Origin of the sequence: Chitinophaga sp. S165 (genome assembly GCF_003182155.1) — a bacterium.
In the GTDB taxonomy this organism is placed as follows: Bacteria; Bacteroidota; Bacteroidia; order Chitinophagales; family Chitinophagaceae; genus Chitinophaga.
Window position 1 is genome coordinate 1,950,690 of the sequence record NZ_QGTG01000001.1, and the last position, 115,343, is coordinate 2,066,032.

Genomic DNA, 115,343 nt, shown 5'->3' on the forward strand with positions numbered 1-115,343 from the left:
CAGTAAACGCGGCTCTACGGCCCTTAATTTGGCCCTTTGCAGAGTATCGTTCAGTATGCCGGTCAGGTCCTCCCATGTCCAGTGACCTTTCACCTCCGGAGTAACAGCCAGCAGAAGCGCCTGTGGAGGCGTTGCATTAGGCTGGTTATAGTTGAACGTAATACCGGTCGTTTCTTCTTTCGTTGGAATGGTTTCGGTCCAGTCGTCTATAAGCAGACCAGATTGCCGGGAAGCTGGCGTAAATGCGTCTCCATGTACTACGATCGATAATGTATCATGAAGAATGTTAAAAGGCTCATTGGTAACCGGATCTGTTTCCGGGAACTCTACCGCCAGCCAGGAATCCTTTGCCCTGTAAGGCAACTGAACTGCGTCCACTTTCAGATCATCTCCCGCATGGTCCAGTTCATACAATGAACGTACCTGGTCCCAGCGGAGCAGGCGTGGACGTACATGCGCTGCCTGTTGCATCCATTCTTCGACTATATAGTCCGTTTGCAGTTTAGTGGTTGCATATTCCAGCAACTGCGTGTTATCATTGTGGGACAGGAGAATATCCGCCTCATTGTTATAGCTGAACAGCGGCAGGATATTGAATGCTTCCTGCAGTATTAATTTACCAGCCCTCCTGTATTCTTTTACTTTCTCTTCGATCACTGTCAGAGCAGCGGCGGCAGTGATGACGTCTCCTGAAGCTTTATAAGCACCCGCCATTCTTCTCACAATACCCCTCGCCTGTTCCAGCAGTGCAGCCTTTGTTTCCGTAGTCAGCACAGTTGCCAGTTTAGGGAATGCATCAGGGATGCCGAACTGTGAGGCTATTACAAGGGCGTCCTGGAGCTTTCCTGCCTCCAGGTTGCCAAATGTGAACACGATATCATCAAAGGTCAGTTTAGCCTTATCAAGGGCTTTAAAAGCGGTTTCCAGGGTATTATATACCGTTACCAGGTTACTATTGTCCGGATCAGGGATCTCCGCCTGAATAGAAAGGGCATTTATAAGTCCTGCATTGCCCTGAAAGGCACCTCGGGCTACCTGCACCCTTGCCAGCAGTTCAACGTCGTCCAGCGACTTAGGATTCAGTTTATCCGCCATGCTTTTCTTCGAACTCGAGTCAAAGTCGATCGCATCCACATAACGGGAGTCTGTAATAACTGCACGCAGGTTACCTAACAATGGCAGCAGACCGGCCAGCGTTTGTGTGCCCGCTACGTCGTCAGGTTGCGTGAAAGCGATGCTGATAGCTGTGCTGTCGTCCAGCCCCTTCGCTCTCCTGTAATGCCAGGCAATACGGCTTTCCAGTTCGGATACGGAAGTCTTGTCCGCCGATCCCGTATTCAATTCACCTCCCGTAATGTAGATCAGATCAACAGGCTGAATGCCCAGTTTATCCAGCGTCCATGTTTCTGTTCCCTGTGGCACATTCTGTGCGTCAAGAGAAGACACCGTATATACGATCTTTGCAGGATCTCCTATTACCTTTCCTAACCATTTATTCAGGCCCGCTTCCATATTTGCCCTTACCGTCATATCAACAGCAGGCCATGGATTATTAACAGGATCAGCTGCATCCACGCTACCGAACTGGATCATGACCCTGTTAGTGAACGTGAACTGACTGCCCCGGGGTGTTTCAATCACATCCAGTTCTGCTGGGATAACCGCATCTTTCACCGCGTTCAGCAGTGCTCCGCAACGATCAAAATTACCCTGTACCAGCTGGTACACACTTTCTGCCGACAAGAGGTCTTTTACTGCATCAAGCGTATCCGCCAGTTTATCTTTCTCTTTTATGATGGCGTCCCTTTCTGCTGCAGATGCTGATAAAACTGCACCCGTTGCACCGAAAGGAAACACGCCTGTCTTTTCAGCCAGCGTCACACCGTTCACCACATTATTGGCTGGAATGCTTTCCTGCGCCGTTCCTGTTCCTACCTGCTGCACCACATGCTGCAACAAAGGGAACGCCGCGCGGTAATCATAAATATATAGGTTCAGTTTTTTCAGATCGTCATCAGCAGACCCACGATCGTGCAGCCCTCTCTCAAACTGGTAACCAAGCAGTGCTTCCAGTGTCTGCCCGTTACGCATACCATCCAGTATGAACATCGCTCTGCGTACTCTTTCGGAAGATAGATTTACAGCCATCACATCCGGATTGGCAGGTGTGGCATGGCTCATATATGCACTGCGTAACACGGCTGCTGCTGAAGCATGATTCAGGGATGGCGCATGCACAAAGCCGCCATTGTCCGTATATTCATATAAAGGCCGGTTGTTGGCAGGCTTCAATTTTTCCGGCACAGGGTCAGTGACAACTTTACGTTTGCCTGACGGACGTACGTGCTCTACCCATCCATACGATCCGACGTAAATACCCTTCTCACGTTCTGCGGTCTGCAATCTCCGTTGTTGCGATAAACGTACATTGAACATGCCCGTTTGCCAGGCGTCCAGCCTGTAATTACATGTATCAAGATGTTCTATGAAACAACGTTCAAGCCTGGCAGTAGGAACACAGGCCAGCGATTCAATAGATCTCTTCATCGCAGTCAGGAATGCCGCTTCGTCTTCATCCCTGCCTATATCAAGTAAATACGCGCCGATCGTACTGTTCCTGTGTGGATGATCAGGCGCCGCTTTCGATACAGGTGCCCGCATCATTTCCCATTTACTCAGATCTCCGCCGGGACGGATATTAAGGAAATTGGCAGGACGCGCCTCTAACGGGAAATTATTCCGCCTGAACCACAACCTCGATGCACTATGCAGTTGCAATGACAAACTCCTGCGCAACTGCATATACAACAGCGCTGCAGGTATAGATTTGCCAGCACCGAAATCCTGTTTTTCCAGCGTGTCCAGATCTTTGATCTCCGCCAGCCAGTGCATGTAATTCTTCTTGGCGCCTTCGTTATAATAAGTGATATGGTCCTTTTCGGACAATGGCACATTATCAATAAGGTTAGCGGCATCCAGCGTAGTATGATAATGCTGATATATTAACCGCAATAGCTGCGGTACTTTCAGCTCACCATTTTCATCAACAGTATAACCTAATAGCTGCAGGAACCCCAGTGCATCCGTTTTGGACGTCATGTTCTGTTGCAGGTCCTTGTAATATTTACCTCCGTATTTGAAACTATCCAGGTTCCTCAGATAGTCTGTAGAGTACCCGATACGCTGGAAAATGGAAGCACTGTTAGGCTGCAGGCCAATGATATCCATCAATACTTCCGACGGATCACTACCTGGTTTACCTACATACGACAGCTTATTGAGCTGCCCTTTCCATATTTCAGAATAAGCCTTCAGTACTGCATATAATCCATTCAGGAACCTGTTATCAGGCATGGCTATACCCGGTACAGGCTGTGTGCTGTTCCACTTCCATGCTTCAAAATTGCTGGTCAGCAGTACGCCATATGGCTGATCGCCCACGCGGATAGCCGGCAAAGGTCCTCTGCCGGTTACCTGGTGCACAAAGAAACTGCGAAGCTTATCCTGCTGCGCTTCACTCAACACAGGGCGTAACATCGTATCAAAGTAGTACCCCAATGTTGATGGGAAGAGCGCGGTATTCATCGCTACCGCTTCCGCCAGGTCTTTCCCATTGCTATTCGCAATGTTCTGCAAAGCGGTATACTCAATACCCAATGCATTAGCCAGGTTCTTCCCGTCGCAATTATCCACTTCGGTGAATAATGGCGCCTTTGCTTCCACTACATAACTTGTATTGCTGAAATCGTCGTTCTTCGTATAACCGGAACCATTATCATCTGTATTGTTAGTAGCGCTGCCCTGCGGTATAAGACTGAATCCTTTCGGGGAATAATGATGGTTATTGATCAGCTCTTCCACCATCTTCTGCGCGGCCCATTCACTGGAGGAAAGGTTCACTCCCAGCACTAATATCTTATCAAAACCATTACTTGCCTGTGCTGGCGTCAACTGGATCTTGAAGCCCATCCCGTTCAATATGGCCTTATCAAAGTCAGACACCCAGTCATAGCTTTCGCCATGCAACAGTTTATCTTCTTTCGTAACAAAACCGGCGTCTGCATCCATCGGGTCCGGCCCTACAAATAACTCGTCCGGTATCAGGTTACCCACTACTTCTTTTGTCATTGCATTGCCTTCATACAGGCTTACTACAAACCTGTCGGGCAGCACATTCACTCTTGGCGCCCGGCTCCACGAATCGGGCTTGGTCAACTCCGGAGCAGGGAAGCTCAGCCCGTCAGTACTTTCTATGCCAGACAGGTCATCGCTCCAGTTAGTTGGTTTCGTTTGCAACGCCACCCATGCAGCACGCTGCGGACTGAACGTCCTCGCCAGCACATTCCACGCAGCCTTCTTCATGGTCTCTTTTTCTGCACCTCCGTTTTTCTCCGCCTCGAACAAAGCCTTCCAGTAGATGATGCCATCCTGCAATTCTTTCTCGGTCAGTAATTTTTCATGTGTATGTATGGCAATATCATCCGGATATATCCTTAACCACAACTCAGAAAGACTAGCCGAAGTAATGAACCGTGTCTCTATCCTTACGGGCATGAACAGGAATGGAATATTGTCGTTCAGCTGTTCCACTCCGCGACGCGGGTGCGGATCAACATATATTCCTGCGATGGCGCCCGACAATGCAATGTCATCTTTCAGCTGCTGTTGTTTTGCCTGTACAAATGCTGCCTGCTGTTCCTTCAGGGTTTGCAGTACTTCATCTGTATTAGTACCGTCATTTTGCTGTAGCAACCCTGCCAGGTCAGCTTCAAGGCTTACCAGTTTATTCTGCAGTTCTTTCTTTGAAGAAAGCAACTGTTGCTGCTGCGCCATTGCCTGCTCTTGCTGAGCCTTCAGCTGCGCCAGTTCATTTTGTGCGGCTGAAAGGTTCTGGTCCAGTTCAGGTAACAATTTCTCCAGCTGCGCTATCTCCTGCAGAAGCGCGGCTATAACTTTTTTATCCGGCGTTTCACTGGATTCTTCCTCTTGCAACCGTTGCTCATCTTCCTGTATACGCGCGGCTGTCACTGTCTTCTTCTTTTGCAGGAAATCAATGTACTGTTCCTTCTCTTTTATCCTCGCGGCATAACTGCCTATTACATTCAGCGCCTCATTGATAGTCCTTATATCGGCCTGCAGTTTTTCAATCTGTGCCCGCAGTGCAGCTATCTGCTGTACGTTGGGCGGCAGGGAAGTTTCTTTTTTACTTACCCGTCCCAGCAAGGTATTAGTAGCATGCAGGTTGAGCTGCGCCCTGTATAACTGATCGGAACTTTTTTCACGCTGCAAACGCAGTACCTCGATCTGTTCCTGTTGCTCTTTTAATGTGGGCATAATGCTTTATTGTTTAGTGTAGTGTTAACGGTTTTAAACAGCCAGGTTCTCCAGCATTTCCTTTGCATGTACAGCCACCATACTTGGTTTCTGGAACAATATAGACGCCATATACGCAGAATCAGCTCCCCACTGGTTAAGGTCTGGTTGAGGAAGTGGAATAGCAGGTTTCGTACCTGCAGTGATGAATTTGATACCCGGATCAAAGTTTGTCCAGGCAAGGTCATCCCACGATAAACCATCACTTCCCTGATTGAATGAAATGTCCATGCCGAACCTGGGTGCGCCTGGTATTTCCTGTATCACGAAAAACCAACCCAGGTTATCTGTAAATCCGGGAGTAAGTTGCGTACCTCTAGCCTGTTCTATTGTAAGATCAAACCCAAAGAACTTAATATCCGGCGCTATCTCTGCTTTATACAATGGGAACTTCAGTTGCGTGTCAAACTCTGTATCGGAAAGATCAAGATCGATGACAGGATCATCGTCAGGCGTCTCCCCTGATATAGCTTTCTGGGCGAATATCAATGTGTTGGGATAACGTTTTAAAAGGTCGCCGCGTATCACCAGCACTAACTGTTCAGCATCTCCTTCTGCGTCCCTGTTGTTATGGCGTCCCAGTAAACTGCTGACTGGCCACGTATGAATAGGTTTGATATCCTTGTATTCTTCTGTAAGCTCTGCTTCCGTCTTATCTGCTTTCGGCCGGATAATGCCTTTTACATCCCAGAACTGCCGGAAACTGCTGGGCCGCTCATCTGTAGGGTATTCTCTCCATAACAGCTCACGTCCCATTTCGTGGTTCAGCCCCACCATGTAAGATTCAATAAACTTCTGGTTTGTTTTAAGTAGTGAAATCGTATTCTCCGGTATCAGTTTCAGATTGGGCAATAACAATTCGTTGGAAATATCGCACAGTCCTTTATACATCGGATCTTCAAAATCAGGATAAGCCATTGCCGGGAAGATCTTCTCCGGTACATCCATCTGGATATAAGACGGGAATTTCACATACCTGTTAAGACGGTGCGGATACGCCCTGTAAGGATTGATCGCATCATACAATTTCGTATGCGCATTACCCAGGTCCACAGCTACCCTCACGGGGTCCGGCGACTGCAGCACCAATCTCCCTAATAGGTCTTTTAATGCTACCCTGAAGTTCTTTGCTTCCACACTGTCCGCACCAGGAGTAGTTGGTGTCGGTCCCGGTGTTACCGTTTCATCACTTAACGTCAATGTGAAATCGGGCTTCACAGGTATATCGTCCAACTCTTCCGCAGCTTTAACAGGATCGTCCAGTGACTCTGCTGCAGCCTGATCATCCGCTCTGCCTTTCAGGAAACGGGCCAGTGCAAAATATGCTGACACTACCGCTACTATCAGTACCGCAAAGGTGAGATAAGCACCGGTGATGAACATTAATAAAAGTAACAGGACTACAAGTATGATAAATATGAGCAGCCGATTTTTCAGCAACCACAATACAAGATGGCTCAGCTGGTAAGGAAAGATCTTTCCTGAGAAATCTTTGGTATTAGGCAAACCTACCGGCATCTTTTTAGGCGGTGCAGCGGTTAATGTGCCGTCGTTTATTTTTGAAACAAGATCATTATATACCAGCGGACCATTCGCCGTAAGTCTTTTTACAAATCTGCCATTAGGCCTTACCAGTCTTCTGAAGGCGCCGGAGAATACCGTAGTTGGTAATATACTGTCGGTGATCTGCTGATATATGGTAGTAGGACTGCCCATCACACGTGTATGCACAGGCTTGGTCATCGCCATCAACACATTGTTGGGCAGCTTAGAGAATGTTTTCTGTGTATACCTGACAGTCACCTGCATGAGGAACAAACTCGCCTTTATAAGCCGGTTCGCTTCAATGATCTTTTCTACCTGCGCCCATGCCTTCTGCATGTACTTCTCCTGGTTCTTCTGGATCACCAGTGTTCCGAAGCCTGCCGGCACACGTGTACGCGGGTCCCTGTTCATGTCATTCACCCAGGTGCTCTTGCTCACATCCAGCAGTACTACATCTGTTGCCGATTTTTTAGCATGCTTACCTCCATACAGCGGTATGGACACTATAGGATCTTCTGTAAGATCAGCCGCCTGAATTGCAGGGAGGTTCACTATTTTCTGCAACTCTTCCTGGAACTCGCTGGCTGGCGGATTGGGAAACACCGTTGATACTGTAGTAGGCGATTTCAATGCTCCTTCCAATCCGAGTATAGCAGGCTGTGTACCGGGGATCTCCTGTGTTACATCATCAGCTCTTACAAATCCCGGCCGGGAAGCATCCATATCACGTATACCGACCCTCGGGTCCATAGCCCGTGGCTCTAATAGTTTTACAAGTGATTCGAAGTCTGCATTATTACCTGTCTGGAAAAACCATTCGTAATATACAGGCATCTCGCCCTTCGCACCACCATCGTCCCAGGAAGGCAATTGCGCTACTACATTCGCGGTAGGAAGTTCAAGCCCTGCCAGTCTGCCGGTTTCAAAAGCAGGCACCAGGAACGCATAATACTTCGTATTTGCTTCCAGCTTCCGCGGGCTCATTAAACGGCAGAACAACTGGTCCGGATCGTTATTGACCGTTTTATTCAACGATAACAGGAACTCTTCATAATCAGACAGCTCACTATCAGGTATATCTGCATCGCTGTGTACATGCGCCCATAACCAGGTATCTTTGAACGGCGGGAATACCTCCGGTGCATTGACATTGATAGAAGGCAGCGGTATCTTTCTCTTGGTTCTCTCAAACTCCCCTTCTTTTACCACCAGCAGAAACAGCCAGGGCCTTAACCTGTTACCCGAAGGTGATGCCGGTGTATAACGCCAGGCAAAATCTTCATCATAAAATTCTATAAACGCAAGGTAGTTCGGTTCGAAATTGGTGATCCAGTTCAGCGGCTCCGTACGAACGACCATATCCGATTGAATACCGGTAATATCTCCCGGCCCTATCAGCGAAAAGTTCTTGGGAACATCTGTTGTATTGAGTGTGACCGCAATAGGAATTTCTGCCCGCTCCTTAACGGCCGCACCTCCGTTACCAAGATCATCAGCCTCGATAATGTTGGCGGAAATACCTCTTCTTGACCATGCATGGAACTGGTATCTGGCTATTTCTACACTCATGGTTAATTGTTGTTTATTTCATACTGAGATAAGATCTGCACTTTATTCTTCAACGCAGGCTGCTTTGTTGTAAGCGTATTGTACATTTCAACGGCTTCCGCATAACTGTTCGCTACCATACCCTCGCTATGCATCTTCATATCACTGACGTTAGCTACCACGTATTGGTCCTGGTTCACGTTCACTGCCGCCGGTGCATTGACTGACTGACGGTTTGTAGCATAAGACATTTTAGATTTAGCGACAGCATTACCTTTCAGGTTCGTTCTGAAGAGTGATTTCGAATATTTATAGATACCCGCAAAGAATAACATAAAACGTTTCTTTCGCAGATAACTCATCTCGTAATCGACACTCTTACTAACCGCAGGTGCAATACTCAGATCTGAGCCAGCGGTAACCTTAAAGCCGCTTACATTCGATTCAAAAGAACGGCGTGACAGCTTTTCATTATCCTTCAGGTTGAAGAAATTGGCTGGTGCAAACCGCTCCTTCACTTCCGTAAAAGATAGCTCGGTGGTATTGCTCATCACCTTATTGACCTTAAACAGATCAACGTCTTTCGGCAACCTGGTGCCAAACTTCTGTATTGTCACCTCCATAGGCAATAGCCTTTCACTAAAGGTGAGCACTCCCAGTGGGTGAATAACGATATTGGGAGAAGGGTTCTCTTCCGGTTGTATCAGCTTGAGGTCTTTTACAGTTACATGCAGCTTGTTATTATCCGGGATAACAGCCTGCCAGTTCTGGTTGTTGCCAAGCTCCTCGATCATACGTTGCTGCAGGTCTTCGGTGATCTTCGCAACGGCATCCGGATCTTCGCCCCATGTAACATGGAACCCGATAGTGATATCGAAGAATAGAATGCTGAAGCTGGCCTCTCCTTCCACATCCCAGGGTTTAGGCCCACTCAGGGTACCACGCAGGGAAATGCCCATAATAACAGATGTACCACGTCTGAGCGCCAGGCCCGCATATAACTTTGCAATAAAATGGAAAGGCTCGAACTGGAACAGCACATCAAAACCCAGATAGCCATATACGTTAAATCCTGCCGCCGCTGCATACAATTCAACCTTCGCCCCGAACTGGACGGTGTTTGAAGTAACGGCAAAATAACACTGGACTGTGATCCGCGGGTTCTTTCCCGACAGCAGACTGATACCCAGCCGGTCCAGTCCTTTGAATCCATTAGGCAATTGCGGAATACTCGGGATCTCTTTAAAATCAGGATGGAATCCTCCCACACTTAAAGCAAAAGTGCCGTTATCTCCCCACGCCACCAGTAGTGCCAGACTACCGGTTAATGTAAATGCAAGCAGCCTTGAATCGTACAGGTCTGCCCTGAAGAAAATAAAGCTGTTCGGGATATCGATTATACCGATGAAGTTGATCTGTAATTTCAGTACTGCCGCATCCTCTTTAGGCAAGGCTGCTTTCAGTACGCCCAGTATTACCACACGCGGATCAGGGAAGTCAACGATCACTCCCAGGTCAAGCGTTACCAGCGAAGGAGTGCCCCAGCCGATCTTTGCCATCAATCCTATTACAAAGTGGTCCTGTTGTATAGGGAAGACCTGTTTCAGATCACTGATGATACGATTGATATTCGCCACTACATCTTCCGGGAAAAGGATACTCTTCAGGGTATTGGTCTTCAAACCGTCTACCAGCACATCTACTTTTATAGTACGGTGCAGGCCAAGTAAACCACCCAGCCCGTTCAGTGTAAATCCGAAGCCCAGCTGGAAGTTGAAACCGGAAGCAGTTACTATGATCAGCAGGGAATATCCGCTACTGCCATCAGGCATTTTGGTATTGATAATGCCGACAGCTTTGAAAGTGAACATGTCCTTGAACGACAGTTCCAGTGCACCGAAATATTCGCCGTTCTTCGAATCGAAATACAGATAACCACCCCCTGTTACAATGCCGGCGTTCACCGCTATACCGATACCATTTGGCGGTTTGAAAGATATATCGATATCATGCCCTGCGATGACCCCTTCACCATCAGGGTTCGGCTTTAATGCGGCCAATACCCCGGTACGGGAAACTGTTGCAGCGATCACACTGCCTATCTTCAGCTTGAAGCTGATAGATACTTCTATCTGCTTTTCTTTGGTAGCTTCATCGGCAGAGTAAGCCAGTGTGATGACGTCAAAGCTGACCGGTCCTAATGTTGCATATACCGGTATCGCTATGGTTAATCCATTGGCGCCGCCATCCAGGAAGAAGCCTTTCTTCTGGCTGATCCCGATTGCTACATCAAACTTCTGGTCCAGCCCTTTAGCAGGAATCAGTGTAAATGGAAAACTGGTCTTTGTGCCTCGTCCAAATTCAAAGGCAATTGTAGGTTTAAACTTGAATTCAATATCGTCTTTAGAAAACCGGATGCTTGTCTTTATCCTTCCGTACCCAAACTTTATTACGGGGTTAGCGAAAAGTGTTCCCTTCGTAACTTCATCCGTGTTATTCTCCAGGATCATCTCCACGAAAGGATTGGTAGCAAGGGATGCATCCGCACCTTCGCCTACACGGAATATGATACCCAGTCCGCCGGTATCAAAAGTGAATTTCCAATGATTGCCGAGGTCCAGATCCACTTTGATCTCCCCGGTGATATCCATCACAGCGGCCTTACCCTGGTGACTAAGCGGCACGAATACCAATGTGCTCGTTATCTTGCTTTCGACGGTTTCACTGCCCTCCTGGTTAATAGAAAAGCTGAGTGTACGTGCAGAGAGCATGTCAGCATTAGGGCTGGTGGAGTCGGGATAAGTATCGTAACCGTAAGCCGCATCGATACTTAAGGGAATATTAAAATTGACGAATAATTTATTCAGCAGCGTAAGGCCTACACCGCTTACAAACAACATGGTATCCGACAGATTGCGGGCATGATCTTCATTCTCAAGGCTGAAGCCTTCCCCCACATTTTCGAAGAATTTACCGATAGCACCGAACAGGTTAAGGATACCGCCTGATCTTACAGACTGATGGTCCACTGCTTCAATGACCGACACCACCTTAAAGAACATAGGAGACCTTAAACGGAAATAATTTAAGGTCATCAGGTTCATATATGCCGTGGTGAGCTCACTTGCAGTCAGGTTCGGATTACCGGCAGCAGCAGCTGAAAAGAACTCTTTGATAACAGCTGATATCTGAATCAGGTCTTCCAGCACAGCAAAGAAGGCCAGTTCATCTACCTCGTCTGCCGATTTTTCGACATACAGGTTGATACTGTTCAGGCTTGCACTTGGAACAGCAGGAGATGAATTTGCAAAGGAAGGATCTAGTCCGAGTGAGGCTAGTCCTTCTTTCCGGTCTTCCAGTGTGCCACCAAGCATTTCCACAAACGGGTTCAGTATGTCCCGGGCTACCTTCACAAATTGTTGCAGCAGATTTTTATTTTCGGCCATTGTCAGCTAAGTTGTGGGGGTGTATCTGAAGTGGGTTCCAGAGAGGCGACATGTTGTGTGTAACAATTAGGCTCCTCATACAGATCATCATCTGGTAAACGATACCAGAACTGATGTTCGACAGACAGTTTACCTGCATCTTTTTTTATTCGCACCATACCGACATTGGACGACCAGACAACTCTCCTGGCGATATTATCTTCAAAAGCTAACTGGTGTCGTGCTACTACCTTTTCATAACCTTGTTTAACTGAAGGTGCAGATGCGAGGTTGATATCAGGATCGATCGTATCTATGCGTATCTTCTCTGGTCTCGCCCCTACAGTATCTGTATCGGGCCGTACATCTGCGACGATGTCCAGCCTCCAGGACCAGTCGGCATTTGGGGTAACAGTTGATCCCGGGAACCATCCCTGTGGTGAAAGTACTACGGGGTTCTTATGCCGGCGCATTTCATTCCTGGGAGAAATAGGTCCGTTCACATTCACCACCTTGTTCTTCCAGCCTAATCTTTCAGAGGGGAAATAAGCGGCTGACTGCAATTGCTGTAACCTTCCGCTGATAAGGATATGCTGATTGCCCACCTTATCCGATTCATTTTTCAACGCACTGGATACCAGCTGTACGATCCTTGTTTTATCTGCTCCTTTGAAATAGTCCATAACGGTAGTAAGCCCGAAATGCACATCCCCGGAAAGGATCACGACCTTCTTTAATTTCTGTATCGTAGCAAGGAAGCTTTCAAACACAGCATAGTTCAATGCCCATGCCTCCGTATCGGCATATACATTACTCTTAATGGCGCTTATTAACGGTTGTATCAGCTCTTCAAATACAGCCAGTCCTAACACCGGTGCAGGCGATACGATGAACACCACTTCTGCTCCCAATGGCGGTGGTGTTGTGGGCAGCTGTTGCAGCAATGCTGCGGCCGACAATAATCCCGGGCTGCCATGTCTTGTTTCAAAGGTCCGCATCGTACGTGTATCAAGTACGTAAGTGGTGGTAGGCCCTGTCGGCACATTAAAGTGCAGTTTTATTTTGGGATCATTGCCATCAAAACCTAACAACGCATCAATACTATTAGCTACAGTTGTTGACGGCCCCTCTGAGCTGCCGGGCGCAGCTACCTGTTTTATCTGTGTCAGCAAGGTAGCTTTATCACCCGATTCAAAACTTTTCGGATCATTACCCCAGCCCTGAAACAGCGTATAGGCCATCAGACCATTCCTGATAATATTCACGCCCAACGGATGGCTAAGCACCTTATCGCGCCAGTCGCGGGTCATGTACCAGTCATCTGTAATTTCATGATCGTCCAGCATCATATACACCGGTACATTAGCAAGGATCCTGTATACACGGGGCAGGTTATCGCGGAACTCTATTACATTCTTCAACTCTTTCCTGAACATCCTTTTCATCTTCTTCTCCCACTTGTTCCGCTTTTCATTGGATGTGCCGTTGAACATCTCCTTTTCTTCCGCGTTCATCAGGAAGTCGCGCATATCATTTGCACTATCATCGATCATGCTCATAAGATCATTGAAGATCGTATCCATCGCGGAATCACTGATATCTTCCTTTATATTGGTAAGTTCTGTCGGCCAGAGGCGATTGGAAAAAGAGAACAGGTACAATGCCACGAACTCATGAAAGGTAATAAGGTGGCTATCGCTATCATCACTCGAGAACTTTGCGGATTCCGTCGTGACGGTGCGACGCAGGTTAGGCGGGAAATTGGTCAGTGTACCGTTAGCGGTCTTGCTATTGGTAACGGTTATCTTTTCTTCAAAATCATCCCCGAACAATGCTTTCCCTTGTCGGGATAACCAGGGCAATACCATCATCGGTACATCGTCGGCATAGATCTGATCACCTGTCAGGAAAAGCTGGTGAGGACGTTTGTTCGGCTCATTGATATAACTTCCTATCAGGAAATCCATTGAAGCCAGACCGTCTTTTCCTATACCATGCATCTTCCTGCAAGAGCCGTGCATGATGATCAGGTCTTCAATGTTAGCGGGAGGAAGCGAGAAGGACGGTAACTGTCCTTCTTTAAACCCGATCGCCATATTAGAAAAGTGCGAGGTGACAGGATTGTTCTGATCAGCGAACAATCCTTCCGACTTCAGGTCACGCAGGGTACTTGAATTAGTATCTGTAAAACGGACATTGTAGCAATACACCAGGTTCTGCACCAGTGGTAACTTTGGCGCTTCAATGTTCAATGTAATAAATGCAATATGGAAGTGCGTACCTATACGTTGCGTATCGGCCGTAGCGGTATAATCCGGCGGAATCTCCGGTTCATATACAGTACTGGTCTTTTGGGTCTTGATGATCTCAGACCATAAATGCAACTCGACATGCTGTGGTTCAGAGAACGCCATCCAGATGGTAACCAAACGTGGTTCCACTCTTCGCAGAATGGGTCCTGCAAGTATTAGGGGTAATACAGCCATACATTAAATTTTTCGTACAATTAATGCAGCCTCTCCGGTTCAATAAATCTTAAATGAGCGATTGATTTTTGGGGTCAAGCGCGGTAATGTTTATCAGGGGTAATTAACACAGTAACACTAGGTTCACAGTATAAATCTATATAGAATTTTGAACAAATGGCATTTTTCGGGGATTTTTTTTGTTAACGATGATGTTGATGCAATGATATGGTTGACTAAAAAAGCTGAATATCCCAACAAAGCTGGGGGCCTTTTGACATCCTTATCACCTTTTACCAACATCATCGAAACAATATGACCTGTAAATATCACATATTATTCTTTAGTTGCACACTTATATTAAGCGGTAAAAGCCATGCGGTTTTTATCTATAAATTCGGCTAACCTCATAGGACTTTTGCCTGTAATTTTTTCTATTGCATCATTTATATTCGGCAGGCCGAAAATATCGTCACCGGCAACACTTGCAACGTGATCTTTAAAGTGAGCAGCCTGACCTAATCCAATCGAATCAGCCATTGATTGGACGCTAACTTGTTCGTAAACGAAGTCCCTATTCAAGGTACGACTGAATATTTCACCTATTTCAGCATAACTTAAAAGTTCCGGCCCGAAAAGCTGATAAACCTTGTTGATATGTCTGGCCGGTTCGGTTAAAATAGCGGCAACGGTACGGGCGAGATCTTCTCCTGCTACCGGCGCATGTTGCGCCTCTTTGGGGAAAGACATCTGCAGTTTTCCTGCTTTAATTTGATCGGCAACGTACAGAAACCATTCTGAGAAGAAAGTTGGTCTTAAATGGGTTGTCGGAATGCCTGACCAGTTAAACACCTGCTCTGATAAAAAGTGGCGTATTGTAGCAGGGCTTTTTGCCGTAGCTGCCACTTGTTTTTGCGACATATTGACGATAAACCCGGCGCCGGCTTCTTTTGCTGCCTGCGCGAAAATGACAGTAACATCCAACAGATCGGGGCTTAGCGGGTAACAAAAATATCCCCTTTCAGCCCCCTTCCAGGCGGCACGAACATCTTCCATGTTCTGCATATCACCCACAACTATTTCCGCACCAAGAGCTTTCAAGCGTGTTGATCGCGCATCCTCTTTATGCACCAGTGCGCGCACATGGTAACCTTTCTGTAGTAATATCTCTACTGATGGAGCACCTGTTGAACCGGTTGCGCCAGTGATTAAAATTTTTGGCTTTTCCATACTTTTATTTTGATGATTTTCCTTATTTGCGACTACTTTTAAAATAGTTCCCGCGTTTTTAATATATGACACCAGTAAACAAAATATACCTTTTGGTATATTAATAATCAAAAAAAATCAAAGCTCATACGCTTCCAATTCGCTCTTCAGACTTTTGATCAATCCTTGCATCGGCCGTTCATTATTCATCGTACGACATATAACAAGTGCACCTTCTATTGCCGCAAACATTTTAAATGCGTAGATGTCCGGATCAAGAGCTGACGAGAACTCGCCATTTTTTATTCCCCGCCGTAAAATGGAAGCGAATTTCTTTTGTGAAACAGATAAGATCTCACTGATCTTTGGCTTAATACCAGAATTGTTGTCGTCAGATTCCACAGCCATATTAAAGATAGGACAGCCACCTTTTATATAGGTATTCAACGGCTTCTTGTTAAAATCCAGATAAGCAAAGATCTTCCCCTTTGCTGTAGTCTCCTTTTCCATAACCTGATCAATACCCATACAAATTTTTTCCAGCAAATGATCTGCTACCTGCATGGATAGGTCATCTTTGTTTACAAAATGACTATAAATCGCCCCTTTGGTTAACTTCGTAGCCTCCAAAACGTCGTCCACGTTAGTCCCCGCAACACCTTTCTGGTTGTAAACAGGAGCCGCCTGTTCAATGATAAACTTTTTTGTCTTTTCTGCCTTTGTCATCATCTTATTATTGACATTGCAAAAATATACTAAAAAGTATATTAAATAAAATATTTTCCGTTTTTTTGCCTCATTAACATTTAAATAACAGCCAGCTAACAATGAGAAAGTTTACGTTTTTTATGCTATCTACCTTGCTTTTAACCAGCAATGTATTTGACCTGCGTGCTTCAGTGCCTGCTACCGGTATCAGCAAATTTTGGATAATACGCCCTACCCTGAATAACCGTCCTGACAAAACATTGCGGGATGACACCACCTTTTTAAATAAGCCGGCACCTGATTTTAAACTTTACGATCTGAACGGCAAATTGTACGATACGGAGTTTTTGAAGGGGAAAATAGTTGTTCTTAACTTCTGGTTTGTTGCCTGCAAACCGTGCATTAACGAAATGCCTGTTTTAAATGCCATCAAAAAGAAACATGATCCTGAAAAAATTGTATTTCTTGCACTATCCCTGGACAATAAATCAACTATTAACACCTTTTTGAAGGAGCATGAATTCGACTATAATATCCTTCCCGACGCAGCTCCGGTTGCTGAAAAATACGGATTATTCGCTTATCCGGCTTCTGTAGTAATTGACTCCCGGGGTATCGTCCGTTTTATGCAAGTTGGTGGCCCCAATATTGATAAAAATCTTTCTAACGCCATTGATGCAGTTTTGTAGTCCTGTATACCGCTGACCGGGTATAACTTTCAGCGTGTCAATTTCTGTTGAAAATAACAGTATCCTGGAAATTCTTCATAAAAACAAAAGGTGTCTCCTGTTTTACAGACAAAGGAGACACCTTGTTGCTATATCAAAATAAGCTCTTGATTATTTTGTTTCCTGCAAGGGTAAACTAAACATATTGCTTACCCTGCCCCCCGGCGTTACAATGATATAATTCAAGGTCATTGCTTTTGCACCTGGAATAGCCAATGTAACAGGACCATTATACAGGTTGCATGTCTGATCAGGCTTATGACCATCCAATGTATAATACACCTGGCTATTAGCTACGAACGGCGTGATCTCTGCAGTTCTTCTGCCGGCAGCATTGGTAGCGAATGTAATTTTCGCTTCCGGAATACGGTAGAAATATTTCATCTGCTCCAGCTCCTGCAAACGTGCAGGCAATCTTCTTGTAGAGAAGTCGTCATAATCCTGCCTGTTCCTTGCGGACCATGCAATTTCAGATAATGCCAGCGCACGCGGGAACAACATATATTCCAGCTTAGTGTTCGTACCGATATATTCTGTCCACAGGTTAGCCTGTACGCCCAATACATGTTGCTGCTGATCGGCAGTCAGCGAATCAGGACGAGGATGATAGCTATACACTCTTTCCAGTGGCAGGAAACCACCGATAGCGGTAGGCTCGGTCTGTTTATCTTTTGCCTGATAGTGGTCGATGTACAAATGGCTGTTAGGCGTCATGATCACATCATGCCCCATTCTTGCTGCAGCGATACCACCCTTCTCTCCTCTCCAGCTCATAACGGTTGCATTAGGCGCTAAACCGCCTTCCAGGATCTCATCCCAGCCTACAAGGTTCCTGCCGTTCTTATTTAAGAATTTCTCTATGCGGGAAATGAAATAACTCTGCAGCTCATGCTCGTCTTTCAGTTTCTGTTTGCTCATCACACTCTGTGCAAACTTAGACTGCTGCCAGTGCTCTTTAGGCACCTCGTCTCCACCGATGTGAATGTATTTGCTCGGGAAGATGGCCATTACTTCTGTCAGCACATCCTCCAGGAATTTAAAGGTTTCTTCTTTGGGACATAAGATCGCATAATGCACGCCCCAGTAACCAGGTACCTGGTAAGTGGTATCCTTGCAACCAAACTGGGGATAAGCAGCCAAAACAGCCGTACTATGACCTGGCAGCTCTATTTCTGGCAGAATAGTGATCTTACGGTCGGCGGCATACTTTACCAGTTCGCGGGCCTCATCCTGGCTATAATAGCCGCCATGTTTCTCACTATCGTATACAAATGGCTTAAAGTCGCCATACTGACCAAGAATGCTGGAATCACGCCATGCGGAGATCTGGGCCAGTTTAGGATATTTCTTGATCTCCAGACGCCATCCCTGGTCGTCCGTCAGGTGCCAGTGCAATCTGTTAAATTTGAAATAGGCCATTACATCCACGATCTTTTTCATTTCATCCAGGGAGAAGAAATGCCTGCTCACATCTACCATCACACCGCGATAACCGAATTCCGGTTTATCGGAAATGACTACTGCCGGTACACCCAGGCTGCCGTTCTGCACGTTGATCAGCTGCAACAGGGACTGTAACCCATAAAAGCAACCGATATTTCCCCCTTTGATGGTGATCTTGTCTATCCCTGCCGTCAGACTATACGCCTCGGTACTATCGTTCTGCTCTTCCAGTACAATAGCCTTTCCTTTGGCGTCATGGGCCACGGTAAGCCTGATGCCATAACGGTTCCAGAGGAACTCATTGAACAGGCCGGCATTCTTTCTGGCGGCATCACTCTGCGCTACCAGGACCGTCTGCGGACCAAGATCGAACCTGCCGTTAGCAGGTTGCATAGATAAGGGTTTAGGTATAATAGCATAGTTTCCCTGCTGCGCATAAGCGCCGCTAACCCCTAACGAAAGAAGTAAAATTGAAGCGATCCTTTTTAACATCATCTGCTTTATTAATTTACGAGATTCAATTGCACATGAAAAGTTTAATACCTGTAACGCGGAATATACCTTCCTAATAGCATAATATTATCCAAATACTGATGGTATTTACACCGGTTTTCCGTAACTGCTTGAGTTATTCGACAATATAGTGAGAAATAAATGGGAATCAAAGGTGATTACTGGAAATCAATTTGGGAAGACGTTTGCTTTGGGCTTACGCTGGTTCCGGCCATGACCTTCTGGCTCGCAGTTTGGATGGAATCACGGGCTGCAGTTCTTTGAAGTTCCTGGCTATGCAGCTTTGGATAGGCGTATTGGGCTTTGATACTTTATTAAATCCCTTGTACACCGCATCAACATACTTCAAACAACTGAGGCCCGTAATTTCCATCCGAATGCTCGCTGCGGTCCGGTCTCCCTAACTATAGCAGGACTGAGGCTACTGCTGGTTTTGTCCGCCTGTGTATTCTTCATTGTCTTTTCCGCATTGCGTTTTCGCCGTTTAATCGCTCTTTTATGCTTGTTTGCAGGGTCTTTTCTCTCTTCGTTCATATCGCTTCACCGTCTCTTCCATATCATTTTACCGTCATCTCTATATCGAAGGGATATATAGATGACGGTAAAGTGACGGCCAGATGACGGTTTCCCGATATGGAGATATAGAAAACAGAACGAATCTACTTAGTATAAGCAGGGATTTAACTGAGTCTGAACTTATTTAAAACCTCTTAAATCCACCTATACGTCGGGGATGCGTCCTGTATGCGTCGGGTATAAAGCGTGTGCAGGTCAAACCTAAAGGCATGGTAAAGGCATGGTAAAGGCATATGTGGGATAATGCCTCGCCGGAATAGCTCCAGATATAATATATTTTCTGATTGCGATTAATTTCCTTAACTTAATATGAGCATATTAAAAATAACAAGCAAGTTATAAGTGACCAAGATGTAGAACAGGAGCGTGAAGTAAGATAATATACCCCAGATCAGAAGCAAAAGACACCCCAAATACACCCGCACCAAGCAGGTAAAACACAACAAAAGATGGCCAGATTAGCACTATTGGCATATGCCAATGATATGAAGGAAGGACCATTACAATTTGTCGAACAGGAAATCAAAGAGATCAATACCAACTTCGGAAATATCAAAAAACACTTAAACCCCGAAGTCCTTATCAGAGCTACCAAAGATGACATGTTCCACTTTTTCGCCGACCATGGTCCCGAGATTGAGATCCTGCATTTCTCAGGACACGGGAACAGCCTCGCACTCTTCTTTGAAAAAGACGGGCAATTCCGGAAAGAAGGCCTGGCCGAATTACTGGCCCTCGCTCCTAACCTTAAACTAGTCTTTCTGAACGCCTGTGCATCCAAAGAGATCATAGACGTATTACATACACCAGATCCTGCCAATCCGCAAAAGGGTATCCCGATCGTGATCGGTACCCATCGTCCGGTATACGATAAGATAGCCGCCGATTTTTCCATCTATTTCTATACGGCGCTGACCAAGTCCTGGCAGATCGGGAAGGCTTTTGACTTCGCCAAAACCTTCGTACTCTCCGGAGAACATTTTGCATTGTTCCCGAAAGGCACTAACCGGTATATAGGCACTAAACGGGTGGCCCTGACAGGCGACGAACCGGAAGACGACAATAACAGTGAATTCCCCTGGGGTATTTACTATAAGAGCGCCCAATCCGACGAATGGTCTATCACCCAGTATCTAAATGAAAAATATGACGACAAAGAGAAATATTCTCCCAATGATGAACTGATACGGGCACTGGCCAACAATGCAAGCAGGCTGTTTACAGCGCTGACCAAAGAAAAAGACCTGGTGATCGAAACGTTATACGAGAAGCATGACCTTTCGGCCAAAGAAATTGTGATCGAAGTAGAGAACATCAATGACAAGTTTAACAGAAGGAACGGTCAGCTGAAAGAGATCAACGACCTGTATACCGCCTATATAAAAGATCCGCAGAGCCTCAGTGATATCGCGGATAAACTCATTAACACATTTCCCTTGCCACTGGGTAAGCTGCTGCAACGAATGTATTCTTTCAGTAAGGAAAACCTGCTGACGGAAGAAGACTATAATGAATTCATCGAATTGCAGATCAACTTTTATGAGATCCTGGTCAAGCTGGCAGCTTCCACCATTCTCTCCGATATGCTGGAAATATACGGATGGAAAGACAGGAACGGGAAACCATTTGAATTGAACCCGGTTCAGAAAGAGATCATCCTGAGTTATTTCAAACAGACAAAGGATAATGAAGAGAACTTTGACTACACTTCTTTCATTGAAGTGGTGGGCCAGATATTGAAAACAAACTTAGAAGAGGAAACAGGGATAACAACCTTTGTAAAGGAACATATGGCCGTTAAAAATGCCAATACTTATGAGAATAACTTTTTCAATTCTCATATGCTCATCAAAGGCATTAAAGCGAAGGTCCCCACACTCAACACTACTGCCGCTTATATCCATCATTGCAAACTGATAGAACAAGGACTGATCGATCTGCTTAGAGAACTGTTCTTCATTCTGCAATACAAGATGGTTGTGATCAAAAATGTGGAAGCGATCAGGAAACGGAATCTGCTGGACAAAACTTATTTTCATAAATACCTGTTGCTGGAACAAAGGATCTCCGACAGGATGGAGGTATTGGAACTGCAGTCGCTGCCCGAATATGCAGAGTCGTATTCAGTTATACTGGTAAAAGAGATCTACAGGATGTTCGAATACCTTTCCCTTTCCCCTTTCCTCATTGATAAGAATGTACTCTGTGAGTATGACGGCGTAGACCTCTATTTCTACAATTATACTGAAGACAATGGCATTGTGTATAAAAGCCTCACAAGTAGTGAAAGGCTGATCCATGTCCTGCCGGAAACCAGTGAGATAGAACTGGGTGGTACCACTATCCCCAAAACAACCATCAGGTTCATTGAAGAGATGACCAATAAAACTGACCGGGAGAAGATCAGGATCACGAACAGACTATTGCAGCTGCATGCTGAATTTCTGTATTACAGATCTAAAATCGCTGCCATCCCTGTCACAGTTACCAGTTCAACTCCCATAAACAGCGAACCATGAGCACTTTGATGGAAAATCCCTTCAAGCTACTGGAATCTTATACAAAAGAGGATAAGGATATCTGGGGCGGGCGCACGGCGGAGATCGATCACCTGTACAACCTGTCGTTCGCGGCCAACCTGATACTGATATACGGTACATCCGGCGTAGGTAAAACCAGCCTGATACAGTGCGGGCTGGCCAATAAGTTCAAAAGGACCGACTGGCATGCCATCTGGATATTGAGAAGGGACGACATGGCGGAAAGCCTGATCGGCACTTTACAACAGGAAGCCGGAGAACCAATTGCCCCTGAAAAGCCGTCTGCCATCCCTGAACTGATCCGGAAGATCTATTTAAAGCATTTTAAGCCCATATTTCTCGTTTTCGATCAATTGGAGGAATTGTTCGTCTTTGGCAACAACGAGGAAATACAGGGCTTTATAAGCATCATTAAGGACGTTTTAAACAACGACATACAGTGCAAGATCATTCTTGTGCTCCGGGAGGAATATCATGGTCACCTGAAGATCCTGCAGGATGCCGGGGTATCTGTCTTTAAATCTTCAGTGAAAATTGAGCCGATGAGCATTCCCGATGCCACGGACTCTATTGTCAAGCTGCTGGACAAATTCAATATTCAGACACCCGACGGCGACCATCGCAGCTGTGCGGCCAGGATAGCGGCCGACTGTGCCACCGAGGGCCGTGTAGACCTTGCCAATCTCCAGGTATATCTCTTCTGGGCCTGGGAAAAGGCTGCAGAGAAAACGGAACCGGACGCGCCGATCGCTTTTACACAAAGCATCCTCCGTGAGATCGGGGAAGGAAAGAATATGTTGTCCCGCTACCTCAACGCGGTAGTAGAAAGGGTATCCAGGGGCAAGGCCGGCGGTGTATGGTACCTCTTACAGCACTTCGTGTCGAAATCGCAGACGAAACAACCCCTGCGACTAAATGAGGTAAAAGACATCGACCCTCAAACGGCCAGGATGTGGCTGAATGGACTGAGCAGGAGCAAATTGGTAAAGTTCTCGCGGGAAGGCGATAATGAAGTGTTCTCCCTGGCGCATGACAGCCTTGTGCCACTGATCATACAAAAGAAAACTGCCGCCTCCAGGGGACGTAACAGGCACCCGAGTGTGATAGGGAATCCTTTCAAGGGACTCCCTTCCTATGATGAGAAAGATGCTATTATCTTCTTTGGCCGGAGTATGATATTACGGGAACTGCTGACCTTCTTCGAAGACAGGAAACTCCTGGTTATCGTAGGGCCGTCGGGGTCAGGTAAGTCATCCATCATCAAGGCAGGTATCATTCCGGCCCTGAAAAAAGACGGCTACCAGGTGCTGTACGGAGAACCCGGCGCTCATCCTATGGAATTCGGACGTGACATCATTAAAAGGACAAAAGAACTGAATGGTGAAAAGTTCCTTTTGTATATAGACCAGTTTGAAGAGCTCAGTACACAGTCGTCTTCGCTGGAAAGTGAAGAGTTCATCAAAATGCTGAACGCCCTGGCTGAAGATGAAAGCGCTGCCACCGCCAACATTAAGATCATACTTAGCGTGCGCTCCGATTATGAATATGAGTTCGAAAGGTCGCTCACCAACTGGCGGGAGTCTAAAAAGACCGTGCCTGACCTGATGGAAAGCGCCGTCCGGGAGATCATCACGGAGCCTGCATATCTCGCCGGACTGGAATATAAGCCCATCTACCTCGTGGATAATATTGTGCGGGACGTCATGCAATCTAACGGGACCTTACCTCTCCTATCGTATGCACTTGAGCAGATGTATATCGAATATGAGAAGAGCGGTATTAATGATGGGTACCTCACGGAAGATCATTACAATGCTATTGGCGGCGTTGTGGATGGGTTAAGGCTTCGCGCTACAAAATTATACACAAGCTCCGATGCAGATACGCAACGCACCATTAAGAACGTGATGCTGCGCATGGTGTCATTGAGCATTAATGAAAAGGCCTCTAAAAGGATCCTTGCCGATGAACTCGTATATGAGAAGCCCGAAGAGAACGAGCGTGTACAGAAGGTGCTGAATGAACTGGTCAACAGCCGCCTGATCTCATCGGGTCCCAACGAGAGCGGCCTTGTATATTATGAGCCTGCGCACGATTCCCTGATCCGTTCCTGGAACCTCATAGGCGATTGGATAAAACAGTATGGCAAGAACCTGCTCTACCTGCAACAGGACCTGTCGGAAGCCGTGAAGAAGTTCAAAGAAAACCCTAAAAAGTTATGGCATGAAGATTCACGATTGGATACCTTGTTAAATATCCTGAAATCATCCGACAACTGGTTAAACCAACCTGAAACGAATTTTGTAAAGAAGAGCGAACAACGCCGCTGGGAACTGGAAGAAAGAAAGTCAAGGCGGCAACAGGAACTGATCGAAGAACGGGATAAGGTGATCGCATATGAGAAGAAACAGAAAGAGCTGCTGGAGGAACGGTTGTACAAACAGGAATATATCGCCGAACTGAACGAACAAAAAGAAAGGGCCTTAAAGGAAAAGCTGGCGGAAGCTAAAGCTAAGACGCGTTTACAGAAAGAACGGACCTGGCTCACACTACTGGGCCTGTTATTACTGTCCATTGCTGCTACCTATGCATTTAGTCAATATAAAAAGGCGAACCGTAGCCTCAAACAGTCGATCAGTTATATTGACAGTATTAAAGTATTAAGGGATAAGGAAAACGTTTCACAGGCAAAACTGAAACGACTCAATGACACATTGAATGTAAAGGCCGAACTTGCTGACAGAAAAGCAACGGAGGCTATGGAAGCAAGTGTTGTGGCCAGATCTGCCGCGCTTAAAGAAAGAGCGGCACGCCAGGAAGTTGAGAAACAAAAGAAGGAACTGCTGGGACAACGGGCGGCACTGATCCAATCACGCGATTCCGTAAACCGCTACTCTCAATCGCTGCGGAAATATTCAGATTCCTTGCGCTATCAACTGGCGATCATCCAAAGCAAGGATAAAGAAATTGAGTATACCAAACTAACTGCATCGTTCCTTACCAAATCCCGTTCATTGATGCGGTCCGACCCTGCACTCGCCTACCAGCTGGCATTGGAGAGCCTTAAGTATGACAGTTCCAACAAGCGGATCAGAGATTATATCTATGACACGCTGAACAACAGGAACAGCTTCTATGAATCGTTCATCATGGAGAATGTTTATTCTGCTTTCTTTTCTGACGATGGAAAAAATGTATTGGTGATACAGGGCGATAAGACCCTGTCTTTCCTCGAACTGGCGACACATAAAGAAATACCTGTGCAGGTACCGGCAAAGATCCTCTCTGCACAGTTCAGTCCTATCGATAACAGTGCATTGGTGACAACCAAAAACAGCATCTACAGATACAGTATCAACGGCGCACATAAAGAGTCGCCCGAAAGATATGACAACCTGCTAAAAGCGGCATACACCTCCAAAGGAAAGATCATCGCAGTAACGCCCAATGAAATAAAGATCAAAAAAGCGATAGACCAGCCGCCGTTCATGACCATTCCTACGAAAGACAATACAGATGATACAGAGGTCAGTTCCAATGATACCCTACTTTATGTCAGGAAAAATGGTATTATCGAAGCGTATGACCTGACAAACGGCAGATTTATCAGAACATACCGTGAACCTAACAGTTTTCTGGGCAAAGATGGTAACGGCTTCGTTGCAGTAAATGGTAACGAGATCTTGATTGCCAGAAGTAATGGCAACAGGATCATCTATGGAAGATATTATCCGCCGCTCGAAAACGGATACACCAAGATCTCCATTGTAAGCATAACAGATGACCTGAGTAAGGTCCTGTTATTAGCTGAACCCGAGGAGCGGCAACAACAGCTGCAACAACAACAGCTCCAGCAACAAAAGATCAGCAAGAACTTTATCAGGACCGCCCGGCAGGTATCACCTCCGGCCCTGTTTACGTTCATAGCGCCGCGTTATATCAGCAAAATGCCGCCTGGCATTCCTAATAGCAGGCAGATAGTATTGTCTGATAACGGGCAACATATCATGACCGGCGAAAGCGGTTCAATAACGGTGTATGACAGGGAAGGAAAAAGGCTGGACCGTTTTGGCGGATATACCAACTATCTCTCCTGGGCTTTTAATCCGGTCAATACAGACATGATCCTTAGCATGAGCCTCGGCGCAGGTGGCTCTAAACTCAAACTCTGGGTCAAGGGGACGCCAAATACATTATCATCCCAGAACAAGCTCAAAACATTCAGTGCATCAGAACTTGAACGGGCGATGGAAGATGTTGCATTTCGCTGATGTTGGGCGATCACACTGTACCGGTATTCAGCTTTTCAATATGTGCAGCTACTTCATCTGAAGATATGATGTATGTTCTTTCATCCTTCTTGTCCAGTTCATGATCCAGTGTGCGGTGGAAATTGACGATCTCTTTATACTTCAGGGAAGCAATAAAATCATTGTCTGTTTCAAGCACCTTTTCATTATCCTTCTCACGCCAGAAACGCTCGATCAGCCCAATGATGTTCTGTGCCGTCAGCAGTGTAGTTGGAATGTCCAGGATATGCAGCGGGGCTTGTTCATTGTCTCTTGGCAAAACATAGATGCCTATATGACGTCCATCATCCGCTATAAAACTGGTTTTATAACATCCCTGCTGTGCCGTCAGAAAAGCATCTGCGTCCTGTCTGCCCATGATCTCGGCAGGCATGATAACGGTAACGGTAATGCCATTCTCCGGGCGCCATAACAAGGTTTTCCCATTGATCTGTAACTCCTGCGGCTGTTTTACCTTCCACAAAGACAGCAGGAAATTATTGAGATACGCATGCGCCAGTCCTTGTGCAGGTAACTCAGAATGAAATGAATCGAACGTCAGACTATCCAGAACATCTTTAATGCCCTTTGCCGCTGTAACAGTAGCATCCAGCTTTTCCTGTTCCGTGTAGGCCTGCTGATTATGATAAGTAAATACTAACGGTTTTACATCATCAAAGTAACTGGGCAGTTTCACCTTCGGCTCATCAGGCAACAGGATGATCGTTTTCTGTGGACCCAGTTTTGCCATGGTAGCACCCAGTTCAAATATCACGTTATCCTTCGGGCCGTAGATCTGCGTGCCATCCTCCGTAACATACGATACCATATTATCATTGGACAACACAATGATGGCATAGTCATAATGAAACAGTTTCTTGAAAAAGGTCCACAAGGGCGTAGTGTGATTATCGCCAAAGAAATCGCCTTTCCAGAGATGGATGGTGAAATCGGCGGTCAGGTTTGCATGGAGGCCTTCTGCTACAGGAAGGCTGCCAGAAGAGGAAAATATAACGATATATGGTTTCATATGCTGGTGATTACAAGATGTGATTTGCTGTCAGTACATGTATGAAATAAGGAATGCCATTGATCTGGGAGCGGTCTTTGCTCTTTTCAACATCGGACAATTTATCATACGGTACAAGGTCAATGTGTAATTTCTGGGATTGATAAAGTTCTTTATAGGTGCGTTTCGTATTCCAGTGTTTTATCCGGGTATCAATATCTTCCGTATCCAGATAATAATCCTGTAAAGGTAGGAATCCTATCAGTAGCTTCTCGGCACACCAGCGCCGTTGTTCTGTCATTGAAAGCAATTCAAACAATTCTTTGTGTTCGCGGTTCTCTTCTTTAGTAAAATATCTGAACAGTTCTTCGGACGATGCCTCCTCTTTTAATGCCTGTTTGATCTTCTGAAGGGAATACGATGTATAACGCAGCTTCACCCATATATGGTCCGCTGCCCGGCGATTGCTCTCCTTATGTGGATAGGACAGTGTTTCCCATTCCTTTCTTGCTTGTTTCATGATCTTTTCCGGATGATCTTTCCAGTTTTCTTTTTCCTCAATACCGGTATACCAGAAATTGATCAGTGCAGGGAGATCGTCAATAGTCGCGTTACCCACCGCCAATACCCTGCATTCATCTATCAGCTGACCAAAGAGGACAACAGGCGTATACGGCAATTGTTTGTTCAGCATGTGAGAGATGTTATCAAACTCGCTTTCGTCAGCGAGGTTGCAATAACAGAAGATCTGCAGATTAAATTTCCGCAGCGCGACCTTGCCCAGGAAGCCATGTAGATAGGCGGCGCCCTGCAAGGCGTCTTCCAGGCAGAAATAAACTGTAATATGGTTCTCTTCCTTCAGGGCCTGTAACACTGCTTTGTCATTATAGTACGCAGCATCTGAAACGGGTAACTCCTTAAACGTGATCCTTTCTCTTGGAAAAATTTCTTTGCGGATCTCGCTGGTATAAGGCGCTTCATATAAGGGGTTGTCATGCGGGTTGTACCAGAGACAAGGATAATGCTCATAAAACTCAGATTCAGCCGTTCCCGCGTCCTGTGCAAACACAGTAATATTAACATGATGGCCGTTATTCAGCTGAAGAGTATGAAGTAGTGTAACCAAGAGCTGTTTCCCCATTTCTCCGAAACCAAACAACAGTATTTCTGTAGGTTGCCGTGCTTCCTGACATTTCCTGTAAATGGGATAACGGATCAATAATTTCCTGCTGATGATTTCCTGGAAGTTCAGCCTGCGTACAACAGCATGACCGGGTTCTTCATGCAGCTTACCAACAAACTCCGCTGCCCGGGATTCTTGCAGATGAATGTAACATTGCTTTATTTTATTTTGCTTCCCCCATAACAGGTCTAACTCCTGCAAGGTCCTGATGTTATCCGCATCCGCTTCTTCCAGGAGGTATACAGTATGTGCGTTAACTGCGTAGTTCCTCTTTAAAAAAGTGGATGACTGCGGACTTCCGTTCACCACCCTGATCCCTCGTTTTGCAGCCTCTATTTTCAGATTGGGATCAGGCGCTTTATCGATGATCATCACCTTTTGTTTTTCCTTTTTCAGCGTGATGGCCAGCAGGTAGGTGATACTGTTCAACCCCGTGATCAGGCAGATCCTATCCCGCGCAAACCAGCGCCAGAGAAAGAAACGGAGAAGGTTCTTATTATTACCGCCAATGGCCAGTAAAAAAGCGACTATGAACGCATTGATGAAGAAAGATAAACCGGCAAACCGGGCGATGTCAAGTATGATGTTTAACTCTTCCTGTCCTGTACCAGGTGATGGACTCACAGATGAGTTAAACGTCAGCAGATTCACGGCGTTGAAGAAAGCGTTCCGATATCCTGGGTAACCGGCGCCCTGTCCTCCTTGTTCTGACAAAATAAAACCCCAGGAGCCAAAACCTACGGTTAGTATTACAAAGAAGAGCGGCAACACAAAGCGCCAGAAATTCTCATTATAGCCCACGTTCCTTTTCCACCAGGAAATAGGACTTTTAGAAGATGGCTGGGGAAAACATGTTTCGGCCCACTCCATTTTGTCGGGCGGCGGAAAGTAACGTTGTCGCTGTAAAACAGCGCCACATAGGGGATAACTGTTTTGCGAACGGGGAACGATCAACTGGTATAACCTGCCGGTCTTACATCGTTTTCTATCTCCCGTTTCTACGATCTTGTTCACTACATCCGATGTACCACCTTCCTTTCCCGTGTCCACACCGTCCCATAACACGATCAGGTATTCCGCGATATTAACAAGGCTATTTGCCAGGACCTTGTAGGGAGTAGTGTCTTCCTTATCTTCACCGGCGTCTTTTTCAGCCGATGCCCGTTTTATATAAGGTTTGAGGGACAGGGTTGTGATCTGTGTGGTATCAAACCTGCCCGTCAGTTCCTTCACTCTCTTCTCATCATCGCGCCCGGGCAATGTCAACAAAAGTACTTTAAGACCCATTTCCAGCGCTTTCGATGCTACAAGCATATCAGCGCCCTCGGCGATACCTGAAACCAAAATAAAGCCCTCTAAATCGCCCCGTGTTATTTCCTGTAGTTTTTCGCCAACTGCATTCTCAATCTGGGCTAAGTCTTCAGGTAGCAGATCACGGTGACCGCTATGGGCTATTACTTTTCTACCATGCGGTATTGCATGAGAAAGCAGGGGAAAGTTCTTTAAACGCCTCCGGCAAAAAATGTAGTGGAATTTGTTCCGGATCATGGTGATTGGGATTATTTTTGAGGACTACTGCAATGTAGCGTTTAATGATATTTGATAACATATCTTGCGAAACATATTCGTTTCTATACTTTATAGATTAAAGATATATTTCCACCTAAAATTATTATCGCATGCCATACGATGAAAAACTTGCTAACAGGATCAGGGAGCGTTTTGAAAATCTTTCTGATGTAGAGGAGAAGAAAATGATGGGGGGACTGGTTTTTATGTACAATGACAAAATGTGCGTAGGCGTTACCAAAGACGATCTGATGTGCCGTATAGACCCTGATTTTCATGAAACAGCCGTTGAGAAGACCGGCTGCAGAACAATGTCTTTCGGCGGCAAACAAATGATCGGTTATGTACTGATAGACGAAACCGGCATAAAAAGTAAGAAAGATTTTGAATACTGGATTGATCTGGCGTTGGAGTTCAACAAAAAGGCAAAATCATCCAAAAAGAAAAAATAAAGCTCCTGACCGGGCCGGCCAGGAGCTTATTAATAATTTCTGATGATCTGTTATTACTTCAACTCTACACCTACTGAAACCCTGGTCTCATCATAGAACAGGTTCAATGTTTTAGGCTTTGCACCTGCCGGTAACCTGAATTTGTTTTCGGAAGACTTGGTAGACTCTGCATCCACATTCAATGTATTGTAGTTATCATGTGTCAGGTTATTACCATTGTCCAACTGCAAACGGAAATCGCCCGGATTAATGAAGATACCGTTACCTCCTACCTGGTTCTTATTGGTTACCTCCAGTTCATAGGTAATTTCAGTACCTGTCACTTTTCCATCTGCATCTGATAACTCAACAGCCTTTCCGCTTTTTACACGAACAAATGCTTCTTTTGTTTTCCCGAGGTAAGCAGTGTCGGGAGAGAAAGCTACCTGGTACGTTTTAGGCTCATTTGCAGGGGTACTGGCAGCCGGGGTACTGTTGTCAGCCTGTTGTTCAGACGTAGTCTGCTGGTCTGCATTTTCAGTTTTATTTTTCCCTTTACATGCAGCAAGAGCAACCATCAATCCGAGAGACAACACAAGAGTGGTCCTTTTCATTGTATTTATTATTGGTTTAAAATAAAAGATGGATAATCATAAAAAACAATAATATATACTAAAGTACTCCTTTTTTGTATCCCTGGAAGGCCATGACAATCAATTGCGTACAAGTACGTACACATATCAGGGTCGCTCATTCTGAAAGTGCGTAGAAATACGTATGCTGCACCGGTTAATATTCTGCAAACTGTTTGTCAGGATAACACCAGAGCCAACGTTCGCCCGGCTCGGCAGAAGCTATCACAGGATGATGCGTTGCATGGTAGTGGCGGGTCATATGTGTTTCCGGCGACTGATCACAGCACAAGGTAACACCACAGGTTTGACAGGTACGAAGATGCACCCATTCGCCGCCATGTTTGATACACTCTTCACATACATACTCATCCCCTATTTTAACTTCAGTGATCTCACTCAGATGCTGACAGGTCTTTTCACTCATTGTCTTAATGTTTTTAGTTCAACGATCAGGTTATTGATAGTAAGATAAAACTTTCTGCCGACTATCGGAGATACCCGCAACAATCACTGTAAAGATGATTGTTGCGGGTATTTTATTAATTCTTTTTCTGTGGCAGATTTACGTCAATGAATTGTTGTACCACGGCAGCCGGAACAACAATGCTGCTGGTCCGGGAGAAGCGCGCAATATTGATACCGTAAAAATGTCCATGTGTATCGAATACGGGGCCGCCACATTGCTCCGGCCGTATCACCGCATCGTGTGTGAAGACACTTTCAAAGCCGTCCCTTCTGCTGCTCTTACCACCTTTGAACATCTCTGCCGGATGATTCGCAGGCTGTATCGGCCGGGTACCTAATGTAATTTCTACCGTACTGAGATTGCCATTACGCTGGCGCTCGAATTTGATCTTATCGCCCGGCCAGTATTTAGATAATTCCCGGCCATAGTCTTCCGCTTTATTAACCGGAACACCGTTGATGCTGATCACCAGATCACCTACCTGCAGACCACTTTCTGCCGCCGGAGAGCCTGGCATTACAAAGGTCAGTGCCAGCGGCGAGGCCGTAGGTGCAATAGCAGCACCCAGAAATGCAAGGCTGCTCATTCTCGGTAACGAAAACTCCCTGCTTCCCAATACGCTTATGATGCCAATAGTGTCAGGCTGAGGAGACACCAGGAACTTACCCAGGCTATCCACCTGTTGCATTGCAAGCGGGAACGAGATCCCTTTCTTCAACTTTGCAGGCAGTTGCAGCAGCACCAGGTCTTGGGTCCTGTCCCTGAAGAGGATCGTCGCCACTACCTTTTTTTTGTTGCTTATGGTAACAACAGGTTGTTCTCCTACCGAGGAGTTTTTACTTACAATAATAGACTTCCCATCCACGGAAAACAATGTACCGATCACTGTTTCTGCTGTCTCTTTAATGTTACTGGTGATTTTCAGGCTTGTGCCGTCGTATGCGGTTGTTTTCAGCGCCACATTTATGTCTTCCAGCTGTGGCACCACCATGAGACTACCCGCCAGCAGATCATCCGGTACAGCATCTTCCGCCGAAGGGAACTGTGTATAGTGTTCTGCTTTGTTCAGCGCTGTCCAATATTTACGGTAGAGGTCAACCGGCACTTCATAATTGATCTTTTCACTGAGATCAACGGCACTATGCAGTCCTATAACACGGCCCAGGTAATCGAACAGGGGACCGCCGGAGTCGCCGGGTTCCATGATACAGGAAGACTGTACAAAGCCCTTATCGTTCTTCACCTGGGTAATACGGCCAAAACGCACGGCCGGCAATGGCTGGTTCAGGCTTTCGGGATAGGCGATACTGATGCACGGCTCATTCACTTTCAGGGCCGCTGAACGGGCCATTTCTGCAAACGGCCATTGCCCCGGACCAATGATCTTCATCATTGACACATCCGGTAAGATAGGTGTTTCGGGAAAGTTGATCTTCCCCAGCGCCAGTGCAATGGCAGATTTTCCATCGGGGAAATTGACCTTATAGGTCTTTCCGGGAATTGTGGTGTGAGCGACCGTGAGGATATGTCCTTCGGCAGTTACGACGACCCCGCTGAACTGGGCGCTCATCTGCTGGTTAGATAGCGTGTCATATCCCCAGATCCTTACGCTGGCGGGATAAGCTTTTTCAATGGCAGCATGAATAACAGGTGGTAAAGTTTCGGCAATACGTTGGCTGTAGCTATTCCCTGCAAGTAGTGCCAGGAGAATAACAAATAGTTGGTTTTTTCTCATTTTTATTAACCCGGTCTTTAAAACCGGCGGATAAAGATAATTTTCCGTTTGACATCCTGTATATGGATCACCGGAAAGCGGCCCCACTGCATTTACCCTGATATTATTAAATATATAGAAAATTCTTATCTTGCATTATCATCCCGCATCCCGGGGACAATACATGTATGAGACCTATACCTAAGTGTTTTACACTACTATTGCTGTTGCTAACAGTGCTCAGCCACAATTCCAGAAGTCAGACCAATAATCTGTACACTTATCAGGAGCTTTCCCACTTCTATTACCAGAAGCAAAAGGACTCTCTGAAAAAAGAATGGACCTGCCCTGCCAGGTATAAAGACAAAACCGTTCAGAAGAAGTACAAGGAGATATGGGATGAAAGGACCAGCTTCTTCCTGGATGCTATCGAGGACGATGATTATGTGCACGACAAAGAGCTGTACGACTACCTGGGAGGAATTGCCAGCGAAATTGCAAAGGCAAATAAGAGCTACATGCCCGCTCAACCGATGCTGTTCATTGATAGAAGCCCTTCCGTTAACGCATATGCCATTGGTAATAATGTGTTGGCCATTAACCTGGGCCTATTGGTTTTCGCCCGGTCCCGTGAAGAGATCGCGCTCACACTGGCGCATGAGATGTCGCACAACATCCTCGAACACGCCGAAAACTCCATGAGGAAGCGTGCGGAGTGGCTGACATCCGACGAATACAAACAATCACTGGAAGACGTGCTGGATTCCAGGTACGAGCGACTGACGCGCCTTAAGAAAATATTTGAGAACTATTCTTTTGACAGAAGTAAACACCAGCGTTATCGCGAAAGTGACGCCGACTCACTGGCCATCATCCTGTTGAAGAATGCTCATCTGGCTTTTGATCCGGCTTTCTTCCTACGACTGGACAGTGCCGATATGGTATATCACCAGCCGCTTAAACAACCGATCAAAAACTACTTTGCAGCATACAACGTCACAATTGACGATGCCTGGTTGAAAAAGCGCTCCAAAGGCCTTTCCACAAAGAGCTATAATTTCCAGGAAAGCGTAGCCCTCCAGGATTCTATGAAGACGCACCCTGACTGTATTGTACGTTACAACAATACGAAAGCAGCCGCTACGCCCGGTCAGCAACTAACGCCGGTACCTGAACGTATCAGGGAAAAGGCCAGTAAAATGATGATCTGGAATATGTACTGTAATATGCACCTGGCTCCCTGCCTCTACCGGATACTGCTGGAAAAGGACAAAGGTTCCAATGATCCCTGGTACGATTTCATGTTGCACAACATCATGTTGGAATTATTCCATGCAGACAAGGAATTGCACCGCTTTGCCGCCATCGGCGTGACACAGAAGGAGTATATTTCCAAAAACTATTACGAGCTCCAGACGATGCTTGAACAGATACCCCGTGAAGAGCTCGAGAAAAGTTGTAAACAATTCCAGAATGCGGCTTTCTGGGGTAGCATGCCTACGCCTGAAAAGGACCTGAAAAGTCTCCTCGGTGTTCTTACCATTGACGCGGGCACTACCGACGGTGCAGGTGTAAAAGCAGCGAAAGAGTTTACAAACAACAATAAAACCAGTATGTATTGCGAATTCGCAAATGATATTGAAAAGAAATAGGTTCAACCATAATTCCCCTATACCATGAAAAAAATCTTTCTGGCAGTACTATTAGCATTTACCACATTAGAATATAGCCATGCCCAGACAAAAGTATTCAAAGAAGTGAGCGAAGGCATCTCTACAAAACTTAAAACCATCATGCAGGATGGAGCATTAGTCGGGTATCTTTCCTTTACCGAACTGGAAAGGTCTGATAAAGACTCTTTCAATTATAAGATCACTATTATGGATGAAAACCTCAATGACCTTGGGGTGGTTACTTTCAAAGAACTGAAACTGGACCTCCGTCAGGTATCATTTGAGAAAGATATTTTATGCCTCGCATATCTTAAAAGTAATGTTATAGGGTACGAATTCTCGAATAGAGGCAACCGAAATGAAGCGCTGAAGGATGGTTACATGTCGGTGTTTGCACAATTTATCACCCTCGACGGAAAGATCGCCCGTACTGCCGAAAAGAAACTGACAGTTAAGGTTCGCCACGCATGGGACTTTGCACAATATAACAATGATCTGAACGAGGCGCTGAAGATCTTCCTGCAGATGAAAAACATCAAAGAAAAAGGATTTGCGTTCTTCTTTGCAGACAATGAACATAACTACCTCCTTGTTTATAACACCCAGGGAGAACTGCTCTGGGAAAAATACATTACAGAGATCGCAGACCATTATTACATGCTGACCTCCTGGCATGATGTGCACCTGCTGCTGAAGAAAGATGAACGTGTACACTTAGGCGGTTATACACTGATCTCTTATGATGTAGACAACAAGTCAGGCATTCTGAAGTACCCGCTGGAAGACAAGAAAAAGAATCCGTTACAGGTAGTATCATTTGACAATGATCCTGCTACAGGGAGACCTTTTATCAGTGGTTACATTCTTAAATCAAGGCCGGTAAATAATTACGAAACAGTAAAGGGGCTGACCAAACGTTTGTATAAAGGAGTGTTCACCATCAGCGTTACCGGGCATGATAAATCGGATGTTCAACAGTTGTTCACTTACTGGGACGACAACTCCAATCCCAATATAACCCGTAAAGGGTATATGTCTGCCACACATGGTTATATGATACCCGGTTACACTTTCAGAGACTACACCGGGAACACCTATTTTGCCGGCTCAAATATGAGTAAGAAAACAAGATGGGGTTGTATAGCCAGTTCTGTTATCACAGCGCCGCTGATCATGCCGCCGCTGTTTATATTAGGTTCTGCCGGTACTTCAAAATTCAGGATCACTGATGGTGTGCTTATTAAACAGGACTCCACCGGCAAATTAACCCAGATAAATTCGATCGAAGCAGCCAGAGGTCGTGTGCTATCGGGCAGAGCGCCTGGATATATGGCCTCTACACATAGTTTTTACACAGTGTCTGCTTCTGATACGAAATCTACATTCCTGATCATGGATGATGATAAGAAGGCTACTATTTACAATGTTGATCAGCATAAAATAATACGGACGATTCCTCATAAGGATGGTAATGTCCGTACTTCGCTCTATCCTGCTAAAGAAGGTCACGTTATCGTGTCTGAATACAATAAGAAAGAGAAGTACACGAAGTTTTCGATAGAGTCTATCTAATTATAGAAAACGGCGCCTCATAAGAGACGCCGTTTTTTTATATACAACACACAAATAAAGCTTGTTATAATTAGTGCGTATTATTTTTTATTCTTTGTCTGTGCAGATAGATCTTTGCTGATTCACTTGCTGTGATTATGGCTCCGCCCAGGATGACTATGTCTTTAATCACCAGTCTACCGCGTCCGGACAAGTACGGAAATCCCCAGTTCTGATCTGTCAGGTGCGGCACCCAGCTTTCCGGTGTTGTTACCAGGAAGGAAAGCGTACCCAGGGTCATAATAAAGATCAGAATACTACCTATCATACTCGCAAAGGGTACTACTTTGTACAATGCTACAAGTATTGCCAGTGTGACCAGCATTGTTCCCAGTCCTGCAGAAAATCCATATGTGTTGTTCTCAATATGCCATTGGTGATTTTCAGCAACCAGTTCACCTTCTTTATTTATATGGCCTTTATATTCGTCAGGATGATTATAAAAAAATGACATAAATGGGCTATTAGCCACAAAGGGGGTAATACCATCGGCTTCATAAGTGAAAAACTTCAGTCCGCCAATCCATAAAAAAACAACCACAATACCGAGACGCACTGCTTTCTTACCAAATTGATCGAGGTTAGATATAAATGTTACTAATGAATTTTTCATGATCTTCAGAATTATTTGTTTGTGTGTGTGTTTGACGATGTAAAGGTAGACACATCGGCCACGGCAGAACATGGACGATACAGTCCTTCACTTGGACAAATCTGCCAAAGCGGGTAAATACCAGTAAGAGGGGGAATATTATTGGGGCAGGTCGGCAACAATAGAGATGCCTGTCTTTTGCCGGAAAGTCTGAGGGGAGACCTTCGTAAACTTCTTAAAGAACCGGCTGAAATAGAACTCGTCACTGAATTGCAGGGAGAAGGCTATCTCCTTGATACTGCGACGGGTCAGGTGCAGCTGTTTCTTAGCTTCCAGGACCAGGCGCTCCTGGATCATAGCCGACGGAGATTTCTTGAAATAGCGGGTGCAACGTTTTGTAAAGTTATTGGGTGACATGGCCAATAATTCAGCATAGTCAGCGGGTTTATGGAGGGTAAGATAATGCTGGTCCAGCAGTTCCCTGAACTTTTCCATTTGTTCATCCTTCTCCTGCGGCATCTGTTTATTAGCCGCCGACTTGAGTTTAATACTGCTGGATTTTGCAAGCAGCAGCTGTAAATAACCCCTCATCACGATCTCGTCACATCCGGATGCGTCAAATTCCGTGGTAAGTTCGTCCAACAGGTTCCGGAAACTCAGGGTTTCCCTTTCATCCAGCTTTACAGCAGGCTCTATATAGATGTTATTAAACAGTAATCCGTTACAGGCTACTTGTGCTTTGTGGTATTCTATGCAGTAGAAATCGCCATGGAACTGCAATATGGTAAGATCACAGGGGAGTATTTGTTCTATGTAGATCGTTTGGAGAGGGGTAGAAAAGAGCAGCACAGGGCCTTTGAATGGAAAGGTGCCGAAATCGGCGTGGTAGATGCCCTCTCCTTCCGGGATGAACACGACGGTGTATTCAGAGAACTGTGCAGGGGAAGAGAGACCGTTGGGGTCCGTATTCAGGCTGAGAAGTGTTTCACCGGCGGAAGAACAGATTCTTTTCATAATAAGCAGATAACGGGGCAAAAGTAGGAAGTTAGGCGAGTAAAAGATGACAAAATATTTATTGTTAAACTATTTGGCAATAAATATATTGTCATTACTTTTGACAAAAAATCCATTGTCATGAATCAATTTATCGGACTTCCAGCCAGGGGAGATAACTTCTATCAACGTGATCGGGAAATTGCAAGAATATCAGATGCTTTGGTGGGCAGTAACATACAACTCATAGCCCCAAGAAGAGTTGGAAAAACCTCAATATTATGGTATCTGTTTGACAATCGTATCGCAGAAAGACACTACGTACTTATAGATACCGAAAGCATATCAGATGCTTCACAATTTTATAAAAAGGTACTGGAAGTCATTTTAAGCGATCCTAAGATCAAGACGTCCCTGTCCAATAAGCTAAAAGCGGGAATCAGGAAGACCGACAACAAGTTCTTTCATAGAATAAAAAGCATTAAGGTATTAAATACAGGTATAGAGTTCAACCATAATGAAAGTATCCGGGACTACTATGAAGAATTCCGGAATTTTCTGATCGATTATTGTGCGGTAGAAGATACTCCGCTTGTATTGCTGATCGACGAATTTCCGCAAACAATTGAAAATATAAATAAGAAGAACACAGACGAAGCTATCCTTTTTCTATTGGGAAAACGTGCGCTTAGAATAGATTATGTGATCTCTCAAAAAGTACGGTTTATATATACAGGCTCAATCGGACTAAACCAGGTTGTATCTGCAATAGGTGCTACCGCTACTATTAATGATCTGAATCCTATTGAAGTGGAGCCTCTCACTGAAGATGAAACTATTGACTTTCTCAAAAAATCCCTGCAAGGCAAAGACATTCATCAGAGTGCGGTAGATGTTTTAAGAAAGTTATTACAATGGTATATCCCTTTTCATATCCAATTGATTGCATTAGAAATACAAAGAACTAATGGCGATGCTCCCCTGATCACCGGAGAAATTATCGAAGATGCCATCGAAGGCTTATTAAGCCTGAGATATAAAAGTCATTTTGATCACTATTATGTCAGGCTGAAATCCCATTTCAAGGGCGATGCTTTCAGATATGCCGACCTGTTATTGAAGCAACTGGCCGAAAAACAGGTACTCAGTACAAAAGAGGCTTTAGAATTGGCCATATCCTGTCAACAGGAAGAAGGTTATAGATTGATCATTGAAAATCTGATGCACGACGGATATATACATTGTGACTATAAACAACACATTTATTTCTTTAATTCCCCTATTCTAAAGAGATGGTGGGAGCGATTCATTTGTAAACTATGAGCATTTTTCTTTACAACCCGGCAAGGAAAGATAAGCTGGAATTTATATCGGAGTTTGTTATCCGGACAGAAATCTTTAAAGAGATCTTTAAAGATCTCAAATCCGGGAAAATGACCACTCCCGAGCAGCACTATCTTTTGCTCGGCCAACGGGGGGCTGGTAAGACCACCCTTTTGCTTCGCCTAAAATATGCTGTTGAAGACGATCCTTCGTTATCAAAATGGCTGCTCCCTGTTATGTTCAGCGAAGAACAATATAACATAGGTGAACTTGGCAATCTATGGGAGAGAGTAGCAGAGTATCTGGAAGATCATCATGGATTCAATGGCATTACCAGTGAAATGGCCCCATTTATCCAACAGGACGACTATGAAGAAACAATATTCAGGATCCTGATCAAACATCTTGATCAGCGGAAAAATAAAGTGTTGTTATTCATTGACAATATCGGCCAGTTGCTTGGTAAATTCGGCGAACTGGAAGTAAGACGGCTGAGAGAAGTACTGCAAACAATGCCTCATTTTAGGGTCATAGCAGGTTCGCCGGTAATATTAAGCCAGGTACTGGACTATCAGCAACCGCTATTTGAGTTCTTTAAGATGATTGCGCTCCAGGACCTCACAGATGAAGAAAGCAGGACTTTGCTCCGGCAATTAGCAGTGCTGCATCATCAGGAAGAAAAGATCGAACATATTATACATAATACTCCTTCGCGCATCTCAACCTTCCGGACCTTATCAGGAGGTGTTCCAAGAACGATGTCCTTACTATTCCAGATCTTTGTCGACAATGAACATGGAGCAGGCCTGACTGACCTGGAAAGTGTATTAGACGCAGTAACGCCACTTTACAAACACCGGATGGACGATCTTCCACCCCAGCAACAGAAAATCATCGATGCCGTGGCATTAAACTGGGAAGCCATTAGTGTAAAAGATCTGACCAAACAGGTGAGATTAGACAGCAAGCTTATATCTGCCCAACTCAGACAGCTTGAGAAGAACCAGATTATTGAAAAACGCGCCACCAATACCAAAAACCATATTTACCTGATAAAAGAACGATTCTTTAATATCTGGTATCTCATGAGATATGGAAGAAAACAGGACCGTAACAGGGTCATCTGGCTTGTAAAATTCCTGGAATCATGGTATGGCAAAAAGGAAATAGAAAAAAGGATCCAGGATTACGTAAATAAAGCAAAAAGTGGTCTGTTGGACAAACATACACTTGAAATATATGGACAGGCATACAGCTTTTTCCAGGATATTGATATAGAGACCCGGTATCTACTCAACGAAAATATACCTAAACACATCGCAAAAGACCTTGCGTTATCTGAAGATGACTTCTATCGTCTGTTGAATAAAAAACTGTCGGAAAAAGACTATTCACTCCTTCTTCAGATTGCCTTCGGGAGGAACATCGCAGAACCAGCATCCCGGCAAATAGCTTTCAAATACATAGAAGAACACTTTTGGGAAATCATGGAAGGGTTTTCTCCGGAAGCAATAAATGATTATATAAAATACATAATTGAGGCACCGGTTAACTCCTATTTTTGCGTTACACTCTTTCTTATATGGGGAGAACAAAGTCTAATGGATGCAATCATTTTTCAGGGACCAGATACAGTTCTCAATATCTCAAACAGCCTGATAACGCTCATCCAGCAATACAAGTTCGACCAGCTAACTGATGAAGAAGAACAATGCTTCCAACAAATATTTCATACGCTGGTAGTGGGCGCGTATTATCAACTTGCCCTAAAAGTGCTTAAACATATTCCAATGCCGAAATACGAATTTGAAACCTGGGAGAAAACAATCAGATATATGGCGTCAGACAGTGATAAAGATATACTCTCCTCACTCGGTTCTGAAAAAGAACAAGCGGTATTTCTTTATATAGAATCAGTTACAAGTTCGAGGAAAACTATTGAAAGAAAGTTCCCGGAATTTACAATAAACAATGGGACCAAACCTGCATCCGGCAGCGGCCTGCACCGCTAGGCATATAATTTTACAGGAGGTAATTCATACCCTGAATACCTCCTGTAAAATCTTTTATTCTTACTTCACGATCTTAAACTCCGTCCTCCTGTTCAGCTTATGCTCTTCCTCACTACAGGTCACCCCATTACCACACTTGTTCCTCAATTTCGTCTCTCCATAACCTTTCGACTTGATCCTCGCCTTTTCGACGCCCTTGCCCACCAGGTAATTTGCCACTGAAGCCGCGCGTTTCTGGGAAAGCTGCAGGTTAAAGGCGTCGTTACCACGGCTGTCTGTATGTGAGCCTACCTCTACAATGCTACCAGGAATATCTGCCAGCAACTTAACTACTATTTCTAATGAAGGCTGTGCATCGGCGCGGATATCCGCTTTATTAAAGTCAAAGTAGATATCAGGAATTACAGGCTCGATCGGCGTAGTAGTAACGCTATCCTTCGCAGGCTCGGGTACAGGCGTAGTTGCCACGGGATTACCCTTAGGATCAATACCGGCAGGAACGGAAGCACTATCTGGTGGTGCAACCGGAACTTTATTGATAGTATCCTGTGCAGTTGTTGAAGGCTCATCTACCGCTGACTCACCCTCTTTCAACCTGGCTACAGTATAAATATCGTCGCTACCAACACCACCATCCCTGTTGGAAGACAGGTAAGCGATACCAGCTTCTGTCACACCAAAGGCAAAATCATCCTGCGGAGAGTTAAAGGGATAACCCATATTCCTCACCGTGCCTTTGGTCTTACCAGTATTATCGAGCGCTACACGGAATATATCCAGTCCACCCATACCAATACGGCCATCACTGGCGAAGAAGAGGACATGTTTTTTGGTTACCGCCGGACTGCGTTCATTACCCGGAGTATTTAGTTCTTTCAGATTTAACGGCGGCCCCCATTCCCCTACCGCAGTTCTGTAACATACATACAGGTCTGTTCCCCCCGCGCCTCCAGGCATATTGGAGGAGAAGTAAAGTGCCATGCCGTCTTCCGTAATGAATGGATCACCCACTGAATAGGCAGTTACATTATTATGAGTGAATGCCAGTGGTGCTGACCATTTACCACTTGCATCCTGACGGCTGCTGTAAATTTCAATGTTAACGGTAACAGCCTTACCTTTTGCACGGTTGCCCTTGCCGGGAATACGTGTCAGGGTAAAATACATTTCCTTACCATCCTTAGTGAAACTGGCCGATCCAACGTGATAACCTGTTCCGGTTTCTAAAGGGAACAACTGAACACTATCGCCATTACCCGGTTTGTAGAACAGGTGCAGGTAGTCATTACCTGTCCAACCATTCAACAGCGGATCTGGCGTATTACGTGTATCAAAACGTAAAATGCGGCTATGCTTTTTAGGCTGATGTGCTTTGTCTGTAAAACGATCAGAAGTAAAAACCATGCCACCTTGATAAGACACAGCGCTCCAGTCAGACTTCTCTGAATTCAGCGACCTGTTATTATCTATCTTCAGTGGAGAAGGTGTCTTCATCCAGCTGATGGCAGAATCGCAGGAAGCGATCCATGTATTCTTTAGATCCTCTGGAACATTCTTACCTGCCGTAGCGTAATTCTGGTATTGTACTTTCGCCTCGGCATACTTTGAATTATTCTGCAATGCACGGGCGTAGAAGAACAGATTGTCTGCTTTACTGTCCGGCATTCCCGTCGCAATAGCATACCAACGTTCTGCCTGCACATAGTTATTATTCAGGCGGTAACAGTCGCCCAGACGTTCCGCAGCATGCAGGGTAGCCTTCTTATTGTAAGCCTCTTCATAAAGGCTGATCGCTTCTGCGTATTTAAAAACCTCGTATTGCTTATCCGCTTCCTTAATGACATATTGCGCCATTGAATTAACCGAAGAAAACAATAAACACAGGCTAAGAGCGTAATGTATTTTTCTCATTGTCAATGGATGCTTTTTAGAATACCCGTGGCGTAGCCATTCTGATATTTTGTTTATTGAATGTGAAACCAACAGATATTTCGTGCGTACCGCCACTATAACTCTGCAACGGACCTACAGAAAAATCATACGCGTATCCTACACGAAGGTTCGGTACAGGAAATACTTCTACCGCTGCCACTGCCGCGTTACGGTACATCAGGTTTTTCTGCAGATAACCTTTATCATACATCTTCAGACCAGTACGATAAGAACCACCAATCCATACAATGTCCTTATAGAGGAGGAAAGCATTCAGGTCAAGGCTGGTAGGTCCTCCGCGATCATCCTTCAGGAGGAAGGATGGCTTCAGCTGTATGTCTTCATTTACCGGCACCAGCATACCCGCCGTTAAATAATAATGCAGTTTGGTTTGTGGCAGCCAGGTAAAACGCCCTGTATTTTTAAAGGCCTGTACCAGGATATTATCTACCGATAGCCCCGCATAATACCTGTTGCTTGAATAGAAGATACCAGCTCTGGCATCAGGGGTGATCCTGTGCAGGCCTGCCGGCATTTCTGTTTCAGGATCGTTGGGGTTCAGTGTACCACCATCAATACCTGACTGTATAAGCCCGGCACTTAAGCCAATAGCCAGACGGGAACTACCGTCCTCATTCAGCCGGATACGGTAGGCGTAACTGGCATAAGCAGATAAATTTTCCTGTGCACCTAGTTTGTCGCTGGCTACCTGGAGCGCCAGACCTACATTACCGTCATTGGCAATCGCGTCTACCGCCAGTGAGAAACTCTTAGGAGCCCCTTCAATGCCTGTCCACTGATTACGGTAGAAAGCATGCAGATTTAACGCCTCCTTATAACCGGCGTAGGCAGGATTGATATAAATGCCGTTGAACATATACTGGCTATACTGTGCATCCTGTTGTGCATGCACAGTAAGCCCCAGTGATGTTATTAGTCCGCCTATCAGAAATAGTTTTTTCATAGTATAGAGCGCTTATTCCTTTACTTTTTAAAAGTTCTGATCAATGTTACATACCCCTTAAAGACTTCCCATTCTGCGTTCGCATTACGCTTTATACGCAGCAGGTAGTAATAAGTACCCTCATTCAGGCCCTCACCTTTCCAGGTGTTCTGGTAACCTTTCTGACGGTACACCTCATTTCCCCAACGATTAACAATGATCAGCTCATTATCATAATATTGGTTCAGGCCTCTTATTTCGAAATTGTCATTTTTACCATCTCCGTTCGGAGTAAACAGGTTAGGTACATTTACGGCAGATGATGTGATTGTTATGCTTACTGTCGCAACGTTGGAGAATACCCCGTTGGCATCGGCAACACGATACGTAAAGACATCCTCTCCTGAATAACCGGTAGCAGGTGTATAAACAACCGTGCCATCCTCCTTAACGGTTACTGTACCATGCGAAGGCTGTGCGATGATCTCAACAGATCCTTCGTCAAGTGCGGAAGTACCTGCTTTATCATTCACCAGCACCTCAATGGTTACCGGTGTATTCGCCTTAGTTTCCACCTTATCATCCACAGCAACAGGTGCATTTACCTTCGGTGTAACGGTGATGTTTACGGTTACAGTTGTAGTACCGCCTTTGCCATCGCTGATAATAACAGTAAAGCTGTCGTTACCGGAATAACCCGCAGCAGGTGTATATGTATAGGTACCATCAGGATTTACAACTACTGAGCCATGCGCAGGATCGGTGCCTTTGGTGAAGGTCAGTGCATCACCGTCAGGGTCAGTACCAGTTACATTACCGTTTACGGGTTTGTCCTGCTCGGTTGTCTTGGTATCGCCGGTGCCCGTTGGAGGGTTATTACCCGGAACAACCGGGTTTACAGTGATATTAACTGTAACTGTTACGGTACCACCTTTACCATCACTGATAATAACCGTGAAACTGTCGTTACCTGAATAACCAGGATCCGGTGTGTAAGTATAAGTACCATCAGGATTTACCACTACTGAACCATTCGCAGGATCAGTTCCTTTCGTAAAGGTCAATGGGTCGCCATTAGGATCGCTACCTGTTACGCTACCACTCACTGGCTTATCCTGGTCGGTTACTTTAGTATCACCGTTACCGGTTGGTGGATCGTTTGCAAGTGTGAATGTCAGGGTAATTGTCTTCGTGTCCTGCTGGTTACCACCGGCGCCCATGTTACCGTTATCGTCGATATTTACTGTTACGATAACAGATGCCGGCGGATTATCTACTGAAGTATAGCTAAGACCATTGGCCTGAATAAATGCGTTGATATCTGTGATCTTACCATCTAATACCAGTGCCGCAGGTGTACCACTCACAGTCACACCATTACCAGATACAGCACTGAGGGATCCAGACGGAGCCGAAATAGTCACTTTCACAGAAGCTGTCCCTGCATCAATATCCGCAAAGGAAATACCCGGCAACGCTGTTTTCACTTCCTCATCCAGGTTCTGGCCTGCAGGAACTGTTGCCACCGGCGCATCATTTACAGGATTGATGGTAATAGTCATAGTAGCGGGTGCAGTTGCATACTCACTGCCGTCGCTGGCCACCCAGTTGAAACTGGTAGTTCCCCACCAGTTAGCATCCGGAACAAACGTGATGTTGGCCAGATCAGCAGCCGCTATCTCCTGACCGATGGTGATCGGCGTACCATTCAGTTGTAAGCTACCATGCAACGGCAGGGAAAGCACCTTGATCTTATCCAGCGGATTATTGTCAACGTCTGTATATTTTCCGGTGAAGTCAGTATTATTAAAGGCCAGTGTATTGTCCTCATCGCCAGTTACATTACCATTGGAAACGGTCGGCAAATGATTCACTTTAACCGTAACAACAAAGGTATAATCTGCTCTGTCTGCGTCCGCATCACTATTCTGAATAGTAATGGTAGCAGTATAAACACCTGCTGCCTGAGAAGCCGGATCGAAGCGTACCTCGAAAGGAGTAGCAGCGCTGGCACTTAAAGAAGTAGTAGCAGGTTGCGTTGCAATTACAAAACCAGGATCACCGCTGATGCTCACCAATGGTGTACCTATCAGTGTCAATACACCGGTACCAGCATTCTGCACATTGAAGGTGTGTGTAATCGTAGTACCGGTAGTTGATCCGAAATCAGTTCCGTTTGCCGTATTTGTTGTAGTACTGTTATCGGCTATCGAAATACTGTTACCGGTTACATCTGCAATTGGCTGCGTCAGTATTTTAATAGTGGTATTAGCAGCAGGTCCGTTCTCAACACCATCATTCAGAACGATCGTGATGTTACGGTCTGTCAGATTTGGTGTTTTGTTCGAGTTTAAATATTCGAGCAACTTGATTGCGGCTATATAGTCAGCCTGTGAAGCCTGTCCGGACAGCGTAACCACACCAGTGCCATCACCGGAAATAGTGATACCAGCAGGTAATGCACCATTCAGCTGAATGCCTTCCTGACCGGCATTCAGGATATTTGTTAGCGTGATCGTAGCGCCATAAACATCACCGCCATCAGGATCTATCGCCGATAAGTCGTTGTCTACGATCTTTGCACCGGTGGTGCTACCGGCAGTAAAATAGTTCAGGTAAGCGTAACTGCCACCCGCTCCGGAGCTATGGTCAGGATCCGGATCAATGACCGGGCAGTTATTTACGTTGATCGTTCTGGTAATAATATTATTATCGTAAAAACATTCTTTATAGTAAGGGTTCTGCGTAGCCAGTGATGCCAATGTAAATGGCGTACCCACAGCATTACCTACACCTCCCGGAACGAAACTACCATCATCATTGATGATAACGGTCAGGTCTATGTTCAGGTCAGGATAACTGTTAAGGCTCAAGTCAAAGCTGAAAGGTTTACACTCTCCCATCTTTATTTGCTGATCGAATGAGCTTACATAAAGGAGCTTTGCCGCAGGGTTTGTAGTTGGGTCTCCATCATAAAAGGCAACCGGCATGCCTCCGGTAGCATTACCTGAACCTGGGTTACATACTTCAACATTCACTTTTACCGTTTCACAGGAGCCTCCTTTTGTGAAGGTTATATTAGAAGTATTAAATGCAACGTCAGGACGAGCGCCGAAGAAGTCGGTCGACATCAGGAACTGGTAATCCCTTTGGGCTGAACCTGCTCTATTCGTAACCGTTAACTCACTTTTATCGGCAGACAATTTGAACCTAAGATCGTATGTTGACGCCAGGGGGGATTTAGCACCGACTACGCTTATATGGTCGCGTGCATTTGAACTGTCGAGGGGCAGATCCTTAAATGCATAGTTATCATCACGTCTGCCACTTGAATAACCCACTTGCTGGAAATAGTAACCTGTAGCAGTTTCTGCTACCAGATCAATGTATCCATACACCGCCACCGGATTCTCATTACTTTGAATACTTGAGTTCGTGGCATTCGCATTTTCATTGAAATATATAAAATTAGTTCCCGAAGGGATCTTAAACGTCTTGGCCACGCCCTCGGTCGGATAAGACTGAGCTGCGACGAACTTGGTGTCAGAATCAATAAATTCAGCACTCATTCCCTGCCCTACCCTTTTATAAAATTCAATTACATATGAATCATCAAAATCACGGGCATAGAAATCATTCCTTCTGATAATCAAATTTGTTCCGTTAACATAGATCCTGGGGTCGTATAAACCAACAGCGCCCGGATTAACGTTTTTAGCTGCATAATCTCCCGTAGCATTCCCCGAACCGATCAAATCCCCATTGTATGTACTATTCATATCGCTAACTACGTAGGTAGACCTTCTGTCATCTGTTCCTCCGTTTGCGAGCGTAACAAAACCATTTGTCAATCCGGCATCCAGATCAATCGTAATACGTATGTTGGCATACCCTTCTTCCAGACCATTTTTATTTATGAAATCCGTAGTATCGAGAGGGCTTGCATTGACTCCTTTTCCCGAAATGGTAATCACACTGGCGCCAGCAGGTATAGGAATTACCAGGTCGCTGTTAATAGGATCAGGACCATGCTCGAGTGCACGGACCAGTGTTGGCAGCGGATCAAAGGAATTGGTAGCAGGAGAAAGATACTCTACATAATAAGAAGAATGGATCGCTGTCGCATTTTCCGTAATGGTCAGTGTTGAACCTGTAATAGAGAAATTCACATTATTCAGATCAGGCGCCTTATCTCCTAACTTGCTGGCATCCGGGATTTGTGCACCCAGGGCAACATTTTTCCAGCCATACACATTCGTGCCTGTGCCATTGTTGATCGTGCTCTTTGCATAGTTGACAAAACCGGAAGAAGTAGCAGAGGCCATATCAATGATAGCACTGATCGAAATAAAATCTTCATCCGCCCTTTCAAAATCGTCGCCTCCCGTAGGTATACCCGTTTCGGAAGATACAAACACCGCAATTGACTTGGTGCCTGCAGGAATAGTAAAAGTCGGTGCAGCGCCGCCTGGAGCTCTGTACTTCGTTTCTACGCCTAAAATGTTTGCTTTTTTTCCGCCGGTAGGGCTACAGGGGCTGTAGGGCAACTGACTGAATACAAAGAAAGGCAAGAGTATTAAGCTCGCGCTTAACAAGACTCTGATGAAATGTGATTTCATAGGTACAACAAAATTTTACAGCCGCAGCAGGCTGCATCTTCACAGATATAAAGAGTTTGTGCAATTGCTACTTAAATAAGTAAGCGAATACTGATTACTATTTACCGAACAACGCCCATTAAAATTAAAAAACGCCGAAAACAAACAATCTACATAGCAATTTCACGAGATCAGCGCGCAAATATACTCATATATGCTAATATTTTATGAAAAGAAAAAGACAAGCCTCTTTTCGAGACTTGTCTTAACCCAAATTTAATTTACTATTTTCTACAACGTTTCTTCGTACACGTTACCAAACCTGTCGGTAGCTTTTACTGTGATCTTCTTCGCTTCTGCAGATGGTTTCGCAAAGAACATATGATCATTCAGCGTAGGCTCTACGAACTTGTGCTTCTTCGGTAACTGCGGACCTGCATACAGCTCAACAGCCCATGGGTCATACGCTACGCGATGCTCCATCTGGCCTTTCAGCACGCCGTCTTCATACCATTCCACTTTCCATTTATTGTCCCAGTTCCATACGTTGGCTGATATTTCATCCGGCGATTCCTTCACTTTTCCTTTAGGATAAACGCGAAGCTGCTTTTCTTTCGGCATACCGGTAGATTTATAATACCATTTGATATCAGAACCATCTACATCATACACGCCGTAACCGCTAGGTGTACCATCGCCACAGACAGGGCCTGTCCACCAGGCGCCACAAACGGTACCATGATTATGCTCCATGATGTCGCCTTCTTCCCAGTTATCGTTGAAGTGAGTATGACCACTCATGATATGCACCTTGTAAGGAGCCAGCATTTTGTACAACTGTTTCCGGTTGGCCACAGTACCTCCGCCGATTTCTTCCGGTTTTCCTGCTCTTCTTTGTGCGCCAGTGAAAGTGGGGATATGTGTGCTTAATACGATCGTACTGCCTGATTTTACATTGGCAAGGTCCTGCTCCAGCCATTGCAGCTGGTTTTCGGTGATATAACCAATGTAGCTTTTCGCAGCGCCGACAAAGAATACATCATCCAGTACTACATAATGGATCTCTCCCCTATTGTAAGAATAATACGTAGGACCAAACTGCTTTTTGAAAGTATTGGCAGATCCGTCATCAGTACGGGCCTCAATGTCCATGTCATGGTTACCGATCACATTAAAGAAAGGAATACCTGACAGGGCAACTGCCTGCTTATAGTCAGCGAACAATTCGAATTCATCCCATACCAGGTCTCCACAACCAATACCATGGATCAGTGTATCTTTTGAATACGACTTCACCAATGCCTGCAGGTCAGGTACTGACTGGCTCATTAATAGTTCCACATCCTTCTTTGATTTCATCTGCGGATCAGCCCATACAACAAAGGTATGTTTGCGATCGTCCACGGTCAGTTTCTCCAGGGAGAAATCATTTTTATAGGAGTTGTTGTCTTTAGTCAGCTGTCTGTAGAAATTGGCGATCCCTTTCTCTTCCGGGAAAGCATAACCCGATGGCACGCTGATATAGACAAATTCGGCTGTTGCGTTACTCTGTAATTCATACTGACCATTTTTATCGGTCAGCACGATATTAATACCATCTGTTACCTGTACACCTGGAATACCCTTTCCTTTGTTGTGTACCTTTCCCTTCAGGGTGATATTAGAGAGATCGATATTTCCCCGTCTGAATAATGGCTTTGCGTTCAGCATCACCGAAGGCACTGTCAACAATGACCCGGTAATACCTAAGTTCTTCAAGAAGTTTCGTCTGTTAAGCGTCATAGCTGTTAATTTTTACTTTTGAGTATGGTAGCTCCTTCGCCTTCAATCTCTGAAATAGCGGAAGTTTTGGTCAGCAGGAGATTTGTCTGCGTTCTTACTCTTGACCATTTCCCCAGGGTAAGGTCATAAACACCACCCAGCTTATAGAAATAGCCCAGGTCAGCAGTATTGTAAGTGAGGCTGAGCAAATTAGAGCCTTGCCTGTAGAAAGGCTGAGAGGCTCCTGTAAGCGGATCAACCGTATCGTAGAAATCTGTATTGGCAATACGATATCCTTTTCCACCAGAGTATAAGCTACCACCTGTAGAAACGAAGATCACATCCACAGGTTTAGAATCTGCCGTAACAGTAGAATCTTTAAATACAGCTACGCCTGAAGCATTACCGCTATTGGCAAATAAGCCGCCCGTTTTTAGACCAAAGCCATCGCCGTCGTTAGTAGTATAGTCTAATGTCCTGATCCAGTTGCTGGTGCTCATGCTGGTAGATCCGGAACCATTGATCATTTTATTAGTGCCTCCAACATAGAAGAAAGTGCCTTTAGCAGCTTTGCCCTGGCTCAGACTGAATTTGTATGTACGCATATCTCCGGTTGCCCAGCCTTTAGCGGGAGCGCCAGTTGGCGTAGATGCATTGGCATTATTGGTAACAACCACTGCATAAGGAGTTGTAGCAAAATCGATATCTTCCGTCGCCATCATCTGCACATATTCATAGTTACCATCTCCTCCCTTTACATCCGCAATAAAACCGGTAATGATGACAGGCGCTATTTCCATCACAGGGCTGAGCGGCATTACATCTTCTCCTTTACGCACCCTGTATTGCGGTATCCGCTGGCCGTCAGACCCGGTTGTACTAAAGAGGATACCGATATAGTTCGCGTTGATCAAAGCGGATTGCTGTGCGAACGATGCAGAGCTTTCGGTATGCAATGTGATATTATCGAAGCCGTCATTCAGTATTTTATCTCCTGACAAAACAGCGTTTGTTTCAGGTAAAGGATCAAAAGTACCTTGTACGATCACTGACAAGGTGCTCTCATAGTCGTCGGGATTAGCTACCATCAGGTTGCTTGTTACTGTAGGAATAGGAACAGCATTGCCGGTGGACACTACTTTAATGTCTTCCTTTTTAATGCCTGTAAGCTCCAGAATGCCATCTACCCTTTTCAGCACAGCACCTTCCACGGGAATGACTACAGAATCTCCAGGTGCAAAATCGGCAGCCGCCGCTCCCAGCGAAATGGAGATACCACGTAGCAACGATAAGCGGCGCGCATCCTGTACTACCAGTAAACCTTCCGGAATGTTACCTCCGGAATGATCTGATACAACTACTGCAGCAATAGTGGTAGAACCCTTCATGTTCTCCCTGGTCAGTGTTACATCATATCCCTTGTATATGTTCCTGATATCAAAGAGCGCTATATAAGGGCTGATCTCTCCACCAGGATAGGTATCTTTTTTACATCCCCATAAGGAGATCAACGACGATAAGAAGAAAGCGTATATTAAGAATTTTTTCATGACAGTATTTTTGATCACTGATATCAATTATGGTTTTTGCCACCAAACCTGTGTATAGATCTGATCAGGCCCCTGATTGGCGATAGCCAGCTTATAATTTGTAGGATTGGTAGATTGCACGTATACAGGATATACCATCCTTGCAGGCATGACGCCATTGTTCTTCAATCCTGCTCCTTTCGGTAATATCGGATGACCTGTACGGCGATACTCAAACCATTGCTGCAGGTCTACCAGGAACAATGCATAATATTTCTGTAAGTGGATACGTTCCATCTTATCTTCAAACGACAAGTTATCATCCCACTGAATGTGTGCCGTCGTCAGGAAGTCTTTTATTTTCACCGGCCATTTAGGCAACCAGAGCGTAATGCTGTTCAGGGCTCCGTCATTATAATATGTTTCCGCAGAACCTTTGATCCATCCCTTCACTGCTGCTTCCGCCAGGATGAACTTCAGCTCTGCATAGTTCATCATTATTCCTGTCAATGGCTCTGTCATCAGAGACGACTTAGACGTATTGGAATAGAAGTAAGATTTCTTCACAGGGTTCTCTCCTGGTGCATAACCACTCGGAATACCTTCGTAGCTACCTGAATAAGGAGCAATTCCCCAACGGTTAATGCTATTGGTACCATAGGTCGGGATATCGATACGGGGATCATCCCACGTCCACAAATGATCTATAAAGAAACTGGCCAGTCCCGGCTGTCTGAAGTCCTGTTCCCTTACAGCTAAATAAGGAGAAGAAAAAGGACCAAAGCCTGTCCATTTCAGGATAGCCGATTCATCATTGCTGGCCATGATGGAATAAGTCTCTACAATCTGCTTGATCTTTGCTTTGCAGAATTCAGCCATTTCAGGTTTAGCTGAAACTCTCATCAGCAACCTCAAATAAAGTGAGTTGCCGAACTTACGCCAGTTAGCTACAGTACCACCGTATACAGGATCACTGGAAGCAAGTATCTCTGTACCTGTACCCAGATATACGTTGGCAGTGTCCAGCTTTTTGAAGATATCTGTGTAGATATCCTGCTGTTTGTCAAACCTCGGCTCATAAATACCGCTATCTTTTGCCAGGTTGGATTCAAAATATGGTACATCGCCATAAGTATCTGTTAGTATAGAATAGATCCAGGACTGGCAGATCAGGGAGATGCCCATATAAGATTTGTTATAGGTCAGTTCCTGGCTGGCAGCCTTGTATATATCCTTAAAGTTGGTCAGTTCTGTATACAGTCCGTTATAGATCGCATCTGATACACCGGGACGATAGTCATACCTGAATACCCTTCCTTCTGCATCGCTGGGATCTACCGTCACCTGCATCAATTCATTATTGAAGCTACGGTTACGCAGCATAACGGTTGTAAGAGAACCTACCAGCGCTGGTGCCAGTAGCTGCTCCGGCAAAGCCGTAGGCGTGCCATTCGGATCTGTATTTATTTCGGTGAAGTCTTTGGTACAGGAAGAAAGCATGACGCTGCTAACCAATACCAGGCTTGTTATTGTATATATGATCTTCTTCATTGTTTCTAGAATTAGAGTGCGAGCACCAGGTTAAAGCCAATTGTACGGGTGGAAGGGAACTGCCCTATTTCAAAACCCTGCACGATGTCGGAACCATTCAGTGTACCGAATTCAGGATCGAATATTGGCCAGTCGGTCCAGATAAACAGGTTACGGCCGTAAACACCCAATGTTGCACGCTGGAAACCGATGCGTTTAGCGAACTTAGGATTCAGTGTATAGTCAAGACGTGCTTCCCTGAATTTCACAAAGTCAGTACGGAAGGTGCTGCCTTCTGCGTTGTCTGTACCAAAGTGAGAGCGGTAGTATTCGTCAATATCAGTAGCGATCACGTCGTTCTTTCTGAACTTACCATTACCATCATCGACTACACCGTTACCTATGATGCCACTATAGCGGCCTGGTAATGTATTGGTCGTCTTACCCTGTTCTGCAAGTTTATAGTGTGTCAGGGAATGTGCTACCCCACCATACTGTGCATCGAACAACAGGTTCAGATGGAATTGTTTGAAGTAGAAGTCATTGCTGAAACCCAGCTTCCATTTAGGGATGGTGTTACCCAGGTATTTTACGCCTTCTGTGAGCAATGCAACACCTGTTTTGTTGTCATAGATAATCTGCCCGTCGGGAGCACGTTTGTAACCTCTTCCATACAGGTCGCCCATACTTCCTCCTGTCTGTGCTACCAGCTGGCCACCGCCTACAGGCCCTGTATACAGTACCAGGGAGCTATCTACCAGTCTTTCGATCTTATTACGGTTTGATGAGAAAACGATATTCGTGTTCCATTTGAAACCGCTCTTTGTTGATATAGGCGTTCCGTTTAATGCCAGTTCAATACCAGTGTTGCTTACCTCGCCTGCGTTTATGAGGATAGTGCTGTAACCTGCAGCACGGTCAACAATACGCTTCAGGTGCTGGTCCTTGCTTCGTCCTCTGTATACGGCCAGGTCAAAACCTGCACGGTTGTTAAGGAATTTAGCGCTGGCACCTGCTTCATAAGATGTAGTTCTGAGTGGTCTCAGGTTAGGATTAGCCAATAGCGTAGGGTTTTCCAATCCACCGCTATACAGACTGCCGGCTGATAAATAGCTGTATGCAGTGAGGTAAGCAGTCGTACCTCCACTACCTACACCGGATGCAGAAAATCTCACTTTTGCAAAATTTACGGCCTTCGGCATCTTAAATGCTTCTGAAAGAACGAAGCTCAGGTTAGCAGATGGATAAAAGAAGCCGGCATTGGCGGTACGGCTGGGTGTAGCCAGTGTACTGGTCCAGTCCTGACGTCCTGTGAGGTCGAGGAATACATACTCTTTATAGCTCATCGCCAGCAATCCGTAGAAGCTGTTGATATTATACCTGCTTCTCTGAGGGATGGTTACCAGCGGACCTGCTGCATTCGCCATAGTATAAACACCAGGGAAAGTCAGGGAGTCTGCACGCACTTCATCTTTGTTGTAGGTATTCTTCAACGTACTTCCACCCGCGGTTACGGAGAAGTCGAAGTCTTTTGAGACCCTCTTTGAATATTTCAGCAGGAAGTCACTACTCGCTTCCATAGCAAAAATGCTTTGTGTACGATAGCTACCTCTTGGCAGTTTTGCACCGGCGTCGTACGGACGTTTCTGTGAACGCTGCTCATACGCAAAGTCAACTGAGGTCCTTACCTGGAAACTCAGCTCTTTGGTTATATTGTAAGTCGCCTGTACGTTACCTGTGATGCCATGACGGTTAGTTCCGTTCAGGAATTCATAAGAAACCGCGTATGGGTTTTCCGGGAAGGAACTGAAAGGATATTTGATGGCTTTATTTTCCTGACCATTTGCCCAGTAGTTTCTAAGCCAATCCAGATTTGCATTCGGCTGCCAGAAAATGTACCAGTACATCAGCGACTGGTTTCCATAACCGGAACCTGGCAGGTTATCACTCCATTTGTTGGTATAGTTTACCTTGGAAGATATCTGCAGTTTGTCATTTACTTTTGAGTTAACAGACATGGCCACCGTGTTACGTTTGTAGCCAGTATTAGGCACGATCCAGTCGTTATCGACATTAGTAAAAGAGAAACGGGCAGTGGTCTTATCAGTACCCCCATCAAGGCTGATGGAATTCGTCAGGGTCTTTCCCGTCTCAAAAAATCGTTTCATCTGATCTGGATATGCAACCCAGGGCGTTTTTTCCTTACCCTGTGCCTGCGTTACCGGATCGTACTGGTAGAACATTTGTCCATCGAAACGCGGACCATAAGCAGAACTCGTACCACTGGTACTTGCCTTACCGTCAGAAGCGCCATAGGAATAATAATTGGACCCGTCCAGGCCCTGTCCATATTCATATTGAAGGTCCGGCCAACGGTTCACAGATTCCATAGATGCATTAGAGTTAAAAGTAACACCCAGTCCTTTTCTCTTATTGCTACCTGCTTTGGTTGTAATGATCAATGCACCATTGGCGCCACGGCCTCCATACAATGCTGCTGCGCCGGGGCCTTTTAAGATCGTAATAGACTCAATATCTTCAGGGTTGATATCATTCAGACCACTACCATAATCGGCAGGCATATTATCACTACCTGTGCCATAGGAAGACTCGCCCGTTACCGCACTACGGCGGCCACTGCTCTGGTTGATCACCACACCATCCACTACTATCAGTGCTTCATTATCACCACTCAGATTGCTTTCTCCACGCAGGATGATCTTGTTGGAACCGGTAGGGCCAGCATTGGACCTTACCATATTAAGACCAGCTACTTTACCAGACAGCGCGTCTGTCCAGTTGCCGGAGATAGCATCCGTCAGCTGTTCATTCTTTATTACGGTCGTAGCATAACCCAGTGCCTTTTCATCACGTTTGATACCAAGCGCAGTGGTCACTACTACTTCATTCAGGGATTTTGCATCAAGCGCCATCTGCACATTCAGTGACTGTGTTTCAGTTACAGATATAGAGCGGCTGGTATATCCCATGAAGGAAAATACCAGGGTAGTACCAACACCAGGCACAGAAATAGTGTACTGTCCATCGTTATTAGTGATAGAACCTCTTCCACCACTTTTCGGGCGTACAAATACACCGATCAGCGACTCCCCTTTTTCGTCTGTCACTTTACCGTGGATCACGATGTCCGCCTGTTTGCGCATGATCACAAAGGTGTTGCCGTTGCGTACAAACTGATAATCAGTTGTGCGAAGCGCAGCTCTCAGAATTTCAGTAACAGTAGCTGCTTTCATATTCACTGACACCTCTACATTGCTGTTCACTTCATCTTCGCTGTGATTAACGAGGAAGGATGTATTCTTCTGAATAAACCGGAACACATTTTTAAGTGGCTGGTTCTGTATTGCAATGTCCAGCTTTGGTTCATTAGATTGTGCGTTGACAGATGACACGAATGCCGTAAGAAATAACAGTACTAAGAGCCCCGCAGATCTGATCATACCTTTCAGTTGCGGACAGCAATTCCCTAGCGGGCCACCCCGCCTATTTGTACTTTTGTCCATTCATTTAAAAATTTAGCTTTTGTACCGAATTTTGCACCCCGTTACAACAGGGTAATCTTTTACTGTATTAATATTAGGTTGTCTGTAATAGTATAGTCGATATTGGCCATCAGCTTCAGTTGCTGCATGATATTCTGAATACTGTTGTTTCTGAAAGTAGCGGTAAACCTATGCTTCAGCAATGTCGGATCTTTGACTTCAAAGCGTACTGCATATTTATGTTTCAGCACCTGTAATACCTGCTGTAGATCAGCGTCCTGGAAGGCAAATTCTCCCCTTATCCAGGCTGTTGTGGCGGCTGTATCTATCTCCTGCCTGGTGATTGTCCCTTTATATTTATTAATTACTGAACCATTACCGGACGTCATTTCAAGCCATGGGCTTATTGTCAGCAAATTTTCCAATGCGATCTTGCCACTGTTCACTGATACGGACGCATGCTTTTCGTCCCTGTAATCCCTTATTGAGAATGAAGTACCTAATACGCGTACTCTTACCTGCGGTGTTCTTACTATGAACGGATGTCCGGCATCTTTTGCTATATCAAAATAGGCTTCTCCATCTTTGAGATATACCACACGTTCCGCTCCTTCAAAATTTTCAGGATAGAGCAATTCACTTCCGCCATTTATGATGATGCGGGTACCATCTTTTAATGTTACCGTACTGTGTTTGCCGTCAGGCACTTTCATCGTATGGAAACGCTTAGCGGACTCCCTGTTCTTTTTACTCCAAAGACCGGTACTCTTCTTTAACACCAAAGTGCTGCCTACTACGAGAACAAGAATAGCGGCATATTTACTTACTGCTCTCCACCGGGCCAGGAATAATACTCTTCCGCCAGGGTTTGCAGTTTGTTTCAAACGGGTCAGTGCTGCATCAATTTCCTCTTCCGGCAATTGAAAATTTCCTTTCTGTAAATAGTCTTCCACAGGGAATAACGCCGCATGCTCCTCTTCCGTAAGAGCAGACAATGCATTGTGTAACTCCTCTTTTTCAGCGGAAGTCAATTTACCTGATCTGAAATCTTCTAATTTTTTCCGGATGTCCTGTAAGTCCATTTAACTGACTTTGTTTAGTGTTTATTAAGAGAACCACAAAACAAGGTTGTTGCCGTCAGGCTGTAAGGTTAAGGAATTGTTACCAAAGGAAAAGTAAGGTGGCAAGGCGGGTGCGGAGGGTACGAAGCACTCTGCCGATGTAGCGTTCTACAGTTTTTTCGGAGACGCCTTCCTGTAATGCGATCTCTTTATAGGTAAGCCCTTCTTCCCTGTTCAGCAGATAGAAACGACGGGCGGCTTCTTCCTGGGTATTAATAGTATGGTCGATGATCTGCTGTTGTTCTTTTACTTCCATATGATTGATAACAGCACTTGTCTCAATATAGACGGTGGCATATGCATCCTGCTGCTTCTTTTCTTTCAGGACCAGTTTCAGGTGATCAAGGAAACAATTCCTCGATATTATCAATATATATCGCAACATTTCTTCCTCCCTTTCAGGCAGCAGTTCCAGTTTCTGCCAAACCTTCAGGTAAGCTTCCTGTGCAAGGTCGCGGGCAAGTTCTTTATTGTTGCTGATCTTTTCCAGGTATGCGACCGTATTAGGATAGGTACTCTTAAATAACCTGTCGAAGTATATCTCAGGGTCATAGGAAGTACTATTTATATTATTGGATCGCATCTTTATTTAACCAGGTATTTACAGACAAAATTAAACCGCCTTTGTAAAGGCAATGTTAAGACTATTGAAACACAAGACCCTTCTGTCGGCATGATAGCTATTCAATACATTGACAATCATAACAGATACACTAATGCACGGGATTAGTTTTCAGGGCGCTAAAATAGATGCGCAATGTTAAGTTTACATTAAGTCATTGTTAACTTTAAGGCATATTTTTATGCCTATTAAGCCCGCGGGATTTTGCAAATGAGTTTGCGGCTGTTTATACTAGTAAAAAAAAAGCCCCGCTAATCAGCGAGGCGTTCGAATTTATTTCTGAGCATTTTTTATACTGTCCTTTCTGGCCTTTTCTTCACGTTTGGCCTTTTTCTTAAAGAACCCTCTCAACAGGAAATTGTGTTGCGCTGCCTCAAGGTCTTCGTTCAGCTTACCCGTACTGAGATTCAGGTTTTTCAACGCCGCTTTCAGATCTTCCCCTGATTGTGGATCATTCAGTAATACACCTACAGGTGAATTAGCTCCGTTCAGGCTTTCATTCAGCCCTTGTGTAGTGCTTTTCAGGTTGGATACCACTTCATTTGCATTGCCCGCTACATCTTTCATCTGAGCGACAGCAGAGCGGAGATTGCTGAATACCGTTGTATCGGTTATCAGATCGTTCGTAAGCGATCCTTCTTTACGCAGGCTGGCAGCATAGTCGGCCAGTCCGCGGGTGAGTCGTTCTGTATTGCTGGCAGACTTCTCCAGGGAAGTAACGGTCAATGCCAGGTTATTATACAGCGTTTCATCTGTCACCAGCTTGCCCAGTGAACCTTCTCCATCCACCATTCTCTTACTGAGTACCTTCAGGTTGCCGGTGATGGCCAGTAACTGTTTGTTGTTTTCCTGCAGGGTGGTCATGATCTCGTCAGGGCTGATATTCACAGCTACTTTGAGCTGGTCTCCGTCCTGGATACCTGGTACATTGTCGGAACCGCCAGCCAGTGCAATGATCTTATTCCCTACAAGACCATCAGAACCGACTTTTGCAAGTACATCCTTATGTATGAATTTGGCTGAACTCTCTTCAATGTTCAGTACCACTTCTATCTTATTATGTTCAAGGAAAGTGATCTTCTTTACGTTTCCCACTTTTACGCCCGAATACCATACGCTGTTGCCTGTTTGTACACCGCCGATATCATTAAAGACAGCGGTTACACGCACCGCCTTTACAAATGCCTTCTTTTGTCCGCCAAGTGTAAGTACGCCAACGATAACGATCAGCAAACCTATGGTTATAAAAATGCCTACGATAACGGAGCGTCTGTTGCTTGATTCTTTCATATCTTACTGTATAAAATTATAATCATAAAATTCTTTGATAAGGTCATCCTGCGTAGTGAATACCTCGTCAAAAGTACCCCGCTTTACAAATTTCCCTTCTTTCATTACCACGATCTTATCGCCGGTATCTTTAGCGCAGGTAAGATCATGTGTAATGATAATTGAACTGGTGTGAAAACGACGCTGTACCTCGTTGATCAGGTTATTGATCTCGGTACAGGTGATAGGGTCCAGTCCTGCTGTCGGTTCATCATATAACATAATGTCAGGACGGAGGATCAGTGTGCGGGCAATGCCTATACGCTTACGCTGTCCGCCCGACAGCTCAGAAGGCATCTGGTCAACTGTCTTTGCCAGGCCAACGGCCTCCAGCACGACAGTAACCATTCTCTTCACCTGGGCATGTGTGATATTAGGCGTATTCCTTTTAAGTGGGAAGGCCAGGTTCTCACCTACCGTCATACTATCATACAATGCACCGTTCTGAAAGCAGAATCCTACCTTGAGGCGCAATTCACGCAAGGCCACATTATCAAGCTTATCTACTTCCTGCCCCAGCACATTCACAGAACCGGAATCAGGTTTCAGTAAACCCGCTATGATCTTGATCAATACAGATTTTCCGGTTCCTGAACGTCCCAGCACTACTACATTCTCTCCCTTGTGCACATCGATATCAATACCACGCAGCACGTGATTACTTCCAAATGACTTATACAAGTTATGGATGTCAATCACCTTTTCGTTCATATTTATTTCCGGAGTAAATGACTTCATATTTTAACGGATAGAGTTGGCTATTTGAACAATAAATACCTCTTCGAGGAAGATCAGGAACATGGATATCACCACAGAGATGTTGGCAGCCTTACCAACCCCTTGCGTACCCTGGGTAGCATGATACCCCTGATAACAACTTACTACTCCAATTGTAAAGCCAAATACCACAGCTTTGATACCCGTGGTGATGAAATCGAGAAAGTAAATATTTTTAAACGCTTCCTGAAAAAAGCTGATAAATGAAGTCTGCTCATTGAGGTGGATATCGAGGAATGAACCCAGCAGTCCCACAAGACCTGTATAAGCCACCAGGATGGGAATAGAGATAGTGGTTGCCATTACCCTGGTCACTACCAGGAATTTAAACGGATTGATCGCAGAAACCTCCATCGCATCTATCTGTTCTGTTACCCTCATCGACGCCAGCTCAGCACCGATACCGGACCCCACTTTACCGGCACAGATCAGGGCTGTTACCAACGGGGCCAATGCCCTGATCACAGCAATTGCGATCAGCGAAGGTAGCCAGGAAGTAGCACCAAATTCTGAAAGGGAAGGTCTGGACTGTTTGGTAAATACAAGACCTGTAATGAATCCCGTCATTGTAATGAGGGCAAGGGATTTATATCCCACCTGAAAACACTGACGGATCACTTCACGTACTTCTATTGGGCGCTTAAAGGCCTCTGCGAAGATCCTGGCTATGAATGAGAAAATATTATAAATGTCTTTGAAAAAGCCATCAATGCCTTTTGATATGACTGGTTTCTCCGGTTGTTCGATATTTGAGTCCATTCGCAGTTTTTAAGGAATTGCTAATATAAGTAGCCTGACAGTTATTTACTAACTACAATTTTGGTTCTCATTTGTTAAACGAGGCCATGCACTTGTCAGCAATTCCAGGTAAAATTCCAAGATACGGACTTATCTGCAATGGGATTGCATATATAACTATTTAATAATAAAAATTTAAATACAGATGTCCTTTTAAGACAGGAGAAATGGTGTAACCTGTAGTCAAAGTTGCACAATAAAAACCGTTTTGTGCAACTTTGACTACGGCTCAGAAGCCGTTTTATCTTATTGACAATCAGCAACAATGACACACTTCGCATCAGGCCAATTGGTCAATGCCCCATTGTTTCATGATATCGTTGCTGAAGATATTTGCTACGGCAGGTTCTATGATCCTGGACCTGGCTATCAGGAACTTATCAAGACTGTTCCCATACATCCGGCGCAAACGTTCGGGAGCAATGGTGCTCATTTTACCCCAGTGAAAAGTGAAAGATATATTTTCCTGCTCCAGTTTATTCCAGACCGCATCGTAAAACCCAAGTGTTTCCGGTGTGAGAATGCCATCCAACTCCAGCACACATGTAACAGGTGCAAAACGGGTGAAAGCCATCGTAGCAGGAGAAGATTTCACAAAACGGAAAGCGAATAAGCCCACAAATGGCCCTGCCGATTCGTTCATTTCCATCAATACCTCTACCACGCGCTTCACGGAAGACAAGGGCAGCCCGATAGCTGCGCTGGCCAGTTTGCCCCGTAGTTTTGTATTATTAAAGATCTCACTCAGCCTCCCGAATTGTTTCTCATGCATGTTCAGGCTTGCTGTCAATACCTTGTTGACCATTAGAGGTACCAGACCTGGTACCACGCCAGCCAGCTTGCCTATATAACATGGGGCGTCATCACCGGGGCCAATACCGGCTGAATTAGGACCTGGCGCTGTGTAGTCACTCCGGTAAGGATGCTTGTACATTGTGGTCATGAAAACCCCGTTCTTCATATCATAAGGGTTAATGAGGATCTGCATATGAAACGGCCTTACGCCCGGATAAGGCAAGTGTGGATTGCTGAAATCCAGTTCACCCATCTGCCTGATCATGGCGTCATCATATGGCGCGCGGCGCTGGTAAGACTCCAGCAGGAAATCATCTTCCGCCTCTATGAGTGCTCCATGCACAAATCCAAGTGCGCCTATGTTCACTAATGCCGCATTAAATATTTCGTCGTCCCGCAATAATGTAGCGCCTAGTTTATCAGGAAAGGTATCCGACATTACGGGATAGGACTGCCGCTCAATCCACAGCTGTGTATCAGGGCCGGTGATGAGGTGCAATGCTACCACACTTTCCTGAATAGCGCCAAAGTCCAGTGCTGCGCCATGGGTCCCTGTAGCAATCGCTCCGGCAATGGTCTGACCGTTGCTGGCTCCTGTTGCAGAAAGGGACATTCCCAGGCCATGCAAGTGTTTGCTTAGCTCCCATACCCGATTGCCACACTGTGCCATACACAGATATTTCGGATCGCGGGGATACTTTGGTGATACACTGCCTGCTGACACCGGAAAACGGATATTCAATGGCTTTGTATTCAGAATGATGCCATTGGTGGCAGCAATAGGGCTAAATGACCAGCTGCCGCCCAGCGCCCGCAGTGAGGTCTTCGTTTGCATCGCTTCCCTGATGATCTCCTGTATCCCTTTGGTCGTATCGTTGTAGATATCCAATGCCCTGCCTGTAGTTTCATTTGCAAGATCATACAGGTCCTTTACCGGCTGTGTAAACGTGCCATGTTCATTGCTCCATGTAAAAGCACCGTTTTTAATAATTTTCATAGCGGATGAATGTTGGGGTGAAAGAATATAACAACTTACAAAGGATCTGTCTGAGGCTGACAGGGAGCTGCGCATTTCCATTCCAACGTCAGCGGACAATAGATCCCCAGCGTACAAACAGTCAGCAGCGCATTTCCGAAGTTGTTCTTAACAAGGACCTCTGCTACTCCATTCACACCCAGTGAATCGCATACAGGTGTATGGATCATCTGAGGTTTGTTAAGCAGGCCCCAGAAAAGACTGTAGGTCCTGACTTTGTTCAAGGGAGTAACACCGGTTGAAGGAAGCGCATGAGTAGCAACGCGGTAAGAGTAACAGCTACTTGCGCAGAATACCATAGCTATCAGTATAGCAGCTATGGTAATGTTGTGGAATTTGGGGCAACGCATAGCAATATTTTCTACTAAAATAGGAATAAAAAAGGAAACCCTTTTCTTAAGGATTTCCTTTTTTCTACTGTTACACAGTGGCATCTATCTGCCGTATCGTTCTATCTGTTGCTGCTGATGGTCACGGAAACACCCGTTACCTCGACCGAATGCAAAACGCATTAAAAACACGTTTGTTGCTATGAACAATACGATGACCATTATGGCGGCCACTTTGCTCATCGTAGCCAGTGCGGGTTTCTTTGAAAAACCTCCGAAGATGTAACCGATAATAAACACCATACTGGCGACGAACAGAATACGGATAATAATGATGAATGCAAGTCCCATAAGTTGATAATTTTATTTGTGATGATTAATTATTCCAGGCATCTGCAAACAAAACTACAGGTACATGCAGGCTTTTTAAGGACAGAGTAGATAAGAGGGGAAAGTGTTACGACAAGATGGGAATTAGCTTGATCAGTCTTTGGATAAATTAAGCATCCGGGTCACATTCTCTTTGTAGAATTCGCTCACAGGTATTTCCTTGTTGCCGATCATAACAAGGTCCCGCTTAACGGCAGTGATCTTCCTGGCTGCCACGAGGAAAGACTTATGTGTCCGTATGAATGCAGGAGGTGGCAGCTTCTCTTCTATCGCCTTAATGGTCATACGCGTAAGAACGGGTTTGGTTGACGATGACAGATAGATTTTGATATAGTCTCTCAAACCCTCAATATATTCGATATCTGCCACGACAATTTTCACTTGTACATATTCTACATACACAAAGAAGTCTTTAGGCACATCAGCAGCCTTGTGTTGTAAGCGGAATAATTCATATGCATGGTTGCACGCTCTCAGGAACCGCTCAAAACTGAAGGGCTTCAAAAGGTAATCCGCTACCTGCAATTCGAAGCCTTCCATAGCGTATTGCTCATAGGCAGTCACCAGTATGACCATCGGAGGCTGTGGCAATGACCGTAAGAACTGTAACCCGTTCAGCCGGGGCATCTGGATGTCCAGGAAGATCAGGTCCACCTGTTCGTGCTGCATTACCTCCATCGCTTCCATTGCATTCTTACAGGTCTTTATAAGCTGTAAAAATGGTATCTGCCGGATATTATCTTCCAGCAGTTCCCGCACCAGCAGTTCATCGTCTATGACAATACAGCGCATCATGTAAGGACCAAAGTTAAGGTAATATGAAAGAGGTTCTTTTCGCTCTTGACCATCAGGGAATATTTGCCTTTATACAACAATTCCAGACGCGACCTGACATTGGCCAACCCTATACCCGAGTTCTCATCTTTAGCTGTAGCATTCTCGTCGTCAAACCTGTTTTTTACATTAAAGACCAGCTGTCCCTTCTTTACCTGCAGATGAATATCTATTTGTGGTTGTAAGAGATAATTCACACCATGTTTGAAAGCATTTTCAACAAAGGGTATCAGCAGCATAGGTTCTAAGGTAAGGCCCTCTCCATCTTCTTCTATCTCCGTTACGCTGCTGACCATCACTTCACTGCCAAAGCGCAGCTTCTGTAATTCGATATAACTCTTCAGATATTCTACTTCCTTTATTAAGGACACCTTTTTTCCCTGTGTATCATACAGCATATAACGCATCAGGTCAGACAGCATGATGAGGGAAGATTCCAGCTTATCCGATTTCTTCCTTGCCAGAGAGACCAGGTTTGTCAGCACGTTAAACAGGAAGTGAGGACTGATCTGTGACCGAAGGAACTTCAGCTCTGTAGAAAGCTGTTCAGTTCGTCTTTTTTCCTTTGTTTTTTCTAACATAACTTTATCTGCCACCCTTCGATAAATGATACTGACAACGAAGATTCCTACAGATGGGCCAAAAACAAACTTATATGCAGTAACATCTTTCAATACATCAGGGAACCAGAAAGCCAGAACGTAGTATTTCAACCGGAACGATACAAACAGTAGCAGAACGGCTACGGGAACGTATAACCACCACCACTTCCTGTTCATCAAGCCCGGATAGAAAAGAAAAGCGTTACTATAAAAAATAGACATATGTATCAATACGGATATGGTAAAGAACAAACCGGGAAAAGGCCCTATCCGGTAATTACTGGCGGGAGTAGACACCAGGTAAGGCAGGAGCAGTAGCACGCCCCATATCAGGGCATGGATCCCTCCCTCTGTAAGGGCATATTTATTGTACAGTATCTTCATGATCTATCATACAAAAATAGCCAATTTAACAGCTATTTAACAGCGGGTATAGACAAGACGGGAATATGTGTAGATCACATAACCTTATATTCGTCTCATCATCATCCAATATACAATGAAGCACCTGCTTTATATACTCTTTGCTTTTTCCCTCTACGCCTGCTCTCCCAAACTTGATCAGGCGAGACTCAGCAACAACCGTTCTTACCGGGACACTACCTATATACTTGAGTGGAGCCCTGACCGCAAACTTACATGGGAAGACTTTAAGGGGAAGCCTGATCGTCACCTGGAATCAAACGTGGCAGCCAGATCATCCTGCCGGTTCGGTATACGAGTTGACACCAGTAATGCATCTAACGTTACCGTAGTAGTAACAAACGAATTCATACGCCATCAAAGCAGTGTGAGGGCTGAACGAAAAACACCCGCTTTACTGGCACATGAACAATTGCACTTCGACCTATGCGAAGTATATGCAAGAACATTAAGAAAACAGCTGGCCAATACGCAACTTAGCTTACACAACGCTAACAAGGTAGCTACAGATATTTTCCTGGAAGTATACAAAGCCTACAAAGAAAGGCAGTGGGCATATGATGAGGAAACACATCACGGACTGGAACCAGCTCTCCAACAACGCTGGGCACAAAACATCGAAAAGGAGCTGGCTGCACTCTCTGCCTATACACGCTGACAATCCTTGCATATTTTATTAACCTTGTTTAACATTAAAGCAAGGCATATTAACCTGCTTTCGCAGGTGGTGGCTCTAACTTCATACTTTTTAAGAAGAACTACCATTATGCGAAAACACTACTTATTATTGCTTATCGTCTGCGGCTTTGCACTCACCGCCTATGCACAAAAGATGGGTACCGTTAAAGGGACTGTTCTGGATACAATTACCGGCCAGCCAGTTGCATCTGCCACCATCACGCTCTTTAAAAAAGCAGATTCATCCCTGGTCAGTTTTACCATGACTGACACGAAAGGCTACTTTCAGCTGACCAGTATTCCCAATGGGAGCTACCGGCTGCTCATCACTCATGTGAAGTATCATAATACCGCCCGGCCGGTTGTTATTAGTGCCGGTAGTTCTGACATTCGCCTTCCTGACGTCGTACTTTATGACTTGAGCAGAACCCTGGAAGAAGTAGTGGTGAATGCAGAATCACCTCCCGTTACACTCCTGGGCGATACCATCCAGTATAATGCAGGATCTTTCAGAACACAAGCTAATGCGAGTGTGGAACAACTACTGAAAAAAATGCCTGGTATAGAGATCGATAAAGACGGAACAGTAAAAGCCCAGGGACAAAAGGTGAACCGGGTATTGGTGGACGGGAAAGAGTTCTTCGGTAACGATCCTAAACTGGCTACTAAAAACCTGCCTGCCGATGCTGTTGACAAAGTACAGGTATATGACCGCCTCAGTGATGCAGCTCAGTTAACCGGTTTTGACGATGGGAATAGTGAAAAGACCATCAACCTTAAACTTAAAGAGGATAAAAAGAAAGGCATGTTTGGGAAAGCTACTGCGGGTGCAGGAACAAGCGACAGATACGAAGGACGTTTTAATGTCAACTCATTCAAAGGCGCCAGGCAGCTTTCTGCTCTCGGCCTGGCCAATAACACTAATGCCGAAGGCTTTTCTTTTATGGACCTGATGAATTTCAGCGGTGAATTGAACCGCATGAATCAAAGCGGCAGCGGGAATGCCAGTTTTACCCTCAACGCCGACAATCCTATGAGCGCCTTAACAGGAAGTGGCAATAATAACGGCATCAAAACCATATGGGGTGGTGGTATCAACTACAATAACATCATCGGTAAGAAAACCGACTTCACGAGCAACTACTTTTATAACCGTTATAATCCTTACCAGGAAAGTTCCCTGCAACGCCAGTATTTCCTGCCTGATTCTTCCTACTTCTATAATCAACGGTCCACCACCGATAACCTGAATAATAGTCACCGGCTGAACCTGGGAGCGGATATTGCCATTGACTCTTTCCATTCCCTTAAACTATCATCTTCTATCGGTTACCAGGAAATACGTAATAAAAGTCATAGCGACTACGAGACGCTAACTGAAGACAGACAGTTAGCTAACCAGGGCTTCAGTAATAACTACTCCAGCGGACATGGTACTAACTTTCGCAATGACCTGTTATTCCGGAAGAAATTCCATCTTAAGGGCAGAACGCTCTCTCTAGGTTTACAAACCAGTCTTAACAACAGTGAAAATAACGGCAGCCTGCTCTCAGCGAACCAATTCTATAACAGGAACGGTTCTCAACCGGCCTACGACTCCATCAATCAGATCAATTCCATTCAGGGCGATCTTAAAAGCTATACTCTCCGCGCAGTTTACACGGAACCGCTGTTCAGGCATTCACTACTGGAATTAAGCCTGGGACGAAGTAATACCAGTAGCTCTTCAGATAAAATAACCTACGACTATAACCAGCAATCCAGCAAGTTTGATCAACTTAACGAAGCCCTGACCAATAACTTCGAAAACACTTACGGTTATACCAATGCCGGACTCCGCCTGCGTACGAAGCAAAAGAAATACAGTCTTGCCGCCGGCATCAACTGGCAGTATGCCACATTAGAAGGGAGTATCATTGCGGGCACAAAAGATTCTGTTATCCGTAAAACGTTCACCAACCTGTTGCCATCTCTCCGGTTTAAATATGATTTCACTCGTCACCGGCACCTGAATATCAACTATACAGGTATTACCAACCAACCCAGTGTATCGCAATTACAGCCGGTTCCCGATATCACGGACCCGCTTAATATACGGGAGGGCAACCCTTATCTGAAACAGGAATATACACATGCCGTACAGCTAAGCTATGTGTCTGTCGACCCATTCAGGAACAAGAACCTGTTTGCCTTCTTTAACCTGCAGGAAACGCAGAACAAGATCGTTGATGCACATGTGGTAGATACATCCGGCGTTAAACACACGATGCCTGTAAACGTCAACGGTGTGTACAATATGACAGGAAATATCAACTGGGGCCTGCCGGTACGGGCATTAAAAGGTACGGTCAATTTCAATGGCAACATGGGGTATAGCAAAACAGAACAGTTTATCAACATTGTATCCAACACCATCCATACGTTTACACTGGGGCCTTCTGCAAGGTTATTTCTAACCCCTACCGATAAACTTGACCTTTCACTGCGTGCAGGATTTAATTACTATAACACTACCTATTCCCTGCAATCAGCGCTTAATACCAGTTACTTTTCCCAGCAATATGAAGGAGAGTTCAACTGGCAGCTACCGGCCGATTTCCTGCTTAGCACCAGTTTTACCTATACCGTTAACAGTCAGCGTGCAGATGGTTATAATACAAGTGTTCCTTTATGGAATGCGGCTTTCAGCCGCCAGTTCCTACGGTATAAACGGGGCGAACTAAAGCTGAGTGTATCCGACATACTGAACAGGAATGTTGGTATTAGCCGCAGCAGCAATCAGAGTTATATAGAAGATAGCCGGGTAAAGAATCTTCAGCGCTTCTTCCTCTTAAGTTTTACTTATAGCCTGAACAAAAGTGGTTTGAGCAGAGCACGACCTGACGGGATCAATATAATAAGACGTTAGAAGATCCGTTCAACATAAAACAAAACGGCTCCGGAATAAGTATCCGGAGCCGTTACTATTTTCAGCATATTTTACTGGCCGATACGGATCACTCTTCCTCCTCCGTTCCGCTGCATTTCCGCCATTATCTTATCACGCTCTTTGTTAAACTCTTCAATGGTCACTCTTTTACCTTTAGATGGCGCTTTTACAACAGACACCTCCACATCTCCGGATATCTCTGTAGCCTTATAGACTGTACGGCCGTTATTGACATCTATACCAAGTATAAGTCCCGGTAACTGACCCTGGTATTCAGGACCTGCAGATACCGGAATAGCCAGCGTAAACCAGGCAATAATATTCGAAGTATCCGCTTGCTGCTCCGTTTTCATTTCGCCGTTCTCCATGGTCGTTACAGACCGTTTACCGATCACCTGCGTGATTGCCTGCTGGCAGGGGTAATTAAGAATGGTAGTGGTTTGTCCCGTTAATTTCCAGTTCAGCTTGCGCACGCTGTCTGCAATGATGTAATTCCTTGCGCCAAATTCACGTTGTTCCGTAATCTGACCGCTGGCCAGGTTAACGTATGTCACATCATCCGTACCGGCTGTGCTAATGCGGATGTGCATCCCCCCTCCTTCTTCCTGGAATTCGTCGGGAGTAGTCTCTTCTACCGCCTGGCGCAGGCATTGGTCGGCAGTAAATAAGACTTCCAGTTTACTGGTATGTGTACGGGGAAGTAGCTGCTCGGCCTCCGGTCCAGGTCCCATTCCCCTCATCCGCATCTGCATTTGTACAGTACGCTCATAACGCACCGTCCCCTGTTTCTGCTGGCCGTTTACAGTAAGTACTGCCAGTCCCATGCAAAATGTAAAAAATAGTCTTTTCATCTGTATACTTTTAAGGCAATAAAGCTATTCAGATCTGCCCTGAACACAGGTTAACATGACTTGATTTAATGTTAATTTAGGTTAATGTTCTTAGGCAGGGAAAAAGGAATTGATACATTTGCACCATAGCTATTACTAAACAACGTATCCAAGATGTCCATTCATGCGATATAAGCTCTCCATACCGGTCACCATTTTCCTGATTGCGCTAACGATCATCCTGATCACTGTGTTCCAGGTATACTGGCTAAATAAGAATTTCCGGGAAGAAGAAAAACTGTTCACCACACATACCAATATACTTTTCCGGGAGACTATCTTCCGATTGCAGGCGGCTAAGTTAAAGCTTGATTCAACGCTGGACATCCGGGTACACGACCGTCAGGGCGTAATGCAGATCTCCAACGTCTTACACGAGCGGTTCAGGGATTCTTCCGGCACTACACAACAATCGAATCGAACGATGGTAGTTGCGATGAGGAAACCAGGCATTGAAGCACCACGTGGCCGGGACACACTCAATATCCGGTTTCAAAGAGCACGTCCGACTGTCAGGGTCTTTAACTTCCTGACAGATGTAGATTCGCTTCGCGATTCCATTTCAATTAAAGAACTTACCACTGCGTATAACAACGCGCTCAGGAAGGAAGAAATAAAGACGCCATTCGTCATTCATAATATTCCTGCAGATACTTTGCGTCCCGGGGGGCTTCCTGTACCCGACGATCTTTATGGGAATGTGGTGACCATAGGTTTTACGAAACCTGTCAGTTACCAGGTGTTATTCCACAGCAATACCTGGTATCTGTTAAAACGCATCAGTCAACCCATTCTCATTTCTGTCATATTGCTAGGTATCACTATCTTCTCTTTCCTGCTACTTTACAGGAACCTTAAACAACAGCGGAAACTGGCACAGTTGAAAAATGATTTCATCAGTAATATCACACACGAACTGAAAACACCTATTGCCACTGTGAGTGTGGCCATAGAAGCACTCCGGAGTTTCGATGTGCTGGAAGACAGGAAGACAACCAATGAATATCTTGAGATATCAGCCAGCGAAATGCAGCGATTAGGCTTGTTGGTAGATAAAGTGCTGAAACTGTCCATGTTTGAAAATAAGGAGATCACATTAAGCAAAGAGCAGTTCGACCTCAGAACATTGGCTAATAGCGTAATGGAGTCCATGAAACTTCAGTTTGAAAAACATCATGCACACACTACACTCAAAACAACAGGAAATAATTTCATTATTACAGCAGATAAACTGCATATCACAAGTGTGTTGTATAACCTGCTGGACAATGCACTAAAATACAGCATCAATGATCCGGACATCCTTGTCCATATCATCGATCACGGACAGTACCTGGAAATACGTGTAACAGACAATGGAATGGGCATTGCAAAAGAATATACAGGAAAGATATTCGAGAAGTTCTTCCGTATACCTGACGGCAACCGGCATAATATAAAAGGTTATGGTCTGGGCTTGAGTTATGTATCACATATTGTAGCAAAACACATGGGCTTCATAGAAGTAGAGAGTGAATTAAGTAAGGGCAGTACTTTCTCTGTAAAACTCCCCTTTGCAGAAGCACCGGTTATCTACTATGATAAAAACCGTCAGGTTCACAGGGAAAAAATATGACAAAATGAAAACAAGGATCCTATACGTAGAAGATGAACCCTCCCTGGGTAAGATCGTAAAAGAAAGCCTGCAACGGCGGGGCTTCGAAGTCGTGATGGAAACCGACGGCGCTAATGTACTGTCAGTTTTCAGACAGGTAAACCCGACTGTATGTGTGCTCGATATCATGCTGCCTAATAAAGACGGTTTTGAAGTAGCGGAAGAAATACGGGCGATAAACCCTGCTGTTCCCATCCTGTTCCTCACAGCCAAAACGCAAACGGAAGATCTCGTCAGAGGCTTTACGTTAGGAGGAAATGATTACATCCGTAAGCCCTTTAGTATGGAAGAACTGATCGTGCGTATTGACAATGTATTACGCAAACCCGATCGTACAGTGACTGTCACACCCGATCATATCCCTCTTGGAAAACTCCGGTTCTATGCTAACCGGCAGATCCTGGCCAATGGCGGGGAAGAAAAAAAGCTATCTTACAAGGAAAGCGAATTACTAAAACTGCTCTATGAAAAACGAGACGGCATCATTGACAGGAAAGACATCCTCGACTTGCTATGGGGGCACGACTCATTCTTTAACAGCCGTAATTTAGACGTATACATCACCCGGTTGCGCGTACATCTGAAAGATGATGAAAACCTTCAGATACTCACAATAAAAGGCGTAGGGTACCGGTTTGTGTTAGCCTGAAAAAAGGCGACGCTATTCCTCTGGCCTCCTTCCCATCTAATGAAAAATAAACGTTGTAACACAATAAACCACCCACGGGTATTTTTTTGGTGATATCCAAAATCCTGTTTAGATTTATGCCGATAATGTTTTAACCCTTAACCCTGTACAAATGAAATGTAACCCTTTACTGGTTATTTGTTGCCTTGCAACAATGATCATCTCGTACTCCTGCAATAAAGCAGCCCCAGGTGACACACCTGTTCTCCCAAAACCAGATGCAAAAGAGAAAAGGACAATTAATATTGCCCTGGGAGGAGACATTAAAACAAGTGAATCCGTACTGCCTGGCGGCAGACGATTGCACAATTACGTACTTGCCCGTACGCTCAGAGACAGCACCATCTATGCAATAGACGTCCGTACAAACGGTGGACAGCCCTACGCAGCCGGATTATTTAACAGCCCGGAGAATATCAGTATCGAACTGCCGACACAGAATACCTTTAACATCAAAGCTGCTGCTTTCCGCAGAGGTACTGGCCTGGGCGTATGGTATACCTGGTGGAATGGCGGACAATTCTTTCCCGGTACGTTTAACAGGAATCTGGATAACACGATCAGCTACGACGCAAGCGACTGGGACTTCCTCCAGAACCTTTCCAACATTCCGCTTTTCCTGGAAGACACAATTCAACCTACTTACGCCTTTTTTCCTGAGGTGGATGGCTACGCCAATCAGACAGCTGTTTTTGTTGATTCATCCAAGCAAGTAACACTCCCGTTGAAAAGAATTGCATTCGGTATCAGATTCAAGGCTACCAATTTCACGGGAGGCAGGCTGATCGTAGCATATCAAAATTCAATGCAGACAAAGGCTTTTACTCCTGAAGACATTGACAACAGCCTGCGTATCTACACTGCTGACGAATTCCTTGTGCGGGATGATATTACGTATTTTGAACGTATCCTTTTTGTACTCAGATGGGAAAGACCAGATGGTACCGTGATGAACCTCGGAGAAAAAGAGATCTATCCTCCGCGGAGAAATCACATGATAACAGTGAATGTGTCAATGCCAACATCGATCAACACGGTCAACAACGGCCTGAATATCACGTTTACTGATACTGATTGGACCACCAACGAAACCATCAATTTATAACAGGAATACTTATCCCCATGAAACTGAGAAACAAATCTTTTATACTTATATGTGCCCTGGCACTCAGTGCATTCTATTCCTGTAAAAAATCACAGGATACGGTTGCCCCTCCTCCAGCACCTCCATCATCGTCCGGAGAGACAGTGAAACTGACGATACGTATGGGTGGCGATATTAACGTCATAGAAACTCCTATGGGCCGCAGAAAAGCAGGTAATGACAATGCAGCGAAAACCCCGTATGACAGCACCATTTACGGTGTGGACGTACGCAATGGCGTTACACCATATGCGCAGGGAGTGTTTAACAGGCAAGGTACAATTATACTGGAGGTCCCTAAAAACTCCACACATACGATCAACGTCGCAGCCATTAAAAGAGGTACGAGTGAAGGCCTGTTCTTTGGAGGGATATCCGGCGGCTTCCTTTACTATTTCAAACCTTTTAACAGAAGGATCCTGAACGAAATAGAGTATGCCGATAAGGCTTATGCCTCCCCTTGGACACTGGACCCATCCTTCATGTCAGCCATGTCTTTCATGACTGTGCTTGTTGATCTTTTTACCGGTGCACAGGAAGAATATTACTACTCAGAACTGGATAGTTATTTTGGCTCTACCACTTTAACAGTAGGCGATACCGCAGTTACTGTAGACATCCCCTTAAAGCGGATCAGTTTTGGTGTACAGTACCAGTTCAACAACTTCACTGAAGGTGCGTTGCTCGCAGAATACGGCGGACTGATGAAACCACAGTATTTCTACCCCTGGAATACATCAAACACCATGCATATTCAAACAGCTGATGCGTTCAGATTTGCTGACGACCTGAGTGGTGAACCGATACCTCTTACATTAAAGTGGTTGAAACCAGATGGCGAAGTAGTTCCGCTGGGCGCAATACCTTTTGCACCAAAAAGGAACTCGCTGACCACAATTACGGCTACGGTCCCATCACTTCCACCATCAACCCCAGCAACTGTGAAACCACTGATAGAAATATCTGACACTACCTTCATTGGTAATGAAGACGTTTATTTCTAAGGTCCGGCAGACCGGTATATAAAAAGCGAAAGTCTCGTTATTGACGAGACTTTCGCTTTTTATATACCGCCGTATACTAATGAGTACTCTTCTTATATATCTCCGATACTTCGGCTGCCGATAATGGCGCAGCAAATACTTTCACGTCATCCATATACCCGTTGAATATCCTTTGAGACGGAAATTCCTCATTCCTGCCCAGCGTCCACCTGTTAGATACAGATAAATTCGCATGCCCCTCGGGCAAAGCATATCCTTTTAATTCGCCATCAATATATACCTTCAGACTATCCCCATTGCAAACGCCTGCAATATGGTGCCAATTGTCCTTCCAGTTTCCCGGCAACGGCACCGTACAATCACCTCTTCCCCAGCCGCCTGCAAAGAAGGTAAGCGTTTTACCGTCAGAGACCTGTAATACATGCGTATCACCTTTGGTAAATATATCTACCAGACCGTTGTCTGTAGTCTTAGGATATACCCAGGCCATCATTGTTATAGTGGTATCCATCACATCCAGACTACGGGCATTAGGCACCTCAACATAGCTGTCTTTTCCAAGCAATAGTTTCCCCCCTTCATTATGAGTGCCATCCCCTAGAAGATGCCCATGATTTCCAAATCCGGAAGCGTCCTGCAAGCTGGTACCGCTTGCCTGTTTACCTGCTGATAACTCCAGCAGTACTGCATCCTTATTAGCTGAATACACCTTAAACCTTTCAGCAGCATCTCCCACTTTCATTGTTTGCCATCCTTCCTTTAACATGGTAAACTGCCTGGAGATCGTTTTCTCCTCTCCCGGTCCCAGTGTTAACTTTTCCTTCAGCAATACTTCCTTATCTAACTCCACTGGTACGCGAAAGGTCCTCGTGGTCCAGCCGGTATTCTTTACTGTAAATACCACCTGTTGTTGATTGCCTTTTTTCACTAGCGCAGACAGGGTCAGGTCTTTTATTTCCGGGCGATCCGAAATCTTCTGCGCTGGTTTGATCACCTGTACGGTCATTTCCTGTTGTCCGTTCAGTGTAAGCCGCGCATTACCTAAATTATACAAACGGCAGGTGATCGAATCTGTTACGGTCTTTCCCTGCCCTACAAGTATATTCTTTGAACTATATACTTTTCCATCTACCAGTAATGCGATCTTTTGTGTGCCTGTACTTCCCATATTCCGCAATGAAAACCGCACCTGGAACGGCTCATCGGGATGCGTTTCCTTAACTGCGACGGTTTCATTGAAGATCTCAATATCCGCTTGCCCTGTGGTATCTTTTACCAGCCATTTATTGTCAGGCCATCCATCCATCTCAAATGTCAGCTCTCCACCGCCTGCTATGAGTGCGTGTGAGATACTGATCTTGTTGTAAGGCTGACCATTAAGGGTCAATGACTTTATGTAAGGATATTCGGAATCTGTACGTTTGATCACGAAATCACGGCCGTTCTCCAGGTGGATGCGCATCATATCGAAAGCAGGCACACCGACCGTATATTCAGGAAGTCCCGGAGCCACAGGATAAATACCCATAGCGCTTAATACGTACCAGCTGGATGTTGATCCCAGGTCGTCATTTCCCGGTAGTCCGCCCGGTGTTGCACTAAACCTCTTCTGCCTGATATTCCTGATCCATTCCTGCGTCTTATGCGGCGCATTAGCGGCATTAAAGAGATAAGGAACATGGAAGACCGTCTCGTTATCAAACACGATATGCTGACGGCTTAAAGCGCTATCTAAACGTTCTGTGAATAACGCATCCCCTCCCATCAGGTTCACCAGGTCTTTTGCATGCTGTGGTACGAAATAGGAATAGACCCATTTATCGCCTTCTTTATAACCTGAATTCCCTGGCTCAAGTCTGAATTCATTCTCCTGTCTTGGTAACATGAACATATCCGCCTGATGGAATAACTGCCGGTAGCTGTAGCTACGGTCCATCAGCAGGCGGTGATCATTATCATTATGCATGACCTGCTTTGCATATAACGCCAGCGCCCAGTCATCATACGCGTATTCCACAGTACGGGTAACAGATTCCGGATAAGAGAACGGTATGTACCCTTTCTGCTGAAATACGGAAAGGTCTTCCTGCTGAAAAGGTGCATCCACAATGCTTTTCTTCATCGCAGCATATGCCAGTGCACTGTCAATGCCTTTTATTCCTTTCAGATAGGAATCTACAATAATAGGAACAGAATGATTACCTGTCATACTTTCGATAGGCAGATAACCCGTCTGTTTGTAAATATCAAGCATGGACAATACCATGTCCCGTTGCTTCTCAGGGAATAACAGGCTTAACAGCGGATGCAGGGAACGAAAGGTATCCCAGGGAGAGAAACCACCATATTCGGCACGGCCATTCACAGTATGTACCTTACCATCACGTCCCCGGTATTTACCATCCACATCAGAGATGATCCAGGGCATTAACAGGCTATGATACAAAGCCGTGTAGAAGACCGTTTTATTCGCTTCTTTATCGTCGGACAGATCTATGACTGACAACGCCTTCTCCCATTTTTTCCGGGTGTCCTGTCTTATTTTATCAAACCCTGCCGCACCCTCAACAGCAATATTCCTTTCAGCGCTTTCTTCACCTGCGGAAGAAACGCTTACCGTTACAGTGATCACTTTAGGACCTGTTTTGGAAGCCGTGAAAAACATCAACCCCCTGTTACCTTCGCCTATTGTATCTTCAGGGACCTCACTAAAATGAACAGCAGATCCCTTATGCTCACCAATATATATAGTAGGAGAAACGCCTGTCCGGAAAGTAAAACGGAACATACCTACACGTTCCGTAGTGGTTACTTCCACAAGCGTACTATCATCCCTGAAAAGCACACTGTAATAACCCGGACTGGCTTTTTCATCTTCGTGCGAAAACTTTCTTTGGTTATACCCCAATGCAAAGTCGTGAGACTGCTGCACGGGGACGATCTTCATCTCTCCTGCCGAACCAACGGGAAAGCCGCTGTTATGATGTACGCAACTAAAGAAATAAATGGAGCTATCGCCATAGTCATACCCCCTGAGATTGCCGGTTTTTGTTTCCGGTGTGAGCTGCATATATCCCCAGGGTGCTACAGCACCAGGATAGGTGCCGCCTTCACTCCCCCATCGGGTTAATACACTGCTTTTAGCAGTACCAATAAAAGGGTCTACATAATCGAAAGGGGGCTTTTTCTGAGCAGACAAACGACTGCTCAGAAAAAGACCCGGTATCATTGTGGTAAATAAAACTATACGTCTGGCGTTGGCGGAAAAAATTACATTCACAGTTATATGACTTACTTCGCCTAAAAGTAGAAATATTTTGTGGTAAAGAAATCCTAAATATCACCAACGCAATTCTACCTGCTTTTCCAGGAAACCCAGACCGTAAGCAACTGCGATACGATCCCCCTTTTTCACAGATACCTCTCCACCGTCCAGCAGCAATGCAGTGGGTTTGATTCCTAACTTACCCCTAAAGGTCATATTATTATTTCCGGTTAGTGCTACCGATCCCTTTTTCACTCCATTTACATACACAGTCAGCGGTAAGGTATTGGTATTCCCCACCGGCGCCTGCCAGTCTATTTCCAGGCCATCCTTTCCCTTTGCAAAAGACAGCGGACGGTTATCATACCAGCTCAATACAGCGAGGCTCATATTCCAGGCGGTGTTATGATTGATCCACCCTTCCAGGTGCCTGTCTTTCCCTGACGGATCAAAGGGATACATTTCTGTTCCCGGCAGGCAGCTGATGCCGCCACGCGACAACTCCAGCCTTGCACATACATCTTCTTGGTAGCCTCTCGGATACCCTTTGGTAATATCTCTGAATCCTTTCTCCGGATGATGTGCCGCATGCACATTCAATGGATTACGGCCATACAGGTTATCAAAATGGGCAAAAGAGATCTGCTCCAGGCGTTGCTTCTTTGATGCATCTTTTATAATAGTTGCTGCCAACAGTCCGGAAGCCGGGAATCCCGCCACATTGCCTACCTCATTGAATTCAGGTACCGCCCAGTTCTTATCCATATCATATCTTCTGAAGTCCCAGGCATTACCCGATCTGCTGATCACGATATCCGCCCACTGCCCTATTTTCTGCTGTAAACCAGCCGGCGCCTTCTCCTTGTATTGTAACAGGTACATCGCCAATCCTGTCATCAGCATGTGCTCACTCATACGCTGCCCTTTTGTTACCATCGGATCATCGAACGAAAGTGAATCGATCATCCAGGCAGTTTGCTGCTTCGCGGCTTTCATGTAAATATCCGCGTCTGGCAGCTTATCACGTTTTGCCACTTCATACATCAGGAGGTTAGGCAATACAGAGAAGCCCGGCGCATGCCTGCCTTTGGATGTGCCTACCTCCCGCTGAATATCCAACAGGCCGATCTTAGCCCAATGCTGGCGTGTAAATGTCAACACCTGCTCATAGAAGTTACGGGAAAACCATTTATCCAGGTATGGATATGCATACAGGAAGAAAGCCAGCTGTGCCAGTGTTTGCGGATGTAACTGACGTGGCAGCGGGTCTTTACTTGGGTCCTGCGTTTCCGGGTTCACCATGTAATAACCCACGCCCCAATGCAGGTCCATGATCACATCAGGAATGTGACTGCCTGTTGGCTTCTCTATAGTGGTAAAGTATTTTCTCGTTGCTTCCAGCGCAGTTTCGTCATTGGGCGATTTAACCAGTTTGTAGTCCGGGTTAAGCACGATCGCCTTTAAACTGTCGTAAGATATAGTTGCCGGCATCGCATCGTAAACTGCCGGATTAGAGAGATACATCCAGATCAAAGAAGGGATCTCATAAGAGTAATAAGTCCCGTCCCTCCACGGACAACCACCATAAGCTGAATGGTGTGTACCTGTTGCACTACGGGTATCGTTCATAAACCAGACTGACGGATTCAATCCTTCCTTTTCCAGCAAGCAAGGCGCTACCCTGAAAGGATAAGATACGCCCTCAGGCAGCTGGCCACCTGTTACATGAATGACATACTGCCGTTCAATATCTGCCGGTTTGAAGCCCGTAAAATCACCTACACCGTTGATGGTCGTTCCTTTATATAACTGTTTACTATCACCTGCAGCAGTGATATAAAAACCAGCCTTCCCGTCCATAGCTGTCGGCACTGTAAATCTCTTGGGGGCATTGCTGTTATACCCTGTCTGACTAACGCACACCCAATGTTTATCAGGATGAAAGGTACTATCCTGCGCATGAACAGATGCTGTTGCTGACAGCTGCAAAACGATCAACCCAAAAACTGATCTTAGTTTCTTTAACATAAATATCTGTTAATATGATTCGTTAATAACATCTTACTGCGAACATACCTGCCGGTGTTGCTCCATGTGTACCTTTCAGATGAAAGGTGAGCTTGCTGGTTTCCACAGGTTCTTTCAATAGTATACGTTGCAGCGACTGATGATTGTCTGTTACTTTTATTACGGGCTCATTCCTGTCATTACAGATCACAAAAGAATCTACACAGAAAGGCATCGCTCTTTCCGGATGATGATAGATAACATTTTCCATCGGATGATCAAAATCGGCATCAAACACCAATTCTATCTCCCGGATGATCTTCTTCTCCTTCCAGCTTACCGTTAGTTTCGGATCTGTATCTTCTTTTTCCGCCAGCCAGATGTTAGGCTGATATGTAGGGCGATTGATCCCGTTCCGGACATTCTCTCCACCAAACAAAGCAATGCCTGCCGGTATATCCATCGCCAGATTCTTACCTGCGGGACGGCGTTCGGGGCACCAGAATTCAAATGCTTCCACACCAATATCTTCCGGCGGGGTCTGTGCACCATAATTGGATACCGCAGGATTAGTCTTATTGAATACAGAAAGAATACCGCTGACCCTTTCACTACTATTACGCAGACTCACCCGCTCATTTTTCATAAAACAGATGAAGATGTAATTATCCTCCCGCAACATTATATCAAAGGAAAGCGGCACCGCCTGCGCTCCTTTTTTCAAGGGTATGACCAGTTCCTGCAAAACTACATCGGGTGTATGATGCACCTGTTTGCTGCTGGTACGCAGGGATACCTGCAAAGTCGTGTCTTCTTTCGCGTCAGCATATACGGTTATCATCGGTATACTACCTGCTTTTAATGGCAGCATCTGTCCCATAGCAGCATTTAAATGCATGCTAGTCCCATCAGGATGCAAGTGGCGTAATACATATTCACTGCTGACAGTTATCGCCCCTTCTTTCACTATATCAAACTTGTCGACCGCTGTGATCCGGGGTATATACTGTCCTCTTCTAAGTAGTCGTGATTGCAACTCATTCAATCGTTCCGGGTTTAACAGCTCACGCGGTTGCAGTTCGTATTGCCGGCATAACACGGCGGCCATGCCAACAGCCTGTGCACCACATGCGCCCGTTCCCATTACCCTGCTGGACCCAAATGCCACGTGCGACGCGCTGATGATACGGCCTGCCAGGAACAGGTTACTGATATTGTGACTGTAAAAACACCTGTATGGTAGCTGGTAAAGACCTTTGCTGTGCCATTGGTTACACGAAGGTTTCTCACTGAATACGCCATCTGCCGGATGCAGGTCGATAGACCAACCCCCATAAGCAACTGCATCATAATGCTCACGCTGTTCGATGATATCCTGTTGGCGTAACATGTAATCACCTTCAAAGCGGCGGCTCTCCCTTTTGCCTGGGATCTGGCCTACCCATTCCAGGGTCATGGTATCTGCTTCAGGAAAAAGCCCCGAGTTCTTGATATAGTCCCAAATGCCATACACCACCTTCCATAGTTCCCATTTGATCGTTTCTGTTTCGTGAACAGTGTCCAGCCTTCCGCCGTATTCTATCCACCATAGCTGGCAGCCGTGGTCCTGGCTGTTGATACGTTTATACTTAGGGATGGCAGTAATATCTTTCAATGCATAAGCAGGCGGCACAAAGACGGTCGGACGACCCGTATCTTTCGTATAGAAATAGAGGGAATGCCCCAGCAGTTCTCCGTATTCGGCAGTAGGTGCAAACTTCTCACCGAACTCACTTTCACTTTCTGCTCCCATGCGAAAAGCAGCACCTGCCAGAAAACCTACAATACCATCGCCGGAGGCATCACAGAAAAGTGGTGCTGTCAGTTCATACAATGTACTGTTCTGACTACAGAATGCGCGTACCTGCTCAATCACATCAGCATCTTTTTTAGTCACTTCGAATACAGCGGTATTCAGCAATAACCTGATATTAGATTCGCTTGTTACTTTCTCCAGCAGGATCGTGTCATAGATCAGCGGATTACCATCGGAGTTCCGCCACATATTTTCAGTCAGGATCTCATCCGCCACACCACCTTCTCTTGCCCAGCGGTTATTATTTCCCATGTGCGACGTTGCACCCAATACCCATAGCCTGACCTCACTGGAAGAATTCCCGCCTAACACCGGCCTGTCCTGTACCAGTATCACTTTAACACCTTCCCTTGCAGCAGTAACAGCACAACATACTCCTGCCAACCCTCCACCCGTAACAATCAGATCTGCGTGGTACTGATGCGTTTTTAATTGCCGTCCTATACTGGCTTGTTCTTTCATCATAAACGTCCTTTTTTATTCCCGATTTAATGTGAAGATGCTACATCATTATTTTCTATAGCATGTGTTCTTTTGAGGATATGTTTTTGTGTATTTTTAAGTCTGTGTATAGCGATGAGCGGAATAGCAGCTGCCAGCAATATAGCTGTTGCAATACCGGCTACAAGCATCTTCCCTGTCGCCGCCAGTATACACAGGATATACAATAGCAATGCGGTAAATGCCAGGGCAAAGGCTATCACCCGTAACCCGAACAGGTTCTGCTTTCGAATAGCTGTTAATTCTTCTGCAGATTGTTGTGCTGTTTCTTCCTTCTGCTGCCTGCGGAAGGACTTATACTGCAGATAGTCGTCAGAAGAAGCACTACCGGCGCTCAATACAAATTCATGTACCAGCAGCATGATAAATGGCAACGCCACTCCCAACAGCATTTCCTGTGAACGGCTCAACTTCAGTGTTGTCACTAATGGCACGATAAACTTAAACAGCAGGTTGACCACCAGGCATACCGCAGATATGATATAGGCCGCTTTGCCTGTCAGCTTTTTAGACACCAATGCCCAGAGAGGCGGAAGTAATGTCGGTCCGCCGGTAATAGCCGCAATACTCAACACTACTTCAATCATTCCACCTGCAGCAGGCACCAGCAATGCAATGCCGATCATACCACAACCAAGTAGCAAACCGGATAAGCGCGCCATCCGGATCAGCTGTTTATCGGAAGCATTTGGGTTGATCATTCCCCTATAAATATCATTGGTGATGACGGCAGAAGTAACATTCAAGGTGGTATTCGCTGTAGCGGAGGTAGAAAAATACATACCCGTCAGCATCAGGCCCATAAGGCCCGGAGGCAATACCAGCCTGCACACTTCCAGGTAAGCGTTCTCCGTATTCAGTCCGCTGAGCGCCGGGTTGATACTTTTGTAGATCATTGGCGGCAGCATCCATATCACAGGACTAACAAGATAAAGCGCAGCGAATAAGAAGGCCACTTTCTTTGCCGCTTTAGGAGACTCCACACTGGTATAACGCTGCACGAACGTCCAGTTACCACCGATATAACTGATATGATACAATGCGAAGGCTACTATAAAGCCGATGGTATATTCACCATTGATAATAGAAAAGAAATCCGCAGGTACTTTGTTAATAAAACTCCCCCAGCCTCCGGCAGTATCCAGCGATAATGGCAGTACGATCAGTACAGCTGCTGTCAGTATCACAAACTGCAGGATATCCGTTACCATTACTGCCCACAAGCCGCCTATTGCAGTATATGCTATCATCATCAGTCCAAGTACAACTGTGCAGGCAGTAAGCGGAAACCCCAATGATACACTTACCAGCTTCGCTACAGGATAGAGTACCGCCCCTTTATTGAAAAGTGATACGATCAGAAAAGTATAGACATAAAATTTCTGTACGGGGCTTCCCAGGCGCTGTTTAATAAATTCAGCAGCAGTCAGTGCGCCTGTCCTTTTCCAGCGGGGCGCCAGCAGGAAGGCAGTAATGATCCCTCCCAGGCACATCGTCCATTGAATAGTGACAGACACAAAGCCGTATTTGTATGCGATACTTCCCCATGCCACGAACGTACCCGCAGAAAAAAAGCTCATGAAGAGTGATAGTCCGCCGATAAACCAGGGCACTGCTTCTCCTCCGGCAAAGAACGATTTCATGTTCCTTCCTGTACGTGCAAACAACATTCCTATGATCAGCACAAAAGCTGAGAAAACAAATATGACCGTGGTATCTATAGCTGACTTCATAATAAACTGATCTCAAGTATTTTCAGGCCCACCGGCGGGATCGTTATCTGCCATTGAGTGCCTGTAAGATTTGTTCTTTCTGTCTTTCCGGTGGCATCCAGTACTGTCACCTGTTGCGTTGCCTTCACTTTGCTTGCATCAAACTGTATGGTAGCTTGCTGTTCATCATCATCATCGTTCAGGAGCATGACATATATTTTGCTATGAGCCGTATCAGCTGCACTGATATAATCCACCTGCGGATTATCGACTTTCAGCATACCGTCCGGCATGTACAACTTCACCGTATTACCGAAGATCTTTCCCGGAGCAAATCCATAACAGGTATGCGGTCCGACCTTTGGTGTAACAAAGCCCTGTGGGAAGCTGATCCTGCCTTTACTGCGAAGGGTCGTTTCTGAAACAAGATAATCCATCAACAATCCTACCTGCCACCAGGCATGATGCGGATAAGGACCAGCACCAGCGTTCATGGTCTTCCAGTAGTAAGACGCCACGCTGGTTTTCCTGTCAATAAAAGCATCCCGCCCCCATATGGCGGCACGGGCCATGTTGATGAAAAGAGAATCATTCGTAAGAGAAAAAAGACGAACAAACATACCCGCATGACTAGCCAGCATGATAGGGCCGTGGGAATTGGCAGAACCCAGGCTTCCGCCATGTTCAAAGCTAAGACCGGCCTGACTGATCTGCCAGTCTTCCCACTCCTCGCCTTTCACCGTTTTCTTTGCATGTGTAGGAATGGGATGCGTATAAATAGAAGCAGTATAGATCCTTGCGGCAGCGATAGCGGCATTTTTATACTGCTCATTACCACAAAGCGCATACAGGTCCAGCAATGCCTGAACGGTTTGCCCCGTTGCAAAATCAGCTACAAAACGTGCATCACCGCATACCCCGAGAAAACAACCTTTGTTTACGCCTTCACGTACCAGCCAGTCAGCGCCTTTACACGCAGCCTTCAGATACTTTTCATCTTTCAGAATGCGATAGGCTACCAGCAACCCATAGAACGTAGGCCGCAGGTCGGGTATGTCTGTAAAGACGGCCCTGTTGGTAGCTCCGTCATAAGCCACTTCCCAGTGACCGTCTTCATGCTGCCATTGCAGCAGTTTATCTGCCCCCATCCTGAGACGTTGTTTCAGCTGCTCATTCCCCGGATCAAACAATAATATATTGCCCATGTCCAGCATGGTGTAATAAGTCAATGCGATAGGCTCTACATAAGTGCCCCATTCTTCCGTGAAACGTTGACTTTTCCACAGATAATATTGTCCTGTGGCAGCTCCCTGAAAGAAGCCCGGTTCTGCCTGTTGTTGCGCCAGTTTAAAATTCAGTGCTCCCGGCAAACGCTTATTTAACAGAACACTATCTCCGGTAATAGTTGCCAGCATCCACATAGCGCCATAGTCAGAGTTCTTCATGGCATCCTGCCCCGAACCGACCACACCGCCCAGGTATGCCTGTGCGCCTATCTCCAGCCCCTTATATTTAAATGTATGCCACATAGAAGTACTGTCGTTATCCAGGTAATGCAGCATGGACATGATCCTGTCTGAAACAGATTGTCTGGTTGTTTTCAGTTTCAGCATATCAGGAAAGCGATATACATCGTTGATCGCATGGCTGTATACGGTATACCAATCCGTTGGCTGCAATGTGTACCGGAAAGAAAAAGTACGCTGCTCTCCCGCTTTCATATATGAGCTATCCTGCCCTAATACCGGGTGATAGGCAACAGGTGTATAGTTCCCCCCTTTGTCCATTACGGAGAGTCCCAGCTTCCATAAGCTATGCGTATTCTGATCTTTCTCCCAGGGATCACGTCCCGTACCCGGATCGGGTATTACAGCGAGCGTGACGCCATCTGTAGTTATCAGCGGACTAAGCGTACTGGCAGTACGTTCCCTGAAAATAACCGGTTTATCAGGAATTCCTTGCCCATAGCCATAGCTGAGTACGAGATCAGGTTGTATCGTATTACTTTGAAAGTATCCCGGAATCATTGCAAAATCGGGCCGGTTATCTTTCGCAGTTGCCAGTGTGGGTGTAGCAATAGCATAATAACCGGCACGTTTCGCCGTCAGGGTGATACTAACGCGGATATCGTAGTGAAATTGTTCGTCCAGTTGCCATGTAGCAGACAGCTCCCAGTCTTTGTCCGTTTTGAAAAACAGCAGCTTGTTCCCGCTTACCTGCTGCATTTTCCCAGGATGAAAAATAAAAGTGGTGCCAGCGGTATTCATGCTGACGGGACTGAGATTATTCTCCCAGGTACGGACCAGGTATTTGTACTCCTTCAGTGAAAATCCGCCGGGGTGCGTATCAGCATATCTCAGGTCAGGATCAGTACCAGGTTTACGTGAAGAATATAACACCCTGTATTCTCCTGACGGCGCTGCCAACGCCTTGCCGTCTGTAGTGAGAAGTGAGATCTCGTATCCCTTTCTTGATCGATACCATTCCAGCGAAAGCTTGTCGTTCTGCAAACGTTGTGCATATGTACCTTGTGAGAAAAAAAGTGCTGTCACACTATAAACTACTGCGGTCCATCTCATTCCTGTTTATTTTAGTCTGGCTTCGCTACTGCTATGCCTGTATACGTTATTTCCATGCCGGATTCTGTTCCAGCAGGTTATTTGCGTTCACTTCCATTTGCGGAATAGGAAAATACTGGTTCCTCGTTTGCGGTGCTCTTGTCTTAAATACATCATTTACCGCTGCCGGGATCACCTGCCGGAAAGTGTTTGTACGTGTAAGGTCATACCAACGATCGCCTTCTCCATAAAGCTCCCAGCTGCGTTCCTGCAGTACTGCCGCAACAAAAGCATCTTTATCCAATCCTTCTGTGAGCCCATCCAGGCCTGCACGGGTCCTCACACGGTTGATATATGTATATGCATTACTTGTAGCGCCATGCTGCCTTGCTTCAGCTTCAGCTGCGATCAGGTACACATCCGCCAGTCTTAAGATAGGAATATTCGTACTATGGCTACCACCAATGGAATTCCGGTCAGCATATTTTCTTACCAGCACGCCTTTGGGAGTAACGGGTGTAATAGCTGCCTGATGTACCGTTACGCCTTGTTTGTTCACATAACTGGTATCCATCAGCTGCCGGCGTTTATCCTTCGGGTCGAAAGAATCGAAGAAAGCCTGATAAGCAAAAGCGGACCCGTAGGAAGTGTTACCGTATGCAGGAGCGCTGCTGTTGGGCGGACCGTACAGGCTCATGATCTGTGAGCTACGACCGTTGGTCATAGATTCTGCTTCGAACGCCCAAAGGTTCTCTTTCCTGGCGGCATCTTCACGGGCTACGTCATATACGTCCAGCACCTCGTCCATCAGCCCTATACCGCTGGTACTGTTCAATACTTTCTGTGCTTCCCGCAATGCCAGCTCCCAGTTTTCCCCATAGAGGGCCGCTTTTGCATACAAGGCTTCAGCTGCCTCTTTGCACGGACGGCCCTTTATAAGCCCGCTACCGTAATCGAACAGGTTTGCTTCAGCAGAGTCCAGGTCCAGGTAGATCTGCTTGTATACGTCCTCTTTGGGGCTTTTACCGACGTATGCATCATCGATCGACTGACTTGCCTTAGTCCTTACTACAATATCTCCGAAATTCTTAGTAAGGAACCAATGGAAGAAAGCACGCAGGAAATAAGCTTCTCCGAGGATCTGTTTTTTCCTTGCTGCGTTACTCATGACCGTGTTAGGCACCTTCAGCAATACCCAATTCGCATTTTCAATACCGGCGTAACAGTTGTTCCAGATATCAACGGGCGATTCATTGGTACGGCTATAGCTGGCCACTGCACTATACTGCGGGTCAAAGCTGAAAAGTGTATAGGTATCCCTTCCTACCACGGGACGGGGATAGATCTGGTCTGCACTAAAATCGGGCACTATCAATGCTGAAGGACCGGCATACAGATCGGCCAGCTCATTATACACTGCCGCCAGCGCCGCTTCTGCGTCTTCCGCCGTCTGATAAAAGTTCTCTGTATAGATAGAAGAATAGGGCGTCTCATCCAGTTTGCTGCAGGATAAAAAAGATAAAGTCAGCAGGGAGACAACACCATATCGTGAAAATATATTTTTCATGTGGAAACAGTTTAAAGTGAGATATCAGAAACCAACCTGCAATCCCAGCAGGAAAGAACGGGCCGTAGGATATACCAGGTTGTCTACTCCGATCTGTTTGTTGGAGTTGCCAAATGTGTTCACTTCCGGATCAAAGCCGGTATAATCTGTGATCGTGAACAGGTTGTTGGCACTGACATACACCCGTGCGGAACTGATATTTTTTATCTTTGGCAGGCGATACCCGAGGGTGATATTCTTACAACGGAGGAAAGAGCCGTCTTCCATGAACCGGTCTGTCAGCGGGAGACGTCCTCCCTGAAAACCGCTTACGTATTCATTACTGGGATTCGTAGGCGACCAGCGGTCCACCAACGCTTTATACATATTTCTGCTACCCAGCGGGTTCTCGAACGAATAACGGACGAGGTTATATACCTTGTTCCCCTGTGTTCCGGAAAAGAATGCACTGAAGTCAAAACGTTTAAAGTTCAGGTTAGTGGAGAACCCATAAATGAATGAAGGATTTGCATTACCAACAATTTCCTGGTCGCTGGCGCTGATGATCTTATCATTGTTCAGATCTTTCACCTTCACCCCGCCTGTACGACTGCCTGATCCCTCCAGGATCGTTTCATCTTTCTGATATATGCCGTCAAACACATAAGTTTTAAACAATCCCAGCGGCTGACCTATCTGCATTACCTGGTAATTGCTTACAGTATATTCAGTAAGACCTCCGTCAAGCCTGGTCAGTTTATTGCGGTTCAGGGAGATGTTTCCTGCTACCGACCATCTCACGGCCTTATCCACTACGATCGCATCTACTGCCACTTCTATACCCTTGTTCTCCAGGCTGGCGAAGTTGCCGGTCACTTCATTGTATCCGGATGAACCGGGCAGTGTTTTCACAAAGAGCAGATCATCGGTTTTCTTATGGTAGATATCTGCCGTTACATTCACACGGTCTTTCCATAGTCCCAGGTCAAAACCAAGATCGGCCTGCAGTGAACGTTCCCATTTCAGGTCCTGGTTAGCAATACCTGTTGGTCTGATACCAGTGACAGGCGAGTGATTGAAATAATACATGCCGCTGGTACCCTGTAAAGAGAGCGACTTGTATGGGTCGATAGCACCTGCATTACCGGTCATTCCGTAACTGAACCGGAGCTTCAGGTTACTGACAGCACTGACGTTTTTCATGAACGGTTCTTCTGAAGCACGCCATGCAATAGCAGCTGCTGGAAAGAACCCATATTTATTGTTCTTACCGAACTTGGTAGAACCGTCTACGCGGGCTATCAGGTCGAGCAAATATTTATCTCTGAAACCGTAGTTGATACGTCCCATGTAAGAGTCCAGTCTATCCCTGGAGCGGCTGCTGGAAACAGTTCTTTCAGTGGCCAGCTGCAATGCTTCATTAGCGGTAGCATCATTAGGGAATTTACTGGCGTTGATCGTATTGGAGTTAGCGCTGTTCCCCTGTGTGGCGAATAAGCCGGTCACTTTCAGGGAATGCTGTTTTGCAATACGGGTTTCGTAAGTAATAATGCTTTCATGCAACAAGACGATATTGTTAGCATTTACTTTTGATGCAGAGCCTCCACCGGCAGCAAGATCACCGCTGTTCATGATAGCGCGCGGTGAATAGTAATCGTTCAGCGATGAAGACAATACCGGGTTGAAGTTAGCACGGTAGGTCAGCCCTTTAAAAGGAGTGATCTCCGCATAGATATTTCCCAGCGTCCTGTTGATCTTATCTCTGTTCATGATCATGGACAGCCCGATAGGGTTCACTACTTCCCGGTAACGGCCATTCTCCTGATCGCCGAAAGGCCAGATCCTGCCGTCTTCCCTATAAGGTTTTAAAGTGGGCGGCGCACCTAATGCAGCGCCCAGGATGCTCTGCGTTACTGCACCTGCATCAATACTGGTAGAACCGGAGGGAACTGCATTATTAACTACATAACTTGTCAGGATACTTGCGCCAACACGTAGCAGGTCATTAACACGATGATCGAAGTTTAAACGGAAAGAATAGCGGGTGAAATCAGAACTGACCACGACGCCTTTCTGATTGAAATAGTTGCCGGACAACGCGAACTGTGTCTTTTCAGAACCACCTGCTACGGTTACCTGGTGGTTTTGCATAGGTGCATCACGGAAGATATAATCCTGCCAGTCTACGCCTTCGCCTAACGACGCGGGATCAGGGTAGATATTCGTTTTAAACACTTCGTTCTCCAACGCCGCATACTCTGCGGCATTGAGCATGTCTATCCGTTTGGTAGTGCGTTGTACACCATAATAGCCATCATAACTAACCAATGTCTTACCGGCTTTACCTCGCTTAGTGGTGATCAGCACAACCCCGTTAGCAGCACGTGCGCCATAGATAGCCGTAGCGGAAGCGTCTTTCAGTACAGCAACAGATTCGATATCGTTAGGGTTGATGATGGAAAGGGAGCTGATATCATTGACGCCACCTGAATTGGATAACTGCACGCCATCTACGACATACAGCGGTTCTGAAGTACCATTGATAGAGTTAACGCCCCTGATACGCATGCTGATGTTCCCGCCCGGTGCTGCCGAGTTCTGTGTGATCTGCACGCCGGATACCCTGCCCTGTAAGCCCTGCACCACATTGGATATAGGTGTTTGTTTCAGATCGGCAGTTTTCACGGATGCGATCGCACCTGCAACATTTGCTTTCTGTTGTGTACCATATCCTACCACTACTACTTCATCAAGATCTTTCTTACTGGTCTGCAGCGTTACATCCAGCTGGCTCCTGCCGGCGAGCGGGACCTCCTGCGTAATATACCCTGTAAAAGTGAATACCAGCGTAACATCAGATTGTTTAAGCGGGAGGGAGTAAACGCCGTCCGGACCGGACACCGTTCCCGCTGTCGCCCCTTTTACCCTGACAGTAACCCCTGGTAGTGTCTCCCCGTTCTCTGCACCCGTTACCTTGCCTTTCACAGTGATCTGTTGTGAAAAGGCAATGATGGGGAACAGCAGAATTGGGAAAATTCCCATAAAGTGAATAACATTTTTTTTCATAACTGTGGTTCTTGGTGTGTTAAGCCGGGATAAAATAAACTATACCTGAATGCTTGTAAAAGCCGGCATCTCTATGTAACATGGAACTAAATCAGTTCAAATGTTCACAAACAAATTGATGGATCAAAATATTTTGGAGCTTTTTTTTCATGGGAACGGTTCCAATTTTTTGGGATAGTTCCCAAAACCTTATTTTTATATCCCGGTTCCGTAAAATCATCCATGTATGAAGTCAAAATACACGACTATAATAGACATTGCCCGTCAACTGAACATCTCCAAGTCGACGGTATCCCGTGCACTGACGGGCCACCCTAATGTAAAAGAGCATACCCGCAAGGCGGTGCTTGAACTGGCTGCCACTATGGAATACCAGCGTAACTCTCTTGCACTTGGGTTTAGCAAGCATACGACGAATACGATCGGCATTATGGTGCCGGAGTTCATGTCCACTTATTTTCCCTCTGTTATAGTCGGTGTGCAGGATGTGATGCAGGCAGCGGGTTATAACGTGGTGATCTGTCAGCAGAATGAATCTTATGAATCGGAAGTATCGAATATGAAATTGCTCCTCTCCTATTGTGTGGATGGTATCATTGTATCGCATACCAAAGAGACGCGCAATTTTGATCACTTTACGCTGGCACAACGGAGAGGTGTGCCGTTGGTGTTTTTCAATCGTGTACCGGATGATATGAACGTGCCGAATGTTGTTGTCAATGACTATGAGGCAGCCTTCCAGGCGGTGGAGCATCTGATCGGGATCGGACGTAAGCGTATTGCCCATCTCGCCGGACCGGAGTCTCTTGTGAATACACGCTTACGGAGGCAAGGTTATCTTGATGCACTAAAGAAACATGGTATTCCTTACAATCCCGACCTGGTATTATCGTATGATCTCACAACGGAAAAAGTGAAGATCTACATGAAACATTTCCTCGACCTGGAAACCCCTCCGGATGCATTGTTTGCCATCAATGACCCTACTGCAATTGCTGCCATGGAAGTGGTGAAAGCGAAGGGGCTACGAATACCGGAAGACATTGCAGTAGTTGGGTTCAGCAATGACTTTTCAGCGCAACTGGTTTATCCCGGACTTACAACAGTTGCCCAACCGACAGCCGATATTGGCCGTACTGCTGCGGAGATGTTGTTAACAGAACTGAAGGCGAAGGTGAAGAATGATTATAGTATCAAGAAAGCACCGACTGTACAGTTACCTACGAAGCTGATCATCAGGGAATCGACGATGGTAAAGGGGAAGGTGAAGAAGCATTGAAAAATATTATTCAATTCCATACCGGATGCCCACCTTCCCGAAAAGCGTTTTGATCATATCCAGCTTTTCATCACACATTTCACCAGGGGATATACGCTCATCGCTTAACCTTGTTTCCTTACACTCGAAACATAACTCAATAAATGCCAACGCTTTTCCATCATTATCCCGGAATATGATCGCATTGCGAGGACTATAACATTCGTTTGAACGCGAGCTGTATATCGGACCTGCAAAACCGTGATTGTATAAAATATCAGTCAATGTATCTATCTGAGACATTGTTAACGATACAACGTCCTTAACAGACAGGGGCTTGACTGTCGATATATAGTTTCCCGTCAACGTGTCCAACTCCAGCAAGCCCGGATCACTGCTGTTAAGTTTAATTTCGCCATCCGCGGTAATCGTCGCCAGGCCGTTTAAATCAAAAGAAATAAACTGCACCACATCTGATGTATTGAAGGGATACCGTTTCATTCTCGACGAGAATGTTTCATTTCCGGTTCTCTTAAAGTGATGATTCCGTTTTTCCCGGGCTATTTCCTGCTTGGAAAGCATGCGATCCGGCGGCGGATAGTAGGTCTTTTTTTGGCCGTACAGGGTCTGTGCGATGAATAACAAAGGGATACAGGCTAATTGTCTCAGGATCTTCAAGGCTGGCATTTTAATACCGGCAAGATAGCACTTTGCATCCAGCTGTCAACTATAAGTAGCCTCAAAAGAATATTATTGTAAGATCACTCCTGGGTTCCATACCTGATCCCTGCTTTTATGAAAAATTGCTTAATCATATTTAACTTTTCGCCACACGTATCACCGAGGGATATACGCTTATCACTTAACCTTGTTCCACTACATTCAAAACAGATCTCAATAAACGCCAGCGCCTTGCCATTACTATCCCTGAATAATATAGCGTTCCGGGGTATATAGCAGCCGGACTCGCTTTTTGTGGTAATCATTTTTTCTCCGGCGGAGATTCTTGGCACACCATAATTGTATAAAATGCCCGTCAAAGTATCGATCTGGGAAAGTGTCAGTGCTTTGCTCTCTTTCATTGTGGTATCGCTGATCGTGTAGTCGGCCTCTATTATCGCCGGTACAGCGTTCCTTATGACAAACTCACTATCACTGGAAATCTGTACCGACCCTTCAAAAGAAATCAACTGGACTTGCGCTGACCCATTAAAAGGGTATTTTTTTATTCTTGCTGCAAAGGAGAGATTAGCGTTTTTCACGCAGACGTCGCCAAACACTACTTTTCGTGGCGGTGGCACAAAAGGCCTGGCAGGCGAACGTTTCTGCCCATACAACGTCTGCACAAGGAACAACAAAGAAATAAAGACTAATGGTTTAGGGATATTCATTGCCGGTATTTTTATATTACAGGTAAGATAATAATTCTCTCCTGGCAATCAACCGCAGTAAAAAATACCCATATTCCAGTATTTGAATTCCTCCGGCATTAACTATCTTTGCCATATGTTTAGAAGAATGCGTTTTATTGCCCCGCTGTTTGTTCTCTCCGTTCTATTGTCATCCTGTTTCGAGATCATCGAAGATGTTACGGTAAAGAAAGACGGTACCGGAACTATGAAGTTGACCGTCAATTTCAGTCAGAGCAAAACAAAGATCGGGGCAATGATGCTGATGGACAGCATTCGTGGATTTAAGGTTCCCGGCCGTAATGAAATAGAAGACCAGGTAGAACAAGCAGCTGCCCGGCTCAAAACTGTCAAGGGAATATCTAACGTAAGCCATACCATTGATTTCACCAACTTCATTGCCAGCGTCAACTTTTCCTTCAGGAATGTATCGGATGTGAACAATATGGTGAAGGAGCTGCTGGATGAGTATAACGTTAAGACCAAAATTCCCTTTGCCTATCGTTATGACCGGGAAGGTGCAAAGTTTGCCAGGGAATATACCCCCTCTGCAGACGCCCGAGCGGAGTTTAATAAACTGGCAGAAAAGGACAAGGAAATTTTCCGGTCAGCCGCCTACATCGGCATTTTAAGGTTTGAGAATACCATCAGCAGTTTTAGTAACAAGGGAGCAAAGATGTCTAAAAATCAACTGGCCATCATGCAACGTCTCCCATTGGCTGACCTGGTCAGCGGAAAAGCGGACATATCTAATCAAATACAATTATCTCGATAGCATGAAACGAATCTTACAATTGGTAGCCCTGGTATCCTTTACCAGTTCTGCCGCCACAGCGCAGGACCTTGCCTATAAGATCCCCGAAAAGGCTTTCTCTGTAGTGTCAATAAAAAGCAATCAGCTGTTCCAACTGTGCCCCGCCAACGAATTTAACAACAGTACTTTGGGAAAGAAATTCCTGGAGAAATTATCTGAAACAGCCAATGAAAACTACAAAAGCATAGAAGAGCTGGGACTGAACCTCTCTGCCAATGCTTATTATTACTACCAGGTAACTGACAGTATCAATCATCACGGGCTGATCATCCCCCTTACGGATGCCAGTAAGATCAATGCCCTGTTCAGGAAACATGCTGACAGCATCCAGCACATAAACGGCATCAGTGTGTTGCAACGCCCTGACCAGAAAACAGTGATCGCCTGGAACAACCAGATGTTGTACCTCACCTATGGTTCACTTAACAGCTACTTCTTCTCTGACTCGGCCCATGCTGCCAAATATGGCAGTATAGGAACTGTATACGACGACTATTCCTACAACGATGTGGCTGTTGACACCGTGGCTGCTGCTACTGTTGAGGAAGAAGTATTGGCTGACAGCGTAGTAGTCGAAGCGCCGGTTGTTGAAGCCCCTGTTGTTGTTGAAGCCCCGGTTGTGGAGGCCCCGGTAGAAGCCCTGCCACCGGCATTACCTGAAGACTCCACAGCGGTGGTATTTGACTACGGCGCTGACGAAGGAGTACCTGCTGAAGATCTTCAAGCACGTGAGGAACGAAAAAGAAACAGGGACAGTCTCACCATTTCCTGGCTCACATTATCCACCCAGGAGATCTTTAATAAAAGCAGCTCCGCCCCTTCCATTCTGAACAATCCCGGCTACCTGCGCAGTGCAGATAACAATGCCATCGCCTCTTTCTGGATGGCCGATATACAAAGCGTTTACAGCACCTTCTTTCCTTACAAATATTTCATGAAGTACGGCGGTAACTTCCTGCGCGGCTACGGCAACGTGAACGCCAGACTGTATATGGATAAAGAGAAGATCCGCATGACAGGTGAAATGGGTCTGAATGCGGAGAAAGCGGCCTCTTTCGCGAAGATCTATGACCACAAGCTCAACAAGAAATTCTTCAAATACATTAAAGGTGATAGCCTGATCGGCTTTATGAGTTATGCCTTTAACACTGAGGCCTATATGTACGAGATGCCTAAATTAATGGGCGGCGCTTACAGTTACAGATACGAAGAAGAAATGGCTCTTGTAAGCGATCTTATTACTGTAATGCTGGACGAAAAAGCAATTGCCAAAGTTATTAAAGGCGATGCTCTTTTCCTCCTTACCAATCTCCGTGAGCGCCAGGTAACCTACCAGTCATATGAATACAACGAAGAGACATTTGAGTACAAGGATACCGTGAAGACAAAAACCGAAACACTGCCCGATTTTCTCATTATGTTTTCTTCTGACGATCCCCAGCTGATAGAAAGACTGTTGCAATACGGTATCAGGAAAGGAAAGATCGTGCTCGGAAACGGCATTTACAGTATCGAGCAATCACGAAAGAATCCCTTCAATCTGCACCTGCTCATCAAAGACGGTATTGTGTTCATCAGCTCTTCCCTCCAGGACATCACTCAGATCCAGGATGGCTCATTCAAAGGCAATGTTGACAAACAACACAAAGAGCTGCTGACCCAAAACAACTTTACCATGTTCTTTAGTCCTAAGAGCCTGGGAGCTAAAATTCCTGTACGCGAGCTGGGCGAAGCCGGCGACAAAATAACTAAGCTCCTCGGCGGTGCAGGGAACGTATACATCACTTCCGCAGCCGGCAAAGACGGATACATCTCCATGGATATGACCGCCGATGTACCGAAGGAAAAGGAAAATGCGCTGAAGTATTTCCTGGACCTCGTGGAGGATATGGCGCATCTGAAATAGTGCAGCCCTGCGATCAGCACGCTAAACATATAAAGCAATAAAAAGTAAATTCCATTCATATCTTCTGATTTAAAGGGTTTATAAAATATTGTTTCATTCATGCCTTTGGGAAAGTGGAAAGCCATGCTCCCAAAGGCATTTTTCATTTCTGGCAACATCAGTAATGCAATGTTAGGAAAGATTTCAAATCGATTCCGACCAATGTATACAGGACGCAAAATCATGTATACAGGACGCAAAAATGAGGGTACAGGACGCAAAACGCTGCACATGAACTTTTGATGATATTACCAATGTCCGCTAGTTCAAGGACCCATTTCACCTTCATTCTTCCTGGGTTTAGGTTCCGATCATACAAGGATTATACAAGGCTTATCTTACGTTCATCTTACGTCTTTGAACGTAAGATGAACGTAAGATAAGCCTTGTATAATCCTTGTATAGTCCTGATTCATTGGAAATTAACAGCTACTATAAGCCGGAAAAACCCTGCATAGCAGCCAGGTCGAAATGCCAACTTTATCGGGACTAAAATTATCCCTTGTCAACCAAAAGCAGGTCTGACATATAGTTCATATTCGCATAGTACCCCCCGCCTCTATTAACCAAAACTTTTGTATTTTCCACCTCGTAGGGGAACAACTAAGCATGCACGCTCACACATATAGCGATAAAGAATTATTCCGGTTAATCTCGGAAGGCGACGAAAATGCCTTCCGGCAGCTGTTCCATATATACGTACCCCAATTGCAGCCATTAGCCCGGCATATCACCAAAACCGATGCGGTAGCAGAAGATATCATCCAGGAAACATTTCTGAAATTATGGATCAGCCGGGATAAACTACCGGAGATAGAAAATCCCCGTTCCTGGCTATTAAAGATCGTTTTTCACCAGTCGTTCAGTTACCTGCGGCGGCAGGCGGTGCATGATAAGGCAATGGGCATACTTGGGGCCGGAGAGGCGGGACAGGATCTTTTCACGCCTGAGATCAATCTGGCCTATACAACAATGGTAAAGCTGATCGGCGACGCTGTACAGCAACTTCCTCCGCAGGCAAAGCGCATTTACCAGATGAGCCGGGAAAAGGGCATGAAGATCCCGGAAATAGCGTCAGCACTGGCACTTTCTCCCAGCACGGTAAAGAACTCACTCGTCAGGTCCCTGCAAACAATCAGGAATTACCTGCAACAGGCAGGGCACCTGCTTCCTTTCCTGCTGTTATGGTTGCTTGAATTATAAGCACTTGTAATTATTTTAATTTTTTTTCACTTCCGATAGGTCCTTTTCTTTCCCTTATGCGTCTGTTGTAATGAAGGCCAGTTGTTCCGGGGGGAACAAAGACCACGTTAGAAGAAACAAACCACGTTTAAAACTGATTTTCAGTGAATGACCGTCTATCATACCTGATAAACCAGGTGTTACATCATTCCGCTACCGAAGCAGAATGGAAAGAGCTGTCCGAACTGCTGGATGCAGACGGTGACGGTCTCATTTCCAACCGCATAGAGGCGCTATTAAAACAGGATATTAAAGGCGGTAATACGCCTCATGACCATCAATACTGGGACACGGTAGCCGACAGGATCTTAGGGGCTGATAAGCCAGCGGAAATGCCATTAAAGGCCATTCGCGGTAACGGCAGATGGCGCTGGGGCGTCGCTGCCTGTATTGCACTGCTGTTACTGTCCGGGAGTACCTGGTACATCATGCAACGTAAGATCATCGCACCTATTACCCGCATTGAGCAGGAGCAACCGGACGTCCCTGCCGGTACCAACAGGGCTTCGCTTATACTGGCAGATGGTACCGAGATCCCCCTGGATAGCTCCATTAACCACTCATTGGCGCAGCAAGGCAACACCCTTATCAGTAAACCCGGTAACGGCCGGCTGGCTTATCAGTCAGGGTCTGTCCTATCCCGAGACATCCCTTCCTATAACACCCTGCGTACTCCCAAAGGCGGCCAGTTCCAGGTACAACTGCCTGATGGCAGCAACGTGTGGTTAAACGCCTCCAGCAGCCTGCGCTACCCTGTCGCCTTCACCGGCGACACAAGAACGGTGGAACTGAACGGGGAAGCCTACTTCGAAGTTGCTCCCGATGCAGCGCAGCCATTTATTGTGAAAGCCGCACATACCGACGTACAGGTACTCGGCACACAGTTTAACATGATGGCCTATGATGACGAAACAAGTGTGAAAACCACCCTGCTCACCGGTGCTGTAAAAGTCAATAACAGGCGATTGTATCCCGGACAGGGCGCCATTACCAACAGGCAAAGCGGACAGCTCTCCGTACAGGAACATGTCAATACAGAAGCTGTCATTGCCTGGAAGAACGGCCTTATGCAACTGGAAGGAGAAGACATTCATGTCGTGATGCGGCTCATTGCCCGCTGGTATGATGTCACCGTAGTTTATAATGCACCCGTTAACGCGCACTTCAGAGGCATCATTCCCAGGAATGTACCGCTGTCGCAGGTGTTAAAGATGCTGGAAATGACAGATGAAGTACACTTTAGCGTAAAAGACAAACAGATCATCGTTTCACCGTAGCATCCACTTTGTCAAAAACAATAGTATGAGTCCCTGAGATCCTTTACCCGGCGACTATTTCTTTACTTTTATAAACCATACGACCGTATGCAACTGATGTCTTTCTCCGAAAGCAATATGATCTGCTTTGCCCGGAGCAAAACAATTCCACGATTACCAGCAAAACTATTAAAGGCTATGAAATTAAAGCTGCTTTTTGTCATGATGATCTTATTGCAGATACCCGCATGGGCAAATGCACAAACGGTCAGCCTTACCCTGCGCAACGCGCCGTTGAGCAAAGTTTTTAATGAAATACGAAAACAGACGGGATATTCTTTCCTGTATACGGACGAACAATTGTCCCAGGGCCGTGATGTGACCATTGATGTAAAGAACGCTTCGCTGCAACACGCGCTGGATGCCTCTTTCAAAGACCAGCCACTCTCCTACACCATTTCCGACAAGACGGTTGTTGTAAAGCGGAAACCGGCTCAGAACGTGCCGCCACAGGCATCCGCCGACAAGGAAGTGAAAGGCACCGTCACCAATGAAAAAGGCGAACTATTGCCTGGCGCCACCATCCAGGTGAAAGGCACTTCCAGGGGCGTGGTTACGAATGAACGTGGTGAGTTCAGCATCAGTGTAGCTGACGACAATACCATTCTCGTTATATCCTCACTTGGTTATAATAAGCAGGAAATACCTGTGCGCGGCAGGCTTCAGTTGCCCGTTACACTAACAAGCTCCGCGTCCAGCATCAGCGAGATGGTGGTAGTGGGTTATGGTGAACAACGGAAATCAACGCTGACCACTTCGCTCACAACGATCTCTAACGCCGACTTCCAGGACCAGCCCGTGAACAGGCTCGACCAGGTACTGCAGGGAAGAGCAGCGGGCGTACAGGTGACCAACGCTGCAGGTTCTCCCGGCGGCGCTGTAAGGATACGCATCAGGGGCGCTAACTCTATCAATGGCGACAATGGCCCTTTGTATGTAGTAGATGGTTTTGTCGGTGCGGAATTCTTCTCTATCAACCCGGACGATATAGAATCTGTACAGGTACTGAAAGATGCTGCGGCTACCGCTATCTTCGGTAGCAGAGGTGCGAACGGCGTAATTATCGTCACAACAAAAAAAGGAAATAAAGGCGGATTGAAAGTCAACTTTACCACACGCCTGTCATCAGCTACTGTCATCAAAAAAATGGACCTGCTTAATGCAGCTGATTTTGCTGAAACAGCTAATGCACATGCGCTTGCGGTAGGTACCACCCAACCTTTCACACCGCAACAGATCAGTGACTTCCGTGCAAAGGGAGGAACAGACTGGCAGGATGAGATCTTCAGGCGCGCTCCGGCACAGGAGTATCTGCTAAGTCTCTCCGGAGGAAGTGACAAAACCGGGTATTTAATATCCGGCAACTATCTTGACCAGGACGGTGTGATCAACAATTCCTATTACAAGCGTTATACGTTACGTTCCAATATTAACTCAGCGCTGTCTTCCAGGGTTTCCGCCTTCCTGAATATCACCGGCTCGTATAGTACAGCGCAGAATGTAGATATCCCGGCTGATGGTCCCAGCAGTCCGCTGGCACAGGCCATTACCTGGTCGCCCACCGTACCTGTCAGGAAAGAAGACGGCAGCTTTACTATTACAGATCCTGTAGGTTCCGTATTCTCTAACCCTGTTGCACTCACTGTCGACCGGCTGGCTGTAACAGACAGGATGCTTGCTAATGCGATAGGCGGTTTCAAATTCGAAGTACTGCGGGGACTTACTTTCAATATGCAGTATGGCGTCAACTACCTGGAATACGAGAACAAGACCTTTGCAGGCAAAGCGACGAACGCAGGCAGCGCTACCAGCAGCCTCCGTTCCAACAAAGAGATCAGGTTACAACAAACCAATACGCTGAATTATCGCAGAACATTCAACGACATACACAGCCTGGATATTACCGCCGTAACGGAATATCAGCAGGCTACCTACAATTACCTTGCTGCAGGTGCATCTAATCTTACCTATGAATCATTCCTGTGGAATAATCTTGCACTTGGTACACCTGGTAGTCCATCGTCCGGGTATACCAAGTCAGGATTGTTCTCCCTCGTAGGACGTGTGATCTATGGTTACAAAGACAAATATCTTTTCTCCGCAGCATTGAGAAGGGACGGTTCTTCCAAATTCCTGGGCAGTAACAAGTACAGCTATTTTCCTTCCGTTTCTGCCGGCTGGATCATTTCCAATGAGCCGTTCATGCAACAGGCAGGACCGATCAGTAACCTGAAGTTGCGCGGTAGCTGGGGATCAACAGGCAGTCAAAGTATCAGTGCCTACAGTACCTTTTCTTCTTATTCCAGGATGATCGCATCATTTACTAATTCCACTTTCCTGAACGGGATCGTATTGGGTAATATTGGTAATCCGGATCTGAAGTGGGAAACTACAGAGCAAAAGGATCTAGGCATTGACGTGGGTTTTCTGAATAACAGGATCAACTTCACTGCCGACTACTTTATAAAAGATACAAGGGACCTGTTACTGAACGAAAACCTGCCGATGTACCTGGGCGGCAATGCCATTACGAGGAATGTAGGCGCTGTACAGAACAAAGGATTTGAGTTTTCGATAGAAGGCAATGTGATCGAAAAGGGGCCTGTTACCTGGAATACAGCTTTCAATATTTCCTTTCTTAAAAACAGGATCCAGACCTTAGGTGCGGGCAAGAAACTGATCTTCGATCCGACAGACAGAAAGATCGGTGGAGGCATGTCTCCTCAATCTGAATTTGTGATCATGCCGGGACAGCCACTGGGAGCCATCTGGGGACTTACCTACCTCGGAACCTGGAAACCCGGCGATACAAAGGCTGAAGAATTTGGCGCCGTACCAGGCGATGCGAGGTACCTGGACGCAGATAACAGCGGTACGATAGACGCGGGCGATTATAGTGTGATCGGTACCGGTATTCCACGTATATCAACAGGTTGGAACAACACTGTCAGCTTCCGGGCATTTACACTTAACCTGCTGTGGCAGGGTCTTTTCGGATTTGACAAACTGAACTACAACAAAGCGGCAGCTATGTATTACGGTGGTGATGCAAGAGAAGCCACTTCCGTTGATATTAAAGACCGGTACATACCTGGTGTGAATGAAACATCCGATATCCCGGGATTCAGCAGTACCAACAGGAACTTCACGCAGAGTACCAGGTTCCTGGAGAAAGCAGATTTCCTCCGGTTGAAAAATGTCAGCCTGTCCTATGATATCAGGAAACAACAATTGAAAAATATTGTAGCAGTAAAATTATTCCTGAGTGCCACTAACCTGTTCACCATTACCAGTTATAGCGGGTTAGACCCCGAGGCTAATTCATCCGCAGGGGATATCAGACAAGGTATAGATTTCGGCTCCTATCCTAATGCCAAGACCATTACAGGCGGTGTTACACTGAGCTTCTAACACATTATTTTATGAAAAGAACATTCCACATGAAAAAGATATACATGATCGTTTGCCTGTTGCTGGCAGCAGGATGCAGTAAACAGCTGACGGAAGACCCCAGGGGACTGGTAGGCGGTTCTCAGGCTTTGAGCAGCGTAGCGGGGCTGGAATCGGCGCTTACGGGCGCATATGGCAGCCTGATGGTACCCTGGAACAGTGGCTTCACTACTGTTTCACAGATCGCGATGACAATGGGCGCTGATGATCTTACCACGCATTCAGGTTCTAACAAAGAAGAGTTCAGGGAGTTTGACCGCTTCAACGTATCATCGCTCAACAGCAGGATGAATCCCATCTGGCTGGGATGTTACAAAACCATACAATCTACCACCAATATTATCAATAACTATGAGCAGGTACAGGATGGTACCACTGCAACAGTGAATGCAATTGTAGGTGAAGCCAGTTTTCTCCGTGCATTGTGTTATTACTGGCTGACTAGGTTATGGGGAGAAGTACCTGTCATTCCTTCTGAAAACTATACACCAGACCTGCTGACATTAGGTAAAAGTGCGCCAGCCGAAGTTTATAAACTTATTGAGGAAGATCTGAAGCGTGCAGAGGAAATGGTGCCTGATAAGAAACGTGATCCGGGAAGACCTGGCAAAGGTGCTGTAAAGGCATTACTGGCAGATGTATACCTGACAGAAGCAGGCTGGCCGCTGAAAGATCAGTCAAAATATGCATTGGCTGCAGCAAAGGCGAAAGAAGTGATTGATAATAAAACCACCTACAATTTTGAGCTGTACCAGGACGATTATCTGAAGATATTCGCAGGTGGTACTACAGAAGATGTTTTTACTTTATTCACCCGCGGACAATGGTCTACGTACAACTCTTTTTATGGCCTGTCTACCATGCCGGAAAACGAAGGGGGCTGGAGTGATTTCTTTCCTGAGTTGAAGTTCTTCCGTAACTATCCAGCCGGCAAACGCAAGGATGCAACGTTCTCTACACAGTTTGTAGTAAAGGGCGATACTATATCCTGGCAGGAAACTACAACCGGGCATCCGTACTATAAAAAATTCACGATACAATCGGGCGCTAAAGATGTGTACATGTCCAACAACCCGGTGATCATGATCCGTTATGCCCATGTATTACTGATATATGCGGAGGCGCAGGCACGGGCAACGGGCACTCCTGATGCACAGGCATATGCAGCAGTAAACGCAGTAAGGCTGAGAGCAGGACTGGACGTATTGCCGGAAGGTTTATCAGGTAATGATTTTGCGGCAGCAGTTGTGCAGGAACGTGCATGGGAATTTGCAGGCGAATGGAACCGCTGGTTTGACCTGGTAAGGCTGGAGCAGGTAGAGGCGGCAAACCAGGACAAAGATCAGGGAGATCTGAAACCAACAACTGCGATCACTAAAAAACAATACTGGATGCCTATACCAGGCGCTGATGCAATAGTCAATCCGAACTTATAGAGTATTTAACCCACGTTTAAAATTTCCGTTATGAAAAACATCTCAACACTTCTCGTGTTGCTGTGCTTATTGCTATGCAATAAACTCAGCGCACAATTTATGCTCCTTGACGACATGGAGGGCAATGGCCCCTGCTCGGGGAGATGGGCTTATTATGCCGGCAATACTACCACCGGAAAGGTGTTGTTCGGCGTTCCTAATCCCGCGCCGTCAGCAGTTAATCCGAGTCCGCTGGTGGCCAAGTTCATCAAGGATACCAGCTGTTTTGAATACATGACAGCTGGTTGCACACTGACCGATTCTTTCGATCTGAGCACGAACAGCGTATTTAAGATGCTTGTGTATGCCAGCACAAAAGATGAGATCATGTTTAAACTGCAGCCGGGAAACAACTACGGCAAGGCGGTATATTTCACGTACAAAGTTACCCAGATCAATCGCTGGGAAGAAGCTACCTTCAACTTCCAGAGCGTAAAGAACAGGACTGACCTGAACCGGGTAGAAGTCCATTTCATTGATGGCAAAAAAGCCAATGGCATTCTGTATTTCGACCTGGTGCAGGCGCCTAATCCGACGAACATTACCATTTCAGGACCTAACATTCCTATGGGACAGGAGGATGGAAAAGTGATCACCGCCAGGGTGAATGGCACCACGTTCAAACCCGCACTGACACTTAGCAACTGGACATCTTCCAATTTACCTGCCGGCGTTTCTATCGGCAGTGTGCAACGTTTAAATGACACCACCGCCACTGTTACGCTGAGTGGCAATTCTGCTGATAATTATTCCACTACCAGCTTAAAACTACTTGTATCAGGACAGGAACTGACCACTGCCAATGCTGCTTCTTATCCGGCGAAAGGCACTGTTACTTTTGACGGCAATCCAAACTGGACGATGGTGTATGGAGATGAATTCAATACAGATGGCAAACCTGATCCTGCGAAATGGACGGTAGAAGCACGTCCTAAAGGATGGATCAACGGAGAGCAACAGGTCTATACAGATACAACACGTAATAACGCAAGGGTACGTGACGGAGAACTGATCATCACCGGTAAAAGAGATTTCCCTACAGGTGACAGCACTGCGCCATGGTCTTCCGCACGTGTGATCTCACAGAACAAAATGGACTTCAAATACGGCAAGGTAGAAGTAAGGGCTAAACTTCCACGGGCGCGTGGTTCCTGGCCTGCTATATGGCTGATGCCTACAACGAGCACCTATGGTGCATGGCCGAAAAGTGGTGAGATAGATATCATGGAACATGTAGGGAATAACTTCGGTACTGTCCTCTCGACCGTGCATACAGAGAATAACAACTGGACCAATGGCGGACATCTTTCAGCATCGAAAAAAATAATGGATGCCGATACCGTATTCCATGTGTATTCACTGGAATGGTCGCCGGACTCATTGCGTTTCACCTATGACAGCGTGAAGTGTTATACGTATGTAAATCCGCATACAGACTGGAAGGACTGGCCGTTCGACCAGAAGTTCCATGTGATATTGAACGTCGCTATTGGCGGAGGGATGGGCGGTAGTATAACACCGGCAGACTGGCCGGACAGCATGACGGTAGATTATGTGCGTATTTATCAGAAGGGACTTGGTACACCGAAACTTGATACGATTATAGTGACGCCGGCAGATATCAAATTCATCGGCGGTAAGCAACAGCAATATACAGCGAAGGCACTGGACCAAAATGGGCAAGCCATGGCTATTACACCGGTGTGGAGCATCACAGGTAATGGCAACAGCATTACCAGCGGGGGATTAGCTACGCTGGATACATCGGGCGTGATCACGGCTACCGCAACGGTGAATGGCATTACGAAATCGGCCAGCACCTATGCGAATCTGCGTGCTGCTAATTATAAACCGATACCGGCAAAGATACAGGCAGAACAATTCGACAATTCTAATTCCTGCTGTACAGAGCCGACATCAGATACCGGCGGTGGTGCTAACGTCAGTTATATTGGCAGCGGTACCTGGTTTGAATATGATATTGCAGTACCACCAGGCAATACAGATTACAGGATACAATTCAGGGTGGCAGTCAGCACCGCTACCAGTCTGAAGATACAATTGGATAGTGTAACCCTGCAAACGGTTAATCTTCCGGTATCGGGAGGATGGCAGAACTGGGCTACTGTAACGTCTGCACCTATTACGTTAAGCCCCGGCAATCAGACCATCCGGATCTATTCTAATAAAGACGGCTGGAACTTCAACTGGCTGAGCTTTGTACAGGACAGTTCATCAGCACGTACTGCAGCGTATGCAGTGCCTGTTGTTACCAAAGAAGAAAGACTGCTGATCTATCCTAATCCAACATCCGGACAGGTAACAATAGATCTGAAAGGCAAGCAATACAAGGTTGTTACATTGCTGGACATACAGGGAAATGTGATCAGGCAATGGGGCGTGAGAGCGGGCGAGAAACAGCTCTCAAAAGATCTTGGGTTCCTTCCTGCAGGCACTTACTTCCTCCGGTTTGACAGGCAGCAAACGTTTAAGTTCATGAAACTCTGATCCGTTGTTATTTATAAAACGAAAGAGGGACCGTGTTATGCGGCCCCTCTTTCATTAATATAGATGTCTTATTATTTCTTGTGAATGCTATATAATCTGCCATTATCAGTAACAGCATATAAGTTACCATCCAATCCTTCTACAACATCACGGAAACGCTGTTCTTCTTTTGCCAGCAACATTTCCTCTCCTACTACTTTATTATTTTCGATCACCAGTCTGGCGATGTGAATGCTGCTCAGTCCACAGATAAAGAGGTTGTTCTTCCATTCAGGAATGTTCTTACCAGAGTAGAAGGTCATACCACTTGGAGACAGTACCGGATCCCAGTAATAGACAGGTTGTTCCAGTCCTTCTTTCTGCTGGATACCTTCTCCTACTTTATCGCCTTTGTATTCTATACCATATGTAATGGTAGGCCATCCATAGTTTTTACCAGCTACGATGTGGTTCAGTTCATCTCCTCCTCTCGGGCCGAATTCAGCTTCCCAGAGATCGCCAGTTTCAGGATGGAAAGCAAGGCCCTGTACGTTACGGTGACCATAGCTATAGATCTCAGGACGTGCATCCTTCTGACCTTCAAATGGATTACCAGCAGCAGGTTTACCATCTTTAGTGATACGCAACACTTTACCCAGCGCTGAATTCAGGTGCTGTGCCTGTGGCCTTGTTTCGAGGTCAGAACGCTCGCCGGTGCTGATCACCAGGTTACCATCCTTATCGAACAGGATCCTTCCACCGTAATGCAGTGTCCCTTTATATGCAGGAGTAGCGCGGTAAATAACGGTTGCGCCTTCTATGCTTTTTTCGTCAGCAGACAGTTTTCCTTTACCTACAGCTGTTAAGTTACCTTCAGGCAGTGGCTCAGAGAAAACCCAGTACACGATCCTGTTAGTGGCGAAATCGGGGTCTACCCTTACACCCAGCAAACCACCTTGTCCGGCGTCGTTCACTTTAGGCAGACCAGTGATAGGTGCGCTTAGTTGTCCGGCAGTAGTGGCGATACGCATAACGCCTTTCTTTTCTGTGATGAGCAGCCTTCCGTCCGGCAGGTTAGTGATCCCCCAGGGGGCATCCAGTTTATCGGTTAATACGGTACCCTCATAAGGAGTTTTGGTTTTCACACCGGCAATACGTGTTTGACCTGCGAAAGCCGGTTTATAGTCAGAATTTGCGGCTTTAGTTTCCACAGGACCAAGTGCGCTGTCGGTGGCAGTGGTATCTGTTCCGTTATTCCTGGGCTGGCCGGATGGCGAGCCACAAGCTGCGAGGGCCAATGTCGCCCCGGCGAGAATAGCCTGAATGTATGTTTTCATGCTGTTCAATATAATTCAAAAATTTGATTTACACCAGTAGTGATATGTCGGACGGTCGTTAGCAGGGATCAGGGATTGGGAAGGAATATCTTAAACTCAGTTCCCACGCCGGGTGTGGAAGTAAATTGTATATCCCCGCTTAACTTCTCTACGGTTTCCTTTACAAGATAAAGGCCCAGTCCGGAGCCTTTTGATTTTTCTGATACCCTGTAAAACATGTTAAAGATGTAAGGGTGATAATCTTTGTGGATCCCTATGCCATTATCTTTAACATTTATCAATGCACCATCGGCCCCTGCCACCACTGTTACTTCAACGTATGGATCCGGCCTGGCCGGATCATAATAACGCAGTGAGTTAGCTATCAGGTTACTGAGAATGATAAGTATCCTGCTTTTATCGGAGCAGAAAGCCCCGTCTTCTTCTATATTGATCCTGATCTCGACGTGTGAGTTTCCGGTACTGGTAAATTTGAGACTGTTCCTGATATCTGTTAACAAGGCGGAAAAGTTAACGGGCGTTCTCTTTACTTCAAGCCGGGCGTTCCTGGAATAGTCGAGAATGTCAAGGATAAATACGTCCAGTTTTTCGATACTGCTTTTCATCATGGAGAGGCTCTGTATGAGGTCATCATCGGCCGTTTCAGTAGCAGTAAAGTCGATCAGCCCGAGGATAGACCCAAGCGGTGCTCTGAGATCATGGGAAACGCTGTAAACAAACCTGTCGAGTTCCGCATTTGTTCGTTTCAGTTTATCATTGGCGTCTTCAAGCTCCTTCCTGTACCTGATCTCATCCGTAACATCCCTGAAGTTTGCGATGTACCCGTCTATCACGGCTTCTCCGAGATGGTTGGTAGCCACGCCTTCAAGCCATACCCAGGAACCGTCTTTGGCGCGGAAGCGTACTTCAAAAGGAAGCGGCGCATCCGGTTTGTTTGTAAGGGAGAACAGCGAGTGAGAAATAACACCTTTATCATCGGGATGGATGTAGTTCAGCACAGAGGTGCCGACAAATTCTTCCATTGCGTAGCCTATTATACGACCGATGGATTCTGTTGCAAATGTATATTCGAGGTCTTTATTGATGATAACGATCGCATCGTTTGAGTTTTCAAGGAGGGTACGCAATTTCAGCTCACTATTGGCCAGGGCTGATTCGGCTTCTTTCCTTTCTGTAACATCGGACGCTATACCATCTATGCGGATCAGTTTACCTGATACATTGAGTGTTGGCCACATGCGTATCAAAAGCCATCTTATACGGCCATCCTTATGACGGATACGGTATTCCACCTGGGTAATCTCTCCCATGCTCAGACGCACATTACTTTCATGTGCAGCTTTTTTATCTTCATCGACAACCAGTGAGAACCAGAGGAACGGATCTTTTGCGAACTCCTCGGGACCATAACCATATACCCGTGTGCATGCAGGTGATATCTGTAGCAGGTTATTATGCTCAAGGTCTACAGAGAAGAACACTTCGTTCATTGTGTTGAACAGTGTTCGCAGTTCAATGTTGGCATCAACGATCGCTCTTTCGGCCAGTTTAATATCCGTAATATCGATCGTAACACCGATCAGACTTACGGGTTCACCCGTTAATTTATCCTTCACCACTTCTGCTATCTCCCGTACGATACGCTGCTGGTTCGCATCTCCCGCACGCATGATGCGATATTCAACATCATAGCGTCCGGTCTCCATATAGGCTTTATTCACCTCTTCCTTCATAAACTCTCTGTCGTCGGGATGGACCAGTTCTATATATTGTTCGTAGGTTATTTTAGTAGTAGCGGGATCTATTCCCAGCAGGTGGAATAACTCATCGGACCAGTAGTTCTGTACATCAGACAGGTCTCTCGTTGCAGGTACGTCCCAGCTCCCTGCCTTTGCTACGCTCTGAATTGTTTTCAGGTGTACGGTTTCTCTCAATGTTTTTTGTTCGCTGAGAACGATGTTCCTGCATGCCTTATTTAACTTGTCGGCGGCATCCAGTATAGCGCCTTGTATATCCCCATTTCCTGCTACAGGTGACGCTTCGTCACCGAGTATATTCAACGCCTCCCATAAAGTATGATAGAGCTCATCCAATGTTCGCGGACCTTCTGCCTGTTCAGAAGGTCCCGGCTTAACAGACGTGGCGGCATCCAGCAGGGCGTTCAGTTCATTCAACAAACCGGGATCGAGCGGCAGGTCACTGCCGGCAAGATGTTTATTTAACAGATCCTCTAATAGCGCATTCATATGACATAGTTGTATCCGGATAGAAAATGTTTTCAGCGCATATGTCAGGGGTTGACAACCTCTTTCAGCTTATCGGCCGTAAGCGGTTTATTCAGGAACTGGCAAACATAAGGGTTATTCATGGCCAGCTCTCTGTCTTCGGGCAACAGGGAGGATGAAAGCATCACGATGATACATTTCTTCTTCACTGATTCCGGCAGCTTCTTGTACTCTTCAAGGAAGTCAAAACCGTTCATTCTTGGCATATTGATGTCCAGGAATATCAGGTCAGGCAGTGCGTCTTTGTTCTCCTGGTTTTCCGACAGATACCCCAGGGCATTCACTGCTGAATCAACAGGCAGGACCTCCCTGGCGAAAGCATGTTTAGTAAGCACTTTTTTAGCCAGGAAACGGTCAATTTCCGCGTCGTCTACAACCATTACCTTTTCGTAGTTAAAGCTATTGCTATCCATTAGAAACGATTTAAAATAAGTTCGGTAAAAATATGTTGAATGTTGTTCCTACACCGGGTACCGATTGTAGATCTATCCTGCCTTTCAGTTTTTCGATTGTTTCTTTTACGAGGTACAGTCCCAGGCCTGAACCATTGGATTTTTCAGATACCCTGAAGAACATATCGAAGATCTTCTGATGGTATGCGGCCTCAATTCCGATACCGTTATCTTTCACAGTGATATTTGCTCCTTCTTGCCCTAATGAAATATTCACCTCAATGAAGGGTTCTGGTTTTCCCGGGTCATAATACCTCATAGCATTTGATATCAGGTTATTCAGGAGTATGGAGATCCTGCCTTCGTCCGATCTGAACACACTTTCTTCCTGTATATTGACATCGAACCGGATGGGTGGCTTATCGACATTCAGGAATTTAAGGTTGTCCCTGATCTCGGTCAGTAACTGACGGAAGTCGATGTCCTGCACTTTTATGTTCAGGCGGACGTTCCGGGAATAGTCAAGGATATCCAGGATGAACCTGTCGAGTTTTTCTATACTGCCTTGCATCATTCCGAGGTCCTGCAATACATTTTCGTCGGCAGTCTCGGAGGTTGTATATTCAATGAGTCCCAGCACGGATGCAAGCGGGGCTCTCAGATCGTGGGAAACGCTGTATACAAAGCGGTCAAGCTCATTGTTGGTTTTCTTCAATCTGTTATTCGAGGCTTCCAGTGCTTTTCTATACCTGATCTTGTAAGTAACATCTCTGAAGTTTGCGATGTAGCCATTTACGATATCTCCGTCGAGGTGGTTCGTTACGGAACCTTCTGTCCAGATCCAGCCACTGCCTTTTACCCGGAACCTGATCTCAAAATGGATCGGCCGTGCAGGATTTTCCTGCATTTGGGAGACAAGACCATTCACAGTAACGTGATCATCGGGATGGATGAAATCAAATACAGAGGTACCGGTGATCTCTTCCACGGAGTAGCCGATCATGCGGCTCATCGATTGGGTAACAAATACAAATTTCAGTTCTTCGCTGGTTACGGTAATAGCGTCATTTGAATTCTCCAGCAGTGACCTGAACTTCAGTTCGCTATTTTCGAGCGCCAGTTCTGCTTCTCTTCTCTTTGTGATGTCTGAGCTAATCCCATCGATCCTGACCAGGAGCCCGTCATGTCCCAATGTGGGTGTTATTCTCATTTCCAGCCAGCGTATCTGACCATTTTTATGATGGATCCTGTATTCGCACAGGTTGCTCTCACCTTTGCTGAGACGTTTGTTACTTTCCAGCACGGATTCCTTATCATCGTCATGGATGAGGGAGAACCAGAGGTCTGGATCGCGGAAGAACTCGTCGACGCTATAGCCGTATAGCTGTACACAGGAAGGCGACATCTGCAACAGTGTATGTTGTTCCATGTTGACGGAGAAAAAGACGTCTTCCATGACATTAAAAAGCCTTCTCAGTTCGACATTAGCTTTGAACAAGGCCCTTTCTGTGTTCCTGATATCACTGATATCGAAGGTAACGCCTATCAGGCTGATACTTTGCCCGCTTGCCTCGTCTCTGACCAATTCACCAATTTCCCTGACTACCCTTTGCTGCAGCGGGTCGCCCGCACGGAATAGCCGGAATTCGATGTCGTACCGTCCTGACACCTGAATGGCCTTGTCCACTTCTGTGCTGAGATATTGCCGGTCGTCCGGATGCACATATTCCCTGTAGTTATCCGAGATGGGATCAACTGACCCGGGTACTACGCCCAGCACAGCATAGAGCTCATCCGACCAATAGCCCGGCAGTTCCAGTGTATTGTTTGTTACGGGCAGTTCCCAGCTGCCGGCACTGGCAAGGGATTGTATTGTTTTCAGGTGCTTCATTTCCCGGAGCAGTTTCTGCTGACGGATGATCCTGTCTGCACATTCCTTTTTCAATCTTCTGGCCATTGCTATCAGTGAGGGGATGCCGGTTTTATGAACATCATTTGCTTCACAGATACCGAAGACATTCAAGGCAGCCTGCAGTTGCCGGAAGATAGCTGTACTTACCCGGGACTCAGGGACAGCCGGGGGCTTATCCTCCAGTAACTGACTGATTTGACCAAACAGCGCGGCATGTGCCGGAGAGAGATCACTTTCTTTGAAATATTTGCTGATCAGATGCCTTATGTCCTTATTCATTGTAATATCAAAATGCCCAGATATATAGTCTACATATCGGGGATAGTTCAAAACGCGGAAACTGTTGTACCTAAATTTACCTTTAACGGTTGCATCGACGCCGTATCTGCTACGTACAGTTATATACCATATGCAATAATCAGTTGTAGGTGACCGGATGTTTAACTTCGCACAAATCTTACGCCGAAATTTAACATTACCTTTTCCAGACCACTACGCTTACGTATACATGCTATAAGATCCTTCTATCAGTAAGGGAAAATTGAACATATCAGTACAAATTGCCATAAAAAGTTCAATAAAATCCCCGAATTTGGCATAGCTTATACTGATTTTTTTTGTCTAAATTGACGGCTTAAAGCTCAGCATTATGAAACAAGTAAAAAAGTACCCCGCAGCTATTACTATCTTCGGGGCTAAAGGCGACCTGACGAAACGCAAGCTCATACCCGCGCTGTATAATCTTTTTACCGATAACCACCTGCCTCCGGCATTTTCCATTTACTGTGTCGACTTCCTGGAAGTAGACCCGGATGAGTTCAGGAAGGATATGCTGGCCGGGGTAAATGAATTCAGCCGGAATGGCATTGCCGAAACTGCGAAGTGGAATGAATTTGCCTCCAGACTGTTTTACTTACAGGGCGACTTTCAGAAAAAGGAAACCTTTATTGGACTTGGTGAAAGGCTGAAGGCTTTTGAGAAAGAAGCGGCACAAACCATTTCAAGGGTCTTCTATTTTGCCGTAGCGCCTCGCTTCATAGAGACTATTTCTGATGCATTATACCAGCACAACCTCTGTAATAAAGACAACCTGGACCGTATTGTAATAGAAAAACCATTCGGTACGGACCTGGACACCGCAAAAAAGCTGAACCGTTTTCTGGCCAAGCGATTTGCAGAAAAACAGATCTATCGTATAGACCACTACCTGGGTAAGGAAGCAGTACAGAACATCATGGCTTTCCGCTTTGCCAACTATGTGTTCGAGCCATTGTGGAACAAGAAATATATTGACCATGTTCAGATCAGTGTATCAGAGCAGGTAGGCGTGGGTAAGCGCGGCGGTTATTACGACAGCAGCGGCGCATTGCGGGACATGATCCAGAATCACCTGTTACAGCTGCTTTGTATAGTTGGTATGGAATGCCCGGGCGCTTACAAATCAGAGCAGATCAGGGATGCGAAAACGAAGGTAATGAAGAGCGTAAGGCCTTATACTACTGCGGAAGTATTTAAGAACGTGGTACGCGGACAATACAGCGCTGGTCTTATTAACGAAGACCCGAGGCCAGCTTACAGGAAGGAAGAACATGTGGCATCCTCCTCACTGACCGAGACCTTTGTCGCCGCTAAATTATGTATCGATAACAAACGCTGGCAGGGAGTACCCTTTTTTCTGCGCACGGGTAAATCCATGCCTGCACAGTCTTCCGTTGTAGTAATACAGTTCAAAGACAGTCCGCATAAAATATTCAAGGACGATATCGTTCCAAACCGCCTGATCATCAGTATTCAGCCTGAACTGGAGATCAGTTTACTGTTTGAAAGCAAGATACCGGGCCTGCAGATGAAGCTGAAACCGGTAGAGATGGACTTTACGTATAAGGAATCTTATACAGAGACGATCCCTGAAGCATATGAAGCGTTGCTGCTTGATGTGTTACATGGAGATGCTACCTTGTTCATGCGTGCCGACCAGATTGAGGCTGCATGGAAGGTTGTAATGCCGATCATTGACGCCTGGAAGAAATACCCGGCTAAAGACCTGCATATGTATAAAGCGGGGAGTTGCGGACCAGAGGCAGCCCACACGCTGCTGA

The 115,343-nt window shown here is 45.8% G+C and carries 68 protein-coding genes (2 of these 68 cut by a window edge); 23 read left to right on the forward strand and 45 right to left on the reverse strand.

The window, feature by feature from the left end:
- From C7475_RS07115 to C7475_RS07140, 6 genes are all read right to left on the reverse strand, one after another.
- Nucleotides 1-5,334: the 5' portion of a hypothetical protein gene (locus C7475_RS07115; protein WP_110052604.1), read on the reverse strand. The gene continues 150 nt to the left of window position 1, outside the view; 5,334 of the gene's 5,484 nt are visible here — the first part of the coding sequence; it begins with the start codon at nucleotides 5,332-5,334; the stop codon falls past the left edge of the window.
- A 33-nt stretch (nucleotides 5,335-5,367) separates the two neighbouring features.
- Nucleotides 5,368-8,487, reverse strand: coding sequence for a hypothetical protein (locus C7475_RS07120; protein WP_110052605.1), 3,120 nt, complete (start codon nucleotides 8,485-8,487; stop codon nucleotides 5,368-5,370).
- A gap of 2 nt (nucleotides 8,488-8,489) precedes the next feature.
- On the reverse strand, nucleotides 8,490-11,912 hold the full coding sequence (locus C7475_RS07125) for a DUF6603 domain-containing protein (RefSeq protein ID WP_110052606.1): 3,423 nt from the start codon (nucleotides 11,910-11,912) through the stop codon (nucleotides 8,490-8,492).
- Between the two features lie 2 nt (nucleotides 11,913-11,914).
- Nucleotides 11,915-14,377, reverse strand: a complete 2,463-nt coding sequence (locus C7475_RS07130) for a hypothetical protein (RefSeq protein ID WP_146217499.1) — start codon at nucleotides 14,375-14,377, stop codon at nucleotides 11,915-11,917.
- A 339-nt stretch (nucleotides 14,378-14,716) separates the two neighbouring features.
- Nucleotides 14,717-15,586: an NmrA family NAD(P)-binding protein gene (locus C7475_RS07135; RefSeq protein WP_146217500.1), complete on the reverse strand. Its 870-nt coding sequence runs from the start codon at nucleotides 15,584-15,586 to the stop codon at nucleotides 14,717-14,719.
- Between the two features lie 117 nt (nucleotides 15,587-15,703).
- Nucleotides 15,704-16,393 carry a TetR/AcrR family transcriptional regulator gene (locus C7475_RS07140; protein ID WP_199236180.1) on the reverse strand — a complete coding sequence of 230 codons (690 nt, stop codon included), beginning with the start codon at nucleotides 16,391-16,393 and terminating at the stop codon, nucleotides 15,704-15,706.
- Here C7475_RS07140 and C7475_RS07145 point away from each other — a divergent pair.
- On the forward strand, nucleotides 16,393-16,962 hold the full coding sequence (locus C7475_RS07145; RefSeq protein WP_110052609.1) for a peroxiredoxin: 570 nt from the start codon (nucleotides 16,393-16,395) through the stop codon (nucleotides 16,960-16,962). The two genes, C7475_RS07140 and C7475_RS07145, sit on opposite strands and share 1 nt — an antisense overlap.
- A 150-nt stretch (nucleotides 16,963-17,112) precedes the next feature.
- Here the strand turns inward: C7475_RS07145 and C7475_RS07150 are convergent, their stop codons facing one another.
- Entirely contained in the window at nucleotides 17,113-18,939 is a 1,827-nt protein-coding gene (locus tag C7475_RS07150) for a beta-N-acetylhexosaminidase (RefSeq protein ID WP_370445410.1), read from the reverse strand.
- A gap of 1,043 nt (nucleotides 18,940-19,982) precedes the next feature.
- Between C7475_RS07150 and C7475_RS07160 the strand changes: the two genes are divergently transcribed.
- Nucleotides 19,983-22,052, forward strand: coding sequence for a CHAT domain-containing protein (locus tag C7475_RS07160; protein ID WP_110052611.1), 2,070 nt, complete (start codon nucleotides 19,983-19,985; stop codon nucleotides 22,050-22,052).
- Nucleotides 22,049-26,344 (forward strand): hypothetical protein, encoded by a 4,296-nt coding sequence (locus C7475_RS07165; RefSeq protein ID WP_110052612.1) that lies wholly within the window; start codon nucleotides 22,049-22,051, stop codon nucleotides 26,342-26,344. Before C7475_RS07160 ends, C7475_RS07165 begins: the two co-directional genes overlap by 4 nt.
- A gap of 10 nt (nucleotides 26,345-26,354) precedes the next feature.
- Here the strand turns inward: C7475_RS07165 and C7475_RS07170 are convergent, their stop codons facing one another.
- Both C7475_RS07170 and C7475_RS07175 read right to left on the reverse strand, forming a co-directional pair.
- Nucleotides 26,355-27,392, reverse strand: a complete 1,038-nt coding sequence (locus C7475_RS07170) for an STING domain-containing protein (RefSeq protein ID WP_110052613.1) — start codon at nucleotides 27,390-27,392, stop codon at nucleotides 26,355-26,357.
- A 10-nt stretch (nucleotides 27,393-27,402) separates the two neighbouring features.
- Nucleotides 27,403-30,102, reverse strand: coding sequence for an NAD-binding protein (locus C7475_RS07175; protein ID WP_110052614.1), 2,700 nt, complete (start codon nucleotides 30,100-30,102; stop codon nucleotides 27,403-27,405).
- Nucleotides 30,103-30,233: 131 nt separating this feature from the next.
- Between C7475_RS07175 and C7475_RS07180 the strand changes: the two genes are divergently transcribed.
- On the forward strand, nucleotides 30,234-30,575 hold the full coding sequence (locus tag C7475_RS07180; RefSeq protein WP_110052615.1) for a TfoX/Sxy family protein: 342 nt from the start codon (nucleotides 30,234-30,236) through the stop codon (nucleotides 30,573-30,575).
- Nucleotides 30,576-30,628: 53 nt separating this feature from the next.
- On the opposite strand, the gene C7475_RS07185 is transcribed toward C7475_RS07180, so the two are convergent.
- The 3 genes from C7475_RS07185 to C7475_RS07195 form a co-directional block, all read right to left on the reverse strand.
- Entirely contained in the window at nucleotides 30,629-31,168 is a 540-nt protein-coding gene (locus C7475_RS07185) for a hypothetical protein (protein ID WP_146217501.1), read from the reverse strand.
- Nucleotides 31,169-31,343: 175 nt separating this feature from the next.
- Nucleotides 31,344-31,613: a UBP-type zinc finger domain-containing protein gene (locus C7475_RS07190; RefSeq protein ID WP_110052617.1), complete on the reverse strand. Its 270-nt coding sequence runs from the start codon at nucleotides 31,611-31,613 to the stop codon at nucleotides 31,344-31,346.
- A gap of 115 nt (nucleotides 31,614-31,728) precedes the next feature.
- Nucleotides 31,729-33,390 carry a trypsin-like peptidase domain-containing protein gene (locus C7475_RS07195; RefSeq protein ID WP_110052618.1) on the reverse strand — a complete coding sequence of 554 codons (1,662 nt, stop codon included), beginning with the start codon at nucleotides 33,388-33,390 and terminating at the stop codon, nucleotides 31,729-31,731.
- Nucleotides 33,391-33,557: 167 nt separating this feature from the next.
- Between C7475_RS07195 and C7475_RS07200 the strand changes: the two genes are divergently transcribed.
- Nucleotides 33,558-35,021 carry a M48 family metalloprotease gene (locus tag C7475_RS07200; RefSeq protein ID WP_110052619.1) on the forward strand — a complete coding sequence of 488 codons (1,464 nt, stop codon included), beginning with the start codon at nucleotides 33,558-33,560 and terminating at the stop codon, nucleotides 35,019-35,021.
- Nucleotides 35,022-35,045: 24 nt separating this feature from the next.
- Nucleotides 35,046-36,614, forward strand: a complete 1,569-nt coding sequence (locus tag C7475_RS07205) for a hypothetical protein (RefSeq protein ID WP_110052620.1) — start codon at nucleotides 35,046-35,048, stop codon at nucleotides 36,612-36,614.
- A gap of 70 nt (nucleotides 36,615-36,684) precedes the next feature.
- Here the strand turns inward: C7475_RS07205 and C7475_RS07210 are convergent, their stop codons facing one another.
- Entirely contained in the window at nucleotides 36,685-37,266 is a 582-nt protein-coding gene (locus C7475_RS07210) for a DUF417 family protein (protein WP_110052621.1), read from the reverse strand.
- A gap of 138 nt (nucleotides 37,267-37,404) precedes the next feature.
- Nucleotides 37,405-38,259 (reverse strand): AraC family transcriptional regulator, encoded by an 855-nt coding sequence (locus C7475_RS07215; RefSeq protein WP_110052622.1) that lies wholly within the window; start codon nucleotides 38,257-38,259, stop codon nucleotides 37,405-37,407.
- A gap of 120 nt (nucleotides 38,260-38,379) precedes the next feature.
- On the opposite strand from C7475_RS07215, the gene C7475_RS07220 reads away from it, so the two are divergent.
- On the forward strand, nucleotides 38,380-39,561 hold the full coding sequence (locus C7475_RS07220) for an ATP-binding protein (protein WP_110052623.1): 1,182 nt from the start codon (nucleotides 38,380-38,382) through the stop codon (nucleotides 39,559-39,561).
- Nucleotides 39,558-41,573: an ATP-binding protein gene (locus C7475_RS07225; RefSeq protein WP_110052624.1), complete on the forward strand. Its 2,016-nt coding sequence runs from the start codon at nucleotides 39,558-39,560 to the stop codon at nucleotides 41,571-41,573. Before C7475_RS07220 ends, C7475_RS07225 begins: the two co-directional genes overlap by 4 nt.
- 60 nt (nucleotides 41,574-41,633) lie before the next feature.
- Here C7475_RS07225 and C7475_RS07230 read toward each other — a convergent pair whose 3' ends face one another.
- From C7475_RS07230 to C7475_RS07310, 17 genes are all read right to left on the reverse strand, one after another.
- Nucleotides 41,634-43,484, reverse strand: a complete 1,851-nt coding sequence (locus tag C7475_RS07230; protein WP_110052625.1) for an OmpA family protein — start codon at nucleotides 43,482-43,484, stop codon at nucleotides 41,634-41,636.
- 16 nt (nucleotides 43,485-43,500) lie between these two features.
- Entirely contained in the window at nucleotides 43,501-44,469 is a 969-nt protein-coding gene (locus tag C7475_RS07235; protein ID WP_110052626.1) for a type IX secretion system membrane protein PorP/SprF, read from the reverse strand.
- 20 nt (nucleotides 44,470-44,489) lie between these two features.
- On the reverse strand, nucleotides 44,490-49,067 hold the full coding sequence (locus C7475_RS07240; RefSeq protein ID WP_110052627.1) for an Ig-like domain-containing protein: 4,578 nt from the start codon (nucleotides 49,065-49,067) through the stop codon (nucleotides 44,490-44,492).
- A gap of 270 nt (nucleotides 49,068-49,337) precedes the next feature.
- The gene (locus C7475_RS07245) at nucleotides 49,338-50,828 is read right to left on the reverse strand and encodes a calcineurin-like phosphoesterase family protein (protein WP_110052628.1); all 1,491 of its coding nucleotides are present in this window, start codon (nucleotides 50,826-50,828) and stop codon (nucleotides 49,338-49,340) included.
- Between the two features lie 5 nt (nucleotides 50,829-50,833).
- Entirely contained in the window at nucleotides 50,834-52,357 is a 1,524-nt protein-coding gene (locus C7475_RS07250; protein WP_110052629.1) for a DUF5689 domain-containing protein, read from the reverse strand.
- Between the two features lie 27 nt (nucleotides 52,358-52,384).
- The gene (locus C7475_RS07255; RefSeq protein ID WP_110052630.1) at nucleotides 52,385-53,887 is read right to left on the reverse strand and encodes a SusD/RagB family nutrient-binding outer membrane lipoprotein; all 1,503 of its coding nucleotides are present in this window, start codon (nucleotides 53,885-53,887) and stop codon (nucleotides 52,385-52,387) included.
- Nucleotides 53,888-53,898: 11 nt separating this feature from the next.
- The gene (locus C7475_RS07260) at nucleotides 53,899-57,327 is read right to left on the reverse strand and encodes a SusC/RagA family TonB-linked outer membrane protein (protein WP_233259780.1); all 3,429 of its coding nucleotides are present in this window, start codon (nucleotides 57,325-57,327) and stop codon (nucleotides 53,899-53,901) included.
- A gap of 122 nt (nucleotides 57,328-57,449) precedes the next feature.
- The gene (locus C7475_RS07265) at nucleotides 57,450-58,451 is read right to left on the reverse strand and encodes a FecR family protein (protein WP_110052632.1); all 1,002 of its coding nucleotides are present in this window, start codon (nucleotides 58,449-58,451) and stop codon (nucleotides 57,450-57,452) included.
- Between the two features lie 79 nt (nucleotides 58,452-58,530).
- A complete protein-coding gene (locus C7475_RS07270) occupies nucleotides 58,531-59,073 on the reverse strand; it encodes a sigma-70 family RNA polymerase sigma factor (protein ID WP_110052633.1) in 543 nt (180 codons plus the stop codon).
- Nucleotides 59,074-59,385: 312 nt separating this feature from the next.
- Complete coding sequence (locus tag C7475_RS07275; RefSeq protein WP_110052634.1) at nucleotides 59,386-60,402, reverse strand: MlaD family protein; 1,017 nt, start codon at nucleotides 60,400-60,402, stop codon at nucleotides 59,386-59,388.
- Between the two features lie 3 nt (nucleotides 60,403-60,405).
- Nucleotides 60,406-61,179 carry an ABC transporter ATP-binding protein gene (locus C7475_RS07280; protein WP_233259781.1) on the reverse strand — a complete coding sequence of 258 codons (774 nt, stop codon included), beginning with the start codon at nucleotides 61,177-61,179 and terminating at the stop codon, nucleotides 60,406-60,408.
- Nucleotides 61,180-61,182: 3 nt separating this feature from the next.
- A complete protein-coding gene (locus C7475_RS07285) occupies nucleotides 61,183-61,977 on the reverse strand; it encodes an ABC transporter permease (protein ID WP_110052635.1) in 795 nt (264 codons plus the stop codon).
- A 319-nt stretch (nucleotides 61,978-62,296) separates the two neighbouring features.
- Complete coding sequence (locus C7475_RS07290; RefSeq protein WP_110052636.1) at nucleotides 62,297-63,808, reverse strand: FAD-binding protein; 1,512 nt, start codon at nucleotides 63,806-63,808, stop codon at nucleotides 62,297-62,299.
- A gap of 35 nt (nucleotides 63,809-63,843) precedes the next feature.
- Nucleotides 63,844-64,197 (reverse strand): Bor family protein, encoded by a 354-nt coding sequence (locus tag C7475_RS07295; protein WP_146217502.1) that lies wholly within the window; start codon nucleotides 64,195-64,197, stop codon nucleotides 63,844-63,846.
- Between the two features lie 84 nt (nucleotides 64,198-64,281).
- Nucleotides 64,282-64,527 (reverse strand): hypothetical protein, encoded by a 246-nt coding sequence (locus C7475_RS07300; RefSeq protein ID WP_110052638.1) that lies wholly within the window; start codon nucleotides 64,525-64,527, stop codon nucleotides 64,282-64,284.
- A gap of 132 nt (nucleotides 64,528-64,659) precedes the next feature.
- Nucleotides 64,660-65,361: a LytTR family DNA-binding domain-containing protein gene (locus C7475_RS07305; RefSeq protein ID WP_110052639.1), complete on the reverse strand. Its 702-nt coding sequence runs from the start codon at nucleotides 65,359-65,361 to the stop codon at nucleotides 64,660-64,662.
- Nucleotides 65,358-66,386 (reverse strand): sensor histidine kinase, encoded by a 1,029-nt coding sequence (locus C7475_RS07310; RefSeq protein WP_110052640.1) that lies wholly within the window; start codon nucleotides 66,384-66,386, stop codon nucleotides 65,358-65,360. The genes C7475_RS07305 and C7475_RS07310 overlap by 4 nt, the downstream gene beginning before the upstream one ends.
- A 115-nt stretch (nucleotides 66,387-66,501) precedes the next feature.
- Between C7475_RS07310 and C7475_RS07315 the strand changes: the two genes are divergently transcribed.
- Nucleotides 66,502-67,083: a DUF922 domain-containing protein gene (locus C7475_RS07315; protein ID WP_110052641.1), complete on the forward strand. Its 582-nt coding sequence runs from the start codon at nucleotides 66,502-66,504 to the stop codon at nucleotides 67,081-67,083.
- A gap of 108 nt (nucleotides 67,084-67,191) precedes the next feature.
- Nucleotides 67,192-70,011: an outer membrane beta-barrel protein gene (locus tag C7475_RS07320; RefSeq protein WP_110052642.1), complete on the forward strand. Its 2,820-nt coding sequence runs from the start codon at nucleotides 67,192-67,194 to the stop codon at nucleotides 70,009-70,011.
- Nucleotides 70,012-70,082: 71 nt separating this feature from the next.
- Here the strand turns inward: C7475_RS07320 and C7475_RS07325 are convergent, their stop codons facing one another.
- Nucleotides 70,083-70,883: a GLPGLI family protein gene (locus C7475_RS07325; protein WP_110052643.1), complete on the reverse strand. Its 801-nt coding sequence runs from the start codon at nucleotides 70,881-70,883 to the stop codon at nucleotides 70,083-70,085.
- Between the two features lie 163 nt (nucleotides 70,884-71,046).
- Between C7475_RS07325 and C7475_RS07330 the strand changes: the two genes are divergently transcribed.
- The 4 genes from C7475_RS07330 (at nucleotide 71,047) to C7475_RS07345 (ending at nucleotide 75,412) form a co-directional block, all read left to right on the forward strand.
- Nucleotides 71,047-72,537, forward strand: coding sequence for a cell wall metabolism sensor histidine kinase WalK (locus C7475_RS07330; RefSeq protein WP_110052644.1), 1,491 nt, complete (start codon nucleotides 71,047-71,049; stop codon nucleotides 72,535-72,537).
- Nucleotides 72,538-72,541: 4 nt separating this feature from the next.
- Nucleotides 72,542-73,225, forward strand: coding sequence for a response regulator transcription factor (locus C7475_RS07335; RefSeq protein WP_110052852.1), 684 nt, complete (start codon nucleotides 72,542-72,544; stop codon nucleotides 73,223-73,225).
- Between the two features lie 151 nt (nucleotides 73,226-73,376).
- Complete coding sequence (locus C7475_RS07340) at nucleotides 73,377-74,369, forward strand: hypothetical protein (protein ID WP_146217503.1); 993 nt, start codon at nucleotides 73,377-73,379, stop codon at nucleotides 74,367-74,369.
- Nucleotides 74,370-74,386: 17 nt separating this feature from the next.
- A complete protein-coding gene (locus tag C7475_RS07345; RefSeq protein ID WP_110052646.1) occupies nucleotides 74,387-75,412 on the forward strand; it encodes a hypothetical protein in 1,026 nt (341 codons plus the stop codon).
- A gap of 76 nt (nucleotides 75,413-75,488) precedes the next feature.
- Here C7475_RS07345 and C7475_RS07350 read toward each other — a convergent pair whose 3' ends face one another.
- Genes C7475_RS07350 through C7475_RS07380 form a run of 7 tightly spaced genes read right to left on the reverse strand, consistent with a single transcriptional unit; the run spans nucleotide 75,489 to nucleotide 91,898 of the window.
- Nucleotides 75,489-78,692, reverse strand: a complete 3,204-nt coding sequence (locus tag C7475_RS07350; protein WP_146217504.1) for a GH92 family glycosyl hydrolase — start codon at nucleotides 78,690-78,692, stop codon at nucleotides 75,489-75,491.
- A gap of 60 nt (nucleotides 78,693-78,752) precedes the next feature.
- The gene (locus C7475_RS07355; RefSeq protein WP_146217505.1) at nucleotides 78,753-80,705 is read right to left on the reverse strand and encodes a hypothetical protein; all 1,953 of its coding nucleotides are present in this window, start codon (nucleotides 80,703-80,705) and stop codon (nucleotides 78,753-78,755) included.
- A 22-nt stretch (nucleotides 80,706-80,727) separates the two neighbouring features.
- Nucleotides 80,728-83,004: an FAD-dependent oxidoreductase gene (locus C7475_RS07360; RefSeq protein ID WP_110052649.1), complete on the reverse strand. Its 2,277-nt coding sequence runs from the start codon at nucleotides 83,002-83,004 to the stop codon at nucleotides 80,728-80,730.
- A gap of 23 nt (nucleotides 83,005-83,027) precedes the next feature.
- Complete coding sequence (locus C7475_RS07365; protein ID WP_110052650.1) at nucleotides 83,028-84,773, reverse strand: sodium:solute symporter family protein; 1,746 nt, start codon at nucleotides 84,771-84,773, stop codon at nucleotides 83,028-83,030.
- Nucleotides 84,770-87,331, reverse strand: a complete 2,562-nt coding sequence (locus tag C7475_RS07370; RefSeq protein WP_110052651.1) for a glycerophosphoryl diester phosphodiesterase — start codon at nucleotides 87,329-87,331, stop codon at nucleotides 84,770-84,772. Before C7475_RS07370 ends, C7475_RS07365 begins: the two co-directional genes overlap by 4 nt.
- 46 nt (nucleotides 87,332-87,377) lie before the next feature.
- The gene (locus C7475_RS07375; RefSeq protein WP_110052652.1) at nucleotides 87,378-88,877 is read right to left on the reverse strand and encodes a RagB/SusD family nutrient uptake outer membrane protein; all 1,500 of its coding nucleotides are present in this window, start codon (nucleotides 88,875-88,877) and stop codon (nucleotides 87,378-87,380) included.
- A 24-nt stretch (nucleotides 88,878-88,901) separates the two neighbouring features.
- On the reverse strand, nucleotides 88,902-91,898 hold the full coding sequence (locus C7475_RS07380) for a TonB-dependent receptor (protein WP_233259782.1): 2,997 nt from the start codon (nucleotides 91,896-91,898) through the stop codon (nucleotides 88,902-88,904).
- A gap of 250 nt (nucleotides 91,899-92,148) precedes the next feature.
- Between C7475_RS07380 and C7475_RS07385 the strand changes: the two genes are divergently transcribed.
- A complete protein-coding gene (locus C7475_RS07385) occupies nucleotides 92,149-93,201 on the forward strand; it encodes a LacI family DNA-binding transcriptional regulator (RefSeq protein ID WP_110052654.1) in 1,053 nt (350 codons plus the stop codon).
- 6 nt (nucleotides 93,202-93,207) lie between these two features.
- Here the strand turns inward: C7475_RS07385 and C7475_RS07390 are convergent, their stop codons facing one another.
- Both C7475_RS07390 and C7475_RS07395 read right to left on the reverse strand, forming a co-directional pair.
- Nucleotides 93,208-93,858, reverse strand: coding sequence for a hypothetical protein (locus C7475_RS07390; RefSeq protein WP_146217506.1), 651 nt, complete (start codon nucleotides 93,856-93,858; stop codon nucleotides 93,208-93,210).
- Nucleotides 93,859-93,941: 83 nt separating this feature from the next.
- Nucleotides 93,942-94,571, reverse strand: coding sequence for a hypothetical protein (locus C7475_RS07395; protein WP_110052656.1), 630 nt, complete (start codon nucleotides 94,569-94,571; stop codon nucleotides 93,942-93,944).
- A gap of 115 nt (nucleotides 94,572-94,686) precedes the next feature.
- Here C7475_RS07395 and C7475_RS07400 point away from each other — a divergent pair, with 115 nt between their 5' ends.
- The 7 genes from C7475_RS07400 to C7475_RS07435 all read left to right on the forward strand — a co-directional run bounded on the left by C7475_RS07400 (nucleotide 94,687) and on the right by C7475_RS07435 (nucleotide 107,339).
- Nucleotides 94,687-95,364, forward strand: a complete 678-nt coding sequence (locus tag C7475_RS07400) for a hypothetical protein (RefSeq protein ID WP_146217507.1) — start codon at nucleotides 94,687-94,689, stop codon at nucleotides 95,362-95,364.
- A 1-nt stretch (nucleotide 95,365) separates the two neighbouring features.
- Nucleotides 95,366-97,309: a DUF4836 family protein gene (locus C7475_RS07405; RefSeq protein WP_110052658.1), complete on the forward strand. Its 1,944-nt coding sequence runs from the start codon at nucleotides 95,366-95,368 to the stop codon at nucleotides 97,307-97,309.
- A gap of 648 nt (nucleotides 97,310-97,957) precedes the next feature.
- Nucleotides 97,958-98,551, forward strand: coding sequence for an RNA polymerase sigma factor (locus C7475_RS07415; protein WP_110052660.1), 594 nt, complete (start codon nucleotides 97,958-97,960; stop codon nucleotides 98,549-98,551).
- Between the two features lie 143 nt (nucleotides 98,552-98,694).
- Nucleotides 98,695-99,867 (forward strand): FecR family protein, encoded by a 1,173-nt coding sequence (locus tag C7475_RS07420; protein ID WP_110052661.1) that lies wholly within the window; start codon nucleotides 98,695-98,697, stop codon nucleotides 99,865-99,867.
- Between the two features lie 177 nt (nucleotides 99,868-100,044).
- Nucleotides 100,045-103,317, forward strand: coding sequence for a TonB-dependent receptor (locus C7475_RS07425; RefSeq protein WP_158286442.1), 3,273 nt, complete (start codon nucleotides 100,045-100,047; stop codon nucleotides 103,315-103,317).
- An 11-nt stretch (nucleotides 103,318-103,328) separates the two neighbouring features.
- Nucleotides 103,329-104,792: a RagB/SusD family nutrient uptake outer membrane protein gene (locus C7475_RS07430; RefSeq protein ID WP_199236181.1), complete on the forward strand. Its 1,464-nt coding sequence runs from the start codon at nucleotides 103,329-103,331 to the stop codon at nucleotides 104,790-104,792.
- A 30-nt stretch (nucleotides 104,793-104,822) separates the two neighbouring features.
- Complete coding sequence (locus C7475_RS07435) at nucleotides 104,823-107,339, forward strand: family 16 glycosylhydrolase (RefSeq protein WP_110052663.1); 2,517 nt, start codon at nucleotides 104,823-104,825, stop codon at nucleotides 107,337-107,339.
- A 71-nt stretch (nucleotides 107,340-107,410) separates the two neighbouring features.
- Here the strand turns inward: C7475_RS07435 and C7475_RS07440 are convergent, their stop codons facing one another.
- The 4 genes from C7475_RS07440 to C7475_RS07455 form a co-directional block, all read right to left on the reverse strand.
- Nucleotides 107,411-108,655, reverse strand: coding sequence for a PQQ-dependent sugar dehydrogenase (locus C7475_RS07440; RefSeq protein ID WP_110052664.1), 1,245 nt, complete (start codon nucleotides 108,653-108,655; stop codon nucleotides 107,411-107,413).
- Nucleotides 108,656-108,723: 68 nt separating this feature from the next.
- The gene (locus tag C7475_RS07445; protein ID WP_110052665.1) at nucleotides 108,724-110,901 is read right to left on the reverse strand and encodes a PAS domain-containing protein; all 2,178 of its coding nucleotides are present in this window, start codon (nucleotides 110,899-110,901) and stop codon (nucleotides 108,724-108,726) included.
- Between the two features lie 44 nt (nucleotides 110,902-110,945).
- Entirely contained in the window at nucleotides 110,946-111,353 is a 408-nt protein-coding gene (locus C7475_RS07450) for a response regulator (RefSeq protein ID WP_110052666.1), read from the reverse strand.
- Between the two features lie 10 nt (nucleotides 111,354-111,363).
- Nucleotides 111,364-113,523 (reverse strand): PAS domain-containing sensor histidine kinase, encoded by a 2,160-nt coding sequence (locus C7475_RS07455; RefSeq protein WP_146217508.1) that lies wholly within the window; start codon nucleotides 113,521-113,523, stop codon nucleotides 111,364-111,366.
- Nucleotides 113,524-113,893: 370 nt separating this feature from the next.
- Here C7475_RS07455 and zwf point away from each other — a divergent pair, with 370 nt between their 5' ends.
- Nucleotides 113,894-115,343, forward strand: partial view of a glucose-6-phosphate dehydrogenase gene (gene zwf / locus C7475_RS07460; RefSeq protein WP_110052668.1) — the 5' portion only. The gene runs 80 nt beyond the window's last position; 1,450 of the gene's 1,530 nt are visible here — the first part of the coding sequence; it begins with the start codon at nucleotides 113,894-113,896; its stop codon lies beyond the right edge, outside the window.

Bases quoted from the DNA above. Each gene is read 5' to 3' on its own strand.
- C7475_RS07120 (WP_110052605.1), bottom strand. From the start codon at position 8,487: ATGAGTGTAGAAATAGCCAGATACCAGTTCCATGCATGGTCAAGAAGA.
- C7475_RS07125 (WP_110052606.1), bottom strand. From the start codon at position 11,912: ATGGCCGAAAATAAAAATCTGCTGCAACAATTTGTGAAGGTAGCCCGG.
- C7475_RS07130 (WP_146217499.1), bottom strand. From the start codon at position 14,377: ATGGCTGTATTACCCCTAATACTTGCAGGACCCATTCTGCGAAGAGTG.
- C7475_RS07135 (WP_146217500.1), bottom strand. From the start codon at position 15,586: ATGGAAAAGCCAAAAATTTTAATCACTGGCGCAACCGGTTCAACAGGT.
- C7475_RS07145 (WP_110052609.1), top strand. From the start codon at position 16,393: ATGAGAAAGTTTACGTTTTTTATGCTATCTACCTTGCTTTTAACCAGC.
- C7475_RS07150 (WP_370445410.1), bottom strand. From the start codon at position 18,939: ATGATGTTAAAAAGGATCGCTTCAATTTTACTTCTTTCGTTAGGGGTT.
- C7475_RS07160 (WP_110052611.1), top strand. From the start codon at position 19,983: ATGGCCAGATTAGCACTATTGGCATATGCCAATGATATGAAGGAAGGA.
- C7475_RS07165 (WP_110052612.1), top strand. From the start codon at position 22,049: ATGAGCACTTTGATGGAAAATCCCTTCAAGCTACTGGAATCTTATACA.
- C7475_RS07170 (WP_110052613.1), bottom strand. From the start codon at position 27,392: ATGAAACCATATATCGTTATATTTTCCTCTTCTGGCAGCCTTCCTGTA.
- C7475_RS07175 (WP_110052614.1), bottom strand. From the start codon at position 30,102: ATGATCCGGAACAAATTCCACTACATTTTTTGCCGGAGGCGTTTAAAG.
- C7475_RS07180 (WP_110052615.1), top strand. From the start codon at position 30,234: ATGCCATACGATGAAAAACTTGCTAACAGGATCAGGGAGCGTTTTGAA.
- C7475_RS07185 (WP_146217501.1), bottom strand. From the start codon at position 31,168: ATGAAAAGGACCACTCTTGTGTTGTCTCTCGGATTGATGGTTGCTCTT.
- C7475_RS07190 (WP_110052617.1), bottom strand. From the start codon at position 31,613: ATGAGTGAAAAGACCTGTCAGCATCTGAGTGAGATCACTGAAGTTAAA.
- C7475_RS07195 (WP_110052618.1), bottom strand. From the start codon at position 33,390: ATGAGAAAAAACCAACTATTTGTTATTCTCCTGGCACTACTTGCAGGG.
- C7475_RS07200 (WP_110052619.1), top strand. From the start codon at position 33,558: ATGAGACCTATACCTAAGTGTTTTACACTACTATTGCTGTTGCTAACA.
- C7475_RS07205 (WP_110052620.1), top strand. From the start codon at position 35,046: ATGAAAAAAATCTTTCTGGCAGTACTATTAGCATTTACCACATTAGAA.
- C7475_RS07210 (WP_110052621.1), bottom strand. From the start codon at position 37,266: ATGAAAAATTCATTAGTAACATTTATATCTAACCTCGATCAATTTGGT.
- C7475_RS07215 (WP_110052622.1), bottom strand. From the start codon at position 38,259: ATGAAAAGAATCTGTTCTTCCGCCGGTGAAACACTTCTCAGCCTGAAT.
- C7475_RS07220 (WP_110052623.1), top strand. From the start codon at position 38,380: ATGAATCAATTTATCGGACTTCCAGCCAGGGGAGATAACTTCTATCAA.
- C7475_RS07225 (WP_110052624.1), top strand. From the start codon at position 39,558: ATGAGCATTTTTCTTTACAACCCGGCAAGGAAAGATAAGCTGGAATTT.
- C7475_RS07230 (WP_110052625.1), bottom strand. From the start codon at position 43,484: ATGAGAAAAATACATTACGCTCTTAGCCTGTGTTTATTGTTTTCTTCG.
- C7475_RS07235 (WP_110052626.1), bottom strand. From the start codon at position 44,469: ATGAAAAAACTATTTCTGATAGGCGGACTAATAACATCACTGGGGCTT.
- C7475_RS07240 (WP_110052627.1), bottom strand. From the start codon at position 49,067: ATGAAATCACATTTCATCAGAGTCTTGTTAAGCGCGAGCTTAATACTC.
- C7475_RS07245 (WP_110052628.1), bottom strand. From the start codon at position 50,828: ATGACGCTTAACAGACGAAACTTCTTGAAGAACTTAGGTATTACCGGG.
- C7475_RS07250 (WP_110052629.1), bottom strand. From the start codon at position 52,357: ATGAAAAAATTCTTAATATACGCTTTCTTCTTATCGTCGTTGATCTCC.
- C7475_RS07255 (WP_110052630.1), bottom strand. From the start codon at position 53,887: ATGAAGAAGATCATATATACAATAACAAGCCTGGTATTGGTTAGCAGC.
- C7475_RS07260 (WP_233259780.1), bottom strand. From the start codon at position 57,327: ATGATCAGATCTGCGGGGCTCTTAGTACTGTTATTTCTTACGGCATTC.
- C7475_RS07265 (WP_110052632.1), bottom strand. From the start codon at position 58,451: ATGGACTTACAGGACATCCGGAAAAAATTAGAAGATTTCAGATCAGGT.
- C7475_RS07270 (WP_110052633.1), bottom strand. From the start codon at position 59,073: ATGCGATCCAATAATATAAATAGTACTTCCTATGACCCTGAGATATAC.
- C7475_RS07275 (WP_110052634.1), bottom strand. From the start codon at position 60,402: ATGAAAGAATCAAGCAACAGACGCTCCGTTATCGTAGGCATTTTTATA.
- C7475_RS07280 (WP_233259781.1), bottom strand. From the start codon at position 61,179: ATGAAGTCATTTACTCCGGAAATAAATATGAACGAAAAGGTGATTGAC.
- C7475_RS07285 (WP_110052635.1), bottom strand. From the start codon at position 61,977: ATGGACTCAAATATCGAACAACCGGAGAAACCAGTCATATCAAAAGGC.
- C7475_RS07290 (WP_110052636.1), bottom strand. From the start codon at position 63,808: ATGAAAATTATTAAAAACGGTGCTTTTACATGGAGCAATGAACATGGC.
- C7475_RS07295 (WP_146217502.1), bottom strand. From the start codon at position 64,197: ATGCGTTGCCCCAAATTCCACAACATTACCATAGCTGCTATACTGATA.
- C7475_RS07300 (WP_110052638.1), bottom strand. From the start codon at position 64,527: ATGGGACTTGCATTCATCATTATTATCCGTATTCTGTTCGTCGCCAGT.
- C7475_RS07305 (WP_110052639.1), bottom strand. From the start codon at position 65,361: ATGATGCGCTGTATTGTCATAGACGATGAACTGCTGGTGCGGGAACTG.
- C7475_RS07310 (WP_110052640.1), bottom strand. From the start codon at position 66,386: ATGAAGATACTGTACAATAAATATGCCCTTACAGAGGGAGGGATCCAT.
- C7475_RS07315 (WP_110052641.1), top strand. From the start codon at position 66,502: ATGAAGCACCTGCTTTATATACTCTTTGCTTTTTCCCTCTACGCCTGC.
- C7475_RS07320 (WP_110052642.1), top strand. From the start codon at position 67,192: ATGCGAAAACACTACTTATTATTGCTTATCGTCTGCGGCTTTGCACTC.
- C7475_RS07325 (WP_110052643.1), bottom strand. From the start codon at position 70,883: ATGAAAAGACTATTTTTTACATTTTGCATGGGACTGGCAGTACTTACT.
- C7475_RS07330 (WP_110052644.1), top strand. From the start codon at position 71,047: ATGCGATATAAGCTCTCCATACCGGTCACCATTTTCCTGATTGCGCTA.
- C7475_RS07335 (WP_110052852.1), top strand. From the start codon at position 72,542: ATGAAAACAAGGATCCTATACGTAGAAGATGAACCCTCCCTGGGTAAG.
- C7475_RS07340 (WP_146217503.1), top strand. From the start codon at position 73,377: ATGAAATGTAACCCTTTACTGGTTATTTGTTGCCTTGCAACAATGATC.
- C7475_RS07345 (WP_110052646.1), top strand. From the start codon at position 74,387: ATGAAACTGAGAAACAAATCTTTTATACTTATATGTGCCCTGGCACTC.
- C7475_RS07355 (WP_146217505.1), bottom strand. From the start codon at position 80,705: ATGTTAAAGAAACTAAGATCAGTTTTTGGGTTGATCGTTTTGCAGCTG.
- C7475_RS07360 (WP_110052649.1), bottom strand. From the start codon at position 83,004: ATGATGAAAGAACAAGCCAGTATAGGACGGCAATTAAAAACGCATCAG.
- C7475_RS07365 (WP_110052650.1), bottom strand. From the start codon at position 84,773: ATGAAGTCAGCTATAGATACCACGGTCATATTTGTTTTCTCAGCTTTT.
- C7475_RS07370 (WP_110052651.1), bottom strand. From the start codon at position 87,331: ATGAGATGGACCGCAGTAGTTTATAGTGTGACAGCACTTTTTTTCTCA.
- C7475_RS07375 (WP_110052652.1), bottom strand. From the start codon at position 88,877: ATGAAAAATATATTTTCACGATATGGTGTTGTCTCCCTGCTGACTTTA.
- C7475_RS07380 (WP_233259782.1), bottom strand. From the start codon at position 91,898: ATGGGAATTTTCCCAATTCTGCTGTTCCCCATCATTGCCTTTTCACAA.
- C7475_RS07385 (WP_110052654.1), top strand. From the start codon at position 92,149: ATGAAGTCAAAATACACGACTATAATAGACATTGCCCGTCAACTGAAC.
- C7475_RS07395 (WP_110052656.1), bottom strand. From the start codon at position 94,571: ATGAATATCCCTAAACCATTAGTCTTTATTTCTTTGTTGTTCCTTGTG.
- C7475_RS07400 (WP_146217507.1), top strand. From the start codon at position 94,687: ATGTTTAGAAGAATGCGTTTTATTGCCCCGCTGTTTGTTCTCTCCGTT.
- C7475_RS07405 (WP_110052658.1), top strand. From the start codon at position 95,366: ATGAAACGAATCTTACAATTGGTAGCCCTGGTATCCTTTACCAGTTCT.
- C7475_RS07415 (WP_110052660.1), top strand. From the start codon at position 97,958: ATGCACGCTCACACATATAGCGATAAAGAATTATTCCGGTTAATCTCG.
- C7475_RS07425 (WP_158286442.1), top strand. From the start codon at position 100,045: ATGAAATTAAAGCTGCTTTTTGTCATGATGATCTTATTGCAGATACCC.
- C7475_RS07430 (WP_199236181.1), top strand. From the start codon at position 103,329: ATGAAAAGAACATTCCACATGAAAAAGATATACATGATCGTTTGCCTG.
- C7475_RS07435 (WP_110052663.1), top strand. From the start codon at position 104,823: ATGAAAAACATCTCAACACTTCTCGTGTTGCTGTGCTTATTGCTATGC.
- C7475_RS07440 (WP_110052664.1), bottom strand. From the start codon at position 108,655: ATGAAAACATACATTCAGGCTATTCTCGCCGGGGCGACATTGGCCCTC.
- C7475_RS07445 (WP_110052665.1), bottom strand. From the start codon at position 110,901: ATGAATGCGCTATTAGAGGATCTGTTAAATAAACATCTTGCCGGCAGT.
- C7475_RS07450 (WP_110052666.1), bottom strand. From the start codon at position 111,353: ATGGATAGCAATAGCTTTAACTACGAAAAGGTAATGGTTGTAGACGAC.
- C7475_RS07455 (WP_146217508.1), bottom strand. From the start codon at position 113,523: ATGAATAAGGACATAAGGCATCTGATCAGCAAATATTTCAAAGAAAGT.